Here is a 110,371-nt window from a genome sequence, read left to right on the forward strand (position 1 = left end):
CGCCCACCCCCCCCGCGCCCCCCGGGGCCCCCCACCCCCGCCGCCACCCGCCCCTGGTACCCCCCCCCCCCCCCCCCCCCCGCCCGGCGCGGCGCGGGGGGGGCCCCCCCCGGGGGGGGGCCCGGGCCCCCCCCCAACGCCGTATCGTCGCTGTCCGCCGTTTCACGGCACGCCGGTTTACGGCTCGAACTTGTAGCCCAGGCCTCGTACCGTCACCAGGTAGCGCGGCGCTCCCGGGTCCGGTTCGATCTTGGCGCGCAGGCGCTTGACGTGGACGTCGAGGGTCTTGGTGTCGCCCACGTAGTCCGCGCCCCAGACCCGGTCGATGAGCTGCATACGGGTCAGCACCCGGCCCGCGTTGCGCAGCAGCATCTCCAGCAGGTCGAACTCCTTGAGCGGGAGGTCGACCTTGCCGCCGGAGACCGTGACGACATGGCGGTCCACGTCCATCCGGACCGGACCGGCCTCCAGGGCGGCCGGGGTGACCTCCTCCGGCTCGCCGCGGCGGCGCAGGACCGCGCGGATGCGCGCGACCAGCTCCCGCGAGGAGAAGGGCTTGGTCACATAGTCGTCGGCCCCTATTTCCAGGCCGACCACCTTGTCGATCTCGCTGTCCTTGGCGGTCACCATGATCACCGGGACGTTCGACCTGCTGCGGAGCTGGCGGCAGACCTCGGTGCCCGGCAAGCCGGGCAGCATCAGGTCGAGGAGGACGAGGTCGGCGCCGTTGCGTTCGAACTCGTCGAGCCCCGCGGGCCCGGTGGTCGCGATCGCGACCTCGAAGCCTTCCTTGCGGAGCATGTAGGAAAGGGCGTCGCTGAAGGATTCCTCATCCTCGACGACGAGCACTCGGGTCACGGGAGGACCTCCGGGGCAGGTATCACGGTCGGGGAATCCAGCCGAAGGCTGCGGCTGGTGTCTGTGGCGGTGTCGTCCGTACCGCTGTCGGTGTCATAGGGGGCGTGGTCGTCTTCGTCCTGCCCGGTGATGGGTGTGCGATCCCGTCCGGCGCCCGCCTCGGGCAGCCTCAGGGTGAAGGTGGAGCCCTGGCCCTCCGAGCTCCACACCGTGACCTCCCCGCCGTGCGAGGCGGCCACATGCTTGACGATGGCGAGGCCGAGGCCCGTACCACCGGTGGCCCGGGAGCGGGCCGGGTCGACGCGGTAGAAGCGCTCGAAGACCCGCTCGCGGTCCTTCTCGGAGATACCTATGCCCTGATCGGTCACGGCTATCTCGATCAGATCCCCGCCGGTGGCGGAGACACGGTGCGCGGCGATGCCGACGCGGGTGCGGGCCGGTGAGTAGTTGACCGCGTTCTCGACGAGGTTGCCGAGGGCGGCGGCGAGCTGACCGCGGTTTCCCCATACGCGCAGGTCAGCCGTGCCGCCCGAGGCCATGGTGATCTGTTTCGTGGACGCGGGCTGCCGGGACCGGTCGATGGCCTCGGCGACCAGCTCGTCCACCCGTACGGACTCCGAGTCCTCCAGCGGGTCGTCGTTCTGCACCCGGGAGAGGTCGATCAGCTCCTGGACCAGATTGGTGAGGCGCGTCGCCTCGATCTGCATCCGGCCGGCGAACCGGGTGACCGCCTCGGGGTCGTCCGAGGCGTCCATGACGGCCTCGGAGAGCAGGGAGAGCGCGCCCGTCGGGGTCTTCAGCTCATGGCTGACGTTCGCCACGAAGTCGCGCCGTACCGCTTCGATACGGCGGGCTTCCGTGAGGTCCTCGACCAGGAGGAGGACGAGACGGGAGCCGAGCGGGGCGACCCGGGCGGAGACGGCGAGGGCGTCGCCCCGGCCCGTACCCCTCCGGGGGAGGTCCAGCTCCACCTGCCGTATCTCGCCGTCCCTGCGGGTGTCGCGGGCCATGACCAGCATCGGATCGACGGCGAGCTTGCCGCCCCTGACCAGGCCGAGCGCATACGCCGCGGAGCTGGCTTTGACGACGGAGTCGCTCTCGTCGAGCACGACGGCCGAGGAGCGCAGCACCGAGAGCACGGTGTCCACGCCCGGGGGCAGTACGGCATCCGTGTGCAGTGAGGTGCGTGTAGGTCTTGCCTGGTCGCGTTCGCTCCAGCGAAACGCCAGCATGGCGATCACGCCGGTGCACACCCCGGCGATCGCTGCCAATGCGGCGACCGCCGCGTTCACGTCCATGTGTCCAGGTTATGCGCGGCCACTGACATGCTCCCAGCCATCAGGGTGTCTCCTCGAACACTCGTCGCCCAGAGTTCACCGAGGGGAAAGTGCCGGTTCATTTGGGAGGGAGGAGCCGGACGCGTAACGGACAGAACGTGGGAGCGTAGGCCCCGGCCCCCGTGGCTCCTGGCCTCGGCCCCCGGCTCTGCGGCCGGCAGGAAACGTGACAAGAACATCGGACAAGAACGTCGAGAGAGGGACAAACCCCATGCGGGACGCGTACCACGAGGAACTGGACTCGATAGGCGAAGACCTGGTCGAGATGGCCCGGCTGGTCGGTTCCGCCATAGGGCGTGCCACCACCGCCATGCTCGACGCGGACCTGAAGCTCGCCGAGAGTGTGATCGCGGCGGACGACAAGGTCGACACACTCCAGCACGAACTGGAGGCGCGCGCCATCGCGCTGCTGGCGCGGCAGCAGCCGGTGGCGACGGATCTGCGGATCGTGGTCACGTCGCTGCGGATGAGCGCCGACCTGGAGCGCGCCGGCGACCTGGCCCAGCACGTGGCCAAGCAGGCCAGGCTGCGTTTCCCGGAGTCGCCCGTGCCGCGTGACCTGCACGCGACGCTGCTGGAGATGGGGCAGCTCGCCCAGCGCCTGATGGCGAAGGCCGCCGAGGTCATCGTGACCAAGGACGTCGAGCTGGCGCTCCAGCTCGAACAGGACGACGACGAGATGGACCTGCTGCACCGCACGCTCTTCCAGCACCTGATGGACGACCGCTGGAAGCACGGCATCGAGACGGCGGTGGACGTGACGCTGCTGGGCCGCTACTACGAGCGGTTCGCCGACCACGCGGTGTCGGTCGCCAAGCGGGTCGTCTACCTGGTGACGGGCGAGCACGCGGACGAGATCCAGTCGGCGGACATCCCGGTCGAGGGCGCGTAGTCGTGCAGAGGTGATGCAGGGGAGCGCGGAAGGGGCGTGAACCGCCGCGCTTGCGCGGATGCGCCGCACATGCGCCGTTGTTGCCCCGGCTCCGGCGGGCATGCAATGGCGAAGGCGACATCCGTGCACGCCTTGAGGAGGATCCCATGGCCGATTCCCCTACGACCGCCCCCCGGCAGGAGGCCCCGGCGGCCCCTGCCTCCGTCGTCCGTCTGCCCGTGCTCGGCGCTTGCGGCTGCGGCTCCGGCTGCGGCTGTGGCTGCCAGTCGGGCGGCTCGTGCCAGTGCGGCGGGGGCTGCGGCTGACCTGCTGACGCGCACATATGCGCATGTGTATACGTACGCGCGTACGTATACACATGCGCGTACGTAAGTGGAGGGCCCCGCCCGGGCAGAACGTGTGACCACGTTCCGCCGGACGGGGCCCTCCGGCCTTTCCCGGCTCATTTCTCCCTGGCTCACTTCGTCAGCGCGGGCTCCTTGGCCGCCGTGGGTTCCGGGCCGCCCTCGCTGAGGCCGAACCGGTCGTGGAACCCGCGGAGGAAACCGGGCGCGTACCAGGCCGAGCGGCCGAGCAGGCGCATCGCGGCGGGGACGAGTACGCCGCGTACGGCGAGGGCGTCGATGAGGATGGCCAGCCCGCTGCCCAGTCCGAACATCTGCATGAAGCTGATCTTGGCGGTGCCGAAGGCGAAGAAGCTCACCGCGAGGAGGAAGGCCGCCGCGCTGACGATACGTCCGGTGTGGCCGAGGCCGTCGGCCACCGCGGTCTCGTTGTCGGCGCCCAGATCGTGGAGCTCCTTGATCCGGCTGGTGACGAACACCTCGTAGTCCATCGAGAGACCGAAGGCGATGCAGAACATCAGCACGGTCATCGACACCTCCATCGGCTGCGCCGTGAAGCCGAACACGGAGGAGAGGTTGCCGTCCTGGAAGATCCAGGTCATGACGCCGAGGGTGGCCGCCAGGCTGATCACGTTGAGGGCCAGTGCGCGCAGCGGCTGCACGACGCTGCCGGTGAACAGGAAGAGCAGGACGAAGGTGGTGAGGGCGATCAGGGCCACGGCGATCGGGAGCCGGTCGGCGATGGAGTCCTTGGTGTCGACCAGGACGGCGTCGGTTCCGCCCACCAGGGGGTGCGTCCCGGCGGGCGGGGTGAGCGCCCGTACCTCCCCGACCAGGTTCTGGGCCGCGTCCGACTTCGGTGTCAGGGAGCTCACCACGCTGATGCGCTGCGCGTCGGTCCTGCCGAGGGCGGCGTTGCCGGGGCCGGTACCCGTGGACCGCCCCTCCGCATAGGTTCCCGTGCTGGTCTCGACGCGTACGACGTCCTTGAGCCCGGACAGTGCGACGGCGTACGACTCCAGCGGGGCCTTGTGCACGGATGTGTCGATGACGATGTGGAGGGCCGCGTCCTCGCTGCCGTCGAAGTTCTCCCGCAGGGCAGTGGAGACCTGGCGGCCGGCGGCGTTCTCGGGCAGGACGCGTTCGTCCGGGGTGCCGAAGGTGATGCCCAGCAGCGGGCTCGCCGCCACCAGCAGCACGGCGAGTACGGGGAGCGCGGTGAGCACGGGCCGCCGCATGACCGTACGGGCCAGCCGCCCCCACATCGGCGGCCGGGCACCGGAGCGCCCCGGCTTCGCCCACGGCAGCCGCCCGCCGTTGACCCGGTGGCCCAGGACGGCCAGCAGGGCCGGCATCACCAACAGGGTGGCGAGGGCGGCGATGGCGACGACCCCGACCCCGGCGAAGCCGAACGAGCGCAGGAAGTACTGCGGGAAGACCAGCAGTGCCGCGAGCGCGGCGGCCACGGTCGCGGCGGAGAACGCGACGGTGCGGCCCGCGGTGCTCACCGTGCGCCGCACGGCGTCGTCCACACTCGCCCCTGCCGCGAGCTGCTCCCGGAAACGGCTGGTCATCAGCAAGGCGTAGTCGATGCCCAGTCCGAGGCCCAGGGCGGTGGTGAGGTTGGTCGCGGTGTCGGCGACGTCGGTGACGCTGCCGAGGAGGAAGAGCAGGGCGAACGAGCCGACGACGGCGATGAGGGCGATGGCCAGCGGCAGCAGGGCAGCGACCACGCTGCCGAAGACGAACAGGAGCAGCACGAGGGTGAGCGGTACGGCGATGATCTCGGCCAGCACCAGATCGTCGACGACCTGCTTCGACAGGTCGCTGCCCACGGCGGCGCCGCCGCCGGCCGCGACCGTGAGTGCGCCCTTGCCGGTGCCGGTGTAGGTGCCGGTTCCGGTGTAGGTGTCGAGGATCTTCCGCGCGTTCTCCCGCTGCTCCGTCTCGTCGCCTGTCACATGGGCGAGCACCATGGCCTCACGGCCGTCCCGGGAGCGGAGGTCGGGGCTGTCCGTGTCCCAGAACGAGACGACGTTGGTGAGCTTCTCCTCCTCCTTGAGCTCGGCCACCAGGGCCTCGGCGCTCCGCGTGGCGGCGGGGGTGTCGACGCGGCCTTCGGGGGCGCTCACCAGCAGGACCAGGTTGGTCTCCCCGCCGAACTTCTCGTCGATGACCTTCGCGGCCCGGCTGGACTGCGAGGCGGGGTCGTCGAAGCCGCCCCCGAGCAACGTGCCGAACGCGCCGGCTCCCAGTACGCCCATGAGGGCCACGACCACGACGGTGATGACGAGGACCAGCCGGGACCGGCGGATCCCCAGTTCGGCCAAGCGTTCAAACACGAGCGTTCTCCTAGGGGTGCGACCCACGACTGGTTACCTGCTATCGGGTTCGTTAGAAGTTGTAACGCATCACCCGATGAAGTGTCAATAACTGTCGTGACAACCTCTAACCAGATGGCGAGGGAGGGCCGCCCGGGCACGCGAAAGGCCCCCTACCGACGAAGGAATCGCCGGTAGGGGGCCTCTGCGAGCGGGCGAGCGGGGTTCTGTGCGGGCCTACCCCTTCTTGCTCTACTTCTTCTTGCTCTACTTCTTCTTGCCCTGGTTCTTCACGGCCTCGATGGCGGCAGCCGCCGCGTCCGCGTCCAGGTAGGTGCCGCCCGGGGTGACCGGGTGGAAGTCGGCGTCCAGCTCGTAGACGAGCGGGATGCCGGTCGGGATGTTCAGGCCCGCGATGTCGGCGTCCGAGACGCCGTCGAGGTGCTTGACCAGGGCGCGCAGGCTGTTGCCGTGGGCGGCGATCAGGACCGTACGGCCGGTGAGCAGGTCCGGGACGATCGCGTCGTACCAGTACGGGAGCATCCGCTCCACGACGTCCTTGAGGCACTCCGTGCGCGGGCGCAGCTCACTGGGGATCGTGGCGTAGCGGGGGTCGTCGCTCTGCGAGAACTCCGTGCCGTCCTCCAGCGCGGGCGGCGGGGTGTCGTACGAACGGCGCCAGAGCATGAACTGCTCCTCGCCGAACTCGGCGAGCGTCTGCGCCTTGTCCTTGCCCTGGAGCGCACCGTAGTGGCGCTCGTTCAGGCGCCAGGAGCGGTGGACGGGGATCCAGTGGCGGTCCGCGGACTCCAGCGCGAGCTGCGCGGTGCGGATGGCGCGCTTCTGGAGGGAGGTGTGCAGCACGTCGGGCAGCAGGCCGGCGTCCTTGAGCAACTCGCCGCCGCGGACGGCTTCCTTCTCGCCCTTGTCGGTGAGGTTGACGTCCACCCAGCCGGTGAACAGGTTCTTCGCGTTCCATTCGCTCTCGCCGTGGCGGAGGAGGATCAGCTTGTACGGTGCGTCGGCCATGGGCCAAAGCCTAATGGACCCGTCGCAGGCGCTCCGGGGCACACCTCACCCCCCGGAACCGGCGGTTTCCGACGAGGGCTTCCGACGATTGACGGATGTCGCCAATCCGGTGGCGGACCGGGGTCGTTCGTCCATACATTCCCCTGGTCGTCGCAGTGCTGGTCGGTCGCGCCGCTGACGTCACCCACCGCACCTCACACCGCTGCCCCGGGGGATCCGTATGCCCGTCTCGACATCGGTCACGACAACGATCGCCGCCCGGATCACCGGGCTGCGCCGCGCGATGCGCGAGAGCGTCTCCGGGCTGCCCCGGGAGTTCTGGTGGCTGTGGACGAGCACCCTGGTCAACCGGCTCGGGGCGTTCGTCGCCACCTTCATGGCGCTCTATCTGACCCTGGACCGGGGCTACTCCGCCTCGTACGCGGGACTGGTGGCCTCGCTCCACGGGCTCGGCGGGGTGGTCTCCGCGCTCGGCGCCGGGGTGCTGACCGACCGGCTGGGGCGGCGGCCCACGCTGCTGATCGCGCAGGTGTCGACGGCGGCGTCGGTCGCGCTGCTCGGTTTCATGCGGGACCCGGTGGCGATCGCGGCGGTGGCGTTCCTGGTCGGGATGGCCTCGAACGCGTCGCGGCCCGCCGTACAGGCGATGATCGCGGACATCGTGCGGCCCGAGGACCGGGTGAAGGCGTTCTCCCTGAACTACTGGGCGATCAATCTGGGCTTCGCGGTCTCGGCGGCGGGCGCCGGGTTCATCGCGCAGTACAGCTATCTCGCGGGTTTCCTGGGCGAGGCCGCGCTGACGCTGGTCTGCGCGGTGGTGGTCTTCCTGAAGCTGCCGGAGTCCCGGCCCGCGCGTACGGGGCCGACGTCCGCGAGCACCAGCGCGGATGCGGTGGCCGAGGCGGGGCTGGGGGCGGTTCTGCGGGACGGCCGTTTCATGAGCGTCGTCGGGCTGTCCTTCGTGGTCGCGCTGATCTTCCATCAGGGGTACGTGGGGCTGCCGGTGGCGATGGGCGCCGACGGGTTCGACAGCTCCGACTACGGCGTGGCGATCGCGGTCAACGGCGCGCTGATCGTCTTCCTCCAGATCCCGGTCACCCGCTTCATCCAGCACCGCGACCCGCGCCACCTCCTGATCGGCTCGTCGATCCTGGCGGGGTACGGCTTCGGTCTGACCGCGTTCGCCGGGTCGCTCGGTGTGTACGCGCTGACGGTCGTCGTCTGGACCCTGGCCGAGATCGTCAACGCGCCGACACAGACGGGGCTGGTCGTCCGGCTCTCCCCACTGCACGGCCGGGGCCGCTACCAGGGCATGTACACGATGTCCTGGTCGGCGGCGGCGCTGGTGGCCCCGCTGATGTCGGGCTTCGTGATCGACCGGTTCGGCGCGAACTGGCTGTGGGGCGCGTGCGCGGTGCTGGGGACGGCGGCCGGGCTCGGCTACTGGCTGCTGGTACGGGGGCTGTCGGACCTGTCCAACCCGTCGGACCCGTCGGACCCGTCGGACCTGTCGGACCCGGAGGTCGGCGGGGGCCCGGAGAAGGACGCGGGCGTGGTCGCGGCCCCGCCGAAAACGCGTGGCCGGGCGGACGGGGCGCCTGCGATCATGGCGGCCAACCCGGACCTCTGACCGCGAGGAGAACGGTTCGCCGTGCCCCCTGTTCCCCCTGTTCCCGCCGATCCCGCCGATCCGACGGTGCTCCACCCGATGCCGGGACAGCCGCGTCTCGTCCTGCTCAAGCCGCTGGTGACCTCCCCGCTGATCAAGGTCGGGGAGTTCTCGTACTACGACGACCCGGACGACCCCACCGCCTTCGAGACCCGGAACGTGCTCTACCACTACGGTCCGGAAGAACTCGTCATCGGGAAGTTCTGCGCGCTGGGCGAGGGCGTGCGGTTCCTGATGAACGGCGCCAACCACCGGATGGACGGCCCCTCGACGTTCCCGTTCCCCATCATGGGCGGGTCCTGGTCCGACCACTTCGACCTGATCACCGGGCTGCCCGGCCGGGGCGACACCATGGTCGGCCATGACGTCTGGTTCGGCTACCGCACGACGGTGATGCCCGGTGTCCGGATCGGGAACGGGGCGATCATCGCCTCGGGCGCCGTGGTCGTCGACGACGTACCGGACTACGGCATCGTCGGCGGCAACCCGGCGAAGCTCATCCGGAAGCGCTTCGGCGAACCGGAAATCGCCCGCCTGCTCGCGCTCGCCTGGTGGGACTGGCCGGTCGAGCACATCACCGAGCATGTGCGCACGATCATGTCCGGAAGCGTGGACGACCTGGCGGCGGTGGCCCCCGGGTAACGACCTGATGCGCGCTCGCGGCCTCAGGCAGGGTCGGACGCCTCGCCGCGCCGGGTCAGATGCGCGAACGCGTCCAGGTTCCGCGTGGACTCGCCGCGCGACACCCGCCACGCGTGCTCCTTGCGGATCGCGCTCGCGAACCCCAGCTCCAGCAGGGTGTTGAAGGAACCGTCCGCCGCCTCCAGCACCGAGCCGAGCAGCCGGTCGATCTCGTCCTCGGTGACGGCCGCCAACGGGAGCTTGCCCGCCAGGTAGATGTCGCCGAGGGCGTCGACCGCGTAACTCACCCCGTACAGCTTGAGGTTGCGCTCCAGCAGCCAGCGGTGGACGCCCTCCTCGTTCTCGTCGGGGTGGCGGATCACGAACGCGTTGACGGAGAGCGCGTGCCGGCCGACGCGGAGCGAGCAGGTCGTGGAGAGCTTGCGGGTGCCGGGGAGGGTGACGACGTACGAGCCGGGCTCCGGGCTCTCCCACTCCAGCTCGGCACCTTTCAGCGCCTGTTCGATGACCCGCCCGGTCCGCGCGGTCCGCTGTACGACATCGACGTCAGCCATGGCCCGAGCCTACGACACGGGCCGGGACCGGACCGATGGGTCAGCCGTGGTGCCGGTGGCGGATGAGTCAGCCGTGGTGCCGGTGACAGACGGGTCAGCCGTGGTGCTGGGGACGGCCGCGCCGCCGGTGGTCCTGGACCGCCGCCGTGTAGACGTCCGCCGTCGCCGCCGCCGCGGTGTCCCAGCCGAAGGACTGGGCGTGGCGCGCCGCCGCCGCGCCCATCCGGTCGACCAGCCCCGGGTCGTCGAGGAAGCGCCCCAGGGCCGTCGCGTACGACGCCGGTTCGTGGCCCGGGACCAGGAAGCCGGTCTCCCCGTCCCGTACCGCCACCGGGAGCCCGCCCACCGCGGCGGCCACCACCGGGGTGCCCGCCGCCTGGGCCTCTATGGCGACCAGGCCGAAGGACTCGCTGTACGAGGGCATGACCAGCACCGAGGCCGCCCGGAACCAGTCCGCGAGCCGGGCCTGACCGACCGGCGGCCGGAACCGTACGACATCGGCGATGCCGAGGCGCGCCGCCAGCTTCTGGAGCCCTTCCGGCTTGGCCAGACCGCTGCCGCTCGGGCCGCCGACGACCGGCACGACCAGCTTGCCGCGGAGCGAGGGGTCCCGTTCCAGGAGGACGGCCACGGCGCGCAGCAGCACATCGGGGGCCTTCAGCGGCTGGATACGGCCGGCGAAGAGCGGGATGAACGCGTCCTGGGGAAGCCCCAGCCGGGCACGGGCGGCGGCGCGGCCGTCCTCGGGACAGAAACACTCCAGATTCACCCCGGGGTGGACGATCGCGGCCTTGTCCGGCTCCGCCTCGTAGAAGCGGACCAGGTCGTCGGCCTCCTCCGCCGTGTTGGCGATCAGGCGGTCGGCGGCGCGCACGATCTGGGTCTCGCCGATGACCCGGGCCGCGGGCTCGGGCCGGTCGCCCTCCGCCAGCGCGGCGTTCTTCACCTTCGCCATCGTGTGCATGGCGTGGACCAGCGGGACGCCCCAGCGCTCGGAGGCCAGCCAGCCGACATGGCCGGAGAGCCAGTAGTGCGAGTGGACCAGGTCGTAGTAACCGGGGCGCTGGCCCGCCCACGCCTGCATCACGCCGTGGGTGAAGGCGCAGAGCTGCGCGGGCAGCTCCTCCTTGGCCAGGCCCTCGTACGGGCCGGCGTCCACATGGCGTACGAGCACGCCGGGCGCCAGCTCCACCGCGGCCTCCAGGCCACCGGTCGTGGCGCGCGTGAAGATCTCCACCTCGATGTCGATCGCGGCGAGGCGCTTCGCCAGCTCGACGATGTAGACGTTCATCCCGCCCGCGTCGCCCGTCCCCGGCTGGTGCAGCGGCGAGGTGTGGACGCTGAGCATGGCTATCCGGCGCGGTCTGCGGTGCGCTCCGGGGAGGCGCCGTAGCCGGGGTGGCCTGGGCGGACCTGCGAAAGTGCCGGCGATACGGGACACGTACTGGCTCACGTCCACGGTCCTCTCGCAGGAAGGCATGCCGGGAAGCATGACGAAACGAGGGTGTGGGGACCCCTCCGATGGCCCTCAACAGTGGAACGCACCCCCTTCATTTCCGTTTTGCCAAATCATTACCGACAACGGCTCAACCCGCGCACCCGTGCCCGATCTGGATACGCTCACCCGTATGGCGCAGCACCTTTCCCCTTCGGCGCGTACGGCGGGTTCGAGTCGTACGACCCGTGCGGCACGGCCGGTGGGCGCGGTGACCCGTGGCACCACCCACCAGAACCGGCTGCGCCGCATGGACCGCTGGATCGCCGCCGCCCACGGCCCCGCGCTGCGCCGTTCGGCCGATCCCGTGGTGGTGGACCTGGGGTACGGGGCCGCCCCGTGGACCGCCGTCGAGCTGCTGCGGCGGCTGCGTACGGCGGATCCGCGCACCGAGGTCACCGGGATCGAGATCGAGCCGGAACGGGTCGCCGCGGCGCTCCCGTACGAGAGGGACGGGCTCCGCTTCCGGCACGGCGGCTTCGAGGTGCCGCTCCCCGACGGCCGCCGGCCGGTGCTGATCCGGGCGGCGAACGTGCTGCGGCAGTACGACGAGGCCGAGGTCGCCGCGGTCTGGGCGCGGCTGTGCGCGCGCCTCGCGCCGGGCGGACTGCTGGTGGAGGGGACGTGCGACGAGATCGGGCGGCGGCATGTGTGGGTGGCGCTCGGGCCGGAGGGGCCGCGTACGGTCACGTTCGCGACGCGGCTCGGTTCGCTCGGCCGCCCCTCCGATCTCGCGGAGCGGCTGCCGAAGGCGCTGATCCACCGCAATGTGCCGGGCGAGCCGGTCCACGCGTTCCTGCGCGACTTCGACCGGGCGTGGGCCGCGGCGGCCCCGTACGCCTCGCTGGGTGCGCGGCAGCGCTGGATCAGGTCCGTACGGGAGCTGTCGGCCGACTGGCCGCTCGCGGACGACGCGCGCCGGTGGCGGCAGGGCGAGGTGACGGTGGAGTGGGCGGCGCTCGCACCGGGTTCGCGGACGGAAGCGGGGACGGGGACGGGAGCGGGGACGGGGACGGGAGCGGGGACGGGGACGGGTCACGGCCGGTGAGCCGCGGTGAGGGCCTGGGAGCACGGAGAGCACGGAAGGGATCCGGGGAACGGAAGAGGGGCCTGGGGAACGACTGTGCGGGCCCGTTCGTCTCACCTGCGGAGAGGTGGACCTCTGTCGCTTCGACGGCGGACATGACACGATCTCGCCTGTGACAGGACGTTACTGACGGTACGTCAGGAGGGTCCGCCGTGTGGTCGGTCCGGAGGGGGAGCTTGTGAACCGACGCCGCTGTGCCTCTGCCGCGCTCACCCTGGTCTGCGCGCTCGCCGTGCTGTCCGCGCCGGGATCCGGCCTGCTGGGCCAGGCGTACGCGGCGCCCGCGCCGCCCTCGGCCCCCGGCCCCGCTCCGACCACGTCACCGCCCGCCGTCGCGCCGCCGCCGGTCGAACTGCCCCCGGGGGTCACGCCGTCGGACATCGCCGCGTCGGGTGAGGCGGCGGCCTCCTTGGACGAGGTACGCAAGGAGATAGAGGCCCTGTACCGGAAGGCCGCCTCCGCCACCGACGCGTACAACCTTGCCGACGAGCGCGCGAAGAAGCAGTCGGCGGAAGTCGTCGGGTTGACGCAGGACATCGTCAAGGGGCAGGTGCGGCTCGACGCCCTCAAGAAGCAGGCGGGCGCCACGGCGCGGGCGCAGTACCGGGGTGGCGGGCTGCCGCAGGAGGCGGAGCTGATGCTCACCGGCGATCCGCAGCTCTTCCTGGACGGCGTGGGGCGGGCCCGGGAGGGCCAGAAGGCCACGCGGGCCCTCATCGCCGAACTCACCAGGGCGCAGGAGGACTTGAAGACCTACACCGCGGACGCGGGGACGCGGTGGCAGGAGCTGGAGGCCAACCGCGCCAAGAAGGAGAAGGCGAAGAAGGAGATCACGAAGCAGATCGCCGCCGCCGAGAAGCTGGAATCGAGCCTGGCGGAGAAGGACCGCGCCCGGCTGACCCAGTTGGAGAAGGACGCCGCGCTCACGGCGCAGACGGCGTGGCTCGGCTCCGGCGCGCTCCAGGAGATCAACCGGACGGCGAGCGCGCAGGGCAGGAAGGCGCTCGCGTTCGCGACGGCGCAGACGGGCAAGCCGTACGTCTGGGGCGCGGAGGGCCCGTCCTCGTACGACTGCTCCGGGCTGACCTCGCAGGCGTGGGCGGCGGCCGGACGGCCCATCCCGCGCACCTCGCAGGAGCAGTGGCGGCTGCTGCCGCGCGTCGGCGTCCAGGAGATGCGGCCCGGCGATCTGATCATCTACCACCAGGACGCGAGCCACGTCGGGATGTACATAGGCGACGGCAAGATCGTGCACGCGCCGCGGCCGGGCCGGAACGTGACGGTCACGGGCGCGGGGTCGATGCGCATACTCGGGGTCGTCCGGCCGGACAAATAGGACCGCGGCGGTTCCCGGCCGGAAGCGGCGGCCCGGGCGGCGGCGCCGGTGACGTCACGAATGAGGCTTGTGTGACGCGTTCCATGTTTATCCGGAATGACACGCGCATACGTACGTGATGTTTGTCATGGGCGCAGGGCCCCGAATCGCGCCGGATGCGTTACGGGAAGCGGCATATGACGGTGTGGTCCGGTCCGTACGCCATTCCGCTGGGGCGGCGGCTACCGCTATGGTCCCCGTCTGGTGGGGCGTCGATCGTCGCCCCATCGTGCCCTCGGGGGGAGGGAAGGAAACCCAGACCGATGTCCGTACCCGCACCTGCACCCGTACCGCGGCAGCGCACAGGTTCCGCAACCGCCGGCACGGGCACCACGACCACCGCCGCCGTCACGGCCGGCCCGACCGCCGAGGCGGACCCGACCGCCGCCGCGGAGCTCGTCACCGAGTCCGCCACGGAACTCGCCACGGAACCCGTCAAGAGCGGCGCCCTCACGCTGCTGCTGATCGAGGACGACCCGGCGGGCACCTTCGCCACCCCGGAACTGCCGGAGGGCGCGGGTACGCACGTCCGTATCCGCAGCGCCCGCAACCTCACCGAGGCCGAGCGGCTGCTCACGGACGACATCGACTGCATCCTGGTGGACCTCGCGCTCCCCGGCGCGGCCGACGGCGACGGACTGGGCCCGCTCAAACACGTCCTGCGGCTCGCCCCGCGCCACGCCGTGCTCGCGCTGGCGGCGGAGGGCGACGGCGAGCGGGCGGCGGCGGCCGTACGGGTCGGCGCGCAGGACTACCTCTTCCGTGACGAACTGGACGGACGGCTGCTGAGCCGCGCCATCCGGTACGCCGTCGAGCGCAAGCGCGCGGACATCGCCCAGCGCCAGCTCACCGAGTCGCGGCTGCGCGCCCAGGAGAACGCCCGGCTGGAGCGCGGCCTGCTGCCCACTCCCCTGCTCCAGGGCTCCGACCTGCGCTTCTCGGCCCGCTACCGCCCCGGCCGCTCCCGCGCGCTGCTGGGCGGGGACTTCTACGACACGGTCCGCACCCCGGACGGCACGGTCCACGCGATGATCGGCGACGTCTGCGGCCACGGCCCCGACGAGGCCGCGCTCGGCGTGGAGCTGCGGATCGCGTGGCGGGCGCTGACGCTCGCGGGGCTCTGCGGCGACCAGCTCCTCTCGACGCTGCAGCAGGTCCTGGAGCACGAGCGCGAGAGCGAGGAGATCTTCGCGACGCTCTGCACCGTCGACATCTCGCCGGACGGACGGCGCGCCGGGATGTGCCTGGCCGGCCACCCTTCGCCGCTCATCACCCGCGAGGGCCGGGCTGCCCGGCTCCTCCCGTACGAGGAGGGCGGCCCCGCGCTGGGCCTGCTGCCGCGGGCCCGCTGGCCGCGCCGGCAGGTGGAGCTGGGCGGGTCATGGAATCTGATGATGTACACGGATGGCCTGATAGAGGGCCGGGCAGGACCGGGGACCAGACAGCGGCTGGGCGAGGAGGGCATGGTCGAGATGATCAACACCCAGCTCGACGCCGGGCTGCGCGGCGACGAGCTGCTGGCGGCGGCCGTCGCGCGGGTACGCGAGCTGAACGGCGGCGAGCTGACCGACGACGTGGCCGTCCTGCTGCTGGGCCGGGGCGCCTGAGCCTCGCGGCTCCCCCTCCCGGGCTCCGCCGGTCAGCGCCCGCCGTTGTACGGACCGTAAGGACCGTCGCTGCTGGAACCGCCGCGCCGGCCGCCGCCGCCACCGGAGATCTGCTGGACGGCGGGGCGTACGTCGACCATGAAGACGATCGTGGCGACGAGCCCGGCGATCTGGAGGAACAGCATCGGCACGAAGAGGTTCACGGCGACCGTGACACCGAGAAGGATCAGCCAGAACTTCTTGGTCTGCTTGTCCGCCGCCCGGTAGGCGTCCTCACGGGCCGTCGCGGAGAAGAAGAGCGCGACGACGGCGAGGACGAGCATGGCCATATTGAGCAGCCACAGAACAGAACCGAATGCCGAGAGCAACATGCTGAGCACCGCCTAACAGTGGGTGGGACGCCTTGCGATCCGTATGCCGTCCGTACGTCGAAGGTACCTGGACAACGGGCCGGACACCCCTGAGGTGCCCGGCCCGGCCTGTTGTCCCGCTCGCTGTCCCGTTCCCCGTCCCGCCCGCTCTACTCGGCGGAGGGGGGCGTGGCCTTCTTGGCGGCCGGCTTGCGCGGCGCGGGCTTCTTGGCGGCGGGCTTGGCCTTCGCCTCGGCCGCGGGCTTCGCCTCGGCGGCGGGCTCGGCCTTGGCCGCGGGCTCCGGCTCGACGGCGACGGCGATCTCGGTGATCTCGTCGGCCGCGTCGCCGCGCCACGCCCGTACGCTCTGCTCGCCGCGCTCCGCGACCTTCTCGTACGTCTCGCGCGCCTTGACCGCGTACTCCGCGGCCACACCCACGCCACGCAGCGCCAGGTCCTGGGCGGTCTCGCCCAGCTTCCGCAGATCGGTGTCGAGCGAACCGATCACCTCGGTCACCCTCGCCTGAACGGTCGCCTGGGCCTCCTTGGCCTGACCGGCGACCTTCTCCTGGACGGCCTTGGGGTCCGAGTTCCGTACGGCGTCGATCCGCCCCGGCGCCTCGGCCCGGATCTGCTCGATCAGACCGGGCACCTTCTTGGCCTGCTCCACGGCGAGATCGGCGGTACCGGCGGCGAAGTAGAGGGGCTTCGGGTCGCTGAAGGTCTTACGCAGGTCATCGGTGATGGCCATGACTGGGGTCCTCCCGGGTCAGTTCAGTGTGAGGGTGGGCTGGCAGCACTGCCGCCGTCCGCACGGGCGGCTCGCTCCGAGATCTGCTCCGAGGTCTGCGCAGGGGCCGGCTCCGAGGTGTCCGTGTCGAGGGCGTTCTCCTTGCGGAACGAGTCGTAGATCTGCAGCAGCACCTGCTTCTGCCGCTCGTTGATCGAGGGATCGGCGAGGATGACGCCCCGCGTCTCCAACTCCTCCCGCTCCCGCTCGTCCAACATCCCCGCCTGCACGTACAGCGTCTCCGCGGAGATCCGCAGCGCCTTGGCGAGCTGCTGCAGGATGTCCGCGCTCGGCTTGCGCAGCCCGCGCTCGATCTGGCTCAGATACGGATTCGACACTCCGGCGGCATCGGCGAGCTGCCGCAACGAGAGCTGCGCGTTGCGGCGCTGCTCCCGCAGGTACTCACCGAGATTGCCGACGTTGAGTGATGCCATGCCGCCATGGTGCGCCGCGCCGCTAACTTTTGCAAGCAAATGCTTGCAAAAGTGTTCCACCGCACAGATCCCGGCCGCTGTGACTGAGCACGCTAGTTGTCCGTTCTCGGTAGATGTGGCGAGTCCCAGCACTTCTGGCGAACGACTTGGCGGAGTCCCGGCGAAGCTGGCCGGCCTGTACGGTCCACCGCATGGTTGACGCGTTCGATGTGGCTCAAGCTCTGCGCGGTGGGATACCCGACAGGGCGCGAGCCTGGGCCTTCGTTCGGGACTTTGCCGCAGCGTGGGCGGAGCCGCTCGCCGACGGCGCGGGTACGCGAGCGGAGGAGCTGGAGCGAGCCGAGGAGATGCTGGGGCTCACGCTGCCGACCGCGTTGCGCGAGGCGTACTCGCTTTTCGGTACGCGTCACGACCTCACCGGCAACCAGGACCCGCTGCTGCGCCCTTCCGAGCTGTTCGTGCACGACGAGTTCGGTGGAGTGCTCGTCTTCCGCAGCGAGAACCAGGGATGCGCTTTCTGGGGAGTGCGGCTGCGGGACCTCGGTCAGGACGATCCGCCGGTGTTCGTCCAGTCACGGGACGGCTGGGTCCTCTTCCTAGAGCGAGTCTCCCTGGCGTGGGTCGAGCTCGTCCTCAGCGAGACGCTGCTCGGCCCCGAGGAACGGCTCTACAACGCCTGCGAACTTCCCGCCGAACTGATTCGAGAGCTATCGAGCCGGTTCACACGGGTGGAGTTTCCCGAGTACCCGATGTGGACGGGCACGGAAGACTCACCCGTGCGCTGGTTCTCCGCACCCGGAAGACTCTTGCGGCTCGACGGACTGAGCGACCACAGCTGGCTGCACGTCCGGGGAAGAACGCCGGCCGACCTGGAGTCGCTCTGCGCCACCATCCCCGGACACTGGGTACGTGGGTACTCAGGAAGACGCTCTTGTTACGTGGCTGCGCGACTGCGTCGCGTGGACAACCGAGTACCGGGGCGTGACCGTGCTGATGGCAGCCGCCATCGAGGACACCGAATCCGCACTCCACGCCTCATGTGTCACCCTGCGCGCGGCCGGTGCGCGGCTTCTCGCCCGCGACCAGGCCGCGGGCAGGGCGCGGAGCGACATCGATGGCGCCGATGTGTCCGCGCTGATAGCCATGCTCGCCTGGCTCGGCGATCAGTCCTCGCTCGCGCCGCGCGCCGATCGCCTCTTCGAGGTGGTCGCGAGCGCGATTCTGACAACCGCGGAGAGCTGACCATCACCGGCCGCCTTCGAGCAGGTCGTGTTACTTCTCGGCCGTGCCGGGCTCCCCTCTGATGGACTCCTGATAGATGTCCGCGTGGGTGCGCGAGTCCTTGATGAGGTTGTCGCTGAAGGCGGCGACGTCGTTGCCGATGAGTTCCAGGACCCCTTTGCCGGCCGCCACGCCCTCCTCGAAGAAATCGACGATCTCCGAGAGCAGGTGCCCGTCGGGCAGGTCGACCGGTCCGACCTTGAAGAGGTACCTCTGCATCTCCTTGTAGACGATCTGGTAGTCCGGCGGCAGCGCCTGGACCCGCGCCATGTGCGCCCACCACTGCTTCTTGCCCTGGATGATGTTCTGGATGCCCACGTCAGCCTCCTAGCCGGCCCAGTTTCTTCGCGACGTTCCTGTTCAACTGCTGGCGCCACCGGTCGCGATAGTCCCGCGCCCCTTCTCCGCCGGTCAGCGCCGCGCAGAAGCCGCCGATGTCGTCGCCGAGCACCTCACGGATGCTCTGCCCGTCCGCCGCCGTTTCTTCGAGCAGCCCCAGGACGCCGTCGAGAATCGGCATCAGGTTGCGGCCCGTGAAGTCCGCGTGGGGGAAGACATGAACCTTGATCTGGTCCCACGCCGCCCGGTGGTCGGCCGGCAATGCCTCGGCCCGGGCTTCGAACGTCTTCCACTCCCTCGTGAGGTCGCTGCCCGTGACGGTCTCCCAGAAAGTCATCGCCCACCCTCCTTGAGCTTGTCGATCCGTGAGGAGAGGTACTCCCATTTCGCCCAGAACGTCGCGAGCTCTTCGCGCCCCGCGTCGTTGAGCGCGAAGAACTTGCGCGGCGGACCCAGTCCGGACGGCCGTTTCGTCACCTGGACGAGCCCGTTCCTCTCCAGCCGCAGCAGGATCGTGTACGTCGTCCCCTCGACGACGTCGGCGAAGCCGAGTTCGTTCAGCCGACGTGTGATGGCGTACCCGTAGGTCTCCTCGCTGTCGATGATGTGCAGCACGCAGCCTTCGAGCGTGCCCTTCAGCATCTCCGTCAGATCGTCCATCGCGAGCCTCTTCACCCTCCCAGTACTATGTAGCACCAAATACCACTACACGGTATCGCAGAGTAGTGGATGTGCCTAGCGTTCAGGGGCCCCGAGTTGAGGTCCGAGTCGGCCTGTGGTGCGCGGGCACCAGGACGCGTGAGCGGCTGGTCCGGGCGCACCAGGGGAGGACGGTGGCGGGGGACGATGCCCGGTGGGGCGCCGGAGGGAAGGGTGGGAGGCGCGTGGATCCCACGCAATCCCCCTTGCCTGGCGGCGTCTGGAGTTGTCCATGTCCGAAGCTGTGGTGTCCCCGGTCCGTATCGTCCGTATCGGGAGACCGTCGATCGGTGCCCTCGGCGTCCTGGCGCTCGCCCTCGGCACCTTGCAGTCGGTGGTGGAGCCCGCGCTCCCGCTGTTGCAACGCGAGTTGGGGGTCAGTCCCGCCGAAGGGGCGTTGGTCGCCAACACCTTGCTCATCACCGGCGCGGTCGTCGCCCCCGTCGCGGGCAAACTCGGCGACCGTTACGGCGGAAAGCGGGTGCTGGTCCGGCTGATGGCCGTGGTCGCGGCCGGTGGTCTGCTGGCCTCCTTGGCGCCGAACCTGCCGGTGCTGCTGCTCGGTCAGGTGTTGCAGGGCGTCATGGTGGGTGCGCTGCCCCTCTCGTTCATCCTGGTGCGCAAACACCTCCCGGCGGGAGAGTCACAGGTGGCCATCGGGGTGGTCGTCGCGCTGTTCACGGGCGGCGGCATGGTGGGAACGCTGACTGCCGGGCCGATCGCCGAAAACCTGTCCTGGCACGGGATGTTCGCGCTGCCGACGATCGCGATCATCGCGGCGACATGGGCCGTGACGCGGCTGATGCCGCATGATCCGCCGGTCCGGTCGGACGCCAGGGTCGACAGGATCGACTGGCTCGGCGTGGTCCTGCTCAGCGGCACGCTGCTCGCGCTCATGCTCGGCCTCGTGACGGTGACGAGCGCCGGCCTGCCGCCCCTCGCGGTCGGTGCCGTCGCGGTGGTCGTGGCCGCCCTCGCGACCGGATGGGTCGCCGTCGAGCGCCGGGCGGCCTCGCCGATGGTCGATCTGCGCATGCTGGCCAGGCCCGCGATGTGGCATGCGTGCGTGCTCACCCTCGTCATCACCGTCAGTTCCGGGATGGTGCTCTTCCTGCTCCCGCAGATGTTCGCGATATCGGCGGACGGGTACGGCTTTGGAGGCAGCACCACCGACATCGGCCTGTTCCTGCTGCCCGGCGCCATCGCCGGGGCGGTGAGCGATTCGGTCGGCGGGTTCGCGGCGCGGCGTTTCGGTCCGCGTGCCGTGGTCGTCGTGGGCACCGTCGTCACGGCGGCCACGTTGATCGCCCTGGCGTCGCTGCACACCGCGGCATGGCAGCTCGTCCTCGCGAAGGTGCTGACCGCGTTCGCCGCGGGCGTCGGCACCACGGCGCTGCTCGCCGGCGCCGCCACCGCCGTCGAGACCAAGGACATCGGCATCGCCACCAGCCTGCTCGTGGTGACCCGCGTGATCGGCATCGCCCTGGGTGTCCAGATCGGCGGCGCGATCCTCGCCGCCGGGTCCGACCCGGTGACGGGCCTGCCGGCCGAATCGGCCTTCGCCACAGGCTTCGCCCTCGCCGGCCTCGTCGCCGCACTGTCCCTGCTCGTTGTCCGTATCACGAGGAAAGAAGCCCAGGCATGACATCCACCGGTCTGTCGATGAACGCCAGGACACACACGAAGCGCACCGTGCTGATCTCCGGGGCCAGCATCTCCGGACCCGCGCTGGCGTACTGGCTGCGCCGGTCCGGCTTCGCGGTCACCGTGGTGGAGAAGGCGGGCGCACTGCGCGGCGGCGGGTACCCGATCGACATCCGCGGCACCGCGACAGAGGTGGTCCGGCGGATGGGGATCCTGCCGCAATTGCGGGACGCGCACATCGACTCGCGTCGCTGCACGTTCCTCGACGCCGAGGGCGGCGAAGTGGCCTCGGTCAGCCCGCGCGCCGTTGCCGGCGGCGTCGAGGGACAGGACCTGGAGGTACGTCGTGGCGATCTGGCCACGATCCTCTACGCGCTGGTCCGCGACGACGTGGAATTCCTGTTCGACGACTCCATCGACACCCTCGACCAGTCCGGACCAGGGGTCGACGTCACCTTCCGCAGTGGGCGACAGCGTACGTTCGACGTGGTGGTCGGCGCCGACGGCATGCACTCACACACCCGGGAGACCGTGTTCGGCCCCGAAGAGCAGTTCCACCGCTACCTCGGCTACTGCTTCGCCATCTTCACCATGCCGAACACCCTCGGGCTCACCCGCGAGGTCATGCTGTGGAACACCCCGGGGAAAGCCGCGGCCCTCTACGCCGTCGGGGACAACGACAAGGTGCACGCCTTCCTCAACTTCCACCATCCGGAACCGCCGTTCGACGCCCTCCGGAACCCCGAGGCTCTCCGGAACCCCGACGCCCAGCGGGACTTGGTCGCCACGGTCTTCGCAGGCGCGGGATGGGAGGTCCCCGGCATGGTCAACGCCCTGCGCGACGCGGATGACCTGTTCTTCGACACGGCCGGTCAGATCCGTATGCCCCACTGGTCCAGCGGTCGCGTCGCGCTCGTCGGCGACGCCGCGTACGCGCCCTCGTTCCTCACCGGACAGGGCTCAAGCCTCGCACTGGCCGGTGCCTACATGCTCGCCAACGCCCTGGCCACGAACCGGGACCACACCGCGGCCTTCGCCGCCTACGAACACGGCGTTCGCGGGTTCGTCACCATGAATCAGGCACTGGTCGACAACGGTGCGGCCACGCTCTTCCCCACCACGGCGCGGGCGCTGGAGCAACGCAACACCATGCTCCGTGGCCTCGTCACCCTGCCCTCCGCACCGGCACGGCCCGCCCACTCGGCCCTTACGCTGCCCGACTTCCCCCCGGGCTGAGCGGCGGACTACGGCAGGCGGTCGGTGCCATCGTCGGGGGCGGCGCGGGCCAGGCCCGTCCGGTAGGCGATGACGACGAGTTGCGCCCGGTCGCGGGCCTCCAGCTTCGTCATGGCGCGCTGCACATGGGCGCGTACGGTGAAGGGGCTGAGGAACATCCGCTCGGCGATCTCCTGGTTGGACAGGCCGGTCGCGACCAGAGCCACCATCTCGCGTTCGCGCGGGGTGAGTACGGCGAGCTGTTCGCGGTGGTACGGCGGGGCGTCGTCCGGTGTGGCCAGGAAACGCGCGACCAGGGAGCGGGTCGCGGCGGGGGACAGAAGGGTGTCGCCGTGGGCGATCGTACGCACGGCCTCCATCAGGTCCTCGGCCCCGATGCCCTTGCCGATGAAGCCGCCGGCCCCCGCGCGCAGCGCCTGGGCGACGTACTCGTCGGTCTCGTACGTGGTGAGGATCAGGATGCGGCTGGCACGCAGTTCCGGGTCCGCGCAGATCTCCGCCGTGGCGGTGAGACCGTCCACCTCGGGCATACGGATGTCCATGACCACCACGTCCGGGCGCAGCTCCCGGGTGAGTCTCACCGCCTCCCTGCCGTCGGCGGCCTCACCGACCACGGTGATGTCGTCGGCGGTGTCGAGAAGCATCCGGAAGGCCTCGCGCAGCAGGGCCTGATCGTCGGCGAGCAGCACGCGGAGCGTCATGGCGCGTCCCCTGTCTCTCCGTCGCCCGTCACTTCCTTGGTGGCTGTCGCTCCGTAGGCCATGCGCCCCTCGGCGGCTGTCGCTCCGCCGGTGCTCCGCGTCGAGTCCTTGGCGGGCGGGAGGGGCAGTCGGGCGGAGACGAGGAAGCCGCCCTCCGGGCGGCTGCCCGCGGAGAGGTGTCCCCCGACCGCGCCGGCACGTTCCCGCATCCCGATCAGACCGTAACCGGGCGGCCGGTCCGGTCCCGTGGACGCGCTCGGTCCAGTGGACGCGGTCGGTCCCGTGGACGCGGTCGGTCCCGTGGATGCCCTCGGTCCCGTGGATGCCCTCGGTCCCGTGGATGCCCTCGGTCCCACAGGTGCGCTCGGTCCCACAGATGCGGTCGGCGTCGTACGGGCGGCCCCTCCGTCGTCGGTGACGGTGATGGTCACGTGGTCGCGGTGCCAGGCGAGGCGCACCCGGGCGCTCCCGGTTCCGGCGTGCTTGGTCACGTTGGTCAGGGCCTCCTGGACGATGCGGTAGGCGGTGAGGTCCACTCCCGGCGGCAGCGGTCTGGCCGTGCCCTCCTGGTGCACCGACACCTCCAGGCCCGCGCGGCGGAAGGATGCGAGGAGCGAGGGAAGGCGGGACAGTCCGGGCGCCGGTTCGGCGGGGGCGGCAGTGTCCCCGGACTGGCGCAACAGGCCGACCGTGGCCCGCAGTTCGTCGAGCGCGTGGCCGGTGGTCTCGACGAGCTCCTTCAGGCTCTTACGGGTCTGCTCCGGGCGGGCGTCGAAGAGGTGGGCGGCGACCGTGGCCTGCGCGTTGGCCAGGGTGATCTGATGGGCCACGAGGTCGTGCAGTTCCCGGGCGATGCGCACCCGTTCCTCGGCCACTCTCCGGAGCGCCTCGCTGTCCCGGCTCTCCTCGGCCCGCCGGGCCCGCTCCTCCACGGCCGCCAGGTAGGCCCGCCGGTTCTGCACCGAGTGCCCGAGTACGCCGGCCACCAGCGGGAACGCCGCCACCAATCCCAGCCTGCTCGCGTCCTGCCACGAAAGAGCCCCGAACAAGGGGGTGGAGGCGACCAGCAGCGCTGCGGAGGTGAGCAACACCGCGCTCACCGCGCGCCGTTCGGTGCGCACGGTGAGCGTGTAGGAGTAGACGGTGAGTACGGCGGGGGCCACGATGAGCGGGCTCAGCAGGAGACCCAGGGGCGGCACCAGCACACCGCACGCGGTCGTCGCCGCCATGGCGGCCACGGGCGCCCGGTGCCGCACCGGCAGCACGGCGCAGGACACCACGGCGACGAGGCAGGCGGCGGCGGGCGGCGGTGACAGCGTGCCGTCGGCCCGCACCGCGCCGCCGAGCAGACAGAGCACGAACGCCGTCGCCGTGATCGCGCACTCGCGCCACCATGTGCCGTGCGGTCGCGGGCCACCGCCGCCCGTGTCCGTCATGGCCGGCTCAGTGCCCCACCCTCGATATCCCCATATCCCCATTCGGCAGCACCCGGTTGAGGATACGGGGCAGCCACCGGGCCCGGAACACCGAACGGGCCCCGGCACCTGGGGAGTTGTCGGGAAAGGCCGCCATCTGCTGATCACTCCGGACACCGCCGGGCAAGGGGAACGTGCGGGATTCAGCGGAACGCGCGGGATGCACACGCCGCCCACCCTTCCCTCCGGCGCCCCGCCGGGCATCGTCCCCCGCGACCGTCTTCCCCTGGTGCGCGGGCACCAGCCGCTCACCTGTCCTGGTGCCCGGTCACGTGCTGCCCGGTCACATGCTGCCCGGGTGCGGCACACCCAGGCGGCACACCGAGTCGGCGCCTAGCCTGAACGCATGGACGACAACCACCTCGGGGACTTCCTGCGCGCACGCCGCGCCGGCCTGCGGCCGGAGGACGTCGGCATGGCGAGCTACGGCACCCGCAGGGTCGCCGGACTGCGCCGTGAGGAGGTCTCCGTCCTGGCCGGAGTGAACGCCGACTACTACACCCGCCTGGAACAAGGGCGCGAGCGCCACCCCTCGCCCCAGGTGGTCGACGCCCTCGGTCGCGCGCTGCGCCTCGACGAGGACGCCCGGGCGCACCTGTACCGGCTGGCCGGGGTCGCGCCGGTCGACCGGGCCTCCGGCCGTTCCGTCGAGCAGGTCGGCCCGGCGCTGCGCCAGTTGATGGACGGCTACCCGAACACTCCCGCGTTCGTCATGAGCCGGACCCTGGACCTTCTCGCCGTCAACGCCCTGGCCGACGCCCTCTACGCCCCGTTCACGCCGGCGGACAACCTGGCCCGCATGACCTTCCTCGACCCCGCGCGACGGCACTTCTACACCGACTGGGACCGGGCGGCCCAGGCCACCGTCGCCCATCTGCGCGAGGCGGCCGGGTTCGACCCGGACAGCCCCCGGCTGCGCGACCTCGTCCACACCCTCACCGAGCACAGCGCGGACTTCGCCCGCCTCTGGAACACCCACGCCGTACGCGGGAAGACCCACGACGCCAAGCGCTTCCTCCACCCGGACGTCGGGCCCCTCACCCTCACCTACCAGGCCTTCGACGTACGGGACGCCCCCGGCCAGCAGCTCGTCATCTACCACGCCGAACCGGGCAGCCCCAGCGCCCAGTCCCTCCACCTGCTCGGCTCCATCCACGCCACCCGGCGCCGGCCCGAACCCCGGCCCCACCGCTAGACGGCCTCTCGTCCGGCGTCCCCGATGAAGCCCTCGTCAGCGTCGGGTCGCCGATGATTCCCGCTTGTCCTTCAGCGCCTCGTCGCTCCCGGGGCGCCGGGTGAGCACGAGCGGGCCGGTCTCGGTGACGGCGACCGTGTGCTCGGAATGGGCGGTGCGCGAGCCGTCGGCCGAGCGGATCGTCCAGCCGTCCCGGTCGTAGACGATCTTGTTGGTGCCGGCCGCGAACCAGGGCTCGATCGCGATCGTCAGGCCGGGACGCAGCTTCCAGCCGCGGCCGGGGCGACCGTCGTTGGGGATGTGCAGGTCCTCGTGCATCGTGCGGCCGATACCGTGACCGCCGAACTCCAGGTTGACCGGGTAGCCGTACTCGGCGGCGACCGCGCCGATGGCGGCCGAGATGTCCCCGAGCCTGTTGCCCGGCTGGGCGACCTTGATCGCGGCTTCCAGGGCGACCTCGGTGGCCTCGATCAGCCGCAGGTCCTCCGCGGCCGGGGTGCCGACGACGACCGAGTGGGCCGAGTCCGCGGACCAGCCGTCGATACTCACCGCCATGTCCATGGTCAGCAGGTCGCCGTCGCGCAGCGTGTAGCTGTGCGGCAATCCGTGCAGCACGGCGTCGTTGACCGAGAGGCACACCACGTTGCGGAACGGGCCCTTGCCGAACGAGGGCTCGTAGTCCCAGTAGCAGGACTCCGCGCCGCGCTCCTTGATCCGGCGGCGGGCGTGATGCTCCAGGTCCATCAGGTTGACCCCCACCGCGGCGAGGTCGGCGAGCTCGGCCAGCACCTGGCCGACGAACTGCCCGGTGACATGCATACGCTCGATGTCCTGAGGGGATTTGTGCTCGATCACTGCGATCCTCGATTTCTCCGGGGCGACCGACAGGTATATTTATACCAGTGGCCGGCTGGAGTGGTTGCCGCCGAATCATCCGCGCCTCTAGCATGTGCGGATGGTTCGCTACCCGCTCGCCCCCGAACAGATCGAGGCGGGCCGACGCCTCGGGGCCGCGTTGCGCTCCGCCCGGGCCGGACGCAGCCCCGTGGAAGTGGCCTCGGCGGCGGAGATCTCGCCGGAGACCCTCCGCAAGATCGAGACCGGCCGGCTGCCGACCCCCGCGTTCGGCACCATCGTCCGGCTCAGCGAGGTGCTCGGCGTCCCCCTGTCGGAGCTCGCCTTCGTCTGGCGCACCGACCCCGCCCTGAGCAAGGTCTCCTAGACCCTCCGCGGGTGAGCTGCCGGCCGCCGCTTCGTCACCAGTTGATGGCGCTGTCCATCGACTGCTGCCAGTACGTGACCTTGAGCGAGTCGTCGATGTACATGCCCTCGGCGGGCAGTGCGGGGGTGGCACCCTTGCCGACGCTCTCACTGCCGGAGCGGCCCTGGAAGTAGACGGCGAGGGACTTCTCCGTACGGCCGTGTCCGGCGCTGCCGTCGGCGGCGGACAGGTTGACGGAGGCGTAGCCGGACTGGCCCGGCTCAAGGGTGACGACGGCCTGCGGCTGGGAGTCCTCGATGACCGGCGGCACCGACTGGGCCTCGCCGAATCGGACGGCCGGGTAGCCGTACAGGTAGCAGGTGGCGCTGCCGGTGTTGGTGACGGTGAGGAGCATGTGGTTGACCGGGCGGGTCAGCGGGGCCGCGACCGTCTTGGTCTGGGAACCCTCACAGGTGACCGTCTTCTTGGAGGAGGCGGCCTCCTTCGCGGCGGGGGCGTTCTCGTCGGGCTTCGAGGCGGTGGCCGACCTCGCGTCGCCTGAGGAGGAGCCGCCGGAGGAGCCGCCGGAGTTGCCGCCGGACGATCCGGAGCCGGGCTCCGCCGACGCGGGGTCGGTCGTGGAGGGCGGGACCGTCGAGGAGGAACGTGTCGCCTTGCCCTCGTCGGCCACGCCCGTTCCGTCGCTGCACGCGGTCAGGGAGAACGCGGCGAGTGCGACGGTCGCGGCGGCGGTCAGGAGGCGGGAGCGGGAGTTGCGGACGCTGGACATGTGGCGGTGGCCCCTTCGGTGTTCGGGTGGGTGTGGTGCTTGGATGACCGAAGCTTGTGGGGTGACCCGTCCCAGCCGCCATGAACAGCGGGGAGTTCGGGACGCTGGAACGCTGAAACGGGCTCTGACCAGGCGAAACATAGTTCCCCTGGAACGGGTGAATGGGACAGGGGGAGGATCGTGGAACGAGTGTCGGATGCGACCGGTGCCGGGGGCACGGACATGTTCGCGGCGCTGCTGCGGGAACTGAAGGACCGCTCGGGGCTGAGCTACGGAACGCTCGCCAAGCGGCTGCACATGAGCACGTCGACACTGCACCGCTACTGCAACGGCACCGCGCTGCCCCACGAGTACGCACCGGCGGAGCGCTTCGCCCGGGTGTGCCGAGCGACGCCGCAGGAGCTGGTGGAGCTGCACCGGCGCTGGATCCTGGCGGACGCGGCACGAAGGGGCAGGCCGGAGCGGGCCACGGCGCTGGATCCGGTCCCGGAGGTTCCGGTCCCGGAGACTCCGGTCCCGGAGACTCCGGCCCGGGAGACGGGGGCGGATCAGGCGGCCGGGGCTGCGGAGGCCAAGGCGGCGGACTCGGCCGGCGCGGCGGCACCGTACGGACCGGGCGGACCGGGCGGACCGGGCGAAGACGACGGTGAGCCGGTGGTCGCCGACATGCCGCGCGAGCCCGCGGCGCCACGGCGACGCCGTGGCGCGCTGATCGCCTCCGCCGTGGTGGCCGCCGTACTGGGAGCCGTGGTGCTCGCCGTCCAGGTCCCCTTCGGCGGGGGCGGCAACGATACGGAGGGCCACCGGGCGGCCGATGGCACCTCCGCGACCACCGGACCGGCGGACACCGCCGAGCCGTCGGCGACGGGCTCCGCCACGCCTTCCCCTTCCTCAAGCGGCGAGAGCCCCGGCCCGTCCGCCTCCGTCTCCGCCGTCGAATCCGGCGGGGCCACCCCCCGCGCCTCGAAGGGCGGCGGCGAGCGGGGCGCGGCCGAGCCCCCCGGTGACAGCGATGTCGTACCGCTGAACATCGCCACCCGCCCCTACGTCTACGACGACCCGTGCAGCCAGCATTTCCTCGTCGACAGCGAACCCGAGCATGTCGGCCCGCCCGCGGGCGAGCCGGACGCACCGCGCTGGGCCGCTGTCTACGGCGCGGTCTCCTCCGGGGAGCAGCGGGTCGCCCTGACCGTTCAGGGCAGCGGGCGGGACACGGTCGTCCTGAACGAGCTGCACGTACGCGTCGTCTCCAAGGGCGCCCCGCTCGCCTGGAACGACTATTCGATGGGGGTCGGCTGCGGCGGTGGCGTCGGCACCAAGTCGTTCGACATCGACCTCGACAACGGCAGCCCCACGGTCACCGTCAAGAACGGCCAGCGCGACTTCCCGTACCAGGTCAGCGAGTCCGATCCCGAGGTCTTCTACATCACCGCGCGCGCCAGGGCGCACGATGTCCGCTGGGAACTCAGCCTGAACTGGTCCAGCGGCAGCCGCCGCGGCACGGTGCGCATCGACAACGACGGCACCCCGTTCCGTACGAGCGCCGACGCCGGCCGCCCCGGGTACGACTACCCGCTGGGCGGCGGCGAGTGGATCGAACGGGAGGGCTGACCGGCCCCGCGGGCCCGCTGCGGCGTCCCCCGCCTCGTGTCCGCGGACAGACGCCCCCGTGTCCGCGGACAGACGCCCCCCGTACTCCGCGGACCGATGTCCTCGTATCCGGTGCGGCTGTTCCGGTGCGGTTATCCTTCGACACATCGACGCGCTGCCGCAGCGGCGGGGTGACCGTTCCGCCGCGCCGACCGGCCGCGGCCCGGGTGCGGTGGCCGCCCCGTACCGCTGGTTCCGCACCTCCCGCCGGAAACCGCAGGGGGCGCCCCCGCGTCACGGATGCCCCGCGTCACGGATGCCCGCCTGACAGATGCCCGCGCAACGGATACTCGCGCAACGGATGCCCGCGTAACAGATGGAGACACGATGAGCACGGTCCCGAGGACGGCCGCCCAGCCGCCCGCGCCGCACGCCGCCGACAGTCACGAGCTGATCCGCGTGCACGGCGCGCGGGAGAACAATCTCAAGGACGTCAGCGTCGAGATACCCAAGCGCCGGCTGACGGTCTTCACCGGCGTCTCCGGCTCGGGCAAGAGCTCCCTGGTGTTCGGCACGATCGCCGCCGAGTCCCAGCGGATGATCAACGAGACGTACAGCGCCTTCGTGCAGGGCTTCATGCCGACGCTGGCGCGGCCCGAGGTCGACGTACTCGAAGGGCTGACGACCGCGATCATCGTCGACCAGCAGCGGATGGGGGCCGACCCCCGCTCCACCGTCGGCACCGCCACCGACGCCAACGCGATGCTCCGTATCCTCTTCAGCCGGCTCGGGCAGCCGCACATCGGGTCGCCCGGCGCGTTCGCCTTCAACGTCCCCTCGGTCCGGGCGAGCGGGGCGATCACGGTCGAACGCGGTGGCCGCAAGGCCGAGAAGCAGACCTTCAACCGCACCGGCGGCATGTGTCCGCGCTGCGAAGGCCGGGGCACCGTCTCCGACATCGACCTCGCCCAGCTCTTCGACGACTCCAAGTCGCTCGCCGAGGGGGCGGTCACCGTCCCCGGCTACAAGACGGACGGCCACTGGACGCTGCGGATCTTCACCGAGTCGGGCTTCCTCGACCCGGACAAGCCGATCCGCGACTACACCGGGACCGAGCTGCACGACTTCCTCCACCGCGAGCCGACCAAGGTCAAGGTCAACGGCATCAACCTCACCTACGAGGGGCTGATCCCCAAGGTCCAGAAGTCGTTCCTCGCCAAGGACCGGGAGGCGATGCAGCCGCACATCCGGGCGTTCGTGGACCGGGCGGTCACCTTCACCGCCTGCCCCGCGTGCGACGGCACCCGGCTCGCCGAGGCGGCCCGGTCGTCACGGATCGGCGGGATCAACATCGCCGACGCGTGCGCGATGCAGATCAGCGACCTGGCCGCATGGGTCCGCGACCTCGACGAGCCGTCGGTGGCGCCGCTGCTCACGACGCTGCGCGACACCCTCGACTCGTTCGTGGAGATCGGCCTCGGCTACCTCTCGCTCAGCCGGCCGGCGGGCACGCTGTCGGGCGGCGAGGCGCAGCGCGTGAAGATGATCCGGCACCTCGGCTCCTCGCTCACCGACATCACGTACGTCTTCGACGAGCCCACCACCGGTCTGCACCCGCACGACATCCAGCGGATGAACGGCCTGCTGCTGCGGCTGCGGGACAAGGGGAACACGGTGCTCGTGGTGGAGCACAAGCCGGAGACCATAGCGATCGCCGACCATGTCGTCGACCTCGGCCCCGGTGCCGGTACGGCGGGCGGCACCGTCTGCTTCGAGGGCGGCGTCGAGGGGCTGCGGGCCGCCGGCACGCTCACCGGACGCCACTTCGACGACCGGGCCGTCCTCAAGGAGACGGTACGCAAGCCCACCGGCGCGCTGGAGATCCGCGGCGCCACCGCGAACAACCTGCGGGACGTCGATGTCGATGTCCCGCTCGGGGTGCTGGTCGTCGTCACCGGCGTCGCCGGCTCCGGCAAGAGCTCGCTCGTGCACGGATCCCTGGTCAAGGGCGCCGGGGCCAAGGGTTCCGGTGACGGCGGTACGGAGGACGGCGACGGTACGGGGGGTGCCGACGCGGGGGTGGTGTCGATCGGGCAGGGTGCGATCCGCGGGTCGCGGCGGAGCAACCCGGCGACGTACACCGGACTGCTCGACCCGATCCGCAAGGCGTTCGCCAAGGCCAACGGGGTGAAGCCGGCGCTGTTCAGCGCCAACTCCGAGGGCGCCTGCCCACAGTGCAACGGCGCCGGTGTCCTCTTCATGGACCTGGGGATGATGGCCGGCGTCTCCACGACCTGCGAGGAGTGCGAGGGGAAGCGGTTCCAGGCGGCGGTGCTGGACCACCACCTCGGCGGCCGGGACATCAGCGAGGTGCTCGCGATGTCGGTGGCGGAGGCCGAGGAGTTCTTCGGCGCAGGTGAGGCGCGTACGCCGGCCGCGCACGCCATCCTCGGCCGGCTCGCCGACGTCGGGCTCGGCTACCTCAGCCTCGGCCAGCCGCTGACCACGCTGTCCGGCGGCGAGCGGCAGCGGCTCAAGCTCGCCACGCACATGGCGGAGAAGGGCGGCGTCTACATCCTCGACGAGCCGACCACCGGCCTGCACCTCGCCGATGTCGAGCATCTGCTGGGCCTCCTCGACCGGCTCGTCGACTCCGGCAAGTCGGTCATCGTCGTCGAACACCACCAAGCGGTCATGGCACACGCCGACTGGATCATCGACCTCGGCCCGGGCGCGGGCCACGACGGCGGCCGGATCGTCTTCGAGGGCACCCCCACCGACCTCGTCGCCGCCCGCTCCACCCTCACCGGCGAGCACCTCGCGGCGTACGTCGGCGCCTGACCGGGAGCGCGGCGGGGGCCAGGGGGCTTCCCGTGGTCGTGGGGCCGGGGGACAATCACCCTTTGTGACGATCACAGAGACCAGCGGGCCCGTCGAGTCCCGCCGCGCCGGACCCGCCACGCTGCTGGCCAGTGTGCTGACCGGCGGGGCGATCGGCGCCGCGGTGGCGTCCGTGGTGGTCGGGATCATCCTCGGGAAGGCCACGCTGTGGGGCGCCGGTGCCGGGTTCTTCCTGCTCCTCGTCCTGGTCACCACCGTCTCGGGACGCCGGGAGCGGGCCCGGACCCCGCGGGCCGAGAAGCGTAAGGCCCTCGCGATGATCGAGAGCCGGCGGGCGACCAGCGGTGAACTGGCGGACGTTCCGATCAGTTTCGTCCTGACCGTCGCTCCGGAGGACCGCGCCGCCTACCGGGTCGCGTTCTCCCAGGCGGTCAATCTCGTCGACATCGCCGACTATCCGCCGCGCCGCGTCGTGGTCGTCGAGTACCCCGCGCACGAGCCGTGGGACGTCAGCATCGTGACCCGGCCGGATCAGGAGTGGGCACGGCGGGCCGCCGAGGCGTCGATGGACTCCGCCCCCGAGTCCACGCTCGTCAAGAACCCCAACCGGGAAGGAACACACTGCCTGCTCTCCCTCCTGGCGCTCCTCCTCGGCGCGGCGGTCATCGTCCTGCTGTTCCGCGCCGATCTGTTCCGGGAGGGCGACGGGGACGGCGTGAACGGGAACGGGGACGGCGGCAGGGCCGGGGGCGCCGAGGTCTCGGTGTCCGCCTCGGCCTCCGTGTCGTTGCGTACGACCTCCGCGCGGACCACCGAGTCAATGCTGGCGGAGGGGCAGATGCGCCGGACCGTCGAGGCGCTGGCCACGGCGGGGGTGTCGACCGCCGTCGAGTTCCGGATCGAGGAGCACAGCATGTGGGCCAACGGCACCGGCGGCGTCAGTGACAGTGGTACGGGTGCTGGTGAGCCGTCGATCGAGCTGCGCTCCCTCCCGTACGAGCGGCTCCCCGCCCTGGTCCGCGAGGCGCGCACCACCTCCGGCATCGGTGACGACGGCTCCTGGCGCATCGACATCGGCCACGAAGCGAAGACCGGCCCCCTGGTCATCCGCGTGACCGTCACGGACCCCCGCGGATCCGCTACTCTCCGCGCGGACGCCCAGGGCCGCGTCACCGAACGCGCCGCCGCGCCGCGCTGACCGCGGCGCCGTCCTGCACACGCACGGATCGAGAGGCACAGACGATCATGAGCACCGCCCCCCGTTTTCTCTATCTCGCCCGGCACGGCGAGGCCTCGGCGGACGAGACCGCGCTGACCGGGAACGGCCGGCGCCAGGCCGTACTGCTCGGCCAACGGCTGCGCGACGTACCGCTGTCGGCGGTGCACCACGGTCCGCTCCCCCGGGCCGTGGAGACGGCCACACTGCTCGCCGCCGAACTCGACGGCGTACCGCTGCGCGCGTCGGAGGCGGCCGGTGACTACATCCCGCATCTGCCGGGGAAGGCGGAGCTGCCGCCGGACTCCGCCGACGGCCTGCTCGGTTTCCTCGCGGGGGTGACGGAGGAGGAGGCCAGGCTCGGCGCCGCTCTGGCGCGTGAGGCGCAGGCGGAGTTCACCGGTCCGGTGGCCGGTGACACGCCCCGCCATGAGCTGGTCGTCACGCACAACTTCCTGGTCGGATGGCTGGTACGCGCGGCCCTCGACGCGCCCGCGTGGCGCTGGATGGGCCTGAACTTCGCCAACACCGCGCTGACGGTGATCCGTTACGCGCCCGGCCGGCCGCCGTCCGTGCTCTGCGCGAACGACCTGCGGCACCTGCCCGACGAGCTGCGCTGGACCGGCTTCCCGCCCGAACTCCACGTCTGAGAGGGCATTTGATCTAGCCGAATTGCCCTTTAAGTCCTAGTAGGTTCCTCGCCAGGTTGGTGTGGTCTCGTCCGTTATGCGCTTGGCAAGGAACCTACTAGGCATAAGCGTCCATTCGGCTACATCAAACGCCCTCCCAGAGGCCCGACCGCGCACCCGCGACGAACTCGGCCCAGGCGGCGGCGTGGACGATGAGCGCGGGGCCGGCTTTGCGCTTGGAGTCGCGGATGCCTACATGGCCGGTGGGGGCGAGGTGGGCGACCTCGACGCAGTTGGTACCGATCTCCTGGCTGTACTGAGGACACCGCCGACACCCTGGAGACCATGCGGGACAAGCACCTGGAGCAGGCCCGTACGGTGCACGCCGTGGTCAGTGCGCACTGGCAGCTGCACCCCCGCCCAAGGAGAATCTCACAGTTGTCAGTGCGGGGCGTAGCTGCAGTTCACACAGCGGTGCCCCGCACCTCGTGTCATGGGCCGTCGATCAGTTTCTGTACCTCTGGCGGAAGCTTCGAGCCGGAGTAGGAGGCGACGAATACGGCTTCTTCCGGTGTGTCTCCGACGGCGATGGCCACCTTGGCGGAGATCCCGTTCACCTTGTAGGCGGTCTCCGTGGTCCCAGCTTCCTCGGCTTCGTCCTGGCCGCCGGTGTCGTCACAAGGCGGTTTGGTGGCGGCGCCGAGCTTGTCGGCGACCGTGAAGTCCACATTCGCAACGTCTCGATACGTTCGGCCTTGGTAGGTGAACTGGAGTGCGCAGGACTCCCCTCCTTCACCGCTGCTGCTGTCGGCCGTGCATGCGGCTGCTGACACCACCATAGTTGTCGCCAGCAGCATGCCCGCAGACCGTCCGGCCCAGCTCATGGACGTCCTCCTCAGTAGATGCTGCGAAGAGCAAGGACGTCTCCCTTGCCGAGGGTCCTTGCCTTCGTCGTGCATGTGAATGCGTTCGTGTACATGGTGAGGTTCTCGTGGCCCGATTTGACGTGCCCCAATCCGAAGATGTGGCCGGCCTCGTGAGTGGCAACGGAGCGGATGTCATATTTGTTGGAGCAACTGCTGGTCGGCTTGTTCGTGAAGTCGTAGTCGTGGGTGTTGAAGCGGACGTCGGCCTCGCGCAGGTCGTTCTTGACGCCCGGCATGGGCCAGGTCCACGAGCAGGTCGAAGCGACGACTCCGGACTTGAGGTCGCCTGCGTCCCAGGTGCTCAGTCCGTCTCGAGCGGTGCACTGGCCTTTGTTGTTGATGTCCGCTTCCCAGCTGGTGGGAGCCCGGTAGTTATGCTTCGCACCGACCTGGTCGGTGTAGCCGCAGTTGTTGTAGCTCTGGGTGACGTTATCGATGGCATCGTAGAACGCCCCCAAGGCGTTTGTGCGTGAAAGCCCGCCGGGCATTCCCCCGTCGCCGATCCACCACTCGTAGGAGCCGTACTCTTTGCGGTCAGCCGTTGTGTACGCGCCGTCGCTGCATGCGCCGGGGGCGGCCATGGCATCCGCATCTGCCACCTCGGTGTCTTCGGGTGCGGTAGTGTCAGTCGCGTCCGCGTCCGCGCCGTCCGGCTCCTGCGACAGGTCAGCTGCCGTATTGGCAGGGTTCGACAGAACGTCAGGGACATCGGAGCCCGTGGTGGGCAAGTCCGCGCCGGCGTCGGTCAGTTCGTAGGAGACCTTGCCGTCAGCGGCGACTTCCAGTGTGAACCCCTGTGTCTCACCGTCCGTGGTCAGTGAATCGATACTCACCGTCGTGCCAGGTTCGGGAACCGTTAACCCGGTCCCGTCGTAGGTGACGATACGACCGACTGCCCCGCAGTCGATCACGGATGAGCCGACAGGCAGCTCATCGATGCTCAGCTCTCCTTCTTCAGGAATGTTGCAGACGGTGGGCCCCGTCGCCCCCGCCGTGGTCGCTCGCGCGCTGCCGAAGCCCCCTGATACTGAGGCCACGAGCGCGAAAGCGATGAAAGATCTACCTATGAGCCGTGAATTACGCCATGCCATTCTCCACCCCCGGATACCTCCCGCTGTGCGGGACTGATCAGAACCAGGAGATAGTAGTCACCGCTTCTCCGTAAAAGCTTTCTATTTTTCAGCTTTAGGCCGGATGTGCGTTCGCATGACTGGTTCTCGACCACACAGAGTGCTCTACCGCAGCCGTGCGTAACCGGGGTTATTGCGGGCTCACTTGGTGTCGGCGTTGGGCAGGCCGGGCCGAACGCGGCGGAGGGCATCGCCCGTGCGGTCATCGGCTTCGCCGTGCGGTTCCTCACCGATGTCCTCCGGCAGCTGGAGGCCGTCGACGTGGGCCAGGCCCTCGATGCACCCCGCACCGGCCGGTGTCACGCGGGTGAACTCCACTCGGTGGAGCGGACGCCGGGCATCGTCAGTGCGCACAACCGGCCGGGTGCGCGACATCGGAGTACGCTCAGTGGTCGGCCTCCCGGCCCGGTGCGGTCCGGGCTCCAGCGGGCGGTGCGCCCGCTGGTCGTCCTGGCGTACCGAGCGCACCGCGTCGGCGTCGTCTTGTTCGGCGTAGCGGTCCGCGCGGGCGCGGGAGTCGTCGGCCGCCTTGGTGAATGCGTCCTTGAGGTGGCGCAGTCGCTCGGCAGTGAGGTCGAGGGCTTCCACGTCGGTGCGGGACTCCCGTAGGGCCCGCAGCGCCGTCATGTCGATCGCCTCCCGGGGGACTGCGCGTGACCTCTCGGCTGGACGAGACCACATACCCCACGGGAATCGAGATCGGCGCACAACACGCCGCCGCCCTGAAGATCAACACCGATGACTTCCACGGCGAGTGGAACTACACCATCCCGCCTCAGCCCGGCGTCCCGCCGGTGCCGCGGGCAGCCGCGCTCACCCCCGCACGGCCCACACCTTCGATACGGCCCTGGTCACCCACTCCGCCCTGACCGGCATCACCCGCCAGGCCCTGGACCGCCTTGTCGCCGAGCTCCGCGACATGATCGACGCGATGCCGCCGGAACAACGGCCCCGGCACCGGAAACTGGCCGTCGAGAACATCATCTGGGCCGCCGTCCTGGACCAGCGCGGCCTGCCCGCCTCGCTTCTCGCCCACCTCTTCCATATCGGCGAGAACCAGATGCGCACCCTCATCAAGCAGGCCCGCCCCCTGCTCCAACGGCACGGCCACTACAGCGAGCCACTCCCAGTCCGGCTCATGGACCCCGCCGAACTGGCCAGATACGTCATGAACGCGACGTCAGGCACGAGTTGACACGACACGCGCTACTAACTCATCGACGGGCCCGCAGCGCCCTTGAGGGGCAGGCCATTCGAGCCGTTCGGACCATTCGGGCCGTTCGGACCGTTCAAGCCGCTTCAGGCGGGCTTGAGCGCGATGGCCTCGGCGAGCGCCGTGTCGATCGCGTGCTTGCGCTGCTCGGGGCCGTAGTTGATGCCCTCGGCGCGGACGAATTCGAGGTTCCGTACGCCGAGAAAGGCGAAGAAGCTGGTGAGGTAGGTCTCCTGGTGGTCGAACGGCGCCGTCGGGGTGTCCGCCACGTACTCGCCGCCGCGCGAGGAGGCGACGATGACGCGCTTGCCGCCCGCCAGTCCCTCGGGGCCGTCCTGGGTGTAGTGGAAGGTCTTGCCGAACACGGCCAGGGCGTCGATCCACGACTTGAGCTGGCTGGGTATGCCGAAGTTGTACATCGGGGCGCCGATCACGACGACCTCGGCGGCCAGGAACTCCTCCAACGCCTCGTCGAGCCTGCTCAGTTCGCCCAGGGTGCGGGCACCCGCGTCGAGGTCGGTGCCGGACCCGGAGTCGGGGTCGGGGTCCGTGATCCGCGCCGCCGAGGCCGCCTTGAGTTTCAGGATGGCTTCCGAGTGGTGCGGCAGCGGCTCGGCGGCGACATCGCGGTACGTGACCTCAAGGCGGGGGTGCTCGTCCTTGAAGCGGGCGACGACGGCGGCCGAGATCTGACGGCTGGCCGACTCGGCGCCCGAGATGCTGGAGTCGATGTGCAGAAGCTTCATGAAGGTTGCTGCCTCGCTGGTGCGCCCGGAACACCTGGGTCCGGTTCAACTGGACATGGACGGATACCGCTGGACGACCGCATACGGATCAGGCTCTCCGCTTCCCGGCGAGAGCAACGTACAGGCCATTCCTTTCCTTTACGACAGCGGACCGAGGTGCCCGTGGGCGCTCCTGGCGGTGGATCAGTCGAACGTGAGGGTCACCCGCGGCTCTCGGGCCCCGGCCCCCACTCCCCCGGCAGCGCGCGGCTGTGCACGATGTGCAGGCGGGAGACCGCGCGGGTGAGCGCCACGTACAGGCGGTGCGACCCACGGGCCTCGGCCGCCACCACGGCCGCCGGTTCGACCAGGACGACATGGTCGTACTCCAGCCCCTTCGCCGCCGTCGCGGGCAGCACCGTCACCCTGGCAGCCGGTGCCCCGAGCTCGTCCGCCGTGACGGTGGCGATCCCGGCCGCGGCGAGAACGGTGCGGAGCCGGTCCGCCTCGGGCCCGGCCGCGATCACGCCGATCGAGCCCTCGCGGGCGAGGGCCGCGCGTACCGCGTCGGCCACCACCGCGTCCAGCCCGCCCGGCCCCTCCCCCTCCTCCGCGCGGCTGATCGTCAACTCGCCCGCGCCGCGCAGGGATACGGCAGGCGGTACGTCGACGTCCAGCGAGGCGAGCAGCCGGTTGGCGAGTTCCACGACCGCGCCGGGCACCCGGAATCCGGTGGTCAGCGAGGTCACGGACGCGTCCGGCCGGCCGAGGTGGGCGAGGAGCGGGGGCCAGGAGCGGGCCGCCCACGGGGTGGTGCCCTGTGCGAGGTCGCCCAGCACCGTCAGCGAGCCGAAGGCGGCGCGGCGGGCGATCGCGCGGCACTCCATCGGGGAGAGGTCCTGCGCCTCGTCGATGACGACATGGCCGTACCCCTCGGGGTGTTCGATCAGCCCGGCGAGTTCGTCGAGCAGCACGAGATCCGCCGCCGACCAGGGCAGTTTCCTGGCCGCCCGGGGCCCGGAGGGGACGCGGGCACCCGCGCGGCGGATCGCCCGCCGCTCCTCGGGCGTGAGGATGCCGTCCGCCGCCGCCGGATCGGCCAGCAGCCCGGCCAGCACCTCCTCGGGGCTCACCTTGGGCCACACCGCGTCCAGGTAGGCGGTGACCGCCCGCGAACCGCCCACCCGCCGCACCCACTGCGCCGACCGCGGCCCCGCCCGCCGCTCCGCCCGGAGCTGAACGGCCCGTACGGCGCGGCTGCGCACCCGGTCCCGGCCGACACCGTACGGGGGCGCCTCGGCCCGTACCTCCGCGACGATGCGCGCCAGTTCGTCCGGTTCGAGGCGCCAGTGGTACGAGCCGTCCGCCACCGTGAGCGGCGCGGGGGCCGCGTCGGGCCCCGCGACCCGTCCGTACAGCGCGCGGTGCAGTACCCCGGCCATGCGGGCGTCGTGCTTGACGACCGCCGCCGCCTCCGTGTCCCGCGTGCGTACCGGATGGCGCGCGATCTCGTCGCCGACCGTCGACTGGCGGATGCCGATCTCGCCGAGGGCGGGCAGTACTTCGGAGATGTACGAGAGGAACGTCCGGTTGGGCCCGAGGACCAGCAGCCCGCCGCGTCGCAGGCGCTGCGGGTAGGTGTAGAGGAGGTACGCGGCACGGTGCAGGCCGACGGCGGTCTTGCCGGTGCCGGGGGCGCCCTGGACGCAGAGGGAGCGGCCGAGTGCGGACCGTACGAGTTCGTCCTGCTCGGGCTGGATGGTCGCGGCGATGTCGCGCATGGGCCCGATGCGGGGGCGCTCGATCTCGCCGGTGAGGATGGCGCTCCCGGCGACAGCCCCCGCCGCGCCCGCCGTCGCCGCGTCCGGCCCCAGGGGCTCGTCCTCCAGGCCGGTCAGGTCCTCCGGTTCCCCCTTGCTCCAGGGCGCCCACCCGAATCTGCGGCGTACGGCGACCCCCTGCGGGTCGGCGGCGCTCGCGCGGTAGAAGGCGCGCGAGACGGGCGCGCGCCAGTCGACCACGAGGGGCGGGGCGGCGGGGTGTTCGGAGATCCGGCGGCGGCCGATGTGGTAGCTCTGCCCGGCGTGGTCACCGGCCGCCGGGCCGCCGCCGAAGTCGAGGCGGCCGAAGAACAGCGGGCTGTCGGGCTCCTGCCGCAACTCCTTGGCGTAGCTGCGCAGATGGCGGCCGAGGACCTCGGCGTCGGCGCCGGAGGCGAAGGCGTTCTCGCCGGTGACGATCTGTTCGTGCGCGTCGTCCACCATGCCGGTCAGCGCGGCGCGGCAGGTCCGGTGGTAGGTCCGTTCCTCGTCGAGTGCTTCGGATGCGGTCACTCCACCAAGAATAGCGTGACCGAGGAAAAAACGTTACCGAGTCAAAAATGCCTGGTCACCAGAGGGCGAGCCCGCTGCGCAGCCGCTCGAAGGCCAGCTCCGCCGCGGCGACCGCGTCGGGGTACACCGCCCCGGCCGGCTCGCCCGCCGCGATCCGCCGCCAGTTCTCCTGCGCGAGGACGCGCTGCACGGCGATGATCTGCGCGGCGCCGAGCGCCCCCTCGACCCCGCTCCCGAGGGCCGCGGCCAGTGCCTCCTCGGAGCGCCGCTGGTACCCGTACAACCGGGCCACCAGGCTCGGCGTCCCGTACAGCAGCCGGTGGTACGCGAGCACGCCCTCGGCGTCGTTGAGGCCGGTCACCGGGTCGCGCCGGTCGAGCCCCGCCAGGAAGTGCAGCCGCAGGGCGTCCAGCGGCCGTACGCCGTCGGGCCGGCCGGAGACGACACGGGCGGCCTCGTCCTCGTGGTCGGCGAAGCGGTGCAGCACCAGGTCTTCCTTGGCCGGGAAGTACCGGAAGAGGGTGGGCTTGGAGATCTCGACCGCGGCGGCGACCTCGGCGACCGGGACACGGTCGAAGCCCTTCGCGAGGAAGAGCGTGATCGCGGCCTCCGAGATCTCCTGGTAGCGGCGCAGCCTCTTCCGCTCCCGCAGGCCGAGATCGGAGGGGAGGCCGGGGTGGAGGCCGGGGTGGAGGCCGGGGTGGGGGGCGGAGTGAGGGGCGGGGTCGAGGACCTCGTTGTCGTCGTCGCCGTTCATGACGGAGAAGCCTACGGGTGCGGCGCGCTCACCTCCGCCACTCACCCGCGCTCCTCCCCCCTCCCCCTGCCGCCTGCCGCCCGATCAGCGTCTCCACCCCGTCCAGGAGGCAGTCGAGGCCGAAGGTGAAGTCGGCGTCCGGCCCCTCCTCCCCCTCCAGGCCGCCTTCGGCCAGCAGCCGGGCGACCGACGGGTAGCGGGCCGGGTCGGCCAGTCGGCGCAGGGTGCGTCCGTAGCCCTCCATCACCTCCTGGGCCGATGCGCCGCTCGCCCCGACCGCCGCGTCCAGGTCCGCCGTCAGCATCGCCTCGTTCCGTACGAAGCCGCTGACCAGCAGGATCACCGCGATCCTGGTCCGGTCGTCCAGGCCCGTACCGTCCAGCGCCACCATCCCCCGCTCCCACCACGCCACCATGTGGGGCGTGCTGGGCGGGCCCGAGATCGGCAGGCGCAGCGACCACAGGTTGCGGTGGAACGCCTCCCGCTGCCCCCAGGCCCACCACGCCAGTGCCTCGCGCCAGCCGAGCGCCGGGTCGGGCGGCGGGGGCGGCGCGCCGATCGCCTCCTCCAGCATGAGGATGTACAGCTCGTCCTTGGCGGCGACGTACCGGTACAGGGACATGGTGGAGACGCCGAGTTCCTTGGCGACCCGCCCCATCGAGACCGCGCCCAGCCCCTCCGCCGCCGCGAGGGCGACCGCCGCGCCGACGATGCGCTCCAGGGTGAGGCCGGGGCGCGGCCCCTTGGACGGGCGGTCGCGCAGCCCCCACGCCGCCTCGATGCTGGCGGGAAGCCCGGTGCCGGCCCCCCCGGCCGTGCCGTCCGCGTTGCCCGTCATCGCCGTACCCCTCTTCGTTCGCTCCCCGCCGCTTGACGCCCATCCTAGTAATGCGTAACCCTTACACAGTAACGCGTATGTCATACGCAGAAGCAGTCGAGGGGGAGCACCCGTGCGTACAGATACGGCCATCGAGGCCACCGGCCTCGAAAAGTCCTACCCGGGCAGGGGAACGGGGAAGGAGAAGGGAAGGACGGCGCACCGCGTCCTGCGCGGCATCGACCTCCGCGTCGAGCGCGGCACCGTCTTCGCCCTCCTCGGGCCCAACGGCGCCGGCAAGACCACCGCCGTCCGGATTCTCACCACCCTCACCACCCCGGACCGGGGCGCCGCCCGCGTCGCCGGGTACGACGTCGTCGCCGACCGGCGGCGCGTACGCGGCGCCATCAGCCTGACCGGGCAGTTCGCCGCCGTGGACGAGAAGCAGACCGGCGAGGAGAACCTCCGCATGATGGCCCGCCTCGGCGGGCTCTCCCGGGCCGCCGCCCAGCGCCGCGCCGCCGAACTCCTCGACCGGTTCGGCCTCGCCGACTCCGGCCACCGCCTCGCCGCCACGTACTCCGGCGGTATGCGGCGCAGGCTCGACCTCGCCGCGGGGCTGGTCGGCGCCCCCGAGGTGGTCTTCCTGGACGAGCCGACGACCGGCCTCGACCCGCGCAGCCGCCAGGAGTTGTGGCAGGTCGTACGGGACCTCGCCGCGCGGGGCACCACCGTCTTCCTCACCACCCAGTACCTGGAGGAGGCCGACCGGCTCGCGCACCGTATCGCCGTCATGGACCAGGGCGTGATCGCCGCCGAGGGCACCGTGGACGAGCTGAAGCGCCTGGTCTCGGGCCACCGGCTCGACCTCGTCCTCGCCGGCCCCGACGCCTATCTGCGCCTCGCGGGCCGCGCCGTGCACCGCGCCCCCGACTCGCTCACCCTCGGCCTGCCCACCGACGGCACCGCCGCGCACGTACGCGCCCTGCTGGACGAGATCGACCCCGACGGTACGGAGGTGGCGCGCTTCGCCGTCCACAGCGCCACCCTCGACGACGTCTTCCTCTCCCTCACCCGCTCCACCCCCGACACCGGACCCAACGCCCAGGAGCCCGCCCATGTCTGACGCGCTCGCACCCCGCGCCCTCGCCCCCCGGGCCCTGACCCACTCCGCCGCCATGGCCGGGCGCGGCATCCGCCTCAGCCGGCGCAACACCGACGCCGTCATCACCTCGATGATGCTGCCGGTCATGATGATGCTGGTCTTCGTCTACTTCTTCGGCGGCGCCATCAACACCGGTACGGAGTACGTCACGTACGTCGTCCCCGGCGTCCTGATCCTCTGCGCCGGCTTCGGCTCGGCCGGCACCGCCGTGAGCGTCAGCGATGACATGAAGGGCGGCATCATCGACCGCTTCCGCTCCCTCGACGTGGGCGGCGCGCCGATCCTCGCCGGACATGTCACGGCGAGCGTCGCCCGTAACCTCGTCTCGACCGCGCTCGTCCTCGTCGTCGCCCTGCTGATCGGCTTCCGCCCCGAGGCGGGGCCGGCCGCCACGCTGGCCGCCGCGGGCATCCTGCTCGCCTACATCACGGCGATGTCCTGGCTCTCGGCGGCGGTGGGGCTGCTCGCCAAGTCCCCCGAGGCGGCCTCCGGGTTCACCTTCTTCGTCCTCTTCCTGCCCTATCCGAGCAGCGCCTTCGTCCCCATCGAGACGATGCCGTCATGGCTGCACGGCTTCGCCGACCACCAGCCGGTCACCCCGGTGATCGAGTCGCTGCGCGGACTGCTGCTGGGGCTGCCGGTGGGCACGGCGCCGTGGATCGCGCTGGCCTGGAGCGCCGGGATCCTGGCCGTCGCGCTGGGGCTGTCGGGCGTGCTATTCAGGGCCCGGACCTCGTGAGGGCGGTTTCCTCCGCCTCGCCGCCGCCCCCGCCCTCGCCCCCGTGCGTCGTACGGAACCAGTTCCGGTAGGCGGTCACCACCTGCCGCATCGACGGCGCCGCCGCGTCCGCCCCGTACACCTCCCGCTCCGCCGCCGCCAGTACGCGCTGGATCCGCCACGCGGCCCGGGGCAGCACCCGCCAGTTCGACTCCGCGTCGGGGCCGAGGAGCAGCGCCGTACGGATCACGTCGGTGAAGACGGACTGCACCCGCTTGTACGCGAGGAGCAGCGGCAGGTCCTCCTCCCAGCCGTACGCGCTGCCGGGCCGCGCCTCCTCCACCGCCGTCACCCACAACTCCTTGACCCGGGCCTCCTCCTGTTTCGGGTAGCCCATCAGATGGAGGTGGGTCGCCAGGTCGTAGAGGGGGTCGCCGATCATGGCGAGTTCCCAGTCGATGACCCAGAGGTCGCCGTCCCGGTCGACGATCAGGTTCTTCCGGTGCAGATCGCAGTGGAGGAGCGCGAAGGGGCGGGTGCGCAGCTCGGCGGTGCGCTTCCGCAGCCGTACCAGGGCGTCGGCGCCGACGCCGAGTTCCGCGAAGAGGGTCCGGTACGGCTCGCCGTGGTCCCGGTGGACCTGTTCCTCGGTGAACCGGATCAGCCGGTCGAGGAACGCCGCCGAGTCGCCCTCGGCCGTCCAGTCGTCCGGGGCGCAGATCCGGGTGACCTCAGGCTCCGCCAGCTCCTTCGGGTCGATCGACACCAACTGGCCGAAGAATCGGCCGAGTTGGTCGGCGTGGCGTCGGGAGAGACTCCGGCCGGCGCCCTGGAGCCCCGGCACCTGGCGGGCGTCGAGGGTCCGGCCCTCGATGAAGCCCTGGAGATAGACGCCGCCGTCGACCCTGACGATCTCCGGGATACGGTCCACCCGGCCTTGGAGCGCGGTGAGCAGCAGATCCTCGGAGGCGAAGCAGCGCCGGTCGAACCAGAGCAGCCCGGGGCGGGGCGCGCGCAGCTTGGCGCGCTCGAAACGGGCGCTCAGCTCGTGGGCGGCGGGCAGCGGGAAGGCGTACGTCTCGTGGTGGTAGCCGTTGAGGGGGCCGGTGACCCCCTGGCCGTCACGGCTCAGCTCGCCCGCTCGCCTGCGCATGTCGGATCCGGTGCCGGATGCCGTGCCGGATCGGGTGCCGGATCCGGTGCCGGACGCCGTGCCGGATCCGGTGCCGGATGCCCGGCCGACTGTCATTGCCTTGTGCACTGTGCCGTATGCCCTCGGTGCCGGTGGTGCCTCTGATGTACGCGGTGTGCGTGCGGTGTGTGGAGCCGTTGTGCGGAAGCTACCTCTCCGGCGGCCTTCATGAGGGGAAGTTGGCGCCATCTTCACCGACTCGGATCAGCGGTTCCTGTTCACCCGTACCCCGGATCGGCCGGAAACGGTCAGAGTTGGCCGACATGGCGGACTTGTCCGGCCAACTCCGTCAGGTTGTCAGGAAGTTCGTCCACGACCACCCGCGCCCCCGCTCCGTACAGCACGGCGCTCTTCGTCTCCCTGGTCGCATACCCGAGGAAACGGACACCGAGCCGCTCCGCCGCGCGGAGGTCGGCCTCCGCGTCACCGATCATCACCGCCTCGGCCGCCGTCGCGCCCGTCCATTTGAGCGCCCGTTCCAGGCAGTCCGGATGTGGCTTGAGCAGCCTCGGGTCGTGCCGGCGTCCGTAGACGTGCCCGCCGAAGTGGCGGGTGAGGCCGGTCCGTTCGAGGTAGCGCCTCACCGCCCTCGGCGAGTTGTTGGTGGTGATCGCGAGGGCGACCCCTGCGCCGTCCAGCGCCCGTATCAGCTCCGCCGCGTTCCTGGTCGGTACGGCCGACTCCGCCGCCCGTATCTCCTCCTCCGTCAGCCACGCCTCCAGCTCGGCCACCCGCGCGCCGCCCGGGGCCAACTCCCCCACCGCGCGCAGAACGGCCTGCGGGTCGGTGACCGGGACGCCGTCCGCCGTCCCCACGGTGCGGGCGATCTCCTCGGGGAGCGCCGCGAGCAGGCGGGCGGCCACGTCCGGCGCCGGGTGGTTGCGGAAGAGCGCGCAGACGGGACCGTCGAAGTCGAAGAGCACGCATCGCACGGAGACCGCGTCCAGTACGCCGAGCCGGGCCGGCCCCTCGGCGGCGCGGCAGTCGGCCGCGTACGAGTCGGTCACGTCGCTCCGTCCATCGGGGCGGAGGCCGGGCACCTCAGCGCCTCCGGGTCACATCTTGCCCCGAACCACACCCGTACGACACGGTGCCGCCGGTAACTCCCGCGCCCGTCACCCCAGCGCGAGGTCCGTCGCGATCGTCTCCCAGAGCGCGTCGAACCACGCCTGCGACTCCGTCACGAAGGCGTGGTCGCGCTGCGCCCGCAGCTCCCCCGGCCCGAACGAGAACAGCGGCGACCGGTCCCCCAGCGCGTCGTACATCTCGACGGACGTCCGGTGGATCTCCGTCTCGCGCACGGTGACCTTGTAGTACGCGAACAGCGCCTCGTCGCCGTTGAGCACGTACAGCTTCACCGGCGGCGTGAACGGCAGCGCCTTGAACCGCACATCGACGTCGATACCCGCCGAGCGCATCCCCATCAGATGGTCGCTCAGGACCGTGCCGTGCGCGTTGCGCTGCTGGAGCCAGCGCTGGTGGACGAGGTCGCTCTCCTCCGGATGCGTGTCGGTCGTGGAGACGGAGCGCGGGAACGCCAGCTCGATGTCGCGGTTCGGCAGCAGCACCCGGACCGTCACGGTGGCGGGCAGCGCGCCCCCGCCCGGCGCGGCGGCCCCCGCCGGCAGGGCGGCGCGGTCCCGGATGCGCAGGCGCTGCTCCCCGAGGGCCGCGCTCAGCGACTCGGCCGTCAGGCAGAGGGCGTCTATCCGTACGTGGTCGGCCTCGAACGCCGCCATGATGCGCGGGCGCAGCGCGACCATGGTCTCCTGCGGCCCCTCGTCACCGCCCGCCGGCGCTGCCCGCCGGGCGGCGGCCCGTCCGGCGGCGGCGCGGTCGGCGATACGGGGCGGCGCGCCCCGGGTGACCTCCGTGAGCAGGCCGTCCTCCTGGAGGCGCCGCAGGGCCTGGCGGACCACCCCGCGCTGCACGCCGAACTCGGCCACCAGGTTCTTCTGCGTGGGGAGGGCCTGGCCCGCCACGAGGTCACCCGAGGCGATACGGGCGCGCAGGGCCTCCGCCACATCCTCCGGGGTGGGCTTTCCCGCGCTGTTCGCAGCAGCGTGTTCTGAGGTCACGACAGTACGTTACAACTTCCTGCCATCTCGCGGCAGTTGTAACGGAGAACTTGTTTACGGATCGCGACTTGGCGGGACAACTTCATTAGTTGGTGTCGAGTTGGCAGCCAACTTTGCCGTAAAGGAGTGACCGCCATGCCTGTGTCCGCGCTCCTCACCTCCGCACTCGGCATCGGGCTCGACCAGCTCGTGCACTGGCGCCTCGGTACCGCCGGAACCGTCGCGCTCCTCCTGCTCACCCTCGGCGTCAAGGCCAGGAACGCCACCTGCGCGGGGATCGGCGCCGCCGTCCTGGCCCTCCTCGTCACCCGGCTCGGCCACGGCTGACAGCCCGCTCGGAAGACATGCAGACGACGTCAGAAGACATCCGGGCACCACGGCCGCCGCGGCGTACGGAACAGCGCCTCCGCCACCGCCGCGGCCCCCGGCCGCTCCTCCGCCACCGTCCCCAGCGCGGCGAGCCGCAGCGCCGACTCGTCCCCCAGGTACAGCGCGCCCAGCTCCCGTACGTCCAGGGCCAGATCGGCCGACTCCGCCGTCGGCGTACAGCTCGCGCCCTCCGGCGACACGTCCAGCCGGAAACGGCCGCCCGCCAGGCCCGCCGCGTCATGGATCTCCAGCACCAGCGTGCCCGGGACGGCGTACGTACGCGCCTCCAGGGCCCGTACGACATCGAGGATCCGCACCCACAGGAAGTCCGCCTGCGTGACGATCCTGGCCGCGCGCGGGTCCGGCAGGAAGTACGGCAGCAGGTCGTCCGGCGCGCGGTGGCCCGTCCTGACCGTCGTGACCCAGTCGATCGAGCAGACGAACCGCCACAACGCGCGCTCCGCCGCCGGGGTCAGCGCGATCAGGTCCCGTACGGAGACGGTGTTCAGCGGCTGCTTGGTGTCGCCCCAGAGCCCGTCGGACGCGTACACGGCCAGCCCCTCCACCTCGCCCGACGCCGAGCGGTACACGGCGTAGTACGGCTCCGTCCACGGGAGCCCGTTGGACGTCTGCCCGGTGGAGGCGCCCCACCAGCGCTCGTCCCGGTCGACCGCGCCCGGCTGCCGCGCCCGGAAGCGCTCGTGCAGCTCGGGGCCGAGCTTCCGTACGTCCGAGGCGTCGACCAGGTCGATCCGGCCGCCGCCGTCCGCCGCGGTGGGGCCGGCCCAGCGCGGGTCGAGCCCCGAGCGCGCCACGTCGACGGCCCACTCGGTGACCGAGGCGGCGGGCCCGAAGCCGTACCGGCCGTAGATCGGGTACTCGGCGGCGATCAGCGTGGCGACGGTGTCCCCGCGCTCCTTCGCCCGCGCCAGATCGGTGCTCATCATCCGGGAGAGCAGCCCGCGCCTGCGGTGGGTGGGCGAGACGGTGACGTTGGAGACCGCGTCGGCGCGCAGCACCGCGCCGCCGGTCACCGTCAGCTCCTGGGCGAAGGAACGGAAGGTCGCGACGCACCGCCCGTTCTCGAACGCGCCCTGGGTACGGTCGAGATCGGCCCGCGCGAGCCGCCACTCCACCGTCTCGTCCGTATCGGTCGGCGTCCGCAGGAAGCCGGTGTTCAGGGCGCGGTTCCAGTCGGCGAACCCGGCCTCGGTAACGGTACGGACCTCGATACTCATGGTCCGCACGCTAGGCGCAGCCGCGCCGCCGCCGCATCCGTATTTTCCGGCCGGGCCCTTCGAGCCCGGCTCAGAACGCCGCCCGTACCGCCCCGACCTCCGCGCCCCCGCCCAGCAGCGGCGCCCGGCCGATCCGGCCCAGCACCTCCGCCTCCACGCCCAGGAGCTGGAGCGCCCGCGCCAGCACCGGGCCCAGCGCCCGGGTCCCGCCGTCGTCGATCTTGAAGGCGAGCGCGCGGCCGTCCGCCAGCGCCACCGCCTGGACCGCCTCCGCGCCCATCTTGGAGAGCGTCCCCGGCACCTCCCGCATCAGCCAGGTGTCGGAGCGGCGCGTGCCCGCCACGTACTCGGGGTGCGCGCGCATCGCCTCCGCGACCCGCCCCTCGGCCGTCGCCGGCGCCGCGAGGACGAAGTGCCGGAAGGCGCGGGCGAGTCCGGTGAGGCTGAGGGCCATCAGCGGGGCGCCGCAGCCGTCCGTACCGACCGTGGGGACGTGTTCCCCTGCCGCCTCCTCGACCACCGCCAGCACGAGCCGCTGCAAGGGGTGGTCGGGGTCGAGATAGCTCTCCGTGGGCCAGCCGTTCAGCGCGCAGGCGGCGAGCATCGCCGTGTGCTTGCCCGAGCAGTTCATCACGATCCGCTCGCGCACCCCGCCCCCGGCGAGGTACGACTCCGCCTCCACCGGATCGAGCGGCAGGTCCGGCGGGGTCTGGAGGTCGTCGGGGCGCAGGCCGTACTCGGCGAGCATCGTCCGTACGAGATCGAGGTGGAAGCCCTCGCCCGAGTGGCTCGCGGCGGCCAGCGCCAGCCGCTCCCCGGAGAGTTCGAGACCGGCCCGCAGCACGGCCGCCGCCTGCATCGGCTTGTTGCTGGAACGCGGGAAGACGGGCGCCTCCGGGTCGCCCAGCTCCAGTTCGACCGTACCGTCCGCCGCGAGCAGCACCATCGAGCCGCGGTGCCGTCCCTCCACGAAGCCGGACCGTACGACCTCGGCGAGCACGGGCGAGTCCGCTCCCGTACCGGTACGGGAGGTGCCGACACCGACCGCGGTGGACGTGCTGCTGGGCGTGCTGGAGGTCATCCTCGGCCTTCCGGAGGGGGCAGGACGGACCCCGCCCGCGCGAACGGACTGCCCGCCCCCTACATGAGCAGGTCGTCCACTTGAGCTTCGCCTTCACGGTACCTGCGCGCGATCTCCGCGCTGCAATCGTCCGCCGTCCGCTGAAGCTGGTGACGGCGGCGCGAGAGCTGCCGCTCGTTGCGGACCAGCCGCCCCATCGCCGCGTGCAACTCCTCGTCCGTACGCGCCTCCAGGTCCGACAGCTCCACCTCCGCCAGCGTCTCCGCGGCCAGCGCCCGGTACTCCGGGCTGCGCGGTGTGGAGAGCGTGACGTGCCGGGCGGAGCTGCGGTGGCGCGACGGGGCGTCCGTGAGGATCTCGGAGAGCCGGTCGAGCAGCGGGGTCTCCGGGGCCGTACGGCGCGCCAACTCGGCCCGCAGGATGTCGATACGGCCCTGGAGGAGCCGCCGCAGATAGCTGAGGTCCCCCTCGTCGCGGTGCGAGTCCCGGCGCAGCGCGCGCAGTTCGGGCAGCCGCAGGACGCCGAAGTCGTACGGCCGGGGCGCGGGCAGCGCCCCCTCACCGCCGGCCACGGGTCCCCCACTGCCGACCCCGCTGGTCGTCCGGGTCGCCGGTACGGTACCGGGCGGCTGCCCGGCGCCGGATGTGCTCGATGTGCTCATCGCGCGTACTTCCCCTCACTCCGCTGGGGGAGACCCCGTCCCGCACACCGCTGGGAACCCCCATCCCTCGACGGGTGCCTGCCGCGCACCGCCTCCGTGCATCGTGCCACTCCTGCCGCCGGGTATGGGGGCGCTCTGCACCCGTTCGGCCCCCGATAGATTGGTCCGTATGCGAGCAGTGGTGCAGAGAGTCGACGGCGCGAGCGTCGTCGCCGTGACCGGGGACGGGACGGAAACCGTCGGCGAGATCGTCGGCGAAGGGCTGTGTGTGCTGGTGGGAGTCACCCACGAGGACACGGTGGAGCAGGCGCGGAGGCTCGCCGACAAGCTCTGGTCGATACGGATGCTGGAGGGCGAGAAGTCCTGTTCGGAGGCGAACGCCCCGCTCCTGGTGATTTCGCAGTTCACTCTCTACGGGGACGCCCGGAAGGGCCGCCGCCCCACCTGGAACGCCGCAGCGCCGGGTCCGGTGGCCGAACCGCTGGTCGACGCGGTGGTGGCGCGGCTGCGCGAGGTGGGGGCGAAGGTGGAGACGGGCCGGTTCGGAGCGGAGATGCGTGTCTCGCTCACGAACCACGGCCCGTTCACGGTGCTGCTGGACTTCTGACCCGTCCGGGGCGTGGCCGCGGGGGGGCTCCCGGCCCTACGGCTCGACCACGACCTCCTGCGCCGCCGCCGTGTCCCCCGCGAGCAGCGGCGCGTCCACCGGCACATTGCGCTTGACCAGCGCCAGCGCGATCGGCCCCAGCTCGTGGTGGCGGGCCGAGGTGGTGATGAAGCCGAGCTGACGCCCCTCGGGGCCGTCCGCCGCGAGCCGCACCGGCGTGCCGTGCCCCGGCAGGTGGACATCACTGCCGTCGAGGTGCAGGAAGACCAGCCGGCGCGGCGGCTTCCCCAGGTTCTGGACGCGCGCCACGGTCTCCTGGCCCCGGTAGCACCCCTTGTCGAGATGGACGGCGCCGCCGATCCACCCCAGCTCGTGCGGGATGGTCCGGTGGTCGGTCTCGAAGCCCAGCCGCGGCCGGTGGCCCTCGACGCGCAGCGCCTCGTACGCCAGGATCCCGGCCGCCGGGCCGTGCTGCTCCGCGTACGCGGTCAGCTCGGCGCGCGGCAGGAAGAGATCACGGCCGTGCGGGGTCTCCCGTACGACGGCCCCCTCCGGCGCCGCGGCGATGGAGCCCGCCGGGAGGTGGACGAGCGCGTAGTCGTCCGTACGGTCGGCGACCTCGACCCGGTAGAAGAACTTCATGGATTCGAGATAGCCGACCAGGGCCTCCTGGGTCCCCGGCTCGACATGCGCCCAGACCGTCTCGCCGTCGTCCACGAGATACAGCGCGTGCTCGACATGCCCGTTCGCGGACAGGATCAGCGCCTCGGTCGCCCGGCCCACGGGCAGCGCCGTGACGTGCTGGGTGATCAGCAGGTGCAGCCAGCTCAGCCGGTCGTCCCCGGTGACGGTGACGACGCCGCGGTGCGAGAGGTCGACGAAGCCGCTGCCGTCGGCGAGGGCGCGCTGCTCACGGAACAGATCGCCGTAGTGCGCGGCGACACCTTCGTCCTGGCCTTCGGCCGCGACGGCTCCGGGCAGGGCGAGGAGAGGGCTGGTGGTCGCATGTCGCTGCATAGTCATGAAGCCTACGACTTGGCCGCGCCCACGGTTATTCCCCGGGCGCGTATTCCCCGGGCGCGGCCGAGGTGGCGGTGGCGGTCGCGGTGGCCGTGCACTCCTGGCAGCGTCCGAAGATCGCGAAGTGCTTCATGTCCGTCGTGAAGCCGAAGTCGCGGCGCAGCTTCGCGGTGAACTCGGCCGCGACCTCGGTGTCCGCCTCGATCACCCGCGTACAGTCCCGGCACACCAGGTGTATGTGGTGGTGCCGGTCGGCCAGGTGGTACGTCGGAGCGCCGTGCCCGAGGTGGGCGTGCGAGACGAGGCCCAGCTCCTCCAGCAGCTCCAGGGTCCGGTAGACCGTGGAGATGTTCACCCCGGAGGCGGTCCTGCGCACCTCGCAGAGGATGTCGTCGGGCGTCGCGTGTTCGAGGGTGTCGACGGCTTCGAGGACAAGCTGACGCTGTGGGGTCAGCCGGTAGCCGCGCTGCCGCAGATCGCTCTTCCAGTCGGTGCTCACCACGCCCCCAGTGTAGGCAGGCGGACTACTTGAAGAAGGCGATGCCGTCGTCCGGGAGGTCACCGAGGTCCTTGGCCCACTCCGCGACCTGCTCGGGGCTCACGGTCTTCTTCAGGTGCGCCGACATGTACGGGCGCAGCGGCACGTCCGGCGTCGACTTCTCGCCCACCCACATCAGGTCGCTCTTGACGTACCCGTAGAGCCGCTTGCCCCCGCTGTAGGGCCCGGAGGCGGCCGTACGGGCCACCGCGTCGGTCACCAGGTCGATCTGCGGCTTCTGGTCCGCCAGCTCGCCGTACCAGACCTCGACGACGCCCTGGTCCCGCACCATGACGACCTCGACCTTGCGGTCCTTGTCGATGCGCCAGAACCCGGACTCGGACTCGATCGGCCGGATCTTCCTGCCCTCGGCGTCGAGCGCCCAGGTGTGCGACACGTACTCGATGAAGTCCCGGCCGTCGTGGCTGAAGGAGACCTCCTGGCCGAAGTTGGCCTTCTCCTCACCGGGGAAGTCGAAGACGCCGACGCCTTCCCAGTCACCGAGCAGGAAGACGAGCGGGACGAGGTCCGGGTGCAGGTCGGACGGGATCTCGATCATCAGCGCTGGCCCTGGTACAGCTTCTTCACGGCCAGACCGGTGAAGGCGAGCACGCCGACACAGACAAGGATCAGCAGGGAAGTGAAGAAAGCCTCAAGCACGGGGTGCTCCTCGGATGAACGGTATGACGCGATACGGCCGGGCCCCAGCCTAGACGGTGGGGTCCCGGCCCTCTCGTCGAGGTGCGCCGACGGACGTACGACGCCCGCCGGTCACTTGCTCGCCGGGCTCAGCCGAGGAGCTGGCCCTGGAGCACCACGGTCTGGTGGAAGGGAACGGCTGGGGTGCCGCCCTTCTTCTCGTGGACGATCAGCCCGATGGTGTCCCCCGCCGCGACATACGCGTGCCGGGCCTGCGTCGGGCCGTACGGCTCGGGCTCCGCGTAGACGTCCGTACTGACGAACATCTCGGAGCCGGGCGGCGGCTCCGGCCAGGACCGGTCCGGCTCCGCGCCGGGTGCGGCGGCCACCGTCTCGCCCACACCGCTCCCGAGCACCGCGCCGAGCTTGAAGCCGGCCGCGAGACCGGACGACGGGAACCGCAGCAGGTAGACCCGGGAGACCGTGCCGTCCGGCATGGTCCAGCCCCGGGCGGCGATGTGCCGTACGGCGAAGTCGTCCAGCAGCGTCGTGAGGTCGCCGCGCTGTCCGGCGGCGTACTCGGACAGATATCGCTCCGTGCTCACCCAGCCACCGGTCAGCTCCTTGTCGGGGGTGGCACCCGCAGGGGCCCGGAGCAGCAGCGCCCGGAGATCGGCGTGGTGGATCTCTCCGGCGTTCTCCGGGTTGAAGGGACGCGGAGTGCCGACCGGCAGGGCGGGCAGCGAGAGCTCCGGGTAGTCCCAGCGCCCGTCGCCGCGCGTCGAGAGCCCGGGGAGGTCGGTGCGCTCCATGCCGCTGAGGCCGTACGCCACACCGGTGCCGAGCCCGGCGCACACGGCCCCGGCGACGACCCAGCGGGCGACCGCGCGCAGCACGCGGCGCGGCGGACGCCGGGCGGCGGACGGGGAGGCCGGTGCCGGGACGGGCGCCGCCGGGGCGGATGCGTCCGCGGTCGGGGACACTGCCTGCTCGCTCACACGGACCTCCCCGAGGAGGCGAGGTGGTCGAGCTGGCCCTTCACCAGTTCGGCGAGCGTGGACTTGTTCACCGGCTTCATGCCCTGCACGAGCACGGCGACGGCGATCTCGCCCTCGTACGCCACGCAACTCACCGCCTCGACGCCGTCGACTTCGCTCCCCGGCTCCACGAAGCACGAGGAGTGCTCCCTGCCCTCGATCACCGGCCCCTTACGGGCTCCGGGCCGCTGGGACTTCACCGCGTACCAGCGGCGTGCGGCTTCGGCGTCCTTGAGTGCGACAAGGGACACATCGGCGACGAAATACGCTCCGCTCAACCTGTACGAGCGGAGCGCGAGCCCCTCGATCCCCATCTCGTCGATCTCCTTGTACACCTCTTGGCGCGCGGCGCCGGGGTATTCGACACCGGCGCCCTTCATCATCTTGATCGCCTGTCCGGCGGACAGCTCGGTGTCGTTGCCGTACTCCCCGATATCGGGTCCGAGCTGATAGCCCGGCGGCACCGGCAGGAGTTTCCTGGTCAGCTCGGTGTCGGCGCGGCCTCTGCCGATGGGCCCGGCCGGGTCCTTCGCCGGCTTGCCGCGGGTCTCCGCCCACACCGTGGTGGGAGCGCTCCGGTCCGCCCCGTCGACGGTGGTCCTGACGAATGCGAACCCCCCGACCACGGCGCCACCGACGAGGAGAGCGGGCAGCACGGTCCCGAAGAACCGTCGCGCGCGGGGCCGGGGGACCACAGACGTGCGGTCGTCGTTCACAAGCGCTCCAACTGGCGCTCGATCAGCATCCGGATGTCCTTCTTGGCGATCGGCACCGTGTCCCACAATGTGATCTTGATGAGGACATCACCCCGGTAGGCGGAGGCGTACGCCCGGAACGGAGGCGCACCGTCCGCGCCACTGGTCTCGTAGACGTAGTAGCGGGCCTTGGCCGTGCCCTTGACGGGATCGCCATCGCCGGAGCTCGTGAGCATGGCCGCGGGCAGCGTGGCCAGCTCGGCGGGTCCCTGCGCGTTGGCGCTCGGGTGGTACTGGACGAGGATGACGCTCCCCTGGCGCTCGCCGCTCTCCTGCCAGGCGGTACCGGCGACCCGGCGCATCTCCGCCCCGAGCGCCGAGGAGTACCCGTAGACGCCGTCGTCGAAGTAGTAGGCGTAGGACCTGAGCGGCACCCAGCCGTTGTCGAGCCAGTCCGGTGCGGTCTCCCGCGCCCCGGCCGGCCTGTCGATCAGCAGCTCACGCAGATCGCCGTCCGTCCTGACCTGGTTGTCCTCCTCGGCGGAGAGCGGCTTCGCCTGCTCCCCCGCGGGCAGCGTCTTCGCCGGGTACGCGAGCCCCGGCTGGGCGAGCGTCGGCAGGGGCGTCGGCGGGCGGTCGGCCTGGATCGCGTACCCCGTGGCCGTGCCGCCGACGATGCCGAGCACCGCGGCCACGGCGATCAGCAGCGCCGTACGGCCGCGTCTTCGCGCCGGTAATACCGGCGGAGGCGGCGGCTGCGTCTGCGCGGCGCCCGTCCGCTCCGGAGTGGGCTGAGCTTCCAAAAGAGTCCCCCCACGAGACATGAAGCGCGGGTTCCGTTACCCGCGCACAGATCTGACCCGCCAGGGCACAGGGGGGTTGTAGGGCGGCGGATTACGATTCGGCCCATGCAATCCGCCGAGAACGCCAAGAAGCTCGTGATCAAAGTGACCGCCGGGGCCGACGCCCCCGAGCGCTGCTCCCAGGCCTTCACGGTGGCCGCGGTCGCCGTGGCCAGCGGGGTGGAGGTCTCGCTGTGGCTGACGGGCGAGTCCGCGTGGTTCGCGCTGCCGGGGCGGGCGGCCGAGTTCGAACTGCCGCACGCCGCGCCGCTGCCCGAGCTGATCGACTCGGTCCTGGCGGCGGGGTCGATCACGCTGTGCACGCAGTGCGCGGCCCGGCGGGACATCACGGAGAAGGACGTGCTGGACGGGGTACGGATCGCGGGCGCGCAGGTCTTCGTCAGCGAGATCATGGCGGACGGCGTCCAGGCGCTCGTCTACTGACGGACGACCCCGTGTTCCGGCCCGGAGCCCGGCCCGCGCCGACCGCCGGCCCGCGCCGACCGCCGGCCCGCGCCGGGCTCCGGGCCGTCACCGGTCGCCGGCGGTGGTCCAGTCGACGAGCTGGAGGATCACTCCGTTCGGGTCGGTGACCTGGAAGAGGCGCTCGCCCCAGGGCTCTTCGCGCAGCGGCATGGTGACGGGGACGCCCTCCTGCCGCAGTCGCTCGTACTCGGCCTCCAGGTCGGCCACGGTGAACGCGATGATCACGCCCGTGGCATGCCGGTCCCTCATCCCCTCGGGCAGGACCTCGATGCCGCGCCGCAGAAAGACCACGTTGGCGGTGTCCTCACGGGCCAGGGAGGCGAAGCCTTCGGCGGCCATGACCTCCTGGAAGCCGAAGTGCCTGGTCAGGAAGGCGGTGGAGGCGGGTACGTCATCGACGGTCAGGGAGACGGCGGTGGAAGTGATCTTCATGGTTCCTCCTGGATCCAATAGCCAAGCAGTCTGGGGTCAATCTCTGTACGTCGTACAGTATACGGCGTACAGAGATTACTGGGAAAGGTCCGCGCCCGCACGGGAGAGGATGGAGGGCATGGCCAAGGAACGAGGCGGCGCCGACGACCCGGCCCGCACCCTGGAACTGCTGTGGCGCGAGCCCGGACACGGCGGCCCCCGGCGCGGGCCCAAGCAGGGGCTGACGGTCGACGGTGTCGTCGAGGCCGCCGTCGAACTCGCCGACTCCGGCGGGCTGGACGCCCTGACCATGCGGAGCGTCGCCCAGCGGCTGGGCGTCACGCCGATGACGCTCTACACGTACGTCCCGGGCAAGGCGGAGCTGCTCGATCTCATGCTGGACGCCGCCTATCTGCGGATGCCGCGCACCGAGCACCCGGCCGCGCCGTGGCGTACGAGGGTGGAAGGCGTCGCGCGCGAGAACCGCGACCTGTACGGGCGCCACCACTGGGTGGCGACCCTGCCCACCACCCGCCCGCCGCTCGGCCCCGGACTCATGGCCAAGTACGAACACGAACTGGCCGCGTTCGACGGCCTCGGGCTCGACGACGTCGAGATGGACGCGGCCCTCACCTTCCTGCTGGGCTTCGTCCACTCCGTCGCCCGCGCCGACCTCGACACGCAGGCCGCCGCCCGCGACAGCGCCCTGTCCGACGCGCAGTGGTGGGCCGCCAACGCACCCCTTCTGGCCAGGGTGTTCGATCCCGCCCGGTTCCCTCTCGCGGCCCGGGTCGGAAGCGCCGCGGGCGCGGCCCACCAGGGCGTGTACAGCCCTGAACACGCCTTCGACTTCGGGTTGCAACGCGTCCTGGACGGCCTCGCCCACCTCGTCGCGAGCCGTTCCCGCTCCCGGGCGTAGGCCCTACGGGCGGTTCCTGCGTTCCAGCTCGTCCAGCCACCGGTCGTTCTCGTCGTTCTCGTGGCCCACGGGCGGCTCGTCCCACCAGCGGTCGTCCTTGTCGCGCGTGTTGCCCACGATGGCGGCGACCGGCGGGATCAGCAGGGCGACCACACAGAGCGCGATGGCCGCGGGGACCGACCAGATACGCACGAAGGCCCCGGCGGAGACGAAGAGGATCAGGCATCCGCCCATGAGCAGGAAATACCGGCGACGGCGTCGCGCGTACATGTCTTCAGCGTACGACTCGGACAGACCGACCGGAACCGGCATCAAGGAGTGGAAAAACGCGAAGGGCCGCACCCCGGTGGATCAGGGTGCGGCCCTTCGGTGCGTGCGCGAGCCTCAGACCGCGATCGCGACCTCGGAGAGGCCACCGGTCTGCGCGACGACCGTACGGTCGGCCGAGCCGCCGGGAACGAGGGCGCGCACCGTCCACGTGCCCTCGGCCGCGTAGAAGCGGAACTGTCCGGTCGCCGAGGTCGGGACCTCCGCGGTGAACTCGCCGGTCGAGTCCAGCAGGCGTACGTAACCGGTGACGGGCTCGCCGTCGCGGGTCACGGAACCCTGGATGGTGGTCTCACCGGGCTTGATCGTCGAAGCGTCGGGGCCGCCGGCCTGTGCTCCACACATGTTGTTCAGTCCTCCGGGTCGGGGCGTGATTACTTGTTGGCGCCGAGCTCGATCGGCACGCCGACGAGCGAGCCGTACTCGGTCCACGAACCGTCGTAGTTCTTGACGTTGTCCACACCGAGCAGCTCGTGCAGGACGAACCAGGTGAGCGCGGAACGCTCACCGATGCGGCAGTAGGCGATGGTGTCCTTCGCCAGGTCGACCTGCTCCTGCGCGTACAGCTCCTTCAGCTCGTCGTCCGACTTGAAGGTGCCGTCGTCGTTGGCGTTCTTCGACCACGGGATGTTGCGCGCGGACGGGATGTGGCCCGGACGCTGCGACTGCTCCTGCGGCAGGTGCGCCGGGGCGAGCAGCTTGCCGCTGAACTCGTCGGGCGACCGGACGTCGACCAGGTTCTGCGTGCCGATCGCGGCGACCGCGTCGTCACGGAAGGCGCGGATCGAGGTGTCCTGGGCCTTCGCCCGGTACGTGGTGGCGGCGCGGGTCGGGACGGCCTCGACCAGGTCGCGGGAGTCCAGCTCCCACTTCTTGCGGCCACCGTCGAGGAGCTTGACGGAGTCGTGGCCGTAGAGCTTGAAGTACCAGTAGGCGTAGGACGCGAACCAGTTGTTGTTGCCGCCGTAGAGGACGACGGTGTCGTCGTTGGCGATGCCCTTGGCCGACAGGAGCTTCTCGAAGCCCTCCTGGTCGACGAAGTCACGGCGGACCGGGTCCTGGAGGTCGCTCTTCCAGTCGATCCTGACGGCGTTCTTGATGTGGTTCTTGTCGTAGGCCGAGGTGTCCTCGTCGACCTCGACGATGACAACCTTCGGGTCGTCGATGTGGGCCTCGACCCAGTCTGCGTCGACCAGAACGTCGCTGCGGCTCATGCTTTTCTCCTCCGGGCAGTGTGCGGCGGGCAGTGTGCTGCGAGGTGATGCGAGGGGGCCGGCTCGACCGCGCTGCCGCGCGGATGGCCCTGAGAGCGCTCGAAGGGCCCGGAAAGCCGGGATCGGGAATACGGAACGTGAACGTCCCGTCCCGCTCAGACAGTGCGACAGAGCATGGCGGCGACGCGGCACAGGTCTACTGCCCGCCGCTTCGTGAGGTCCGCCTGTCCCCGCTGAGGGAGACCGCCGATAAAGCACTGCATGGGTCCGATCGTAGGGACGACCGGGCGGTCATGTCACCGGTGTGTCACATGTCAAGACACGATCATCCACGATGTGGGACCGGAGGAGGGTTCGCGGCGCCCGGCCGGGCGTGGCGGCGCGCCGCGGGTCCGCCCCGGCCGGATGCGGTCTGGGGAGCGGACGGGGCCGTCTCAGCATCCGGCCCGGCGGCGTCGGGCGATCCCCCGGTGGCCTCCCACCGGGCGATCCCCGGGTGGCTCAGCCGGCCAGGGAGATGTCCGTACCCGTACCGGAGAAGCTCAGGCCCGTCTCCGTCGCCGTGACCTTGTCGAGCTTGATGGTCGACGGCAGTCCGTCGATCTTCAGGTCGTAGTCGACGACTTCCCGCATCCGCTCGTCCGCGCCCGGCACGTACAGCTCGGGCAGGGTCACCGCCTTCAGCCTGACCGTGTCGCCGTTGACCAGCGAGACCGCGCTGTACGCGGTGAGGGTCTTGCCGTCCAGCAGCGACTTGAACGGGCCGGGGACGGTGATGCCCGCGCCGTCCAGCACCTCGCCCATCGGGCCCGAGAGCTTGACCTCCCCCTTGGCGGCGCGCTCGGCGCCCGCGTACCCGACCGTGGCGCCCTTCGGGGCCGAGCCCGTCAGGTCCGCGTACGAGATCTGCGCCGAGCCGGTCGCGGTCGCCGCGGTCGCGGTCGAGAAGCTGCTGTCGAACGTCACGTCCTTCAGCTCCGCCTTGACCTCGGTCACCCGCACCGCCTGGCCGTCGGCGCTGGCACTGACCCCGTCGAGGCTGACCTGGACCTCGTCCAGGGAGGTGTTCAGCACCTGGGTCAGGAAGGGGAACCCGTTGATGGAGACCTTCGGGTCGGTGTCGAGCCCCTGGCTCGATCTGATCTTGCTCGCCACCTGGTTCTCGGCGAAGTGGACGGCGACCCGGTCGGCGGCGACGAACAGCCCGCCGAAGACCACGACGAGTATCAGCAGTGTCCGCAGTACACGCATTGTTCGGTGTCCCCCACCCTGGTCATGACCGGTCCTGTGGTCCGGTTCGTTCCCCGGCCGTCCCCCCGGCCGCCGGACTGATCGACGTACGACGGGGACGTACGGTTCCCGGCGTACGGATTCCCGCCCCTGTCCGTCGTACGCCTGGCGGTACCGGTGCGTGGCAGGCGGTGGCAGGCGTACGAGCGGGCGCCGTGCGTCAGGCCAGCGCGCGGCCCAGCAGGTAGACGGCGGGCGCGGCGGCCGTGAGGGGCAGCGCCACCCCGGCCGTCATGTGCACGAACGTGGACGGGTAGTCGTAGCTCGCCGCGCGCAGCCCGACCAGCGCGCAGACGCCCGCCCCGAGCCCCAGCAGCGCGCCCGCGGCGCCCAGGTCCGTCATCCCGCCCGCCACGATCCCGCCGCCCGCGCCGGCCAGCAGGGCCACCACGACCGAGACGGCCCCCGGCAGCGGCAGCGCGCGGGCCACGGTCGCCGCGGCGACCGCCACACCGCCGACGACCACCGCGTCCGGCACGGCAGCGAGATGCCCGGCGGCGAGGATGGCGAGCGCGGCGGAGACGACGGTGGCCATCAGGCCCGTCATCCGCTCGTCGGCGCCCGCGCGGCTGCGCAGTTGCAGGACGAGGACGAGCAGCACCCACACCCCCAGGGTGCCGATGATCGCGGCGGGACCGTTCGACCGGCCCACGGCGAGCACGGCGATGTCCGCGACGATCCCGCCGAGGAAGGCGAGCGCGATGCCCTGCCGGGCCGGCCACATCCCGTTCAGCCGGAACCAGCCGGCGGCCGTGACGGCCTGGAGCAGCACGAGCGGTACGAGCAGCGCGTACGGGCCGAGGGCCGCGCCCCCGGCGAGCAGCAGCCCGAGCAGCGCCGTGAGCGCGGCCGGCCGCACGCCCGGCGGAATGATCGGGGACCGGCCCTCGGCGCGGGCGCGCTGGGCGTCGGTGACCCGGGCGTTGCCGAGGGTGGTGGGCGCGCTGTAGCCGCCCGCGTCGGCGGGTCCGGCGGTCCCGGCGGGTCCGGCGGTCTGCGGGGGCTGGGGGGCGTACGGGGGCGCCTGCGCGGGCGCGGGGGCCGGGGCGGGGGCCGCCTGCGCCGGGGGCGTGTAGGCGCTCTGGGGCGGCAGGTACGCGGTGTCGGCGGCGGCCTGCGGTGCGGCCTGCCGCGGATGGGGCTGGGCCTGGGGCTGCCCGTACGACGGCGGCCCGAACACCCCCTGGGGCTGAGCCTGCGCCGGGGGCTGGGCCTGCGGCTGCGCGTGGGCCTGGACATGGGGCTGGTACTGGGTGTCCCAGGTCTGCCCCTCCCACGTCTGGGCGGCGCCCGCGCCCGCCGCTCCCGGCGCGGCCTGCTCGGGCTCGGCCCACGCCTGTGCCGGGGGCCCAGGAGGCGCGGGAGGCTGCGGAACGTACGGCGCCTGCTGCCCGTACCCGTCCTGCTGCTGTCCGTACTCGCCCTGCTCTCCGTAGGGGTTCTGCTGCCCGTACGGGTACTGCTGATCGTTGCTCATGATGTGCGGTTCACCCTCCTGCGAACGGCGGGAGCACCTCGACCGTGCCGCCCTCGGCAAGGCGTACGGTCTCATGCCCGCGGGTGCCCACGGGGTCACCGTCGACAAGGAACGAACACCTCTGGAGTACCCGGGTCAGTTCGCCGGGGTGTCTGACCCGGGCGCCGTCGAGCGCCTCGGCCAGGCTGTCCGCCGCGTACGGCTCCTCCGCGACCCCTGCGGCGGCTTTGGCCGCGGCCCAGTAGCGGATCGTGCCGACTGCCATGAAGGCAGCTCCTTCCCTCGGATGCCGGATGGCCGGGTCGACCGGATGACCGGGACGACCCGGACGGCCGGACGGCCGGATGACCAGATCGACCAGATCGACCAGATCATCGGATCGTCGGATTCCATGATGTACGGCGCGGGCACGCACCCGTGCGCCCCCTGTGCGATCCGCCCGATCGGGTCCTGGCCGTCTAAGTTCCAAGTCCTGCCTGAAACCCCCCGTACACAGGCAGTACACCGCCTCTTCGTGCACGCTCCGGGCCCTCCCCACGCGGTTCCGGCGCCGCTCCGAGGCGGCCTCGCGGCCCCGCGTCCGAGGTCCCGTGGACCCGACTCATTGCATGATCTGCGAGATTGCCCCTCTGACACGGAACGAATGTGGGTTATTCTGCTTCGAAGAGGATCCGGGCAATGTAGCCCCCGGGTCCTTTTATGTTTTCCGGTCGTTGTTACAGCCAGATGTCACAGACGGAAGACACGGACATCCGGGTCGCGCCCCCGGGGACGAGGGGCAGCGCGGGCCGTACGGCAGTACAAAAGCAGTAAGCAGTACGCAGTAGGCAGTGCCGCATACGTCCTCGCAGGGACCGAGGAGGAACCGACGTAATGGGCAAGCGAACCGTGAACGACAACAGTCCGGGCAACTGTCCGGAACAGAGTCCGGCCGAAGCAGGTGAGCGGCGATGAGTTCTCTGCTGCTCCTGACCAACGCCCTCCAGCCCTCGACGGAGGTGCTGCCGGCGCTCGGGCTGTTGCTCCACAACGTACGGGTGGCCCCCGCCGAAGGACCTGCCCTCGTCGACACCCCCGGTGCCGATGTGATCCTGATCGACGGCCGCCGCGACCTCCCGCAGGTGCGGTCGCTCTGCCAGCTCCTGCGCTCCACCGGGCCCGGCTGCCCGCTGATCCTCGTCGTGACGGAGGGCGGTCTCGCCGCCGTCACCGCCGACTGGGGCATCGACGACGTCCTGCTCGACACCGCGGGACCGGCCGAGGTCGAGGCGCGGCTGCGGCTCGCGATGGGCCGGCAGCAGATCCAGACCGACGACTCCCCGATGGAGATCCGCAACGGCGACCTGTCGGTCGACGAGGCGACGTACAGCGCGAAGCTCAAGGGCCGGGTCCTGGACCTGACCTTCAAGGAGTTCGAGCTGCTCAAGTACCTCGCACAGCACCCCGGCCGGGTCTTCACCCGCGCGCAGCTCCTCCAGGAGGTCTGGGGGTACGACTACTTCGGCGGTACGCGGACGGTCGACGTGCACGTACGGCGGCTGCGCGCCAAGCTCGGCCCGGAGCACGAGTCGCTCATCGGAACCGTACGGAACGTGGGCTACCGCTTCGTCACCCCGGAGAAGGCCGAGCGCGGCTCCGAGGACGCCAGGGCGAAGGCCGCGGGCGCGAACGGATCCGCCGGATCCGCCGGATCCCGTACGGAGGACGGCGCGGAGCCCCGTCACGAGAAGGCGCAGGCGCCCGGCGACGACGCCGCGACGGCCGCCGGACCGGACGCCGCGCAGGATGCGGTCGAAGAAGCATCCGTACGGCCTGCCCAGCGGTAGGTCACCACGCGTAGACTGCCGCGCGTGGCCAAGGTGACGCGGGACGATGTGGCACGACTGGCGGGGACTTCCACCGCCGTCGTCAGCTATGTCATCAACAACGGACCCCGGCCGGTCGCCCCGGCCACGCGCGAGCGGGTGGTCAACGCCATCAAGGAGCTGGGCTACCGGCCCGACCGGGTCGCCCAGGCGATGGCCTCGCGGCGGACCGACCTCATAGGGATGGTCGTGCCCGACGCCAGGCAGCCCTTCTTCGCGGAGATGGCGCACGCGGTGGAGCAGGCGGCGGCCGAGCGCGGGAAAATGGTGCTGGTCGGCAACTCGGACTACCGCGACGAACGCGAGGTCCACTACCTGCGGGCCTTCCTCGGCATGCGGGTCTCCGGGCTGATCCTGGTCAGCCAGGGCCCGAGCGAGCGCGCCGCCGCGGAGATAGAGGCGTGGGACGCCCGGGTCGTCCTGCTGCACGAGCGCCCGGAGGGCATCGATGACGTCGCGGTCGTCACGGACGACATCGGCGGCGCGCAGCTCGCCACCCGGCACCTCCTGGAGCACGGCCATCCGTACGTCGCCTGCCTCGGCGGCGTCGAGTCGACCCCGGCGGTCGGCGACCCGGTGGCCGACCACGTGGAGGGCTGGCGCCGGGCCATGCTGGAGGCGGGGCACTCGGTGGAGGGGCGGCTCTTCCAGGCCCCGTACAACCGGTACGACGCCTACCTGGTCGCCCTGGAACTGCTGGCGGGCCCGGACAGGCCCCCCGCGATCTTCTGCTCCACCGACGACCAGGCGATCGGCGTCCTGCGCGCGGCCCGCGAGCTGCGCCTCGACGTTCCGGGCGAGCTGGCGGTGGCCGGCTTCGACGACGTCAAGGAGGCGGGTCTGACGGACCCGCCCCTGACGACGGTCTCCTCCGACCGGCCCGCGATGGCGCGCGCGGCGGTGGACCTGGTCCTGGACGACGGCCTGCGCGTGGCGGGCTCGCGCCGCGAGCGCGTGAAGCAGTTCCCGTCGGCCCTGATCGTCCGACGCTCCTGCGGCTGCGCGTAGATCGGGCGGTGGCCCCGATGACGGCGGGGCCACCGCCCTTTACCCTGGCGGGCTCTTCTCTGCCGGGCGGCTCGGATCAGCCGGCGGCTCGGATCAGCCGGCGCAGAGGGTCAGGTTGACCGTATCGCCCTTGGCGACGGTCGCCGGGCTGTGCGGGTCGACGCCGATGACCGAGCCCGGCTTGCAGTTCGGCGCCTTCGCCTTGCCGACCGTGCCGAGCTTCAACCGGGCCTTCTGGAGCACGGCCTTGGCGTCGTCCGGGTGCGCGCCCGCCAGTTCGATCCTGATCTCGCCGTACAGCAGAGTGGCGGCGTCCGGGTCGGTCGTGGTGGTCACCGCGGCGGGCGCGGGGGCGTCGGAGCCGCCGCCGGCCACGGTGGCCAGCGCGGTGCCGCCGCCCGCCACGGCGATGGCGGCGGCAACGGCGGCGATGAGGCCGACGCGCTTGCGGCCGACGCGGCGCTGGATGCCGGCGGCGTCGAACTGCGGTGCGGGAGAGGTGTTCGCGAAGTCGTTCAAGGCGGTTACCAGTTCCTGTTCGAAGTGGGTGTCACCGCTGCGGCCGTCCGAGGACCGCGCTGTGTGGCCGGTCATCGGGTTCCTTTCCGGGGCAGCGGTGACGAAGGTTCGGAGAGCGCGGGTATCTGGGCCCGGAGCTTTTCGAGGCCACGGGCGAGCTGGGACCGTACGGCGCTCGGGGAGATCCGCAGGTCCTCGGCGATCTCGGCATCCGAAAGGTCGTGGAAGTAACGCAGTACCACGACGGTCCGCATGCCCATCGGCAGCCGTTGCAGAGCGCGGACCAACTGGTCCCGGCTGTCGACCCGCCCGTACTCGTCCCCCGGCGCCGCCCGGTCGTCACCGGGGGACGGCTGGGGTACGACACGACGGAACCGCCGCCACCTGTCGTTGGCCAGATTCACCATGATCCGCCGCACATAGGCGTCCGGAGCATCCTTGACGGCGATGATGCGCCAACGGCGGCAGGCTCGTTCCAGGGTCTCCTGCACCAGATCCTCGGCCGCTTCACGGCTTCCGGTCAGCACCAGGGCCCCCCGGAACAACGCCCCCGAGCGGGCGGCGACGAAAGCGTGAAACCCCGCCCCCGGATCCGTCCCGGCCCAGGCCGAGTCGGCCCGGTCGGACCGCCCGGTCCGACCGGACCGCCCGGTGAGGCCGACCCGCCCGGTGAGGCCGGGCCGGCTCGTCTCGGAGAACAGCGAACTCCACTTGGTTGCCAGATCCACGCCGCTCCTTCCTTCCTGTCCCCCTCTCGACGGCGGAAGGGCCCCATCTGCTGCACCACCCCAAGGAGACCTGGGTCACAGGGGTGGGATGGGAGGGAGGGGCGGGAGGGGAGGGAAGGAAGGTTCAGGTCCGGATGGCAAGCGGGCGCCTGGCGGGTGTCACCCCGGCGTGAACTCGTAGCGCAGCTCGTACAGATGGCCCGCCTTGGCCATCACCGTGACCTCGACAGCGCGCTCGTCGGCGTCGTACACCACGCGCAGCGTCCGCAGCACCGGCAGATCGCCGGGCAGGTGGAGCGCTTCGTACTGCTCCTGCGTCGGTATGCGCGCGGAGACATGGTCGACGCTGAGCCGGGGCGGGTGGCCCAGCGCGGTCAGCAGGGTGGGCGTTCCGCCCTTGATCCGGCGGTGTTCGGCCAGGGCGGTGCCCCGGGCGATGTGCGGCGGGTAGTAGGCGTGGACCAGCTCCACCGGTTCGCCGTCGAGAGAGAGCACCTGGTGGCGCACGAGCGCCGTTCCGTCGGCGGGCAGGCGCAGGGCCGCCGCGACATCCGCCGGGGGTGTGGTCTCCGTGACGGCGAGGAGGGTGCTCCGGGCCTCTCCGCCGCGTTTCGCGGTCTCGGCGAGCCAGGGGTACGGCTCGCCGGCGGCGGCCGGGGCCATGGACGAGGCGGGGCGCACGGTCAACTGCCGGTGTTCCCGTACGGTCACCGCGGCACCGGCGCGGCCGACGACCAGACGCTCGTCCTTGAGGAGTTGCAGCGCCTTCTGCACGGTGGCGTTCGAGGCGCCGAACCGCTCCTTGAGCCGCACGGTGGACGGCAGACTGGCGCCCGGGGCGAGATCCCCGGTCATGATCTCGTCGCGCAGATCGGCGGCGATCCGCTCGTGGAGGGAGCGGCGATCGTACGCGTCCCCCTCGGTGCGAGGCGTGGTCATCGTTCGATCCCCATCTCGTAGCGCAGCCGCTGCCGGTGAGCGGGCATGGTCATCACATCGGCCTGGACAGGACGGTCCCCGCCGTCGAAGGTCACGCGGACCAGCCGGAGCACCGGCTCACCCGGCTCGGTGCGCAGGGCTTCGCGCTCCTGGGCGTCGGGCATCCGGGCCGACACGTCCTCCCGGACGCGTACGCCGACGTACCCCAGCTCCGCGAGCAGGGTGACGGCCCCGCCGGGGATCTTCGCCGTCCCGGCGAGACGCGTGCCGCGCGCGATCGACGCGGGGTAGTACGTGTCCGTCAGCTCGCAGGGCACGTCCTCCAGGAACATCACGCGCCGGCGCACCACGACCGCCTCCCCCGGGTCGACCTCCAGCAGCTCCGCCACCTCCTCCGACGCCGCCACCTCCCCGGCCCCGACGATCCGCTGACCGCCCCGCCGCCCTCGCGCCGCCAACTCCGCTCCCCACGCGTCGGGTTGACCTTGGGCCTGCGGTGTCAGATACGGCATCGAGGTACTGACCCACGCGCCGACGCTCATGACGTCCTCCTGTGCTGATGCCCGGAACCTGACCTTGCTGCTTTACACGGTAAGCGAGTCGGTTCCGCTGTTCGTGGCTCGCGCCACAGAGCAACCTTGCCGCTTTTCGCGAATAGCGATACGCTCCTCGGGATCGTACAGCTCAGGGCCAGACGCGGGCGCGTCCCGTTCCGTCCGTCCTGAGCACGGCCAGCACGGTGGAGGTCGGCTGATGGGATGTGTCGAAGGCGGCGTGGTGGTGCTGCGGTGGCGGCGCCATCCGAGCTCGGTGGGGGCAGCGCGCGCGGAACTGCGGAAGGCGCTGGCCGGTTGGGGGTTGTCGGCACTGGAGGACTCCGCGGTTCTGGTGCTGACGGAGTTGGTCACGAACGCGGTGCGCCATGCCCGTGTGCCGTCGGGGCGGGAGATCGAGACGCGTTTCGTGCCGGTGCGCCTCCCGGCCCCTGGTGGCCTACGGATCGAGGTGCATGACGCGTCCGGCCTGCGGCCGTTCCGGCGGGCGGAGCCGCTGGACGCGTGCGGCGGGCGCGGCCTCGTCATCGTGGACGCGCTGGCCGATGAGTGGGGCGTCACCGACCGGGTTGGCGTCGGCAAACTGGTGTGGGCGTCGTGGGGGTCTCCTGGCGTCGGCGGGGCCCCAGGTTCCGGCGGCTCCTACGGCCCCGGCAGCGCGAAGGACGGCGACAGCAGCCGTGACGCCTGAGCAGACGCCGCGTGCCGTGCGGGGGCGCAACCCCCGGCCCCGGCCGCCTTTATATGGGGCATACGCGGTTTTGTTGCCCTTCTCAGCGCCTCCTCAGCCTGTTCTCATGTACGGCGCCCAGAGTCGTTGCCATGACCGACAACTACCGCGGCAGCGGCGACGCAGACAGCACGCAGCAGCACCCCACCCAGGGGTTCCAGGGCCCGGCCTACCCGCCGCCGCCCTCGTACGGTCCGGTATTTTCCGCCGCTCCCGCGGGCGGCCACGGCGCGCACGGCTCCACGGCGACCGCCCGGCGGGCCAAGGGGCCCGTCGCGTTGCTGGCCGCCGTCGCGCTGGCCGCGGCCGTGGTCGGGGGCGGGTCGGCCGCGTTGGTCGGCGCGTACACGGGGAACAGCGGAGGCGTCGGCAACGGCGACACCGCCATCCGCGGAACGACCGTCTCGCAGAGCAGCGCGGGCACCGTCGCGGGGGTCGCGCAGTCCGTGTCGCCGACGATCGTCGAGATCAACGCGACCTCGACGGGCGGTGAGGCCACCGGCTCCGGCGTGATCATCACGTCCGACGGCGAGATCGTCACCAACAACCACGTCGTCTCCGGGGCCTCGTCCGTGAAGGTCCAGCTCAGTACCGGCAAGACGTACACCGCCAAGATCGTCGGCACCGACGCCGACAAGGACCTCGCGCTGATCAAGCTGGAGGGCGCGAGCGGTCTGAAGACGGCCTCGCTCGGCGACTCCGGGCAGGTGAAGGTCGGCGACGAGGTCGTCGCGATCGGCTCCCCCGAGGGCCTGACCGGCACCGTCACCAGCGGGATCGTCTCGGCCCTGAACCGCGATGTCACCGTCGCCAAGGACCAGGATCAAGGGCAGGAACAGGGGCAGGGACAGCAGGGACAGCAGGGGCAGCAGGGCGGCGGCGGCAACTGGCCCTTCGAGTTCGGCGGCCAGCAGTTCAACGGCGACACCGGCACCTCGAAGACCACGTACAAGGCGCTCCAGACCGACGCCTCGCTCAACCCGGGCAACTCCGGCGGCGCCCTCATCAACATGAACGGCGAGATCATCGGCATCAACTCCGCGATGTACGCGCCGAGTTCGGCTTCCGCATCCAGTGACTCCAGCGCCGGCAGCGTCGGTCTGGGCTTCGCCATCCCGATCAACACCGTCAAGGCGGACCTCTCGGCGCTGCGCTCCGGCGGTACGCAGTCATGAGCGGCACAGACACGGGCAGCGGCACCGGCGAAGGCACCCCCCTCACCCGTCCGGCGGGACCGAGCGATCTGGCGCTTCCGCTCGCCCTCGTCCATGATCTTGCCCAGGCCGCAGCGCCCACGCGCCGCGCCGACGAGGTCCGTACCGGCGCCGCTTCGAAGAGGCGTGGAGCGGGCCGCCGCCGTACGGCCGCCGTGCGAGGCTGAAGGCCGAACTGTCCGATACCGACCACTGACGAGGTAGCCGCCACATGAGTCCCGCCGAAGGCGATCGCGATCCGCAGCGCATCCTGATCGTCGACGACGAGCCCGCCGTACGGGAGGCCCTGCAGCGGAGTCTCGCCTTCGACGGATACGGGACCGAGGTCGCCGTCGACGGCATCGACGCCCTGGCCAGGGCCGCCGCCTACGCGCCGGACCTGATCGTCCTGGACATCCAGATGCCGCGCATGGACGGCCTGACCGCCGCCCGCCGGCTGCGCGCGGGCGGCTCGAAGGTGCCGATCCTGATGCTGACCGCCCGCGACACGGTCGGCGACCGTGTCACCGGCCTGGACGCGGGCGCGGACGACTACCTGGTCAAGCCGTTCGAGCTGGACGAGCTGTTCGCCCGGATCCGCGCGCTGCTGCGGCGCAGCTCCTACGGGGCCGCATCCGGCGAGGTGCCCGACGACGACGTGCTGTCCTTCGCCGATCTGCGGATGGACCTGACCACGCGCGAGGTCGTGCGCGGCAACCGCCGCGTCGAGCTGACCCGTACCGAGTTCACGCTGCTGGAGATGTTCCTCGCGCACCCGCGCCAGGTGCTGACCCGGGAGCAGATCCTCAAGGCGGTGTGGGGCTTCGACTTCGAGCCCAGCTCCAACTCGCTCGACGTGTACGTGATGTATCTGCGCCGGAAGACCGAGAGCGGCGGCGAGCCCCGGCTGGTGCACACGGTGCGCGGGGTGGGGTACGCGCTGCGCTCCGACGCGGGCGGCGGCCCGGCCGGGGGGATCGCTCCCGTCGGCGGCTTCGGTACGAGCTTCGACAGTGGCTACGGAAGCGGCTACGGAAGCGGCTACGGAAGCGGAAGCGGCAACCGGTACGGGTACCGCGACGGCGGCCCGGCGTGACCGGTCCCGTCCAGCGGTTCCGTACGCTCCCGCTGCGCTCCCGCCTCGCCCTGCTGGTCGCCTCGGCCGTGGCGATCGCCGTCACCGCCGTCGCCGTCGCCTGCTGGCTGCTGACCCGCACCCAGCTCCCGAGCGAGCTGGACTCGTCCCTGGAGAACTCCACCGCGCCACGCAGCTCGGTACAGGGCGCGCTCGCCGTCTGCAACACGGGCACCAGCCCGGATACCGGCACCACCCCCGGCTTCGTCTACATCCAGGTGGTCCTGCCGGGCGGGCAGCGCTGCGTGGCCCCGGGCTCCGAGCCCGTGAAGGTCCAGCAGGAGGACCTCGACGTCGCGAACGGCACCGGCCACAGCTCGCTGCACGACAGCGTGACCGAGGACGGCGCCAAGGTCCGCGTCTTCACCCGGCGCGTCGACTACGACGCGGGACCGCCGATCACCGTCTCCCTCTCGCGCCCCCTCGCCGAGATCGACGCCTCCCTCAACGAGCTGGCCCTGCTGCTCGCGCTCGTCGCCGGCGTCGGGGTGATCGGCGCGGGCCTGGCGGGCCTCTGGGTCGCCAGGTCGGGGCTGCGGCCGGTCGACGGGCTGACCCGGGCCGTCGAGCACGTCGCGCGTACGGAGGACCTCACCGTCCGTATCCCCGTCGAGGGCGAGGACGAGATCGCCCGGCTGTCGCGCTCCTTCAACTCCATGACCGCCGCCCTCGCCTCCTCCCGGGACCGGCAGTCGCAGCTCATCGCGGACGCCGGGCACGAACTGCGGACGCCGCTCACCTCGCTCCGTACCAACGTCGAGCTGCTCGCGCGCAGCGAGGAGACGGGCCGCGCCATCCCGCCGGCCGACCGCAGCGCCCTCATGGCGTCCGTCAAGGCGCAGATGACCGAGCTGGCCTCGCTCATCGGGGACCTCCAGGAGCTGTCGCGGCCGGACGGCACCGACCCCGGGCCCCTCCAGGTCGTCGCGCTCCACGAGATCATGGGGAGCGCGCTGGAGCGGGCGCGGCTGCGCGGCCCCGACCTGACGATCACCACGGACCTGCGCCCCTGGTACGTACGGGCGGAGCCGGCCAGCCTGGAGCGTGCGCTGGTCAACGTGCTGGACAACGCGGTGAAGTTCAGCCCGTCCGGCGGCTCGATCGAGGTCACGCTCAACGGCGGCCGGGGCGGAAACGGCGAGCTGACCGTACGCGACCACGGCCCCGGCATCCCGGCCGAGGAGCTGCCGCACGTCTTCGAACGCTTCTGGCGCTCCCCGTCGGCACGCGCGCTGCCCGGCTCGGGGCTCGGTCTGTCGATCGTGGCCCGTACGGTCCAGCAGGCGGGCGGCGAGATCGCGCTGCGCCAGGCGGCGGGCGGCGGAACGGTCGCGGCGATCCGTATCCCGGGCGCGCCGACACCGCCGCCGGACGGCCTGGACGGCGGGAACGGCTTGGACGGCGCGCACCGGGTGTGACCCCGTTACGTCGCTCCGCCCAGCCGTACCGCCGAGCCCACCAGCCGCGCCCTGATCCCCTCCGGCTCCACGGTGATGTGCTGCAACCGCAGGTCGCCCGGGGTCTTCGGCAGCTTGAAGGAGAGCGAGAGCCGGTCGGACAGCTCCGGCGGGCGGAGGTTGAGCAGCGCGTCGACCAGCGCCGGATCGATCCCGGCCCGCTTCAGCAGCCCGGGGTTGTCGGCGACGACGTCGACCAGGTTGAGCCGCAGGAGTTCCTGGACGAAGCGGGGCCGCCCGGTGAACCGGCTCAGCGCCTCCTCGCTGCGCAGCGCCTGGTCCACGTCCGTCTGCGGCACCCCGAGCGCCTTCACGACGGCGGGCACCTCCAGCAGTTCGCGGGCCCGGTTCTTCTCCTTCGCGATCAGCCCGGCGGCCTCGGGCGCCAGCCGCAGCCCGGAATGGGCGCGGTCCTTGCCCGGCCGGTACGTGGCCACCCCGGGGATGTCGAGCCGCATCCCGTCGACGGTGGTGGACACCGCCTTGCCGCCCTCGTTCCTGATGTGCGCGTCGGCCCGTACCCGCAGGTCGTAGCCGGCCACCGGCAGCGATCCCGCCATCCGTACGGAGCCCGCGCCGTTGTCGGTGAACTTGACCTGGGAGGCGCCCAGTTCGCGGTTGAGGTCGTCGAAGCTGAGCAGGACGTCCCCGTCCATCCGGCTGACGACCGCGCCCTTGACGGCGGTGGGCAGATCACCGACGACCCGGATGTCCTTGGCGCTGGCCCGTACCTCGGCCAGCGAGACCCGGTCGGCGGCGACATGGGGGACGGTGACGTCGACACGGTCGAGCCGCTTGCCGAGGACCTGGGTGAGGAACGGGAAGCCGTGGATGTCGACGGCCGGAGGGGTCGCCAGACCGAGCGACTTCTGCAGCTTCTCCTCGGCCTTGTCCTGCGCGTAGAGCAGGGCGGCGCGGTCGGCGAGCAGCAGGAACGCCGTGCAGGCGACGAGCGTGACGCTCAGTTTCAGCGCGGAGGAGAGGGAGCCGAAGCGGCGGCCCCAGCTCCCTCTCCCCCTCTTCCGGTGGTCGGGCGGTGACCAGTCCTCGTCGTCACGGTCGGACGTCAGACCGAGAGTCTGCGGATCGCGCGGATCGTGGACGAACTCGTCCTCGGGCGTGGCGAGTTGGGCCAGTTCGTCGTAAGGGTTGGGGTACGGGGCGGGGTAGGGACCGGACGCGGTGCGAGGCGTGGGGGCGGGCTCGGCGCCGGGCTCGGGGGCGGACAGGTGCTCGGGTATGCGGGTGGGGGGTCGCATCGGCTCATCCCAACACGCCCCGCCGATTCAGCACACCTGTTGCGGCACCGGTATCGGCCCTTTTAACCAGGATTATCCGGCTATTCATGTGGGGGATCTCGCGATTCCGCGACGGAACGAAGAGGCGGCCGGACGCCTCGCCCGCGCCCCGCCGCCCCTTCGCCCCGCCCCCTCGCCCCGCCGCCGCCCTCAGCCGTTGCGCCGCCCCGCCGCCCTCAGCCGTTGTGCCGTATCAGCGACTCCACCAGTCCCGTCCGGGTGGCGGGGAAGTCCAGCGGTACGATCCCGAGCCCGCGCCAGCCGCTCGCCTCCGCCCCGTCCAGGAAGGTGTGCACCTGCGGGTTGAGCCGGTCGGAGTTCCACCGGGGCGGCAACAGGGCCGCCGTACTGACGTAGTTGACGAACAGCTTGCCCGGCTGCGTCGCGGCCTTGCGGAACTGGGCTTCGATCTTGGGGTACTTGGCGCCCGGATCGGCCTGGTAGTCGTCCTGGATGTCGAAGAGCCCGCCGTCCCCGTACCGCAGTCCGGGCAGTCCCCCGTTGTCCCCGAGCAGCACGACGCGCCCGCGCGCCTGGCCGAGCGTCGGCAGTCCGCCGTCGAGCCGGAAGAGGGAGCGCCAGCCCTTGCCGTCGAGATACGTGTCGAAGATCCGCCGGAACTCCGCGTCGCTCTCGCCGGAGTACTCCTGCTTGACCCGCATGAGGACGGTCTCGGAGGGGTTGGCCCGGAGGAAGTCGCGGCAGGCGTTGAGGACGTCGTCGAAGTTCAGGTTCTGGTAGTACGCGGCGTGGTGAATGGTGAACGCGCCCTCGAACAGCCGGCAGCGGATGTCCAGGAAGCGGACGCCGCTGGTCAACTGGTCGGCTATGGAGGTGTTCTGGCAGGCCACGTAGAGCCCGCCGGAGCGGGCGCCGGAGTTGTGCGTACCGGGAATGGTCAGGCGCTGCACGGGGGTGGAGTCGGCGAAGCCGCCCATCCAGTCGTGGGTGGCGAGGAGGCGCGGGGGCGTGCCCGCCGTGGCCGACGCGGCCGATGTGCCCGGCGCGGCGGCGAAGGCGGTCCCGCCGGCGGCGCCCGCGCCCACCAGGGCGGTGGCCGATACGGCGAGGGCGCCGGCGAGAAAGCCGCGGCGGGTACCGGGAGATGCGCTCATGTGGGGGTGCCTCCGTCGTCCGTGAAGAGCAGGGGAAACAGCCCTCGGATTATGACGGGTACACGTCACCAGGGGAACACGTCACCAGGGGAACATGCCATCGGGGGAACATGTCACCAGGCATCGCCAGGGGACACCTCACCGGTCACCGCCTCCGCGCCTACTGGTCCTCTTCCTCGTGGTGGTGCCCACCGCCCGAGCAGTTGTGCCCCGCGGCGGCCCGCTGCACGGGCGCCGGACCCTGCATGACCTCGTCCGCGGAGTCCTCCGCCTCACGCTCGTCGCGGTCGTTCTTGCTGCTCATCTTCAGCCCGTCCCCGGTCGGCGTGCCCTCGACCTCGCCTTCGCGCTGCTGGAGGACGTGCTTGAGCTCATGGGCCAGCGTCTTGTTGTCGAAGCCGCCCTTCCCACGCACGATGTGCTCCCCGGAGGTGTACGCGCGCGCCCCGATATCCGCCGCCGAACGCTGCGCCACCACGTCGTCGTGCAGACGTACGGTCGAGAAGTCGGCGCCCTTGTGCCGCGCCTCCATCTCCTGGCGGAGCGGCTTGGGGATCGGCTGTCCCGTCTTCCCCAGCACGTTGTGGACGAGCGAACCACCCTGCATCTCGTCCTCGTACGTGGCCGGGCGCACCCGGCGCTGCACGGCCGAACCCGCCGCGGCTCCCGCTCCCGCCGCCGCCTCGTGACCGCACGACGGACCGTGCTCGTGCTTCTCGGCCGCCAGCAACTGCACGACCGCGGCATTGCCCATGGAACGCTGCAACGCCATCATCGACCCCGGACTCCGGCTCTCCGCTCCCGCGCCGGCCGCCGTGTGGGGCGCCATGAGGGGAGAGTCGGCCGACCGGACGGGCGGGGCCGGCTGCCGTCCCGCGGCACCGCCCGGCCGGGCACCCTTGTTCAACTTCTCTTCGTGGCCGTGCAAGGGACCGTCTCCTTCACAGAACGCCGGGCAAGAGCTGACCTGCCATCAAACCTCGGAACAGGCTACGGACTGAAGGCCCCTGAGGACATCGTCGGAGGCACGCCCGGTGCCCTCCCGCCTCCGTCCGCCTCCGTCCGCCTCCGTCCGCCTCCGTCCGCCTCAGCCGTTGTCGCCCTTGTCGATGCTCGGCGCGCCCATCGCGCCGCCCGCGACCCTGGTCGCGATGGTGGCGAAGTCCTTCAGAACGCCCCAATGGGTCTTGTCCTGCGGGAAGAACGGCTTGATCGGGGAGTTCTCCGGGAGGCCCGCGCTCACCAGGGCCTTGTACTTGTTGTAGACCGTCGCGATGTCCTTGCGGACCTGCATCGCACCCGACTTCTCCGGCGTGCCCTTGAGGCGGTCGTCGTTGGTCGCCGCGATGCTCGCGACATCCATCAGGAAGCAGTCGAGAAGGTCGGTGACATCCTGCGACGTGGCGTTCGGCTCCTTGTTCTCCACGTCCTGCGCGAGCAGATTCGCCATTTCGAGGGCGACGGACTTGTAGACCTCGTAACGGGGACTGCCCGGAATCGCCCCGAGGACGTGGTCGGACTGCTTGGCGTCCTCGGAGTTCATCGTCTTGGGGCCGCCACGGCTCTCCTCAAGACCGGGCACGGGGAAGGGCAGCCCCTTGAAGCCTTCCTCCTCCTCCCCGAGATGAGGCTTCTTGTCCGCCATGGGGTGAATGGCGAATTCATGGGCGAGCATGCCCGCGATATAGCCGAGGTCGTAGCTCTCGAAGTAATAGGCGGCGAGGGTGACGGTGACGCCGTCCTCACCGCGGTCCACCACGTCCGCCGGGGTCTCCGTCGTCCGCTGCTCGATGACGATGTCGCACGTGCGGTTGCCGAGGAACTGCTGGATCGCCTCGTGCGACGACAGGAGCTGGAGCACGCGCGTGGCCTTCTCGCGGTACTTCTCGTTCTTCTGGTTCAGGTTGGTGAACGCGATCTTCCCGCTGGACAGCCGCGCCAACTGGACCGGTACCGCGGCGCGCTGCACCGTCCCCGTACCGCCCCTGCCCGCGCTGGACGGCGGCCCGCTCGACGGCTCGTGCCGGTGCGGACCGGCCTCCATCCTCTGTACGACGGCCATGTTGCCCGCGGAGCCCTGCCACGCCAGCATCGACGCCCGGCTCGGGTCGCCCGCTCTCCCGGCGTACGCGGTGTCCGGCGCCGCTGAGGCCGGTACGGGCGCGACCGGCGTCGCGTGCCTCACCCCTACCCGCGCGGCCCCCAGGGCCGACTTCTCTTCGAGGGCAGGCAACAGAACGTCTCCTTCAGACTGCACCAGCACAGATAACCCAGTAGTGAACAGTGCCGGAACTCGCCGGTGGAGGGCCCCGGGGGCGTCCATGGGGGCAGAGTCGTTGCCCGCGACCGGACGCCGAGCATCGCGACCGTCACCACGGCCGGCAGCCCGATGTACGCCCAGGCATGGGTACGGTCGGGGATCCGCGGCGGGCGCCGCCGCAGTACCGCGATCACCGGCAGGGCTCCGAGGAGCAGCGCCGAGGCGGCGCGGAGGTCGACGAGACCCGCCAGGTGTACGTGCGCGTCCGCGGCGGCGGGGACCACGGCGCCGCCCAGGGAGACCACGGTGGCCGGGACCTTCACCCGGCGCTTCCGCGCCGGGGCCGGTGACAGCCCCGCCGTCCGGCGGACCCGCGCCCGGCTGCTCGCCGCCGTCCCGTTTCACGGCGTCGGCCTCCCGCCCGCAGGGGAAGTACGGGTGGGAGGCCGACGCCGGTCGGACGGTGCCGCAGGTCAGGGCCTGCCGGCCGTCAGAGACCGTTGGTGTGGAGGAGCCGGTTGGGCGAGCCCGCCCCGCTCGACGTCACCAGGTCCTTGTCGGACTCCTGGACAAGCCAGTTGGAGATGGCCGCGAGGGAGGCCGTCGGGTACTTCTCCTTGAGCAGCGCGGAGACCCCGGCGACATGCGGGCTCGCCATCGACGTGCCGTTGAGCGACTTGTATCCGCCGCCGAGCTTGGCGGAGATGATGTCGACCCCGGGCGCGTACAGCTCCAGGCACGTCCCCCAGTTGCTGAAGGTGGCCTGCCGGTCCTCCTTGTCGGTGGCCCCGACCGTGACGGCCTTGGAGGCGCTGGCGGGCGAGACGTCACAGGCGTTCTGGTTCTCGTTGCCGGCCGCCACGACCGGCACGACACCACTGTCGGCGACGGAGTTGACCGCCGCGTTGACGGCCGCCGACCTGGATCCGCCGATGGACGCGTTCATGACCGCCGGCTGCTTGGCGTGCTTGGCCACCCAGTCGAAGCCGGCGATGACCCCGGCCCAGGTGCCACTGCCCTCGCAGCCGAGCACCCGGACGGAGACGAGCGAGGCCGCACGCGCCACGCCGTAGTTCGATCCGCCGACGGTGCCCGCCACGTGGGTGCCGTGGGAGTTGCAGTCCTGCCCGTTCCGACCGTCACCGACCGAGTCGAACCCGACGCTCGCCCGGCCGCCGAACTCGCTGTGCGCGGTCTCGATCCCCGAGTCGACGATGTACGCGGTGACGCCCCTGCCGGTGCCCTTCACGTCGTACTGCCCGTCGAGCGGCAGGTTCCGCTGGTCGATGCGGTCCAGCCCCCAGCTCAGCGCGGGCACCCGCGCCTGACGGCCGACCAGGGCACCTGCCCCGGCCCCGGCCCCGGCCCTCGTCGTCGGCGAGTTGGCCGTGGCCACCGCGTTCTCCTCGACGGCGGAGACCGCCGGGAAGCGGCGCACCAGATCCAGCTCGGAGGAGCCCAGCGTGGCGGCGAACCCGGAGAAGACGGTCTCGTACGTATGCAGGGGGTTGACCCGGAGCTGCCGCAGAACGGTGGACGCCGAGTACGTGGGCTTGAGGGAGACGATGTACTGCCCCGGAACCGCCTGAGCGGAACGTTCCACCGGAACCAGCCCCAGATCGGGGTCGGCCGCCGCGGCCGAGGTGCCGGTACCGGCGAGCAGGGGAACGAGCAGCAGAAGGGCGGCCGATGCCCAGCGTGCGCGCAGACGCATAGGTGTACTCCTTGAAGGTGGCCGATCGCCGGACATGTCCCGGCCGGGGCACATCCGCGATGTCCGAACACCTTCCTTTCGTCCACGCCACCGGGGCGGCTTGAGCACTCGCACGCACTGATGGCCGGATGGAGTAACGCGACGCCGGGGAACGGGGCCGGTCCTGCGCTACGGAAGGTCAGCGCACCGCGTCGGCGGGCCCCTTCCCGAGGACGTGCTCCCGCCCCCACAGCCCGAGCGGACGGAGCGCCAGCTCCAGGGCGGCACCGGACGCGGTCAGCGCGTACTCGACCCGCGGCGGCACCTCGTCGTACACCTCGCGGGAGACGATGCCGTGCGCCTCCAGCTCCCGCAGTTGGGCGGTCAGGACCTTCTCCGTGACCCCCGGGAGCATCCGGCGGAGCGCCCCGAAGCGGCAGGGGCCCTGGTCGAGCGCCCACAGGATCAGGACCTTCCACTTCCCGCCGATCACATCCATGGCCGCGTCGATCCCGCAGTGGTACGCATCGGGCGCGCCCGGCCTGCCCACGGTCGCCATCGCGCTCGCCCTCCCCTTCGCCGGACCACATGGCTCACACGGCTCACATGGACCGCACGGCTCACATGGACCGCACGGACCGCATGGATCACCCGGATCACCTGGACACATACCTCGGGGAAAGCGCCCACTTCGAAGTGGGTACTTGTCGGTCTCCGAGTTATTGACCAGCTTAAGTGCCATGACGGACACCACTTCTGACGCCGCTTCCCCTACTGACTCCCCCTCTGTTTCCTCCTCTGCCTCCCTCCCTGTTTCCCCCTCCCTCACCCTCCTCGGACTGGGCGCGATGGGCACGGCGTTCGCCCGCGCCTGGCTGGCCGCCGGATACCCCCTGACCGTCTGGAACCGCACGCCGAGCCGCGCCGAGGCGCTGGTCGCCGAAGGCGCGAGACCTGCCGCGAGCGCCGCCGAGGCGGTAGCCGCGAGCACGCTGGTCGTGACCTGCCTGCTGGACGACGCCTCGGTCGGCGAGACCTTGGAAGGCGCCGACCTGACCGGCAAGGACCTGGTGGACCTCACCACGGGAACCCCCTCCGAGGCCCGGACCCGCGCCGTGTGGGCGGAGGCGCGGGGCGCGCGTTTCCTCAGCGGCGGAATCATGGCCGTACCGCCGATGATCGGAACACCCGAGGCAGGCGGTTACGTCCTCTACAGCGGCTCCCAGGACCTCTTCGAGGCGCACCGCACGACCCTGGCGGCCCCTGCGGGCACCCGTTTCGTCGGCGGGAACCCCGGACATGCCGCGCTCCAGGACGTGGCGCTGCTGAGCGGGATGTACGGCATGCTCGCGGGCGTCGCCCACGCGTTCGCGCTGATAGGCGGGGAGAAGGACATCGCACCGGCGGAGTTCGCACCGCTGCTGGCGGAGTGGGTGGCGGCGATGTCCGGGACGATCCCGCAGATCGGCGAGCAGTTGGCGAGCGGCGACTACGAGTCGGGCGTCACGTCGAGCCTGGAGATGCAGGTCGCGGGCATCAAGACCTTCCTGGGCACGGCAGCGGACCAGAACGTCAGCCCTGAACTGCTGACCCCTTTCTTCGACATGATGCGGCGCCAGGCGGAGACCGGGGGCGGCGGGGAAGGCTTCGCGGGACTGGTCGGCCTGCTGACCTGAACGCGCCCCGGGGCGACGACGCCCACCCCCGCTCTTGGCCGGCGTGACGAGCGGCGAGCGGGGCCGGGCGCCCTCGGTGCTCTCCCAACTGGCGCAGTCGCAGGGAGAGTTACGCCGACCGGCGGACGGGCCGACCGGCGACACAGAGCGACCATAGCGTCACCCAGAGGCGTGTATCAAGTGTTTGACGTCTAAAGTGTGAGTCGGGGTGCTGCCGCACGTGCTACGACAACAGAACGGGCGGCCCCCACCTGCGCCGGTGGGAACCGCCCGCGTCAACCACTCGGCACCTCAGGCCAAGTCGTCGAACTCCCCTTCCTTGGCGCCACCGAGGAAGGCACGGAGCTTGGCACGGCTCGTACGGATGACGACGTTCGGGTTGTCGCTCTCACGCATCAGGATCTCGCCTTCGTGCTCGGCCAGCTCCAGACAATCGGAGCCCTCGGCGTTCGAAGACTTGGAGGACTTACGCCACTGAACTTCCATGATTTTCACGCCTTCATACTCATACCTGTTTTGCGATCTTGCGGATGAAGTCCCGCGAGCCCTCAGGGTCGAGCGACTTCTCCTCCGTCCGATCCAGCGCAACTCTCCAGTTCTCAAGACTCGTTTCGGAATCCAGAAAACCGGAACCGGTCGCGGTGTCCGTCTGCACGGTGTCGAGCTGCGGAACAGGACCGTAGACGTAGTGTGCCGAACTACTGGCAAACGGGAAACCGCCCGCCGCGAACGGGATCGCCCGGACCGTGACGTTGTCACGGTCCGACTGCTTCAGCAGGTGTTCGAGCTGGCTACGGGCGACGGCAGCGCCGCCGTACGTCATCCGTAGCGCCGCTTCGTGAATCAGGAAGGTGCAGGCGGGCGGATCCGCCCGGTCCAGCACATCCCGACGCCGTAGCCGATGGGAAAGTTGGCGGCGCTGCCGCGCAGGCCGGGGCGGCGGGACGCTCTCCGCGAAGACCGCACGCGCATAGTCCTCGGTTTGCAACAGGCCCGGCATATACATGATCTGCACCGACCGGAAACCTGCGGCATGGTGCTCCAGTTCGGCCAGGTCGATTGCGTCTGTGGAGAGGTCGCCCCGATAGTCCTCCCACCACCCGTTTATGCGCTCCGAAGCCATTCCTGCGAGCGCTTCGATGTATGCCGCGTCGGGACACTCATAGTGTCCGGACCACGTGCGTACCCGCTCACCACTCACACCGAACCGCCCTGATTCGGTGTTACTGATGGTGGTGCGGTCCGTGCCGAGCAAGTCTGCGGCTGCGGCAGGCGTGAGGCCGGCATGCTCACGCATCTTGCGCAGTTCGGTGCCCAGCCTGCGCTGCCGTGCCGTGGGTGTCTTCCTGGGTGGCATCGCCTTCTCCTTCGTCAGATCCCGGTGTGCTCGTGCGCCATCAACAACTCATGGTCGCAGAGCGTATCCATTCAGGTACCAAAACTGATACTTAGCCGCTAACGTACTCACTGCACCGCGTCGCACGTCAGCAAGACCGAAGTGCAGCCGCTCCAGCGCGCCCTGAACCCTGCGCAGGTGCGGCCGATGCCACGCATGGCGAGCAGCGCAACCAGCTCAGACCGCGTTGGGAGACGACGACATGACCACCGTTACCGCCTTTCCCGCACCTTCCGCACTTCCGGCACCACCACCGCCCCCACAGGGCGGCGAGAGCTATCGGCTCGCCGTGCCGAACACGGCGAACGCCCCGAGAATCGCAAGGGATTTCGTCGGATCACTTCTGCGCGTCGGCAGGCATTCCGCCCTCGTGGACGACGCCCGTCTGTGCATCACCGAGATCGTCACCAACGCCCATCGGCACACCCGTACACGGCAGATCCGCATCGACGTGACCATCAACCGGAAGCAGGTCACCGTCTCCGTCACGGACGACAGACCGTGGGCCCTGCCGATGCCCCAGAACCGTGGCCAGGCGCAGGAGTTCGAGGACGGTCAGGGGCTGCACCTCGTGGACACCCTCGCCCGCGCGTGGGGCACGACGATCTACGGAGCCTGCTCGCCCCGGGCGAAAGCGGTCTGGTTCATGCTCGCCAGAAGCGAGGTCGCGGGGGCGTGACGCAGCCCGCGACCGGCGCTCCGCTGTGGGACGTCGTGGCGGCCGGGGTCGCGCTGGCGCTGGTGGCAGGAGGGCTGATCTTCACTCCCGTACCGGGCCGCCGGGCGGAAGGTTCTCTACGGCCGCCGCGAGGGCAGCGGCTGAAGCTCGGGCCAACGGGCGAGCACGCTCTCCCGCATGGCCGCAGCGAGCATTCCGAGATCCCTCAGCTCACCGCTCCCCTCGGTCATCCGGCTGACGATCCGGAGACGGTGTGCCAGCCTCTGGCGGGCAGTCGCGGTGCCCCACTTCCAGTCGCGGTCCGGGATGTCGCCCAGGTGGTCGACGGTCCCGCGCTGGGCGCGCTGGACCAAGGCGTCGCCCCGTAGCAGCCAGCCGGCACACGCGTCCGTGAGATCACCCCGGACCTCCGTGCCGGTCCCGTCGCGCCATGCCGTGCGGTAGGCGGTCTCTGCCGCGACCAGGATGTCCGGGCCGGGATCGGTGACACACCAGCAGGTCGGGAAGCCGATGCGCAGGTACGCGAGTTCCACCAGCCCGTTGCCCAACGCGGCCTGTTCGAAGTCGATGAACCGCACACCGGTACTGGTGTGCATGTCGTTGCCGGGACAGGGATCACCGTGCAGCAGGGCATGGCCCTCCGCCCGGGCCAGGCGGCTCACCAGGGCCTCCGCCTCGGTTCGAGCACCGGCCGGCACCGCCACACCGAGCGTCCGGGCGAGCCGGAGGAAAGAGCCGACATCGTCCTGGGTCGGGCCCGACCAGGCCGGAAGACTGCCCACGGCGTCGGCGCCGGTGGCGGCGTGGAGCCGGGCCAGCGCCGCCGCGTAATCCACCATCCAGTCCTCGCGGGGCGCCTGATGCTCCACGTACTCCAGGACCAGCACCCGTTCGGCCGGATCAGTGCCCAGGAGCACCGGCACCACGGGCGGGTCGACCCTGGACGCGAGCCGCAGCCCGGTCACCTCGCGCGCATACCTCTCAGACGCTTCCGGGCCTTCGACAAGCTGCTTGACCACGACAGGCGTGCCCGACAGCTCGGCCCGCCACACTCGTGAGCGCGGGCTGCTGTCCAACCTGCGGGCTCGCCGGGGCGAACCCAGCTCGGCCCTGAGCTTCTCCCCTAAGGGCATGGGTGACCGCACGGCTGCATCTTTCCATGGGGCGAGGCCAATCCGGCCGCCTGTGCGGGTTCGGGCCGGCCTGTCGGGGTGGGCCGGTGGTGAGTTGGGCGCCGTAGCCCGCCCCCTCCCTGGTTCGATGATCGCGGCTCCGGGGTGTGCGTCAAGGGCGCTCCTGCGTCGCGTCGGCTGCGCCGATGGCCTCCGGCCACCCTTGACTCACACCCCTGCGCCGCTGGAAAAGGCGTGGGGAGGGGGCGGGGGGAGGGGTCCCCTGGGGAGCATTGCTTGTCGCTGGGGTCGGTTCCAGGCTTGCGGGTGGGTTCGCCCTGCGGGGCGCGCGGTAGTGGAGTGGGGCGGTGACGCGCATCGTCAAGCGTCCGCCGACCGGTCGTGCGCTGGGCTTCATGCCCCGCTGGTCACTCGCCGTGGGTGGGGCCGGTGGTGAATGCGGCGTGGAGTGGGGCGACTTGACGCAGCCGGATGCCTTGATGGAGCCAGGGTGGTGGGGGGGCCGGGGTGGTGGTGGGGGGCCGGGCGGGATGCGGTGCCGGGGCAAGGTGCGGTCTTGGTGGCCGATAGGGCGCTTCCCCACCCAAAAAGCATGCGTTATGCCCCAGTTTGCCTGGTCAGTTGGGGGTTGGCTGTCCGTTGTTCCGTGACTGCGCGCAGCCAGCGCACCTATGCGGGACTCCCGGCACACACTCCCCCGTTGCACACCACTCCCGCCCCACACGTCACATCCGACCCGACTCCACCCGGCCTCCCCACCCACGACGGGTAACCAGCGGGGCATGAAGCCCAGCGCACGACCGGTCGGCGGACGCTTGACGATGCGCGTCACCGCCCCACTCCACTACCGCGCGCCCCGCAGGGCGAACCCACCCGCAAGCCTGGAACCGACCCCAGCGACAAGCAATGCTCCCCAGGGGACCCCTCCCCCCGCCCCCTCCCCACGCCTTTTCCAGCGGCGCAGGGGTGTGAGTCAAGGGTGGCCGGAGGCCATCGGCGCAGCCGACGCGACGCAGGAGCGCTCTTGACGCACACCCCGGAGCCGCGATCATCGAACCAGGGAGGGGGCGGGCTACGGCGCCCAACTCACCACCGGCCCACCCCGACAGACCCGCCCGAACCCGCGCCCAACACCACCGCCACCACCGCCACCACCGCCACCACCACCACCACCACCACAGCAACCAGCATCGCCGTCACTCGGCCGAGGTCATGAACTCCAGCATCCGGGCGTTGATCCGGTCCGCGTGGTCGATCTGGGGGCCGTGGCCCGTGTCGGCGATGATCTCGGCGCGGGCTCCCGGGATCAGGTGTGGGACGCGTTCCACCTGGCGCTTCGGGTGGACCAGGAGGCTTCGCTTGCCGAGTACCAGGTAGAGCGGGGTGCGGATGGTGCGCAGGTCGTCCTCGGTCAGGGGGAGCGGGGCGGGGCGGCGGACGCGGTACGCGCGGACGCTCGCCCTGATCATGGCGCGCAGCTCCGGCACGACGAGGACCTGCTGGTCCAGCCAGGCCGCCAGGCGGGGGCGGAGCCGCTTCGGGGCGGAGGTCGCGATGAGGCTGGCGAAGATCCAGACGAAGAAGCGGAGGCCCACTTTCTCCAGCCCGCCGGGGTCGAGGAGCGTGACCGAGGCGAGGCGGCCGGGTCTGCGGTGCGCCTGGTTGAGGGTGAGCCATCCACCGTACGAGCTGCCGACGAGGTGCACGCGGTCGAGGCCGAGGCCCGCGAGCGCCTCGTCCAGCCACTGTGCGGCCCGTTCGGGCTGGTGGATCGGCTCGCGCTGCACGCTGCGTCCGGGGTCGCCCGGGGTGTCGATGGCGTAGACCGGGCGCTCGGCGCTGAACGCCGGGGTGTTCGGGTACCACATGGCGGAGCAACTGCCCGCCCCGTGCACCAGGACGATCGGGGTGCGGGACTCGGCGGCGGGGTCCGTGGGCCCGTACCGGTAGACATGGGTGGTGCCGAAGGTGGTCTCCACGTCGGACTCGGCGACGGCCGGTGCTCCCAGCGCGTACAGCGCGTCGCAGGCCGCGAAGTAGCGGTCCCGCAGGGCGTCGCTCACATAGCGGCCGACGTCGGGCCGGGTGCGGGTCGTCGTCTCGGGCATGGCGGGCCACCTCCAGAGGCATCCATTCTTTATGGTACGACCGTATCATGATGATGGTACGGCTGTACCATGAAAGCGTCCCGCCGGCAGGCGACGTAACCGACGAGTGGAGAACGCGGCCGATGCCCAAGCGGGTGGATCACGAGGAACGGCGTACCGAGATCGCCGACGCGCTCGTCCGGGTGGCGGGGCGACAGGGCCTGCACGCCGTGGGGATGCGTGACGTCGCGGCGGAGGCGGGGGTGTCGCTGCGGCTGGTGCAGTACTACTTCCAGACCAAGGAGAAGCTGCTGCTCTACGGGCTGGAGCACCTGGCCCGGCGCTTCACCGCGCGGGTCACCGCCCGACTCGCGGCCGTGGGGGACGATCCGGGGCCGCGCGCGATGATCGAGGCCGTACTGCTGGTGTCCCTGCCGACCGACGAGGAGAGCCGTACCTTCCACCTCGTCTACACCTCGTACGCCGTGCTGGCCGTGACCGACAAGGCGCTCGCCGCCCAGCCCTTCACCGCCAACCCCGCCGCCGCCGAGGACGCCGTGGCCGGTCTGCTCCAGCAGGCGCGGGAGGCGGGTCTCACGCTCCCCGGTACGGAGCCGCGCACGGAGGCGATCACCCTGCTCGCCCTGACCGCCGGGCTCGGTACGAGCATCCTGGTCGGCCACCGGACCCCGGAGTCCGCCACCGCCGTACTCGACCACCACCTGGACCGGATCTTCCGGGGCGCGTGACCGCTGCCGTACCGCCGGGCCACGGTGCCCGGGCGCGCCGAAGGGCGGCGGGCCAGGGGCCCACCGCCCTTCGAGCAGTACCGAGCAGTACCGAGCAGTACCGAGCGGAACCGACCGCTGCCGCTACTTGATGATCGTGATGCGGTCCGCCGCCGGGGGCGCCAGCGGCGCCTGCGCCGTGGAGTTCGCCGCCAGGTACGCGTTGAACATGTCCAGGTCCGACGCGCCGACCAGCTTGTTCGTGCCCTGGCCCAGGACCGCGAAGCCGTCGCCGCCGCCCGCGAGGAACTCGTTCATCGCGACGCGGTACGTCTTCGCCGGGTCGATCGCCGCGCCGTTCAGCTTCACCGAGTCCGTGACGACGCGGGCCGCGCCCGACTTCGTCATGTCCAGGGTGTACGTGAGGCCCTTCGAGACCTGAAGGATCTTCGGCGACGCCTCGTTCGAGCCGCTGACCTGCTGCTGGAGCGCGGTGATGAGCTGCGTGCCGGTCAGGTCGACGGCGTTCATCATGTTGGTGAACGGCTGCACGGTGAACGCCTCGCCGTACGTGACGACCCCGTCGCCCTCACTGCCCGACGCCTTGTGCACCAGGTCGGAGCGGATCCCGCCGGGGTTCATGAAGGCGATCTGCGCGCCGCCCTTGTCCGCCGGGGCCATGCCCGCGAGCTGCGCGTCCGCGATCACGTCGCCGAGCGGGGTCTCGGGCGTCGTGGCGCCGCGCCCGTTGATGTCCGCCGAGATGTAGCCCTGCGGGGCATTGGCGATCGGCGCGGCCAGCTTGTTCCAGCGCGTGATCAGGTCGGTCATGTCCGTGGCCTTGGCCTGGTCGCGGCTGACGATGTGGTTGGCCGACTTCACGCCCGCCCGCACGATGTCCTTCGTACGGAGGTCGTAGGTGAGCGTCGTGTCCGTGTAGAGCTTGCCGAACGACGAGGCGGACGTGACCAGGCGCGGGTTGCCGGACGGGTCCGGGATCGTGCACGCGTACGCCTGGTGCGTGTGGCCCGTCACCAGGGCGTCGACCTTCGGCGAGATGCCCTTGGCGATGTCGACGATCGGCCCGGAGATGCCGTCACCGGCGCCGGGGCTGTCGCAGTCGTAGTTGTACGCGGTGGAGGCCGGCGCGCCGCCCTCGTGGATCAGCGTGACGATCGACTTGACGCCCTGCCGGTCCAGTTCCTTGGCGTACTTGTTGACCGTCTCGATCTCGTCGTGGAACTTGAGGCCCTTGACGCCCTCGGCGGTCACGATGTTCGGCGTGCCCTCCAGGGTCACCCCGATGAAGCCGATCTTGACGCCGTTCTTCTTCCACACCGTGTACGGCTTGAGGACCGGCTTGCCGGTCTTCTCGGACGTCACGTTGGCGGCAAGGTACGGGAAGTCGGCGCCCTTGAACTTCTTGCCCTTCTCGTAACAGCCGCCTGTCGGGTGACAGCCGCCGTTCTGGAGACGGGCCAGCTCCGTGGCGCCCTCGTCGAACTCGTGGTTGCCGACGGTCGTCACATCGAGGTCGATCTTGTTGAGCGCCTCGATGGTCGGCTCGTCGTGGAAGAGACCGGACAGCAGCGGGCTCGCGCCGACCATGTCGCCGCCCGCGGCGGTGATGGAGTACGGGTTGCCCTTGCGCGCGGTGCGCAGCGAGGTCGCCAGGTACTCGACACCACCGGCGGGGATCGCCTTGGTCGTACCGTCGGCCTGCTTCTCGGTGACGGTTCCGGCCGAACCGGCCGGCGCCTCCAGGTTGCCGTGCAGGTCGTTGAAGGAGAGGAGTTGCACATCGACCGTCTTGGGCTTCGGCTTCGGCTCGGAGTGGCCGAATCCGTGCCCGCCGCCGTGTGCGGGGGTCTGCGCGGTGGCCGGCATCGCGGCGACGAGGGCGCCTGCGGTGGCCAGACCGGCGGCAGCGGCGAGCACCCGCCGTGCCGCGCGGTTCTTCTGCGGTGTCGCTGACATCGATCCCCTTATGAACTCAAAAGTCTGGAGCCTGCGAGCGGCAGCCTAGAGTCAACGCGCGTAGCTCGGACAGGGTCGGCGGGTTACGAGTGGGTTGCCTTTACGCGTACGGCTCCGCGCGTACGTCACCGGTCGGTGCCGGTCGGTGACGTACGCACCACTCCGGCCCGTACCCCTCCCGGGCCGCGCCGCCGCCGTACCCTCGACGCATGACAGACGCAGTAGCCCGCGAGTCCGGCCGGCAGATCCAGACCCTCGACGCGCTCACCCCCGAGCAGGCCGAGGACGTCCTCGGCCTGCTCGCGGAAGCAGCCGCCACGGACGGGGTGCAGGCCGTCTCCGAGCAGGGGCGGCTCCAGTTGCGCGGCGGACACCGCGAGGGCGTACGGCACTTCCTGGTCACCGCGGACCGGGAGGGCGGCGACGCGGGAGGCGGCGAGGGGGACGGCGGGACGCGGGAGCTGGTCGGCTACGGGCAGTTGGAGGACACCGACCCCATCGAGGCGCCCACCGTCGAGCTGGTCGTGCACCCCGGGCGGCGCGGTCGGGGCCACGGCCGGGCGCTGGGCCACGCGCTGCTGGGCGCCTCCGGGAAGCGGCTGCGGGCCTGGGCGCACGGCGGGAAGTCGGCGGCCCGCCATCTCGCGCAGGTGCTCGGGCTGACGCTCTTCCGCGAACTGCGCCAGCTCCGCCGCCCGTTGGCCCCGCTGGGGATCGCGGAGCCGGTGCTGCCGCCCGGGGTCGCCGTCCGTACCTTCGTCCCCGGGCAGGACGACGCGGCCTGGCTCGCGGTCAACGCCGCCGCCTTCGCCCACCACCCGGAGCAGGGCGCGCTGACCCAGCGGGACCTGGACGACCGGATCGCCGAGCCGTGGTTCGACCCGAAGGGGTTCTTCCTCGCCGAGCGGGACGGGGAGCTGGTCGGGTTCCACTGGACGAAGGTGCACGCCGAGGAGCAGCTCGGTGAGGTGTACGTCGTCGGCATCAGGCCGGACGCGCAGGGCGGCGGCCTCGGCAAGGCGCTCACCGCGATCGGGCTGCGCCATCTCGCGGCGCAGGCGCTGCCGACGGCGATGCTGTACGTGGACGCGGACAACACGGCGGCGGTGACGGTGTACGAGCGGCTGGGCTTCGTCACGCACGAGGTGGACCTGATGTACCGCACGGAGACCTGAGCACGGAGACCCGAGCACGCGGGACCCGAGCATGCGGACCCGAGCACGCGGCGGGCCTCCCCGGGCCACCCGAACGGCGTACCGTACCCCCCGGCCCCGGGGGGGGGTACGCCTCCCCCGGCCCCGGGGGGACCCGCCCCGCTTCCCTGTATGTCATGTCGCCGTTACCGGCCATTCAGAAGCCCTTGCGACCCTCGGTGAATGCAGCCCGAGCCCGCTGTACCCCCCACCCCGAACGGCACCCCGACCGGCCCCCGGACCGGCACCTCGCCCGGCCCCCGGACCGGCGCCTCGAACGGCAGGACCGCTCCGAACGGCAGGATCCGTCTGACCCCCGCCCTCTCCGACGCGCCTGTCGTACCCTCCGCGCGGAAGAATAGGGACATGAGCCACCAGCCCGCCGAGGTTCCGGTCCAGCAGTCCCAGCCCCCTCAGCAGCCGTCCGTCGGCTTCATAGCCGCGCACCGGCCCCATACGGTCGCCGCGACCGGGTCGGCGGGCGATCTCGAACCCGATCTCGACTCCGACCTCGACGCGTACGAGGAGGACCGCGACCACGGCGGCGCCGAGCTGCCCCAGGGCCGGTTCCTGGACCGGGAGCGGAGCTGGCTCGCGTTCAACGAGCGGGTGCTGGAGCTGGCCGAGGACCCGACGACGCCGCTCCTCGAACGGGCGAACTTCCTCGCCATCTTCGCGTCCAACCTGGACGAGTTCTTCATGGTCAGGGTCGCGGGCCTGAAACGGCGCATCGCGACCGGCGTCGCCACCCGCTCCGCCTCCGGCCTCCAGCCGCGCGAGGTGCTGGACCTGATCTGGACCCGCTCGCGCGAGCTCATGGCCCGGCACGCCGCCTGCTACCAGCAGGACATCGCCCCCGCGCTGGCCGACGAGGGCATCCACATCATCCGCTGGCCCGAGCTGACCGAGAAGGAGCAGGCGCGCCTCTTCACCCTGTTCCGCCAGCAGATCTTCCCGGTCCTCACCCCGCTCGCGGTGGACCCGGCCCACCCCTTCCCGTACATCTCGGGGCTCTCCCTCAACCTCGCGGTCGTCGTACGCAACCCCGTCAGCGGCCACCGCCACTTCGCACGGGTGAAGGTGCCGCCGCTGCTGGCCCGCTTCCTGGAGGCGTCGCCGCAGCGCTACGTACCTCTCGAAGACGTGATCGCCGCGCACCTGGAGGAGCTGTTCCCCGGCATGGAGGTGCTCGCGCACCACATGTTCCGGGTCACGCGCAACGAGGACCTGGAGGTCGAGGAGGACGACGCCGAGAACCTCCTCAAGGCGCTGGAGAAGGAGCTGATGCGGCGCCGCTTCGGGCCGCCGGTGCGCCTGGAGGTCGAGGAGTCCATCGACCCGTACGTCCTCGACCTGCTGGTCCGCGAGCTGAAGGTGTCCGACGCCGAGGTCTATCCGCTGCCGGGGCCGCTGGATCTCACCGCGCTCTTCCGTATCTCGTCGCTGGACCGGCCCGAGCTGAAGTTCCCCAAGTTCATCGCGGGCACGCACCGCGATCTCGCCGAGGTGGAGTCCGCCTCCGCGCCCGACATATTCGCCGCGCTGCGCGAACGCGACGTCCTGCTGCACCACCCGTACGACTCGTTCTCCACCTCCGTCCAGGCGTTCCTGGAGCAGGCGGCGGCCGACCCTGACGTGCTGGCCATCAAGCAGACGCTGTACCGGACGTCCGGGGACTCCCCGATCGTGGACGCGCTGATAGACGCGGCGGAGTCCGGCAAGCAGGTCCTCGTCCTCGTCGAGATCAAGGCGCGCTTCGACGAGCAGGCCAACATCAAGTGGGCGCGCAAGCTGGAGGAGTCCGGCTGCCATGTGGTGTACGGGCTGGTCGGGCTGAAGACGCACTGCAAGCTCTCGCTGGTGGTACGGCAGGAGGGCGAGACCCTGCGCCGTTACAGCCATGTCGGCACGGGCAACTACCACCCGAAGACGGCCCGCCTCTACGAGGACCTGGGGCTGCTCACCGCGGACCCGCAGGTCGGCGCGGACCTCTCCGACCTCTTCAACCGGCTGTCCGGCTATTCGCGCCGGGAGACCTACCGGCGCCTCCTCGTCGCCCCGAAGTCCCTGCGGGACGGGCTCGTCTCCCGGATCAACAAGGAAGTGGCGCACCACCGCGCCGGGCGCCCCGCCTATGTCCGTATCAAGGTCAACTCGATGGTGGACGAAGCGACCATCGACGCCTGTTACCGGGCGGCGCAGGCGGGTGTGCCGGTGGACATCTGGGTGCGCGGGATCTGTGCCGTACGGCCCGGGGTGGCGGGCCTGTCGGAGAACATCCGGGTGCGGTCGGTCCTGGGGCGCTTCCTGGAGCACTCCCGGATCTTCGCGTTCGGCAACGGCGGCGAGCCGGAGGTCTGGCTCGGCAGCGCCGACATGATGCACCGCAATCTCGACCGCCGCATCGAGGCGCTGGTCCGGATCACCGACCCGGCCCACCGCGCGGCGATCACCCGGCTCCTGGAGACCGGGATGTCCGACAGCACGTCCTCCTGGCACCTGGGCGCGGACGGCAACTGGACCCGGCACTCCACGGACGCGGAGGGCCAGCCGCTGCGGCACGTACAGGAAATGCTCATAGACGCCCGGAGGCGCCGGCGTGCAGCACCATGAAGTGGACACCGACCGGGTCACGGCATCCGGAACGGTGCCGTCCGCACCACCGGACCCGGCCGCTCCGGCCGGCCCCTCCGACACCGCGGTGACGGGGGGAGCGACCGGGCGGCTGACGGCCGGCGAGATCCTGGCCGGATATCTGCACGCCCGCGCGGGCGACTTCCTGCGCGGGCTGCGGCTGTACGGCGAGAGCGGCGCGGACACGGCCGCCGCCGACGAGGCGGCGCGTACGCTGCGCGGCGCGGCGCGCCGGATCGGCGGCACGCTGCACACGTACCGGCCGCTGCTCGACCCGGTCTGGGCCGACCAGCTCCGTACGGAACTGGGCTGGCTCTGCGGCACCCTCGCCCAGGAGCACGCCTGTACGAGCCGGCTGCACCGGCTGCTGGGGGCGCTGGGCCGGCTCTCGGGGGCGGGGGCGGGGGCAGGAGCCGGGGCGCGGGCCGGATCCGAGGCTCCGGGGCCCCGGACCGGCACCCTGCCCGTGGGCACGCTGACGGTCGGGGCGTCCCGGGCGGGCGCGCTGCTGGAGCGCCAGCTCACCCTGGCCAGGACACGCGCCCACTCGTCGGCGCTCCAGGCGCTCGGCTCGTCCCGCTTCCACGCGGTGGCGGACGCGGTGGCCGTACTGGCCTCCGAGGTGCCGCTCGCGCCGATCGCCGGCGCACCCGCGGTCGAGGTGCTGGCGGGCCCGGGCGAGACGACGGAGGCCCAGCTCCTGGACGCCGTGGCCGCACTGCCGCTGGCGCGCGCGGCCCATCCGTACAACGCGGAGGCCCTGGTGCACGGCCTGGCCACCACGTCCGACGGGGAGACACAGGACGCGCCCTGGCACCAGGTACGGCGGCTGCTGCGGCTGCACCGCTACACCCAGGAGGTGTGGTGCGCGGGCGGCGCCCCCGACCCGGCCCTGCTCGCGGCGGGCGAGTCCCTGGAGCGGCACCGCGACGCCGCGGAGGCCGCCACGGCGGCGGCGAACGCGGCCCGTACGCCCCGGATCGCCCCGACGACGGCGTACGCGCTGGGCGTACTCCACGCCGACCAGCGCCACGAGGTCGAGGCGGCGCGCTTCGCGTTCCAGCAGCTCTGGCAGAAGGCGGCGGTGACGCGATGACGGAGGCGACGAACGGGACGACGACCGGGGCGTCGAACGAGGCGAGGGTGCGGGGAACGGTCCTGGCGGCGGGATGCGTGCTGTGGCGCCGCGCGCCGTCCGGGGACGACGGCATCGCGATCTGTCTCGTCCACCGGCCCAAGTACGACGACTGGTCGCACCCCAAGGGCAAGCTCAAGCGCGGCGAGAGCGCCCTGGCGGGCGCGGTCCGCGAGGTCCTGGAGGAGACGGGCCACCACTGCGCGCCGGGCGCCCGCCTGGACACCGTCCACTACCTGGCCCAGGGCCGCCCCAAGGAAGTCACGTACTGGGCGGCCGAGGCGACGGCCGGCGTCTTCGTCCCCAACAGCGAGGTGGACCAGGTCCTCTGGCTGACACCGGAAGCCGCCCGCACCCGCCTGACCCAGCCCCGCGACCGCGTCCTGGTGGACGCGCTGCTCGACGCCCTGCACGCGACCTGAACCCCGGGCGGCTTCCCGGGCGGCCCTCCAGGCGTGCCAGACTGGGCGCCGCCGACGGCCGCGAAGGAGACGACGAGATGAGTGACGCGCGTGCGCTCGGACACCGGGACGACGTAACCGCCTTCCGCGGCAAGGCCGATGAGGGCCGCGAGGACCACGTGATGTGTTCGCTGACCTGGGCGGTCGACGCGCGCGGGGAGTCGTACCACGTCAGCGCGGACGGCCCCTGGGGCACCGCCGAGGGCCACGGACACGACCTCGTGGCGGCCCTGGACACCGTACGGCGGACCCTGGAACGCGAGGGCTGGCTGCTGGCGATCAACGCGGCCCGCCCCGACGTCGCCCAGAGCGGCATGCTCCGCGGCTCCGGGAGCGACCGCGCGTACGTACTGCGCCCGGGAACGCCGGCCAGGCCCGAGGACATGGTGAGCCTCTTCGACGACGCCCCGCCCTCGGCGGTCTCCACGGCGGACGCGCAGAAAGAGGCGTACGAGCGCTGGCTCGGCTCATTCGGCGTGCCGGGCCTGAACTGACCCCGCCCGCGACGGACTTCGCCTTCCTCCCTGCACCGCACCGCTGTTGGGCCCCTGAATAGGCCCGTGGGCCCTAGCTCGGCGACCAGGTCTGTACCTAAACTGCCCAACGCTCTCGGGGGAGGCGGCGGTTGAACACCGCCTAAATGTCGGCGGTCGCACGCCGGAACCGGCTTCGTTGGGACGTCTACCTATGTCCGAGTCAGAGAGCTTGACCGTGCGGGGCGTGGCGCTCGCCCGCGGTGACCGGCGTGAGCTGCCGAAACCGCTCGTCGGCGTGCGGATCCTGCTGCACCTGATGTTCGCCGTCACCGTGCTGGGCGGTGTCAGCGCCTTCATCTCGCTGGCCGACCTCGATGTCCTCTCCCCCGCACTGGTTCTCCTGGCGCTGTACGCCATCGCCCCCGGCATCGCGGCCCTGGTGCTCGCGCAGCGCCTGTGGACGGGCGGGAGGACCGTGTGGATCGGGCTGGTCGCCGTACAGGCGTGGCTGCTGCTCGGCAGCCTGATCAACCTCTACGACGGTTCCGAGCACGGCTTCAGCCAAATGCTGCTGCCCAGCGCGCTGCTGGCGCTGATATGCGTCAAGGACAGCCGCGCCTGGTTCGCACTCCCGCAGGACATCAGGCCGTCGAGGCCGCGCTGGAACCGGGAACGACTGGGCCGCCTCAAGGTCCCGTCGCTGCCGCACCTCATCAGGTGGCGCCGGGACCGCGGCCAGACGGCCGTCGAGTACCTGGGGCTCCTGACGGTGGTCGTGGCGCTCATCGGGTCGATCGCCCTCGGCGGCGTCGGAGCGCGGATCTCGGACGGCCTGCACTCCGCGATCTGCAGCCTGACGGGCGACTCGTGCACGACGGTCGTGGCCGGGGGCGGCGGAGGTGGCGGGGGCACAGGCGGAGGCGGTAACGGCGGCGTCGGCAGCATCGGGGGAGGCTCGGGAGCTTCGGGTGGCTCGGGCGGGTCCGGCGGCTCGGGCGGCTCCGGCGGTGCCGGCGGGTCCGGCGGTGCCGACGGAGGATCGGGCAGCGCGGGCGGTACAGGTGGTACGGGCGGTACGGGCGGGGAGTCCGACGGCGGAGGCAATTCCTCGGGCGGCAGCTCCTCGGGCGGCAATTCCTCGGGGGGTGGCTCCTCCAGTGGCGGCAACGACGATGACGACGACAACCCGTTCACCGTCGGGGGCGGCTCCACCAGCGGAAACAGTTCCGGCGGCGGCAGTTCCGGCGGAAACAGCGGCAACTCCGGCGGCAGCAACGGTTCAGGCGGCAGCGACAGCGGCGGCGCGAGCGGCGGCACCAACAGCTCCGGCGGCGGCAGCTCCAGCGGCGGCGGAAGCAGCAGCGGAGGCAGCTCATCAGGTGGCAGCTCCTCGGGCGGCAGCTCATCAGGTGGCAGCTCCTCGGGCGGCAGCTCCTCCGGCGGCACCAACGATGACGATGACGACGACGGCCCGTTCGCCGTCGCCGGCGGATCCACCGGAGGCAACAACTCCGGCGGAAACAACAGCTCGGGCGGCGGCACGAGCTCCGGCGGGAGCAGCGGAGGAAACAGCAGCAACTCAGGCGGCAGCGACAGCTCGGGCGGCAGCGACAGCGGCGGAAGCAGCTCGGGCGGCAGCGACAGCGGCGGAAGCAGCTCGGGCGGCAGCGACAGCGGCGGAAGCAGCTCGGGCGGAGGAAGCTCCAGCGGCGGCGGAAGCAGCAGCGGTGGAAGCTCCGGGGGCGGCAGCTCCAGCGGGGGCAGTTCGGGCGGGGGCAGTTCCAGCGGCGGCGGAAGCTCCGGCGGGGGCAGTTCGGGCGGCGGCAGCTCCAGCAGCGGTGGAAGCTCCAGCGGCGGCAGCTCCAGCGGCGGCGGAAGCAGCAGCGGAGGAAGCTCCGGCGGGGGCAGCTCCAGCGGCGGCGGAAGCTCCGGCGGCGGCAGCTCCAGCGGCGGCGGAAGCAGCAGCGGAGGAAGCTCCGACGGGGGCAGTTCCAGCGGCGGCGGCAGCTCCAGCGGCGGCGGAAGCAGCGGCGGCGGCAGCAGCTCCGGCAGCGGAATCGGGGGCCCCAGCATCGGGGGCGGAAGCTCCGGCGGAGGCAGCAGCAGCGGGGGCGGCAGCTCCAGCGGGGGCAGCAGCGGCGGTAGCAGCTCCGGCGGCGCGAGCGGCGGAGGCAGCAGCAGTGGCGGGCAGACCACCGGCGGAAAAGACGACAAGAACGACAAGAACGATAAAGAAGACGACAAAGACACGGACGAGGACGAAGACCAGGACGAAGACCAGGACAAGGACAAGGACAAAGACAAGAAAGACAACGACGACTGCAGTGAGGGCCGGCCTATCGGATCGCAGATGCTGGGCCGGCGCCCCATCGCCACAACGGCGTCCTACTCAGGCACCGGCACAAGCACCCGCACCATCGCTCTCGTACAGCACACGACCGTCACCGACAGCCGCCCGCTCGCGCTGGAGCCCGCGTCCGACGGGGACGGAGGGATCGGCAGCCTGATCGACGACATGGCCGGGCTCTCCCTCTCGGGCTTCGACACCTATCAGGAGGCCGACGCCGACGCGCGCGACAGGCTCGACGGCGACGGCGACACGGAGATGGGGGACGGCGACAAGGGCACTCCGTCCAACCCCGACAACCCCGACAAGGGGAAGGCCCCGGAGGGCGACAACTGCTCCACCCCCAGCGGCAGCAACGGCACCACCGCCGACCAGCCCGACCCGCGCGACGTCGCCGCCAACCCCGACATCAACTGGGCCGGCATTCCGGACAACGTCGCCTACCGCAACTCGAACGAGCCGCTCTACCGCTCCGACAACCGCCCCCCGTCGGTGATCTTCAACGAGGGCTTCCGGCCGATCAAACCCAGCAACGCGGATCTGCACAACTACGTGCTGACCAACGAGCCGGCGATGTACGTCTCCACCACGACCTCGGACAGCCTCAACCTCGAATGGAAGGGCGCGTACGTCTACGACGTCCAGGCGCCCGGCGGGATCGACATCAACGCCACCTACGCGAATTACGGAAGCCCCTCTCCTTACCCGTACCAGCAGGAGATCGCCTTCCCCGGCGGGGTCGACCCGAAGTTCATCAAGGGCGTGTGGCAGTCCAACCCGGACGGCTCACGCGGCGCCTATCTCCCGAACCCCAACTACAACCCGGGCGGGGGCGGCGGAGGCGGCTCGGGATCGGGCTCGGGCTCGGGCTCGGGCTCGTCCACCGGCAGTACGGGCAGCACCAGCGGCGCATCAGGCGGCGAAGGAGGCGGAGGCGGGGGCACGGACCCCGACGGCGACGTCACCATGGAGGACATGGACGACAGGGCCTCCGACCTCTTCACCATCACGTAGCCCGCGCCCCCACCGCCGCCCCTACGGCCGCCGCACCTCGAACTGGAAGCAGCCGTACTCCACGGCCCGTACGTGCACCAGTGCCACCTCCGGCTCCGCGAAGGCGTCGGCGAGTGCCTGGTCGAAACCGGCCGTGGAGTCCTCGGGAACCTCGAAGAGGCGTCCGCCGGCGATACGTCCCCCGGCGTCGTAACGGCGGAGGGTACGGAGCGCCCCCGGCCGTGCGAAGGGATACCCCGGGGCGCCCTGCGGCCCCGCGCACTCCTCCGCGTGGATGAACACCGGCCCCGTTTCGTCGTACGCCCCCGGCTCGGCCCCGTGCGCCGCCGCCCAGCGCCGCAGGGGCGCGTACGAGACGAGCGCGATCCGGTCGCCGGCGACGACGTTCCGCAGGCAGCAGCGCAGCGGACTGCCCACGCAGGCGAGGGGCGCACCGTCCTCACGCGCGGTGAACGGCCGCAGGCCCTGCCCGGCGTCGTCCGTGTCGCGGAGCTCCTGGAGGGCGCCGGGAGCGATGGGCAGGGGGGTGTACGCGGTCACGGAGGTGCACGTGGTCACGGGGGTGTACGCGGTCACGGAGGTGTGTGTGGTCATACGCCAAGTCTTCGGGCCCCTGTCCCCGGCGTGCTGGCGGTATTCGGACGACGAGCCGCCACCGGAGGCGCCCCTTCCGGGCCCCGTGCGGGTCGGCCACGGGGCAGCCACGGGTCGGCCACAGCTCGGCCGGAAATCGAACCCCAGGGTGTCCGGCGAGGTTCACCTTCCGTTCACCCCCTTCCGTCGGCGGCTTCACCTGATCTGCCTAATTTCGGCCTTACACGGTGACGGTTAAAGCGCCGCACCGGCCACCTCGACGCACGCCGCCGTACAACAGGTCAGACCGGCGGCTCCTGGAAGGAACACCCCAAAAGTGAAGCTTCAGCGCAAGAACGGGCTGCGCGCCACCGCGCTCGGTGCCCTCGCCGTCTCCGGCGCCCTGGTTCTCACGGCGTGCGGTTCGGACAACAACAACGAGGGCAGCACCGCCGGCAGCGGCACGAAGTCCAGCGCCGCCTCCAGCGCGGTCTGCAAGGATGCCAAGGGCCAGTTGCTCGCGTCCGGCTCCAGCGCGCAGAAGAACGCCATGGACCTGTGGGTGAAGAACTACATGTCCACCTGCGCCGGTGTGGAGGTCAACTACAAGTCCTCCTCCTCCGGCGAGGGCATCGTCGCGTTCAACCAGGGCACGGTCGGCTTCGCCGGCTCCGACTCGGCGCTCAAGCCCGAAGAGGTCGCCGACTCGAAGAAGACGTGTACGGGTGGCGGCCAGGGCATCAACCTGCCGATGGTCGGCGGACCGATCGCGATCGGTTACCACCTGGAGGGTGTGGACAACCTCGTCCTCGACGCGCCCACGCTCGCCAAGATCTTCGACAGCAAGATAAAGACCTGGAACGACCCGGCGATCAAGGCGCTCAACCCGGACGCCAAGCTGCCGAACAAGCCGATCCAGGCGTTCCACCGCTCCGAGGACTCCGGCACCACGCAGAACCTCGGCAAGTACCTGGGCGCCACGGCCTCCTCGGACTGGAAGTACGAGGCCGAGAAGAAGTGGCCGGCCCCCGGTGGCCAGGCCGCTTCCGGCTCCGCCGGTGTCGCCACGCAGGTGAAGCAGGTGGACGGCTCGATCGGTTACTTCGAGCTCTCGTACGCCACCTCGCAGAAGCTCTCCACGGTCAAGATCGACACGGGCGCCAGCGCCCCCGTCGAGGCGACCTCGGAGAACGCCTCCAAGGCCATCGCCGCCGCCAAGGTCAAGGGCACCGGCAAGGACCTGGCGCTCGACCTCGACTACGCCACCAAGGCCGACGGCGCCTACCCGATCGTTCTGGTGACGTACGAGATCGCCTGCGACAAGGGCAACAAGCCGGCCACGCTCGCCACGATGAAGTCCTTCCTGACCTACACCTCCAGCGAGGACGGCCAGAAGCTTCTCTCCGAGGCGGGTTACGCCCCGATCCCGGCCGAGATCAACGCCAAGGTCCGCGAGACCGTCGCCTCGCTCTCCTAGCCCGACCGGCCTGACCGGCCCGACCGGCCCTCCCGCACGGGAGGGCCACACGCTCCACGGTGACGGCAGCCGGCCCGGCGCACCCCTCCGGGCCGGTGGCCGTCCCCCATCCCATCCGGTGCACCGCCGCCAGGGGAGCCAGCACTCCCCCACACAGACCGGAAAGACATGGCTTCCACCACACCGATAGACATTCCGCCGGCCCCGCCGGCCGACCCCCCGTCCCGGCCCTCCACGGGCCGCGCGGGCGACAAGATCTTCTCGGGCCTCTCCAGGGGCTCGGGCATTCTGCTGCTCGTCCTCATGGCGTCGATCGCGGGGTTCCTCACCTACCGCGCCGCCATCGCCATCTCGCAGGACCAGGGCAACTTCCTCACGACCTTCGACTGGAACCCCTCCGCGAGCCCGCCGGTCTTCGGCATCGCGGTCCTGCTCTTCGGCACGATCATCAGCTCGATCATCGCGATGTTCATCGCGGTTCCGATCGCCGTCGGCATCGCCCTGTTCATCTCGCACTACGCGCCGCGCCGACTGGCCGCGCCCCTCGCGTACGTGGTGGACCTGCTGGCCGCCGTGCCGAGCATCATCTACGGCATCTGGGGTGCCGTCGTGCTCGTGCCGTATCTCGGCGGTCTCAACAGTTGGCTCGACGAGTACTTCGCGTGGACGTACATCTTCGACCAGACGCAGCCCGGCGTGGCCAGGAACATGCTGACCGTCGGCATCCTGCTGGCGATCATGATCCTGCCGATCGTGACGAGCGTCAGCCGGGAGGTCTTCCTCCAGGTCCCGCGGATGAACGAGGAGGCCGCGCTCGCGCTCGGCGCCACCCGCTGGGAGGTCATCCGGCTCTCCGTGCTCCCCTTCGGGCGCTCGGGTGTCATCTCCGCCTCGATGCTGGGCCTCGGCCGCGCGCTCGGCGAGACGATGGCCGTCGCCACGGTCCTCTCCCCGAACTACCTGATCTCGCTCCACCTGCTCGACCCGGGCGGCGGCACGTTCGCCCAGAACATCGCGGCGAAGTTCGACGAGGCCGACGAGCTGGGGCGCGACGCCCTGATCGCCTCCGGTCTGGTCCTCTTCGTCCTCACCCTGCTGGTGAACGGTGCGGCCCGGCTGATCATCGCGCGCCGCAAGGAGTACTCGGGGGCCAACGCATGAGCCACGCAGCCATACAGGACACGCCGACCCCCGTACCGCCGTCCGGCGGCCGGCGCGGCAGCCTCAGCCAGCGGAGCCTGCCGCGCTGGGCCCCGGCCGGCTTCGCCGCGCTCGGCGTTCTCGTCGGCGTCGGCATCGGCGCGGGCGCGGGCCTGAGCAGCAAGGTCCAGTGGGGCCTGATCGCCGTCGTCGCCTTCCTCGCCGTCTCGTACACCGTCACGACAGCCGTCGAGAACCAGCGCCAGGCCAAGGACCGGCTCGCCACCAGCGTCGTCTGGGTGTGCTTCGTCCTCGCGGTCATCCCGCTGTTCTCGCTGCTGTGGACCACGATCGCGCGCGGCGTGAAGGTCCTCGACGTCAACTTCCTGACGCACTCCATGGCCGGGGTCCTGGGCTCCGAGGCGAACGGCGGCGTCTACCACGCGCTGATCGGCACGCTGGAGCAGGTCGGCATCGCCACGGTGATCGCCACCCCGCTCGGTCTGCTGACCGCCGTCTACCTGGTGGAGTACGGCAAGGGCGGGCTCGCCAAGGCGGTGACGTTCTTCGTGGACGTCATGACCGGCATCCCGTCGATCGTCGCCGGTCTGTTCATCCTCTCGCTGATGCTGATGACCGGTACCGAGCCGTCCGGCCTGATGGGCTCGCTCGCGCTGACGATCCTGATGCTCCCCGTCGTGGTCCGCTCCACCGAGGAGATGCTCAAGCTCGTACCGAACGAGCTGCGCGAGGCCGCGCTCGCCCTGGGCGTACCGAAGTGGCGCATGATCCTCAAGGTGGTCCTGCCGACCGCGATCGGCGGCATCACCACCGGTGTGATGCTCGCGATCGCGCGTATCGCGGGGGAGACCGCGCCGATCATCCTTCTCGTCTTCGGCAGCCAGCTCATCAACAACAACCCCTTCGAGGGTGCCCAGTCGTCGCTCCCCTTCTACATTTACGAGCAGTACAAGCTCGGTGAAGTGGCGTCGGTCGACCGTGCGTGGGCGGCAGCGCTGGTGCTGATCGCGTTCGTGATGATCCTGAACCTGGTGGCGCGCGGCATAGCCCGCTGGAAGGCCCCGAAGACCGGCCGCTGAGGCCCGAATCCCGGCTCCGCCGCGCGGAGCCACGAAAGAAGCAGTGGTTGTAATGGCCAAGCGCATCGACGTCAGCGGACTGACCGCCTTCTACGGCTCCCACCGGGCCATCGACGACATCTCGATGACCGTCGAGCCCCGCTCCGTGACGGCCTTCATCGGCCCGTCCGGCTGCGGCAAGTCCACCTTCCTGCGCACCCTGAACCGGATGCACGAGGTCACCCCCGGTGGCCGCGTCGAGGGCAAGGTGCTCCTGGACGACGAGAACCTGTACGGGGCGAACGTCGACCCGGTCGCGGTACGCCGTACCGTCGGCATGGTCTTCCAGCGCCCGAACCCGTTCCCGACCATGTCGATCTTCGACAATGTCGCGGCGGGGCTGCGGCTGAACGGCTCGGCCCGCAAGAACGAGCTGGCGGACGTCGTCGAGAAGTCCCTCAAGGGCGCGAACCTCTGGAACGAGGTCAAGGACCGCCTGAACAAGCCCGGCTCCGGGCTCTCCGGCGGCCAGCAGCAGCGGCTGTGCATCGCCCGCGCGATCGCGGTCGAGCCGGAGGTGCTGCTGATGGACGAGCCGTGCTCGGCGCTGGACCCGATCTCCACGCTCGCGATCGAGGACCTGATCGGGGAGCTGAAGGAGCGCTTCACGATCGTCATCGTGACGCACAACATGCAGCAGGCGGCGCGGGTCTCGGACCGTACGGCCTTCTTCAACCTGGCGGCCGTCGGCCAGCCCGGCAAGCTCATCGAGATAGACGAGACCGAGCGGATCTTCGCCAACCCGTCCGTGCAGGCGACGGAGGACTACATCTCCGGCCGCTTCGGATAGGTCCCCGTCCGACGGCTCGGACGGTCGGCCGCCCTCGGACGGTCCGGACCTGGCGACACAGACGTCCTGCGGTGCTGCATGGCGGTGCCACCGCAAGACGAAGGGCCCGCCCCCTCTCCCAGGGGGCGGGCCCCATCGCGTTACGGAACGCGGGCCGGGCGCGGAGGACCGGCGTCAGCCGAAGGCGAGGCTGACCATCCAGAAGCTGACGGCCGCCACCAGCGCCGCCGCGGGCATCGTGATGAACCAGCCCAGGATGATGTTCTTGGCGACACCCCAGCGGACCGCGTTCACCCGCTTCGTCGCCCCCACGCCCATGATCGCCGAGGTGATGACATGCGTCGTCGAGATCGGCGCGTGGAACAGGAACGCCGAGCCGAACATGATCGACGCCCCGGTCGTCTCCGCCGCGAAGCCCTGCGGCGGGTCCAGCTCGATGATCTTCCGGCCGAGCGTCCGCATGATGCGCCAGCCGCCCGCGTACGTACCGAGGGAGAGCATCAGCGCGCAGACGATCTTCACCCAGACCGGGATCTCGTCGCCGGAGCCCTCGACATCGGCGATGACCAGGGCCATCACCACGATGCCCATCGTCTTCTGCGCGTCCTGGAGACCGTGTCCCAGCGCCATGCCCGCCGCCGAGACGGTCTGGGCTATCCGGAAGCCGCGCTTGGCCTTGTGCGGGTTGGACCTGCGGAACATCCACATGATCGCGACCATCACCAGATAGCCCACGACCAGTCCGATGACCGGCGAGATGAACATCGGGATGACGACCTTCTCCAGGACCCCGGACCAGATCACCTCCGTACCGCCGGCGAGCGCCGCGCCCACCATGCCGCCGAACAGCGCGTGCGAGGAGGAGGACGGCAGCCCGAAGTACCAGGTGACCAGGTTCCAGACGATCGCCCCGACCAGCGCGGCGAAGAGGATGCCCATGCCCCGCGAACCGTGGGGGGTGGCGATCAGCCCTTCGCTGACGGTCTTGGCGACGCCCTGCCCCAGGAACGCGCCCGCGAGGTTCATGACGGCGGCCATCGCGAGGGCGGCGCGCGGCGTCAGGGCCCGGGTGGAGACCGAGGTCGCGATCGCGTTCGCGGAGTCGTGGAAGCCGTTGGTGTACGTGAAGCCGAGCGCGACGCCGATGGTCACGATCAGCGCAAAGGTGTCCACGTGGTTCAGGACTCCTTGACGGCGATGGTCTCCACCGTGTTCGCGACGTGCTCGAACGCGTCGGCGGCCTCTTCGAGCACATCGACGATCTGCTTGAGCTTGAGTACTTCCATCGCGTCGTACTTGCCGTTGAAGAGGTGGGCCAGCAGCTTGCGGTGGATCTGGTCGGCCTGGTTCTCCAGCCGGTTGACCTCGATCCAGTACTCGGTGAGGTTGTTCATCGTCCGCAGGTGCGGCATGGCCTCGGCGGTCAGCTCGGCGGCGCGCGCGAGGACCTCGATCTGCTGCTCGACACCCTTGGGAAGCTCTTCGACGTTGTAGAGGACGACCAGGTCGACGGCCTCCTCCATGTAATCCATGATGTCGTCGAGCTGGGACGCCAGGTTGTAGATGTCCTCGCGGTCGAACGGCGTGATGAAGGAGGAGTTGAGCTGATGGAAGATCGCGTGAGTGGCGTCGTCGCCCGCGTGCTCCGCTGCCCTCATCCGCTCCGCGATCTCGGCCCGGGCGGAGGAATCCGCACCGAGGAGTTCCATCAGGAGCTTGGAGCCCGTGACGATGTTGTCCGCGGACGCGGCAAACATGTCGTAGAAGCTCGTCTCCCTGGGGGTCAGACGAAATCGCACGTGGGGTCCTCGGGTTACATGGATTCGGTCAGGGGTGATGCTAGGCGCATCATCCGGCCACAGCTAACCGGCACCCCAGTGTCACTCATGGGGCGAGGAGATGAGCACAGGGCCCTGCCCCAAGGCTCACAGACGGGTACCATATACCCACGTGGGGTATATCCACCTTTTCGGGCAACGCGCGCGGAGCGCACGGAACACCAGCAGGAGGACGCGATGACGACCACAGAGGCGGCCGGCGCGGCGACGGGCGACGCGCCCTCCGTGACGAACGCGACGTCCGCGGCGAGCACGGCGAACGCGTCGGCGGCGCCGTCCACGACCGCGGTGACCGAAACCGATCACGACCGCGGGGTGCACGGCTACCACCACCAGAAGGCCGAGCACCTCAAACGGCTGCGCCGGATCGAGGGCCAGATCCGCGGGCTCCAGCGCCTGGTCGACGAGGACGTCTACTGCATCGACATACTCACCCAGGTCTCCGCGTCGACGAAGGCGCTCCAGTCCTTCGCGCTCCAGCTCCTGGAGGAGCATCTGCGGCACTGCGTGGCCGACGCCGCGGTCAAGGGCGGCGACGAGATCGACGCGAAGGTGGAGGAGGCGACGAAAGCGATCGCCCGCCTCCTCCGCACCTGACCCCACGCCCGATCCCGGCCCGGACCCCGGTCCCGACCCCGACCCCGATCCCGGCCCTGACCCCGATCCCGGCCCCGACCTGCCGTACGGCCGCCGCCGGTGCCGTCAGTCGGAGCAGGGCTCCCGCCGGCGAGGGCCCCGGGAGGGCTGCGGGTGGCGCGGGGGCGCGGGGCGCTCGGCCCGTACGTTCAGCACCTCGTCGATACGGTCCGGGCTGAGCCGCTCCCCGTCCGTCGCGGACGCCGCGATCATCAGCTCGCCGCACCACTCGATCTCGGCCAGGGCCACATGGTCGTGAACGGGCGGCGTACGCACCAGAGCCACGTGCCCTCACCTCTTCCTGCCGGTCCGTCCGGTCCCGCCGGTCTCGGCTTCCTAGCGTAGGGAGGGTGGTACACACCGCGCATGGCACGTCCGGACCATTTCCGTGTTGGTCCTCCTCGGTTACGGCTTGATCTGATCTTGCCGCTCCCGGACCGCTCAGGTCTTGATCTCTCCGCTGAAGATGTCGTCCTCCGGGGGCAGCGTCACCGTGACCCGCTCCCCGAACGCGTACAGCAGCGTCGTCGAGGCGACCTCGACCGGCTGCCCCTGGTTGAGATAGCTGAACCGGTGCCTGACCTTGCGCAGCCGCCCCGCCTCGTCCAGATACGCGTCGAACGGCACCGCGTCCGCGCCGAACCCTTTCGCCGCCGCGGCCAGCGCCCCGCGCGCGTCCGCCGACGCCGTCTTCGCGGCCCGGCCCAGATCGGTGACCCCCCGGTAGTGCCAGACCCGTACACCGGCCAGATCCTGCTCCCCGACGAAGGTCACGTCCCGGGCGGCGCGCAGCAGTTCGGCGGAGGTGAGCGGATCCGTCACCCCGCCGGTGACCAGATTCCCGTCCTCCAGGGCCGTCGAGTCGACCCTGACCCACTTGTCGGCGGGTACCCCGGCGCCGCGGTTCTTCATGTAGAGCACGCCCGGCGAGAGCAGTTCGGTGATCGGCCGGTGCTCGCTCGCGCCCGCGGGGTCCCTGGGCAGGACGACCTGGAGCCGCCCCATCCGCCGGCCGAAGTCGTAGCCGCCCTCGCCCCTGATGGTCACCCGGGTCCCGCCGGCCGCCATCTCCATCGACGTACGGGCCTTGGAGCTGCCCGCCGCACGCAGCACGTCGGCCGCCTTCCGCACCGCCCCCGGATCGCTGCCCGGCCGGTCGTCGGCCACCGCGCCGCCGCTCGCGGAACAGCCACCGGCGGCGGCCACGACCCCCGCCACGGCCAGGGCGGCGAACGCCGCTCCTCTGTGTCCGTGCTGCCGCACCACCATCGCCTGCCAACCCCCAACGCGTGACCGCCGTTTGTCCGAAGCCCACCCGTTCCGCATAACGACGCCCGCCGTTCCCCGTCACGCCGCACCCGGTCACGGCGCGCGGACTCACCGGTACGGTGGAGAGGTGAGCGAGCAGCACGTCTCCGAACCCCCCACCGCCCTCTCCCCCCTATCCGCCGCGTCCCCCACCGCGGCGCACACGACCTCGACCCTCGAACGCGGGTCGTTCTGTCTGGCCCGCTGCACCTGCGGCTGGTCGGGCCCGGCCCGAAGAGCCCGCGACCGCGCCCGTACGGACGCCTCCGACCACGCCACCGAACACGCTCCCGGCGTCCACGCCGCGGACGCCGGCAACACCCTCGACGCCACGACCGCCCTCCGCTGAGACTCCCGCCACCCGGTGGAACCCGCCGCGCCCCGTGACCCGTCCTGTACTCCAACGGCATCGCCGAGGGGACGCGGTCATCGGGAGGGGCGTACATGGAACGGCGCACACTGCTCACCGCCGCGGTCGGCCTGGCGGCCACCGCGACGGCCTGCTCGGGCGACACGGGCAGAGACACGGGAAGCGGTACGGAGAGCGGTACGGGCGACTCCGGCAAGGCCCCGGGCCGAGGACCCGAGCCGTCCCCGTCCCGGTCCACCTCCGTGGCCGCCACCGCGGCAGGACCGAGCTGGGCCGCGCTCGCACGGGGGCTCGACGGCGATCTCGTACGGCCCGGCGACGCCGCGTACGCCACGGCCCGTCAGCTCTACAACACCCGCTACGACGACCTGAAACCCGCCGCCGTCGCCTACGCCACCGGCGAGGACGACATCAGGGAGTGCCTCGCCTTCGCGCGCACGCACCGTACGCCCGTCTCGATCCGCGGCGGCGGGCACTCGTACGCGGGCTGGTCCAGCGGCAACGGCCGGCTCGTCATCGACGTGTCGCTGCTCGACTCGCTCACGTACGCGGCCACGGAGACCACGATCGGCGCGGGCGCCCGGCTCTCCGACGTCTACCGCGCGCTCGCGGACCGCGGCCGGACGATCCCCGCCGGGTCCTGCCCCACGGTCGGCGTCGCCGGGCTCACCCTGGGCGGCGGCCACGGCGTCACCTCCCGCGCCTACGGCCTCACCTGCGACAGTCTCCTCTCCGCGACCGTCGTCACGGCCGACGGCAAGCGCCTGACCGCCGACGCACAGCGGAACACGGACCTCTTCTGGGCGCTGCGCGGCGCCGGGAACGGCAACTTCGGCGTCGTCACCGAGCTGCGCTTCCGTACCCACCCGGCGTCCGACGTCGTCGTCGCGAACGCGAGCTGGCCCTGGTCGAAGGCGGACACGCTGCTCGCCGCCTGGCAGAAGTGGGGGCCCGAGCAGCCGGACGAGATCTGGTCCGCCCTCCATCTCACGGCGGGCCCCGGCGGGCAGGCGCCCACCATCTCGCTCTCCGTCCTCTCCCTCGGCACCGAGCAGGACCTCAAGAACGCGGTCGACCGGCTCGCCGACGGCCCCGGCGGACCCGGCTCCGCGCGCTCCGTCTCCGTACGCCGCCGCGGCTACGAGGAGGCGATGCTCGTGTACGCGGGCTGCTCCGGCTACACCGAGGAACAGTGCAGGCTGCCCGGCACGACACCGGGCCGCGACCCCGGGGGCGCGCTCGGGCGCGAGACGTACGCCGGGGCCTCCGACTTCTTCGACCGCTCCCTCTCCGCCGCCGGGCGGCGCGCCCTGACCGCCGCGGTCGAGGGGTTCACCCGGCTCCCGGCCTCGCGGGGCGGCGCCGGTTCGATCGCGCTCACCGCGCTCGGCGGGGCGGTCAACCGCGTCGACCCGGCGGCGACGGCCTTCGTCCACCGGCGCTCGCGGATGCTGGCGCAGTACATCGGCGCGTGGCGCCCCGGTCACCCGGGAACGGAGCAACGGGCCTGGCTGAAAAACACCCATGGGGCGATGCGCAGGTACGCGTCGGGCGCGGCCTACCAGAACTACGCCGACCCGGCGCTGACCGACTGGCGCGCGGCGTACTACGGAACGGCGGCGGACCGGCTGGCCCGGCTGAAGGGGCGGTACGACCCGGACCGGCTCTTCGACTTCCCGCAGGCGCTGTAGGAGTTGTAGGCGCTGGAGGACGTACGTGTCTAGGCCGTACGGCCCACCGAGGTGGCCGCGCGGGGCGCCCGGCGATGACCTGGTAGCAGACCCGCACCGCCAGGCCACCGACCGCAAGGGCGTACTCATGCACCGACCCGGAAACCGCCCCGGAACCGGACTCCGGATAGCCGTACCCGTCACCGCCGCCACCCTGCTCCTCCTCGCGCCGGGCGCCGGCGCCGCCTCGGCCGTCGACCGGCCGACCGATCCGGGTGAGCTGACGCTCATCGACACCGCGGCGGGCCCGGCGCTGGCCGACCGGGCGGGCAACCCGCTCTATCTGCGGACGGCGGACCGGTCGGCGGGCCTCCGGTGCACGGGCGAGTGCGCCAGGACCTGGCCCGCCGCGACGGGCTTTCCGGCCAAGGGGCGGGGCGTGACGGCCATGACCTCGCGGACCGTGCTGCGCGCGGCGAACAGCGGCCGGCCGCAGGTCGTCTACAACGGGCACCCGCTGTATTACTACAAGAACGACCGGCCGAACCGCCCCCAGGGACAGCAGGTGCCGGGCTTCAGCCTGGTGGCCCCGGACGGCACGGCGCTGACGACGGGCGCGGGGGCGGGAGCGGGCGCGTCCAGGTCGCCGAGGCCGGCGGCGTCACCGAGGCCCTCCGCGTCCGGGACGATCTCGGCCACGTCGAGGGCCAGACCCCCGACGGCCTCCGCCACCGCCACGCGGAAAGCCCCGTCCCTCCCGAAGGCCCAGTCCCTCCCGAGGACTTCGGCCCTCCCGAAGGCCGCCGTCACGCCCAGGGCCCCGGTCACCACCCGGAGGTCCTCGGCCACGAGCAGCCCGTCCGTCGGGGCGCTCCGGGTCACCCCGTCCGGCGCGGCGCGGGGCGGCGCCGACCACCCGGTCGCCGCCGCCGACGCGACGGGCCCCGCCGACCGCGACCGCGTGGCCCGGCTCGCCCTCGCCATCGGCACCACCGCCGCGGCCTCCGCGGGCACGATCCTGGTGGTACGCCGCCTCCAGCGCCGCGCGACGGGCGGCGAGCCCTGACCGGACGCGCGGGGCGGACGGACGGCGCGCCCGCCCCGGACGGTGCGCCCGCCACCGCCCCGGACCGGGCGCCGGCCTCCGCCTCCGCCTCGGTCCGGGCGATACGGGTGCTGCTCGCCGTCGCGGTCCTGGGCGGCGCCACCGCCGTGACGCTGCACCTGACGGCCGGGCCGCCCGCCGCACCCGCCGCGACCGCCCCCGCCCGCGAGCCCCGCCTCGTCCGCGTCACGGACGCGCCCTCCGCCCCCGTACGACTGCGGATCCCGGCGCTCGGTGTCGACGCCGCGATCCAGCCGCTGGCGCTCGACCCGGCCGGCACGCTGGACGCGCCGAGTTTCCGGCACGCGATGAAGGTCGGCTGGTACGCGGCGGGCCCGCGCCCCGGCGAGCCCGGCCCCGCCGTGCTGGTCGGCCACCGGGACGCCCCGGCCAACCCGGGCACCGTCCCGGTCCGCAACGGCCGGGACAACATCAAGAACGCGGTCTTCGCCAGGCTGGGCCGGCTGCGGGTGGGCGAGGTGATCGAGACGGAGTCGGGCGACGGCACGCGGCGGCCGTTCCGGGTGACGGCGGTCGACACGTACCCGACGAAGCGCTTCCCCACCGGGCTGGTCTACGGTCCGGTGCCCGACCCGCAGCTACGGCTGATCACCTGCGGCGGGGTCATCGACGCGGACGGCCACTGGGACGCGAACGTGGTCGTCAGCGCGGCGGCGGCGCCGTAGCCGCGTCACCCCGTCGCCCAGGTCGGCTCAGGCGGCCAGGTTGTTGTCGTCCGGGCGCGGCTCGGGGATGCCCAGGGACCGCGTACCGCCGACCGCGTCGGCGCCCGCCGTGCGGTCCGCCTCCCGGGCCCGCCGCGACCGGACGAGCGGGCCGAGCCGCTCCGAGCGGGAGACCGCCGAGACCAGCGGCGTCAGCAGGGCGAGCGCGAGGGGTGTGAGGAGCAGGGCGACGGCCGTGCCGAGGGCGAAGCCCCCGATCACGTCGGTCGGGTAGTGGACGCCCATGTAGACGCGGCAGAAGCCTTCGAGGAGGGCAAGACCGATGGCGGCCAGACCGAACTTCCGGTGGGCGATGAAGATCCCGACGCCCACGGCCATCGCCATCGTGGCGTGGTCGCTGACGAACGAGAAGTCCGTCTTGCCCGTGACGAGGACTTCGAGGTCCTTGTGGTCGACGAACGGCCGCGGCCGTTCCACGAACCCGCGGATCGGGATGTTGACCAGCAGCGCGATCCCGGCGGCGAGCGGCGCCCAGACCAGCCCGGCGACGGCCGTGACCGAGTCCTCGGCCGAGCCGCTCCGGCGCACGCTCCACCAGCACCAGAGCGCGACGAGGACCAGGGCGAGCAGGATCCCGTACTCGCCGGTGAACGCCATGACGCGGTCGGACCAGGACGGGGC

At 71.3% G+C, this 110,371-nt stretch carries 110 protein-coding genes and 4 pseudogenes (1 of these 114 cut by a window edge); 48 read left to right on the forward strand and 66 right to left on the reverse strand.

Features of this window, described 5'->3' with window-relative positions; translation table 11 throughout:
• Window positions 1-177: 177 nt before the first annotated feature.
• A complete protein-coding gene (locus tag ACIBJC_RS35585; RefSeq protein ID WP_399299893.1) occupies window positions 178-858 on the reverse strand; it encodes a response regulator in 681 nt (226 codons plus the stop codon).
• Window positions 855-2,156 (reverse strand): sensor histidine kinase, encoded by a 1,302-nt coding sequence (locus ACIBJC_RS35590; RefSeq protein WP_399299896.1) that lies wholly within the window; start codon window positions 2,154-2,156, stop codon window positions 855-857. The genes ACIBJC_RS35585 and ACIBJC_RS35590 overlap by 4 nt, the downstream gene beginning before the upstream one ends.
• 250 nt (window positions 2,157-2,406) lie before the next feature.
• On the opposite strand from ACIBJC_RS35590, the gene phoU reads away from it, so the two are divergent.
• On the forward strand, window positions 2,407-3,087 hold the full coding sequence (gene phoU, locus ACIBJC_RS35595; RefSeq protein WP_399299899.1) for a phosphate signaling complex protein PhoU: 681 nt from the start codon (window positions 2,407-2,409) through the stop codon (window positions 3,085-3,087).
• A 457-nt stretch (window positions 3,088-3,544) separates the two neighbouring features.
• Here the strand turns inward: phoU and ACIBJC_RS35600 are convergent, their stop codons facing one another.
• Together ACIBJC_RS35600 and ACIBJC_RS35605 are read right to left on the reverse strand one after the other, a co-directional pair.
• The gene (locus tag ACIBJC_RS35600; RefSeq protein ID WP_399299902.1) at window positions 3,545-5,773 is read right to left on the reverse strand and encodes an MMPL family transporter; all 2,229 of its coding nucleotides are present in this window, start codon (window positions 5,771-5,773) and stop codon (window positions 3,545-3,547) included.
• Window positions 5,774-6,019: 246 nt separating this feature from the next.
• Window positions 6,020-6,781 (reverse strand): phosphoglyceromutase, encoded by a 762-nt coding sequence (locus tag ACIBJC_RS35605; RefSeq protein WP_399299905.1) that lies wholly within the window; start codon window positions 6,779-6,781, stop codon window positions 6,020-6,022.
• Window positions 6,782-7,001: 220 nt separating this feature from the next.
• Here ACIBJC_RS35605 and ACIBJC_RS35610 point away from each other — a divergent pair, with 220 nt between their 5' ends.
• Both ACIBJC_RS35610 and ACIBJC_RS35615 read left to right on the forward strand, forming a co-directional pair.
• Window positions 7,002-8,411: an MDR family MFS transporter gene (locus tag ACIBJC_RS35610; RefSeq protein WP_399299908.1), complete on the forward strand. Its 1,410-nt coding sequence runs from the start codon at window positions 7,002-7,004 to the stop codon at window positions 8,409-8,411.
• 78 nt (window positions 8,412-8,489) lie between these two features.
• A complete protein-coding gene (locus ACIBJC_RS35615; RefSeq protein ID WP_399300197.1) occupies window positions 8,490-9,092 on the forward strand; it encodes a CatB-related O-acetyltransferase in 603 nt (200 codons plus the stop codon).
• A 23-nt stretch (window positions 9,093-9,115) separates the two neighbouring features.
• On the opposite strand, the gene ACIBJC_RS35620 is transcribed toward ACIBJC_RS35615, so the two are convergent.
• Both ACIBJC_RS35620 and mshA read right to left on the reverse strand, forming a co-directional pair.
• Window positions 9,116-9,646, reverse strand: coding sequence for a YbjN domain-containing protein (locus ACIBJC_RS35620; RefSeq protein ID WP_399299911.1), 531 nt, complete (start codon window positions 9,644-9,646; stop codon window positions 9,116-9,118).
• Window positions 9,647-9,740: 94 nt separating this feature from the next.
• A complete protein-coding gene (gene mshA, locus ACIBJC_RS35625; protein WP_399300200.1) occupies window positions 9,741-11,099 on the reverse strand; it encodes a D-inositol-3-phosphate glycosyltransferase in 1,359 nt (452 codons plus the stop codon).
• Between the two features lie 292 nt (window positions 11,100-11,391).
• On the opposite strand from mshA, the gene ACIBJC_RS35630 reads away from it, so the two are divergent.
• From ACIBJC_RS35630 to ACIBJC_RS35640, 3 genes are all read left to right on the forward strand, one after another.
• Window positions 11,392-12,189: a class I SAM-dependent methyltransferase gene (locus tag ACIBJC_RS35630; RefSeq protein WP_399300203.1), complete on the forward strand. Its 798-nt coding sequence runs from the start codon at window positions 11,392-11,394 to the stop codon at window positions 12,187-12,189.
• A 217-nt stretch (window positions 12,190-12,406) separates the two neighbouring features.
• Window positions 12,407-13,564: a C40 family peptidase gene (locus ACIBJC_RS35635; protein ID WP_399299914.1), complete on the forward strand. Its 1,158-nt coding sequence runs from the start codon at window positions 12,407-12,409 to the stop codon at window positions 13,562-13,564.
• A gap of 176 nt (window positions 13,565-13,740) precedes the next feature.
• The gene (locus ACIBJC_RS35640) at window positions 13,741-15,210 is read left to right on the forward strand and encodes a PP2C family protein-serine/threonine phosphatase (protein ID WP_399299917.1); all 1,470 of its coding nucleotides are present in this window, start codon (window positions 13,741-13,743) and stop codon (window positions 15,208-15,210) included.
• A gap of 32 nt (window positions 15,211-15,242) precedes the next feature.
• On the opposite strand, the gene ACIBJC_RS35645 is transcribed toward ACIBJC_RS35640, so the two are convergent.
• The 3 genes from ACIBJC_RS35645 to ACIBJC_RS35655 all read right to left on the reverse strand — a co-directional run bounded on the left by ACIBJC_RS35645 (window position 15,243) and on the right by ACIBJC_RS35655 (window position 16,785).
• Window positions 15,243-15,581 (reverse strand): DUF2516 family protein, encoded by a 339-nt coding sequence (locus ACIBJC_RS35645; protein ID WP_399299920.1) that lies wholly within the window; start codon window positions 15,579-15,581, stop codon window positions 15,243-15,245.
• Between the two features lie 149 nt (window positions 15,582-15,730).
• Window positions 15,731-16,312, reverse strand: a complete 582-nt coding sequence (locus ACIBJC_RS35650) for a hypothetical protein (RefSeq protein ID WP_399299922.1) — start codon at window positions 16,310-16,312, stop codon at window positions 15,731-15,733.
• A 23-nt stretch (window positions 16,313-16,335) separates the two neighbouring features.
• Window positions 16,336-16,785 (reverse strand): helix-turn-helix domain-containing protein, encoded by a 450-nt coding sequence (locus tag ACIBJC_RS35655; RefSeq protein WP_399299925.1) that lies wholly within the window; start codon window positions 16,783-16,785, stop codon window positions 16,336-16,338.
• A 921-nt stretch (window positions 16,786-17,706) separates the two neighbouring features.
• Here ACIBJC_RS35655 and ACIBJC_RS35660 point away from each other — a divergent pair.
• A pseudogene (locus tag ACIBJC_RS35660) lies at window positions 17,707-18,027 on the forward strand (TetR family transcriptional regulator); the annotation flags it as partial.
• Window positions 18,028-18,057: 30 nt separating this feature from the next.
• Here the strand turns inward: ACIBJC_RS35660 and ACIBJC_RS35665 are convergent.
• From ACIBJC_RS35665 to ACIBJC_RS35675, 3 genes are read right to left on the reverse strand one after another with little or no spacing between them, the layout of a single operon-like run.
• Window positions 18,058-18,384, reverse strand: coding sequence for a DUF1048 domain-containing protein (locus tag ACIBJC_RS35665; RefSeq protein WP_399299928.1), 327 nt, complete (start codon window positions 18,382-18,384; stop codon window positions 18,058-18,060).
• Between the two features lies 1 nt (window position 18,385).
• Complete coding sequence (locus tag ACIBJC_RS35670; RefSeq protein ID WP_399299931.1) at window positions 18,386-18,742, reverse strand: DUF1048 domain-containing protein; 357 nt, start codon at window positions 18,740-18,742, stop codon at window positions 18,386-18,388.
• A complete protein-coding gene (locus ACIBJC_RS35675; RefSeq protein WP_329824775.1) occupies window positions 18,739-19,065 on the reverse strand; it encodes a PadR family transcriptional regulator in 327 nt (108 codons plus the stop codon). The genes ACIBJC_RS35670 and ACIBJC_RS35675 overlap by 4 nt, the downstream gene beginning before the upstream one ends.
• A 271-nt stretch (window positions 19,066-19,336) precedes the next feature.
• On the opposite strand from ACIBJC_RS35675, the gene ACIBJC_RS35680 reads away from it, so the two are divergent.
• Window positions 19,337-20,749: an MFS transporter gene (locus ACIBJC_RS35680; RefSeq protein ID WP_399299934.1), complete on the forward strand. Its 1,413-nt coding sequence runs from the start codon at window positions 19,337-19,339 to the stop codon at window positions 20,747-20,749.
• Complete coding sequence (locus ACIBJC_RS35685; RefSeq protein WP_399299937.1) at window positions 20,746-21,984, forward strand: FAD-dependent monooxygenase; 1,239 nt, start codon at window positions 20,746-20,748, stop codon at window positions 21,982-21,984. The genes ACIBJC_RS35680 and ACIBJC_RS35685 overlap by 4 nt, the downstream gene beginning before the upstream one ends.
• An 8-nt stretch (window positions 21,985-21,992) precedes the next feature.
• On the opposite strand, the gene ACIBJC_RS35690 is transcribed toward ACIBJC_RS35685, so the two are convergent.
• Window positions 21,993-22,685, reverse strand: a complete 693-nt coding sequence (locus ACIBJC_RS35690; RefSeq protein ID WP_399299940.1) for a response regulator — start codon at window positions 22,683-22,685, stop codon at window positions 21,993-21,995.
• Entirely contained in the window at window positions 22,682-24,121 is a 1,440-nt protein-coding gene (locus tag ACIBJC_RS35695) for a histidine kinase (protein ID WP_399299942.1), read from the reverse strand. Before ACIBJC_RS35695 ends, ACIBJC_RS35690 begins: the two co-directional genes overlap by 4 nt.
• A 385-nt stretch (window positions 24,122-24,506) precedes the next feature.
• Between ACIBJC_RS35695 and ACIBJC_RS35700 the strand changes: the two genes are divergently transcribed.
• Window positions 24,507-25,355, forward strand: a complete 849-nt coding sequence (locus ACIBJC_RS35700; RefSeq protein ID WP_399299946.1) for a helix-turn-helix transcriptional regulator — start codon at window positions 24,507-24,509, stop codon at window positions 25,353-25,355.
• Window positions 25,356-25,391: 36 nt separating this feature from the next.
• Here ACIBJC_RS35700 and map read toward each other — a convergent pair whose 3' ends face one another.
• Window positions 25,392-26,210, reverse strand: a complete 819-nt coding sequence (gene map / locus ACIBJC_RS35705; protein ID WP_399299949.1) for a type I methionyl aminopeptidase — start codon at window positions 26,208-26,210, stop codon at window positions 25,392-25,394.
• Window positions 26,211-26,310: 100 nt separating this feature from the next.
• On the opposite strand from map, the gene ACIBJC_RS35710 reads away from it, so the two are divergent.
• Window positions 26,311-26,577 (forward strand): helix-turn-helix domain-containing protein, encoded by a 267-nt coding sequence (locus ACIBJC_RS35710; RefSeq protein ID WP_399299952.1) that lies wholly within the window; start codon window positions 26,311-26,313, stop codon window positions 26,575-26,577.
• Between the two features lie 34 nt (window positions 26,578-26,611).
• Here ACIBJC_RS35710 and ACIBJC_RS35715 read toward each other — a convergent pair whose 3' ends face one another.
• Window positions 26,612-27,346, reverse strand: coding sequence for a DUF4232 domain-containing protein (locus ACIBJC_RS35715; RefSeq protein ID WP_399299955.1), 735 nt, complete (start codon window positions 27,344-27,346; stop codon window positions 26,612-26,614).
• Between the two features lie 189 nt (window positions 27,347-27,535).
• Between ACIBJC_RS35715 and ACIBJC_RS35720 the strand changes: the two genes are divergently transcribed.
• From ACIBJC_RS35720 to ACIBJC_RS35735, 4 genes are all read left to right on the forward strand, one after another.
• On the forward strand, window positions 27,536-28,957 hold the full coding sequence (locus tag ACIBJC_RS35720) for a helix-turn-helix domain-containing protein (RefSeq protein ID WP_399299958.1): 1,422 nt from the start codon (window positions 27,536-27,538) through the stop codon (window positions 28,955-28,957).
• 366 nt (window positions 28,958-29,323) lie between these two features.
• A complete protein-coding gene (locus ACIBJC_RS35725) occupies window positions 29,324-31,777 on the forward strand; it encodes an ATP-binding cassette domain-containing protein (RefSeq protein WP_399299961.1) in 2,454 nt (817 codons plus the stop codon).
• Between the two features lie 64 nt (window positions 31,778-31,841).
• Entirely contained in the window at window positions 31,842-32,975 is a 1,134-nt protein-coding gene (locus ACIBJC_RS35730; protein ID WP_399299964.1) for a hypothetical protein, read from the forward strand.
• A 44-nt stretch (window positions 32,976-33,019) separates the two neighbouring features.
• Complete coding sequence (locus ACIBJC_RS35735; protein ID WP_399300206.1) at window positions 33,020-33,643, forward strand: histidine phosphatase family protein; 624 nt, start codon at window positions 33,020-33,022, stop codon at window positions 33,641-33,643.
• A gap of 124 nt (window positions 33,644-33,767) precedes the next feature.
• Here ACIBJC_RS35735 and ACIBJC_RS35740 read toward each other — a convergent pair.
• The 4 genes and pseudogenes from ACIBJC_RS35740 to ACIBJC_RS35755 form a co-directional block, all read right to left on the reverse strand.
• Window positions 33,768-33,929: pseudogene (locus tag ACIBJC_RS35740) on the reverse strand (DUF397 domain-containing protein); the annotation flags it as partial.
• A gap of 184 nt (window positions 33,930-34,113) precedes the next feature.
• Complete coding sequence (locus ACIBJC_RS35745; RefSeq protein ID WP_399299967.1) at window positions 34,114-34,479, reverse strand: DUF6281 family protein; 366 nt, start codon at window positions 34,477-34,479, stop codon at window positions 34,114-34,116.
• Window positions 34,480-34,517: 38 nt separating this feature from the next.
• Window positions 34,518-35,585, reverse strand: a complete 1,068-nt coding sequence (locus ACIBJC_RS35750) for a matrixin family metalloprotease (protein WP_399299970.1) — start codon at window positions 35,583-35,585, stop codon at window positions 34,518-34,520.
• Window positions 35,586-35,819: 234 nt separating this feature from the next.
• Window positions 35,820-36,305 (reverse strand): hypothetical protein, encoded by a 486-nt coding sequence (locus tag ACIBJC_RS35755; RefSeq protein WP_399299973.1) that lies wholly within the window; start codon window positions 36,303-36,305, stop codon window positions 35,820-35,822.
• Between the two features lie 26 nt (window positions 36,306-36,331).
• On the opposite strand from ACIBJC_RS35755, the pseudogene ACIBJC_RS35760 reads away from it, so the two are divergent.
• Together ACIBJC_RS35760 and ACIBJC_RS35765 are read left to right on the forward strand one after the other, a co-directional pair.
• Window positions 36,332-36,394, forward strand: a pseudogene (locus tag ACIBJC_RS35760) (hypothetical protein); the annotation flags it as partial.
• A gap of 38 nt (window positions 36,395-36,432) precedes the next feature.
• Window positions 36,433-36,873, forward strand: coding sequence for a hypothetical protein (locus ACIBJC_RS35765; protein ID WP_399300222.1), 441 nt, complete (start codon window positions 36,433-36,435; stop codon window positions 36,871-36,873).
• A 104-nt stretch (window positions 36,874-36,977) separates the two neighbouring features.
• Here ACIBJC_RS35765 and ACIBJC_RS35770 read toward each other — a convergent pair whose 3' ends face one another.
• From ACIBJC_RS35770 to ACIBJC_RS35785, 4 genes are all read right to left on the reverse strand, one after another.
• A complete protein-coding gene (locus ACIBJC_RS35770; RefSeq protein ID WP_399299976.1) occupies window positions 36,978-37,637 on the reverse strand; it encodes an FMN-dependent NADH-azoreductase in 660 nt (219 codons plus the stop codon).
• A 200-nt stretch (window positions 37,638-37,837) separates the two neighbouring features.
• A complete protein-coding gene (locus tag ACIBJC_RS35775; protein WP_399300209.1) occupies window positions 37,838-39,880 on the reverse strand; it encodes a HelD family protein in 2,043 nt (680 codons plus the stop codon).
• 124 nt (window positions 39,881-40,004) lie between these two features.
• Window positions 40,005-40,751, reverse strand: a complete 747-nt coding sequence (locus tag ACIBJC_RS35780) for a TetR/AcrR family transcriptional regulator (protein ID WP_399299979.1) — start codon at window positions 40,749-40,751, stop codon at window positions 40,005-40,007.
• Window positions 40,735-41,544: a TetR/AcrR family transcriptional regulator gene (locus tag ACIBJC_RS35785; protein ID WP_399299982.1), complete on the reverse strand. Its 810-nt coding sequence runs from the start codon at window positions 41,542-41,544 to the stop codon at window positions 40,735-40,737. Before ACIBJC_RS35785 ends, ACIBJC_RS35780 begins: the two co-directional genes overlap by 17 nt.
• A 112-nt stretch (window positions 41,545-41,656) precedes the next feature.
• On the opposite strand from ACIBJC_RS35785, the gene ACIBJC_RS35790 reads away from it, so the two are divergent.
• Both ACIBJC_RS35790 and ACIBJC_RS35795 read left to right on the forward strand, forming a co-directional pair.
• Window positions 41,657-42,649 (forward strand): ATP-binding cassette domain-containing protein, encoded by a 993-nt coding sequence (locus tag ACIBJC_RS35790; protein ID WP_399299985.1) that lies wholly within the window; start codon window positions 41,657-41,659, stop codon window positions 42,647-42,649.
• A complete protein-coding gene (locus ACIBJC_RS35795; RefSeq protein WP_399299988.1) occupies window positions 42,642-43,427 on the forward strand; it encodes an ABC transporter permease in 786 nt (261 codons plus the stop codon). The genes ACIBJC_RS35790 and ACIBJC_RS35795 overlap by 8 nt, the downstream gene beginning before the upstream one ends.
• Here ACIBJC_RS35795 and ACIBJC_RS35800 read toward each other — a convergent pair.
• The 3 genes from ACIBJC_RS35800 to ACIBJC_RS35810 form a co-directional block, all read right to left on the reverse strand.
• Window positions 43,408-44,559 (reverse strand): phosphotransferase, encoded by a 1,152-nt coding sequence (locus tag ACIBJC_RS35800; RefSeq protein ID WP_399299991.1) that lies wholly within the window; start codon window positions 44,557-44,559, stop codon window positions 43,408-43,410. The genes ACIBJC_RS35795 and ACIBJC_RS35800 overlap by 20 nt on opposite strands.
• Window positions 44,560-44,846: 287 nt before the next feature.
• Window positions 44,847-45,605, reverse strand: a complete 759-nt coding sequence (locus ACIBJC_RS35805; RefSeq protein ID WP_399299994.1) for an HAD family hydrolase — start codon at window positions 45,603-45,605, stop codon at window positions 44,847-44,849.
• A 108-nt stretch (window positions 45,606-45,713) separates the two neighbouring features.
• Complete coding sequence (locus ACIBJC_RS35810) at window positions 45,714-46,676, reverse strand: GntR family transcriptional regulator (RefSeq protein ID WP_399299997.1); 963 nt, start codon at window positions 46,674-46,676, stop codon at window positions 45,714-45,716.
• A 135-nt stretch (window positions 46,677-46,811) separates the two neighbouring features.
• Here ACIBJC_RS35810 and ACIBJC_RS35815 point away from each other — a divergent pair, with 135 nt between their 5' ends.
• Window positions 46,812-47,003 carry a hypothetical protein gene (locus tag ACIBJC_RS35815; RefSeq protein ID WP_399299999.1) on the forward strand — a complete coding sequence of 64 codons (192 nt, stop codon included), beginning with the start codon at window positions 46,812-46,814 and terminating at the stop codon, window positions 47,001-47,003.
• Between the two features lie 29 nt (window positions 47,004-47,032).
• On the opposite strand, the gene ACIBJC_RS35820 is transcribed toward ACIBJC_RS35815, so the two are convergent.
• The 3 genes from ACIBJC_RS35820 to ACIBJC_RS35830 all read right to left on the reverse strand — a co-directional run bounded on the left by ACIBJC_RS35820 (window position 47,033) and on the right by ACIBJC_RS35830 (window position 50,026).
• Window positions 47,033-48,283: a GNAT family N-acetyltransferase gene (locus tag ACIBJC_RS35820; RefSeq protein ID WP_399300002.1), complete on the reverse strand. Its 1,251-nt coding sequence runs from the start codon at window positions 48,281-48,283 to the stop codon at window positions 47,033-47,035.
• A 70-nt stretch (window positions 48,284-48,353) separates the two neighbouring features.
• Window positions 48,354-49,364 carry an asparaginase gene (locus tag ACIBJC_RS35825; RefSeq protein WP_399300004.1) on the reverse strand — a complete coding sequence of 337 codons (1,011 nt, stop codon included), beginning with the start codon at window positions 49,362-49,364 and terminating at the stop codon, window positions 48,354-48,356.
• 59 nt (window positions 49,365-49,423) lie between these two features.
• Entirely contained in the window at window positions 49,424-50,026 is a 603-nt protein-coding gene (locus tag ACIBJC_RS35830; protein ID WP_399300007.1) for an ABC transporter substrate-binding protein, read from the reverse strand.
• Window positions 50,027-50,195: 169 nt separating this feature from the next.
• Here ACIBJC_RS35830 and dtd point away from each other — a divergent pair, with 169 nt between their 5' ends.
• Window positions 50,196-50,633, forward strand: a complete 438-nt coding sequence (dtd, locus tag ACIBJC_RS35835) for a D-aminoacyl-tRNA deacylase (RefSeq protein WP_399300009.1) — start codon at window positions 50,196-50,198, stop codon at window positions 50,631-50,633.
• A gap of 36 nt (window positions 50,634-50,669) precedes the next feature.
• On the opposite strand, the gene ACIBJC_RS35840 is transcribed toward dtd, so the two are convergent.
• From ACIBJC_RS35840 to ACIBJC_RS35865, 6 genes are all read right to left on the reverse strand, one after another.
• Entirely contained in the window at window positions 50,670-51,650 is a 981-nt protein-coding gene (locus ACIBJC_RS35840; RefSeq protein WP_399300012.1) for a YgfZ/GcvT domain-containing protein, read from the reverse strand.
• Window positions 51,651-51,684: 34 nt separating this feature from the next.
• The gene (locus ACIBJC_RS35845) at window positions 51,685-52,155 is read right to left on the reverse strand and encodes a Fur family transcriptional regulator (protein WP_399300015.1); all 471 of its coding nucleotides are present in this window, start codon (window positions 52,153-52,155) and stop codon (window positions 51,685-51,687) included.
• Between the two features lie 22 nt (window positions 52,156-52,177).
• Entirely contained in the window at window positions 52,178-52,750 is a 573-nt protein-coding gene (locus ACIBJC_RS35850) for an FABP family protein (protein WP_329824743.1), read from the reverse strand.
• A gap of 229 nt (window positions 52,751-52,979) precedes the next feature.
• Window positions 52,980-53,828 carry a hypothetical protein gene (locus tag ACIBJC_RS35855; protein WP_399300018.1) on the reverse strand — a complete coding sequence of 283 codons (849 nt, stop codon included), beginning with the start codon at window positions 53,826-53,828 and terminating at the stop codon, window positions 52,980-52,982.
• Entirely contained in the window at window positions 53,825-54,583 is a 759-nt protein-coding gene (locus tag ACIBJC_RS35860) for a hypothetical protein (RefSeq protein ID WP_399300021.1), read from the reverse strand. Before ACIBJC_RS35860 ends, ACIBJC_RS35855 begins: the two co-directional genes overlap by 4 nt.
• A complete protein-coding gene (locus ACIBJC_RS35865; RefSeq protein WP_399300024.1) occupies window positions 54,580-55,365 on the reverse strand; it encodes a hypothetical protein in 786 nt (261 codons plus the stop codon). The genes ACIBJC_RS35860 and ACIBJC_RS35865 overlap by 4 nt, the downstream gene beginning before the upstream one ends.
• 105 nt (window positions 55,366-55,470) lie before the next feature.
• Here ACIBJC_RS35865 and ACIBJC_RS35870 point away from each other — a divergent pair, with 105 nt between their 5' ends.
• The gene (locus ACIBJC_RS35870; RefSeq protein ID WP_399300027.1) at window positions 55,471-55,848 is read left to right on the forward strand and encodes a DsrE family protein; all 378 of its coding nucleotides are present in this window, start codon (window positions 55,471-55,473) and stop codon (window positions 55,846-55,848) included.
• An 87-nt stretch (window positions 55,849-55,935) separates the two neighbouring features.
• Here ACIBJC_RS35870 and ACIBJC_RS35875 read toward each other — a convergent pair whose 3' ends face one another.
• Entirely contained in the window at window positions 55,936-56,322 is a 387-nt protein-coding gene (locus ACIBJC_RS35875) for a VOC family protein (protein ID WP_399300030.1), read from the reverse strand.
• Window positions 56,323-56,440: 118 nt separating this feature from the next.
• Between ACIBJC_RS35875 and ACIBJC_RS35880 the strand changes: the two genes are divergently transcribed.
• Entirely contained in the window at window positions 56,441-57,220 is a 780-nt protein-coding gene (locus ACIBJC_RS35880) for a TetR/AcrR family transcriptional regulator (protein WP_399300032.1), read from the forward strand.
• Between the two features lie 3 nt (window positions 57,221-57,223).
• Here ACIBJC_RS35880 and ACIBJC_RS35885 read toward each other — a convergent pair whose 3' ends face one another.
• From ACIBJC_RS35885 to ACIBJC_RS35915, 7 genes are all read right to left on the reverse strand, one after another.
• Complete coding sequence (locus ACIBJC_RS35885) at window positions 57,224-57,532, reverse strand: DUF3099 domain-containing protein (protein ID WP_399300034.1); 309 nt, start codon at window positions 57,530-57,532, stop codon at window positions 57,224-57,226.
• 72 nt (window positions 57,533-57,604) lie between these two features.
• The gene (locus ACIBJC_RS35890; protein ID WP_030590573.1) at window positions 57,605-57,892 is read right to left on the reverse strand and encodes a DUF1416 domain-containing protein; all 288 of its coding nucleotides are present in this window, start codon (window positions 57,890-57,892) and stop codon (window positions 57,605-57,607) included.
• Between the two features lie 29 nt (window positions 57,893-57,921).
• A complete protein-coding gene (locus ACIBJC_RS35895; RefSeq protein WP_399300037.1) occupies window positions 57,922-58,761 on the reverse strand; it encodes a sulfurtransferase in 840 nt (279 codons plus the stop codon).
• A gap of 155 nt (window positions 58,762-58,916) precedes the next feature.
• Window positions 58,917-59,024, reverse strand: coding sequence for a putative leader peptide (locus ACIBJC_RS35900; RefSeq protein WP_384999017.1), 108 nt, complete (start codon window positions 59,022-59,024; stop codon window positions 58,917-58,919).
• A 238-nt stretch (window positions 59,025-59,262) separates the two neighbouring features.
• Window positions 59,263-60,012 (reverse strand): DUF2993 domain-containing protein, encoded by a 750-nt coding sequence (locus ACIBJC_RS35905; RefSeq protein ID WP_399300040.1) that lies wholly within the window; start codon window positions 60,010-60,012, stop codon window positions 59,263-59,265.
• 199 nt (window positions 60,013-60,211) lie between these two features.
• Window positions 60,212-61,528, reverse strand: a complete 1,317-nt coding sequence (locus ACIBJC_RS35910; protein ID WP_399300042.1) for a hypothetical protein — start codon at window positions 61,526-61,528, stop codon at window positions 60,212-60,214.
• Window positions 61,529-61,538: 10 nt separating this feature from the next.
• Window positions 61,539-61,793 carry a MoaD/ThiS family protein gene (locus ACIBJC_RS35915; RefSeq protein WP_329824731.1) on the reverse strand — a complete coding sequence of 85 codons (255 nt, stop codon included), beginning with the start codon at window positions 61,791-61,793 and terminating at the stop codon, window positions 61,539-61,541.
• A gap of 685 nt (window positions 61,794-62,478) precedes the next feature.
• Between ACIBJC_RS35915 and ACIBJC_RS35920 the strand changes: the two genes are divergently transcribed.
• Window positions 62,479-63,354 carry a response regulator transcription factor gene (locus ACIBJC_RS35920; protein WP_399300045.1) on the forward strand — a complete coding sequence of 292 codons (876 nt, stop codon included), beginning with the start codon at window positions 62,479-62,481 and terminating at the stop codon, window positions 63,352-63,354.
• A gap of 24 nt (window positions 63,355-63,378) precedes the next feature.
• Window positions 63,379-64,401: a LacI family DNA-binding transcriptional regulator gene (locus tag ACIBJC_RS35925; RefSeq protein WP_329824729.1), complete on the forward strand. Its 1,023-nt coding sequence runs from the start codon at window positions 63,379-63,381 to the stop codon at window positions 64,399-64,401.
• Window positions 64,402-64,494: 93 nt separating this feature from the next.
• Here the strand turns inward: ACIBJC_RS35925 and ACIBJC_RS35930 are convergent, their stop codons facing one another.
• The 4 genes from ACIBJC_RS35930 to ACIBJC_RS35945 all read right to left on the reverse strand — a co-directional run bounded on the left by ACIBJC_RS35930 (window position 64,495) and on the right by ACIBJC_RS35945 (window position 67,129).
• On the reverse strand, window positions 64,495-64,995 hold the full coding sequence (locus tag ACIBJC_RS35930) for a PASTA domain-containing protein (RefSeq protein WP_399300048.1): 501 nt from the start codon (window positions 64,993-64,995) through the stop codon (window positions 64,495-64,497).
• Complete coding sequence (locus ACIBJC_RS35935) at window positions 64,992-65,648, reverse strand: SigE family RNA polymerase sigma factor (protein WP_399300051.1); 657 nt, start codon at window positions 65,646-65,648, stop codon at window positions 64,992-64,994. Before ACIBJC_RS35935 ends, ACIBJC_RS35930 begins: the two co-directional genes overlap by 4 nt.
• Window positions 65,649-65,807: 159 nt before the next feature.
• A complete protein-coding gene (locus ACIBJC_RS35940) occupies window positions 65,808-66,587 on the reverse strand; it encodes a GntR family transcriptional regulator (protein WP_399300054.1) in 780 nt (259 codons plus the stop codon).
• On the reverse strand, window positions 66,584-67,129 hold the full coding sequence (locus ACIBJC_RS35945) for a GntR family transcriptional regulator (protein ID WP_399300057.1): 546 nt from the start codon (window positions 67,127-67,129) through the stop codon (window positions 66,584-66,586). Before ACIBJC_RS35945 ends, ACIBJC_RS35940 begins: the two co-directional genes overlap by 4 nt.
• Window positions 67,130-67,340: 211 nt before the next feature.
• Between ACIBJC_RS35945 and ACIBJC_RS35950 the strand changes: the two genes are divergently transcribed.
• The 5 genes and pseudogenes from ACIBJC_RS35950 (at window position 67,341) to ACIBJC_RS35970 (ending at window position 71,617) form a co-directional block, all read left to right on the forward strand.
• The gene (locus ACIBJC_RS35950; RefSeq protein WP_399300060.1) at window positions 67,341-67,832 is read left to right on the forward strand and encodes an ATP-binding protein; all 492 of its coding nucleotides are present in this window, start codon (window positions 67,341-67,343) and stop codon (window positions 67,830-67,832) included.
• 131 nt (window positions 67,833-67,963) lie between these two features.
• A complete protein-coding gene (locus ACIBJC_RS35955) occupies window positions 67,964-69,046 on the forward strand; it encodes a S1C family serine protease (RefSeq protein WP_399300063.1) in 1,083 nt (360 codons plus the stop codon).
• On the forward strand, window positions 69,043-69,252 hold the full coding sequence (locus ACIBJC_RS35960) for a hypothetical protein (protein ID WP_399300066.1): 210 nt from the start codon (window positions 69,043-69,045) through the stop codon (window positions 69,250-69,252). Before ACIBJC_RS35955 ends, ACIBJC_RS35960 begins: the two co-directional genes overlap by 4 nt.
• A gap of 44 nt (window positions 69,253-69,296) precedes the next feature.
• Window positions 69,297-70,025, forward strand: a pseudogene (locus ACIBJC_RS35965) (response regulator transcription factor); the annotation flags it as partial.
• Window positions 70,026-70,156: 131 nt separating this feature from the next.
• The gene (locus ACIBJC_RS35970) at window positions 70,157-71,617 is read left to right on the forward strand and encodes a sensor histidine kinase (RefSeq protein ID WP_399300069.1); all 1,461 of its coding nucleotides are present in this window, start codon (window positions 70,157-70,159) and stop codon (window positions 71,615-71,617) included.
• Window positions 71,618-71,622: 5 nt separating this feature from the next.
• Here the strand turns inward: ACIBJC_RS35970 and ACIBJC_RS35975 are convergent, their stop codons facing one another.
• The 7 genes from ACIBJC_RS35975 to ACIBJC_RS36005 form a co-directional block, all read right to left on the reverse strand.
• Window positions 71,623-72,915 carry a DUF2993 domain-containing protein gene (locus ACIBJC_RS35975; protein WP_399300071.1) on the reverse strand — a complete coding sequence of 431 codons (1,293 nt, stop codon included), beginning with the start codon at window positions 72,913-72,915 and terminating at the stop codon, window positions 71,623-71,625.
• Window positions 72,916-73,130: 215 nt separating this feature from the next.
• Complete coding sequence (locus ACIBJC_RS35980) at window positions 73,131-74,069, reverse strand: phosphatidylinositol-specific phospholipase C (protein ID WP_399300074.1); 939 nt, start codon at window positions 74,067-74,069, stop codon at window positions 73,131-73,133.
• 160 nt (window positions 74,070-74,229) lie between these two features.
• The gene (locus ACIBJC_RS35985) at window positions 74,230-74,898 is read right to left on the reverse strand and encodes a DUF4157 domain-containing protein (protein ID WP_399300077.1); all 669 of its coding nucleotides are present in this window, start codon (window positions 74,896-74,898) and stop codon (window positions 74,230-74,232) included.
• 258 nt (window positions 74,899-75,156) lie between these two features.
• A complete protein-coding gene (locus ACIBJC_RS35990) occupies window positions 75,157-76,302 on the reverse strand; it encodes a hypothetical protein (protein ID WP_399300080.1) in 1,146 nt (381 codons plus the stop codon).
• A complete protein-coding gene (locus ACIBJC_RS35995) occupies window positions 76,257-76,652 on the reverse strand; it encodes a hypothetical protein (RefSeq protein ID WP_399300082.1) in 396 nt (131 codons plus the stop codon). Before ACIBJC_RS35995 ends, ACIBJC_RS35990 begins: the two co-directional genes overlap by 46 nt.
• A 167-nt stretch (window positions 76,653-76,819) precedes the next feature.
• Window positions 76,820-78,043, reverse strand: coding sequence for a S8 family peptidase (locus ACIBJC_RS36000; RefSeq protein WP_399300085.1), 1,224 nt, complete (start codon window positions 78,041-78,043; stop codon window positions 76,820-76,822).
• A 178-nt stretch (window positions 78,044-78,221) separates the two neighbouring features.
• Complete coding sequence (locus tag ACIBJC_RS36005; protein WP_399300088.1) at window positions 78,222-78,581, reverse strand: winged helix-turn-helix transcriptional regulator; 360 nt, start codon at window positions 78,579-78,581, stop codon at window positions 78,222-78,224.
• A gap of 181 nt (window positions 78,582-78,762) precedes the next feature.
• On the opposite strand from ACIBJC_RS36005, the gene ACIBJC_RS36010 reads away from it, so the two are divergent.
• Complete coding sequence (locus ACIBJC_RS36010) at window positions 78,763-79,698, forward strand: NAD(P)-dependent oxidoreductase (RefSeq protein WP_399300090.1); 936 nt, start codon at window positions 78,763-78,765, stop codon at window positions 79,696-79,698.
• Window positions 79,699-79,989: 291 nt separating this feature from the next.
• On the opposite strand, the gene ACIBJC_RS36015 is transcribed toward ACIBJC_RS36010, so the two are convergent.
• Together ACIBJC_RS36015 and ACIBJC_RS36020 are read right to left on the reverse strand one after the other, a co-directional pair.
• A complete protein-coding gene (locus ACIBJC_RS36015; RefSeq protein WP_329824713.1) occupies window positions 79,990-80,184 on the reverse strand; it encodes a DUF397 domain-containing protein in 195 nt (64 codons plus the stop codon).
• 19 nt (window positions 80,185-80,203) lie between these two features.
• Entirely contained in the window at window positions 80,204-81,055 is an 852-nt protein-coding gene (locus ACIBJC_RS36020; protein ID WP_399300094.1) for a helix-turn-helix domain-containing protein, read from the reverse strand.
• A 241-nt stretch (window positions 81,056-81,296) separates the two neighbouring features.
• Between ACIBJC_RS36020 and ACIBJC_RS36025 the strand changes: the two genes are divergently transcribed.
• A complete protein-coding gene (locus ACIBJC_RS36025) occupies window positions 81,297-81,773 on the forward strand; it encodes an ATP-binding protein (RefSeq protein ID WP_399300097.1) in 477 nt (158 codons plus the stop codon).
• A gap of 116 nt (window positions 81,774-81,889) precedes the next feature.
• Here ACIBJC_RS36025 and ACIBJC_RS36030 read toward each other — a convergent pair whose 3' ends face one another.
• Entirely contained in the window at window positions 81,890-82,918 is a 1,029-nt protein-coding gene (locus tag ACIBJC_RS36030; RefSeq protein WP_399300100.1) for a phosphotransferase family protein, read from the reverse strand.
• A 1,184-nt stretch (window positions 82,919-84,102) separates the two neighbouring features.
• A complete protein-coding gene (locus ACIBJC_RS36035) occupies window positions 84,103-85,014 on the reverse strand; it encodes an alpha/beta fold hydrolase (protein ID WP_399300103.1) in 912 nt (303 codons plus the stop codon).
• Window positions 85,015-85,136: 122 nt separating this feature from the next.
• On the opposite strand from ACIBJC_RS36035, the gene ACIBJC_RS36040 reads away from it, so the two are divergent.
• Entirely contained in the window at window positions 85,137-85,742 is a 606-nt protein-coding gene (locus ACIBJC_RS36040; RefSeq protein WP_399300106.1) for a TetR/AcrR family transcriptional regulator, read from the forward strand.
• Window positions 85,743-85,865: 123 nt separating this feature from the next.
• On the opposite strand, the gene ACIBJC_RS36045 is transcribed toward ACIBJC_RS36040, so the two are convergent.
• The gene (locus ACIBJC_RS36045) at window positions 85,866-87,698 is read right to left on the reverse strand and encodes a bifunctional metallophosphatase/5'-nucleotidase (RefSeq protein ID WP_399300109.1); all 1,833 of its coding nucleotides are present in this window, start codon (window positions 87,696-87,698) and stop codon (window positions 85,866-85,868) included.
• A 209-nt stretch (window positions 87,699-87,907) separates the two neighbouring features.
• Between ACIBJC_RS36045 and mshD the strand changes: the two genes are divergently transcribed.
• The 6 genes from mshD to ACIBJC_RS36075 all read left to right on the forward strand — a co-directional run bounded on the left by mshD (window position 87,908) and on the right by ACIBJC_RS36075 (window position 96,958).
• Complete coding sequence (gene mshD, locus ACIBJC_RS36050; RefSeq protein ID WP_399300112.1) at window positions 87,908-88,873, forward strand: mycothiol synthase; 966 nt, start codon at window positions 87,908-87,910, stop codon at window positions 88,871-88,873.
• Between the two features lie 384 nt (window positions 88,874-89,257).
• Window positions 89,258-91,504 carry an RNA degradosome polyphosphate kinase gene (locus ACIBJC_RS36055; RefSeq protein WP_399300115.1) on the forward strand — a complete coding sequence of 749 codons (2,247 nt, stop codon included), beginning with the start codon at window positions 89,258-89,260 and terminating at the stop codon, window positions 91,502-91,504.
• A gap of 88 nt (window positions 91,505-91,592) precedes the next feature.
• Window positions 91,593-92,621 carry a CHAD domain-containing protein gene (locus ACIBJC_RS36060; RefSeq protein WP_399300212.1) on the forward strand — a complete coding sequence of 343 codons (1,029 nt, stop codon included), beginning with the start codon at window positions 91,593-91,595 and terminating at the stop codon, window positions 92,619-92,621.
• Complete coding sequence (locus ACIBJC_RS36065) at window positions 92,618-93,082, forward strand: NUDIX hydrolase (protein WP_399300118.1); 465 nt, start codon at window positions 92,618-92,620, stop codon at window positions 93,080-93,082. The genes ACIBJC_RS36060 and ACIBJC_RS36065 overlap by 4 nt, the downstream gene beginning before the upstream one ends.
• A 77-nt stretch (window positions 93,083-93,159) precedes the next feature.
• Window positions 93,160-93,615 carry a hypothetical protein gene (locus ACIBJC_RS36070; protein ID WP_399300121.1) on the forward strand — a complete coding sequence of 152 codons (456 nt, stop codon included), beginning with the start codon at window positions 93,160-93,162 and terminating at the stop codon, window positions 93,613-93,615.
• Between the two features lie 226 nt (window positions 93,616-93,841).
• The gene (locus ACIBJC_RS36075; protein WP_399300124.1) at window positions 93,842-96,958 is read left to right on the forward strand and encodes a Flp family type IVb pilin; all 3,117 of its coding nucleotides are present in this window, start codon (window positions 93,842-93,844) and stop codon (window positions 96,956-96,958) included.
• Between the two features lie 21 nt (window positions 96,959-96,979).
• Here ACIBJC_RS36075 and ACIBJC_RS36080 read toward each other — a convergent pair whose 3' ends face one another.
• Window positions 96,980-97,498: a DUF1203 domain-containing protein gene (locus tag ACIBJC_RS36080; protein ID WP_399300215.1), complete on the reverse strand. Its 519-nt coding sequence runs from the start codon at window positions 97,496-97,498 to the stop codon at window positions 96,980-96,982.
• A gap of 370 nt (window positions 97,499-97,868) precedes the next feature.
• Between ACIBJC_RS36080 and pstS the strand changes: the two genes are divergently transcribed.
• The 4 genes from pstS (at window position 97,869) to pstB (ending at window position 102,077) form a co-directional block, all read left to right on the forward strand.
• A complete protein-coding gene (pstS, locus tag ACIBJC_RS36085; protein ID WP_399300127.1) occupies window positions 97,869-99,008 on the forward strand; it encodes a phosphate ABC transporter substrate-binding protein PstS in 1,140 nt (379 codons plus the stop codon).
• Between the two features lie 168 nt (window positions 99,009-99,176).
• Window positions 99,177-100,169, forward strand: a complete 993-nt coding sequence (gene pstC / locus ACIBJC_RS36090; RefSeq protein WP_399300130.1) for a phosphate ABC transporter permease subunit PstC — start codon at window positions 99,177-99,179, stop codon at window positions 100,167-100,169.
• Window positions 100,166-101,248, forward strand: coding sequence for a phosphate ABC transporter permease PstA (pstA, locus tag ACIBJC_RS36095; RefSeq protein WP_399300132.1), 1,083 nt, complete (start codon window positions 100,166-100,168; stop codon window positions 101,246-101,248). Before pstC ends, pstA begins: the two co-directional genes overlap by 4 nt.
• 52 nt (window positions 101,249-101,300) lie before the next feature.
• Window positions 101,301-102,077 (forward strand): phosphate ABC transporter ATP-binding protein PstB, encoded by a 777-nt coding sequence (pstB, locus tag ACIBJC_RS36100; protein WP_399300135.1) that lies wholly within the window; start codon window positions 101,301-101,303, stop codon window positions 102,075-102,077.
• A 174-nt stretch (window positions 102,078-102,251) separates the two neighbouring features.
• Here the strand turns inward: pstB and ACIBJC_RS36105 are convergent, their stop codons facing one another.
• Both ACIBJC_RS36105 and ACIBJC_RS36110 read right to left on the reverse strand, forming a co-directional pair.
• A complete protein-coding gene (locus tag ACIBJC_RS36105; protein ID WP_399300138.1) occupies window positions 102,252-103,250 on the reverse strand; it encodes an anion permease in 999 nt (332 codons plus the stop codon).
• A 5-nt stretch (window positions 103,251-103,255) separates the two neighbouring features.
• Window positions 103,256-103,876, reverse strand: coding sequence for a DUF47 family protein (locus tag ACIBJC_RS36110; protein ID WP_329824694.1), 621 nt, complete (start codon window positions 103,874-103,876; stop codon window positions 103,256-103,258).
• Window positions 103,877-104,092: 216 nt separating this feature from the next.
• Between ACIBJC_RS36110 and ACIBJC_RS36115 the strand changes: the two genes are divergently transcribed.
• Window positions 104,093-104,512, forward strand: a complete 420-nt coding sequence (locus ACIBJC_RS36115; RefSeq protein ID WP_399300142.1) for a metal-sensitive transcriptional regulator — start codon at window positions 104,093-104,095, stop codon at window positions 104,510-104,512.
• 105 nt (window positions 104,513-104,617) lie between these two features.
• On the opposite strand, the gene ACIBJC_RS36120 is transcribed toward ACIBJC_RS36115, so the two are convergent.
• Together ACIBJC_RS36120 and ACIBJC_RS36125 are read right to left on the reverse strand one after the other, a co-directional pair.
• The gene (locus ACIBJC_RS36120; RefSeq protein WP_399300145.1) at window positions 104,618-104,836 is read right to left on the reverse strand and encodes a hypothetical protein; all 219 of its coding nucleotides are present in this window, start codon (window positions 104,834-104,836) and stop codon (window positions 104,618-104,620) included.
• A gap of 156 nt (window positions 104,837-104,992) precedes the next feature.
• Window positions 104,993-105,820: a hypothetical protein gene (locus tag ACIBJC_RS36125; protein WP_399300148.1), complete on the reverse strand. Its 828-nt coding sequence runs from the start codon at window positions 105,818-105,820 to the stop codon at window positions 104,993-104,995.
• 127 nt (window positions 105,821-105,947) lie between these two features.
• Between ACIBJC_RS36125 and ACIBJC_RS36130 the strand changes: the two genes are divergently transcribed.
• The 4 genes from ACIBJC_RS36130 to ACIBJC_RS36145 all read left to right on the forward strand — a co-directional run bounded on the left by ACIBJC_RS36130 (window position 105,948) and on the right by ACIBJC_RS36145 (window position 109,690).
• Window positions 105,948-106,208 carry a hypothetical protein gene (locus ACIBJC_RS36130; RefSeq protein ID WP_399300151.1) on the forward strand — a complete coding sequence of 87 codons (261 nt, stop codon included), beginning with the start codon at window positions 105,948-105,950 and terminating at the stop codon, window positions 106,206-106,208.
• A gap of 95 nt (window positions 106,209-106,303) precedes the next feature.
• On the forward strand, window positions 106,304-107,920 hold the full coding sequence (locus ACIBJC_RS36135; RefSeq protein ID WP_399300154.1) for an FAD-binding oxidoreductase: 1,617 nt from the start codon (window positions 106,304-106,306) through the stop codon (window positions 107,918-107,920).
• 127 nt (window positions 107,921-108,047) lie between these two features.
• Window positions 108,048-108,965, forward strand: coding sequence for a hypothetical protein (locus tag ACIBJC_RS36140; RefSeq protein WP_399300157.1), 918 nt, complete (start codon window positions 108,048-108,050; stop codon window positions 108,963-108,965).
• A gap of 107 nt (window positions 108,966-109,072) precedes the next feature.
• On the forward strand, window positions 109,073-109,690 hold the full coding sequence (locus ACIBJC_RS36145) for a sortase domain-bontaining protein (RefSeq protein WP_399300160.1): 618 nt from the start codon (window positions 109,073-109,075) through the stop codon (window positions 109,688-109,690).
• Window positions 109,691-109,717: 27 nt separating this feature from the next.
• Here ACIBJC_RS36145 and ACIBJC_RS36150 read toward each other — a convergent pair whose 3' ends face one another.
• Window positions 109,718-110,371, reverse strand: partial view of a phosphatase PAP2 family protein gene (locus ACIBJC_RS36150; RefSeq protein WP_399300163.1) — the 3' portion only. The gene runs 75 nt beyond the window's last position; only the last 654 of its 729 coding nucleotides appear in the window; its start codon lies beyond the right edge, outside the window; it ends in the stop codon at window positions 109,718-109,720.

It is taken from the genome of Streptomyces sp. NPDC050509, from assembly GCF_044457965.1.
Lineage (GTDB): Bacteria > Actinomycetota > Actinomycetes > Streptomycetales > Streptomycetaceae > Streptomyces.

What these genes read in the sequence shown, in the direction of transcription:
- ACIBJC_RS35590 (WP_399299896.1), bottom strand. Translation starts at nt 2,156, where the DNA reads ATGGACGTGAACGCGGCGGTCGCCGCATTGGCAGCGATCGCCGGGGTG.
- phoU (WP_399299899.1), top strand. Translation starts at nt 2,407, where the DNA reads ATGCGGGACGCGTACCACGAGGAACTGGACTCGATAGGCGAAGACCTG.
- ACIBJC_RS35605 (WP_399299905.1), bottom strand. Translation starts at nt 6,781, where the DNA reads ATGGCCGACGCACCGTACAAGCTGATCCTCCTCCGCCACGGCGAGAGC.
- ACIBJC_RS35610 (WP_399299908.1), top strand. Translation starts at nt 7,002, where the DNA reads ATGCCCGTCTCGACATCGGTCACGACAACGATCGCCGCCCGGATCACC.
- ACIBJC_RS35615 (WP_399300197.1), top strand. Translation starts at nt 8,490, where the DNA reads ATGCCGGGACAGCCGCGTCTCGTCCTGCTCAAGCCGCTGGTGACCTCC.
- ACIBJC_RS35620 (WP_399299911.1), bottom strand. Translation starts at nt 9,646, where the DNA reads ATGGCTGACGTCGATGTCGTACAGCGGACCGCGCGGACCGGGCGGGTC.
- ACIBJC_RS35630 (WP_399300203.1), top strand. Translation starts at nt 11,392, where the DNA reads ATGGACCGCTGGATCGCCGCCGCCCACGGCCCCGCGCTGCGCCGTTCG.
- ACIBJC_RS35640 (WP_399299917.1), top strand. Translation starts at nt 13,741, where the DNA reads ATGACGGTGTGGTCCGGTCCGTACGCCATTCCGCTGGGGCGGCGGCTA.
- ACIBJC_RS35645 (WP_399299920.1), bottom strand. Translation starts at nt 15,581, where the DNA reads ATGTTGCTCTCGGCATTCGGTTCTGTTCTGTGGCTGCTCAATATGGCC.
- ACIBJC_RS35650 (WP_399299922.1), bottom strand. Translation starts at nt 16,312, where the DNA reads ATGGCCATCACCGATGACCTGCGTAAGACCTTCAGCGACCCGAAGCCC.
- ACIBJC_RS35655 (WP_399299925.1), bottom strand. Translation starts at nt 16,785, where the DNA reads ATGGCATCACTCAACGTCGGCAATCTCGGTGAGTACCTGCGGGAGCAG.
- ACIBJC_RS35670 (WP_399299931.1), bottom strand. Translation starts at nt 18,742, where the DNA reads ATGACTTTCTGGGAGACCGTCACGGGCAGCGACCTCACGAGGGAGTGG.
- ACIBJC_RS35675 (WP_329824775.1), bottom strand. Translation starts at nt 19,065, where the DNA reads ATGGACGATCTGACGGAGATGCTGAAGGGCACGCTCGAAGGCTGCGTG.
- ACIBJC_RS35680 (WP_399299934.1), top strand. Translation starts at nt 19,337, where the DNA reads ATGTCCGAAGCTGTGGTGTCCCCGGTCCGTATCGTCCGTATCGGGAGA.
- ACIBJC_RS35685 (WP_399299937.1), top strand. Translation starts at nt 20,746, where the DNA reads ATGACATCCACCGGTCTGTCGATGAACGCCAGGACACACACGAAGCGC.
- ACIBJC_RS35690 (WP_399299940.1), bottom strand. Translation starts at nt 22,685, where the DNA reads ATGACGCTCCGCGTGCTGCTCGCCGACGATCAGGCCCTGCTGCGCGAG.
- ACIBJC_RS35695 (WP_399299942.1), bottom strand. Translation starts at nt 24,121, where the DNA reads ATGACGGACACGGGCGGCGGTGGCCCGCGACCGCACGGCACATGGTGG.
- ACIBJC_RS35700 (WP_399299946.1), top strand. Translation starts at nt 24,507, where the DNA reads ATGGACGACAACCACCTCGGGGACTTCCTGCGCGCACGCCGCGCCGGC.
- ACIBJC_RS35710 (WP_399299952.1), top strand. Translation starts at nt 26,311, where the DNA reads ATGGTTCGCTACCCGCTCGCCCCCGAACAGATCGAGGCGGGCCGACGC.
- ACIBJC_RS35715 (WP_399299955.1), bottom strand. Translation starts at nt 27,346, where the DNA reads ATGTCCAGCGTCCGCAACTCCCGCTCCCGCCTCCTGACCGCCGCCGCG.
- ACIBJC_RS35725 (WP_399299961.1), top strand. Translation starts at nt 29,324, where the DNA reads ATGAGCACGGTCCCGAGGACGGCCGCCCAGCCGCCCGCGCCGCACGCC.
- ACIBJC_RS35745 (WP_399299967.1), bottom strand. Translation starts at nt 34,479, where the DNA reads ATGCTGCTGGCGACAACTATGGTGGTGTCAGCAGCCGCATGCACGGCC.
- ACIBJC_RS35755 (WP_399299973.1), bottom strand. Translation starts at nt 36,305, where the DNA reads ATGACGGCGCTGCGGGCCCTACGGGAGTCCCGCACCGACGTGGAAGCC.
- ACIBJC_RS35770 (WP_399299976.1), bottom strand. Translation starts at nt 37,637, where the DNA reads ATGAAGCTTCTGCACATCGACTCCAGCATCTCGGGCGCCGAGTCGGCC.
- ACIBJC_RS35775 (WP_399300209.1), bottom strand. Translation starts at nt 39,880, where the DNA reads ATGGTGGACGACGCGCACGAACAGATCGTCACCGGCGAGAACGCCTTC.
- ACIBJC_RS35785 (WP_399299982.1), bottom strand. Translation starts at nt 41,544, where the DNA reads ATGACGGGCAACGCGGACGGCACGGCCGGGGGGGCCGGCACCGGGCTT.
- ACIBJC_RS35795 (WP_399299988.1), top strand. Translation starts at nt 42,642, where the DNA reads ATGTCTGACGCGCTCGCACCCCGCGCCCTCGCCCCCCGGGCCCTGACC.
- ACIBJC_RS35800 (WP_399299991.1), bottom strand. Translation starts at nt 44,559, where the DNA reads ATGCGCAGGCGAGCGGGCGAGCTGAGCCGTGACGGCCAGGGGGTCACC.
- ACIBJC_RS35815 (WP_399299999.1), top strand. Translation starts at nt 46,812, where the DNA reads ATGCCTGTGTCCGCGCTCCTCACCTCCGCACTCGGCATCGGGCTCGAC.
- ACIBJC_RS35820 (WP_399300002.1), bottom strand. Translation starts at nt 48,283, where the DNA reads ATGAGTATCGAGGTCCGTACCGTTACCGAGGCCGGGTTCGCCGACTGG.
- ACIBJC_RS35825 (WP_399300004.1), bottom strand. Translation starts at nt 49,364, where the DNA reads ATGACCTCCAGCACGCCCAGCAGCACGTCCACCGCGGTCGGTGTCGGC.
- ACIBJC_RS35830 (WP_399300007.1), bottom strand. Translation starts at nt 50,026, where the DNA reads ATGAGCACATCGAGCACATCCGGCGCCGGGCAGCCGCCCGGTACCGTA.
- dtd (WP_399300009.1), top strand. Translation starts at nt 50,196, where the DNA reads ATGCGAGCAGTGGTGCAGAGAGTCGACGGCGCGAGCGTCGTCGCCGTG.
- ACIBJC_RS35840 (WP_399300012.1), bottom strand. Translation starts at nt 51,650, where the DNA reads ATGCAGCGACATGCGACCACCAGCCCTCTCCTCGCCCTGCCCGGAGCC.
- ACIBJC_RS35850 (WP_329824743.1), bottom strand. Translation starts at nt 52,750, where the DNA reads ATGATCGAGATCCCGTCCGACCTGCACCCGGACCTCGTCCCGCTCGTC.
- ACIBJC_RS35870 (WP_399300027.1), top strand. Translation starts at nt 55,471, where the DNA reads ATGCAATCCGCCGAGAACGCCAAGAAGCTCGTGATCAAAGTGACCGCC.
- ACIBJC_RS35875 (WP_399300030.1), bottom strand. Translation starts at nt 56,322, where the DNA reads ATGAAGATCACTTCCACCGCCGTCTCCCTGACCGTCGATGACGTACCC.
- ACIBJC_RS35880 (WP_399300032.1), top strand. Translation starts at nt 56,441, where the DNA reads ATGGCCAAGGAACGAGGCGGCGCCGACGACCCGGCCCGCACCCTGGAA.
- ACIBJC_RS35885 (WP_399300034.1), bottom strand. Translation starts at nt 57,532, where the DNA reads ATGCCGGTTCCGGTCGGTCTGTCCGAGTCGTACGCTGAAGACATGTAC.
- ACIBJC_RS35890 (WP_030590573.1), bottom strand. Translation starts at nt 57,892, where the DNA reads ATGTGTGGAGCACAGGCCGGCGGCCCCGACGCTTCGACGATCAAGCCC.
- ACIBJC_RS35895 (WP_399300037.1), bottom strand. Translation starts at nt 58,761, where the DNA reads ATGAGCCGCAGCGACGTTCTGGTCGACGCAGACTGGGTCGAGGCCCAC.
- ACIBJC_RS35900 (WP_384999017.1), bottom strand. Translation starts at nt 59,024, where the DNA reads ATGCAGTGCTTTATCGGCGGTCTCCCTCAGCGGGGACAGGCGGACCTC.
- ACIBJC_RS35905 (WP_399300040.1), bottom strand. Translation starts at nt 60,012, where the DNA reads ATGCGTGTACTGCGGACACTGCTGATACTCGTCGTGGTCTTCGGCGGG.
- ACIBJC_RS35910 (WP_399300042.1), bottom strand. Translation starts at nt 61,528, where the DNA reads ATGAGCAACGATCAGCAGTACCCGTACGGGCAGCAGAACCCCTACGGA.
- ACIBJC_RS35915 (WP_329824731.1), bottom strand. Translation starts at nt 61,793, where the DNA reads ATGGCAGTCGGCACGATCCGCTACTGGGCCGCGGCCAAAGCCGCCGCA.
- ACIBJC_RS35920 (WP_399300045.1), top strand. Translation starts at nt 62,479, where the DNA reads ATGAGTTCTCTGCTGCTCCTGACCAACGCCCTCCAGCCCTCGACGGAG.
- ACIBJC_RS35930 (WP_399300048.1), bottom strand. Translation starts at nt 64,995, where the DNA reads ATGACCGGCCACACAGCGCGGTCCTCGGACGGCCGCAGCGGTGACACC.
- ACIBJC_RS35940 (WP_399300054.1), bottom strand. Translation starts at nt 66,587, where the DNA reads ATGACCACGCCTCGCACCGAGGGGGACGCGTACGATCGCCGCTCCCTC.
- ACIBJC_RS35945 (WP_399300057.1), bottom strand. Translation starts at nt 67,129, where the DNA reads ATGAGCGTCGGCGCGTGGGTCAGTACCTCGATGCCGTATCTGACACCG.
- ACIBJC_RS35950 (WP_399300060.1), top strand. Translation starts at nt 67,341, where the DNA reads ATGGGATGTGTCGAAGGCGGCGTGGTGGTGCTGCGGTGGCGGCGCCAT.
- ACIBJC_RS35955 (WP_399300063.1), top strand. Translation starts at nt 67,964, where the DNA reads ATGACCGACAACTACCGCGGCAGCGGCGACGCAGACAGCACGCAGCAG.
- ACIBJC_RS35960 (WP_399300066.1), top strand. Translation starts at nt 69,043, where the DNA reads ATGAGCGGCACAGACACGGGCAGCGGCACCGGCGAAGGCACCCCCCTC.
- ACIBJC_RS35975 (WP_399300071.1), bottom strand. Translation starts at nt 72,915, where the DNA reads ATGCGACCCCCCACCCGCATACCCGAGCACCTGTCCGCCCCCGAGCCC.
- ACIBJC_RS35980 (WP_399300074.1), bottom strand. Translation starts at nt 74,069, where the DNA reads ATGAGCGCATCTCCCGGTACCCGCCGCGGCTTTCTCGCCGGCGCCCTC.
- ACIBJC_RS35985 (WP_399300077.1), bottom strand. Translation starts at nt 74,898, where the DNA reads ATGGCGCCCCACACGGCGGCCGGCGCGGGAGCGGAGAGCCGGAGTCCG.
- ACIBJC_RS36000 (WP_399300085.1), bottom strand. Translation starts at nt 78,043, where the DNA reads ATGCGTCTGCGCGCACGCTGGGCATCGGCCGCCCTTCTGCTGCTCGTT.
- ACIBJC_RS36005 (WP_399300088.1), bottom strand. Translation starts at nt 78,581, where the DNA reads ATGGCGACCGTGGGCAGGCCGGGCGCGCCCGATGCGTACCACTGCGGG.
- ACIBJC_RS36010 (WP_399300090.1), top strand. Translation starts at nt 78,763, where the DNA reads ATGACGGACACCACTTCTGACGCCGCTTCCCCTACTGACTCCCCCTCT.
- ACIBJC_RS36015 (WP_329824713.1), bottom strand. Translation starts at nt 80,184, where the DNA reads ATGGAAGTTCAGTGGCGTAAGTCCTCCAAGTCTTCGAACGCCGAGGGC.
- ACIBJC_RS36020 (WP_399300094.1), bottom strand. Translation starts at nt 81,055, where the DNA reads ATGCCACCCAGGAAGACACCCACGGCACGGCAGCGCAGGCTGGGCACC.
- ACIBJC_RS36025 (WP_399300097.1), top strand. Translation starts at nt 81,297, where the DNA reads ATGACCACCGTTACCGCCTTTCCCGCACCTTCCGCACTTCCGGCACCA.
- ACIBJC_RS36035 (WP_399300103.1), bottom strand. Translation starts at nt 85,014, where the DNA reads ATGCCCGAGACGACGACCCGCACCCGGCCCGACGTCGGCCGCTATGTG.
- ACIBJC_RS36040 (WP_399300106.1), top strand. Translation starts at nt 85,137, where the DNA reads ATGCCCAAGCGGGTGGATCACGAGGAACGGCGTACCGAGATCGCCGAC.
- ACIBJC_RS36045 (WP_399300109.1), bottom strand. Translation starts at nt 87,698, where the DNA reads ATGTCAGCGACACCGCAGAAGAACCGCGCGGCACGGCGGGTGCTCGCC.
- mshD (WP_399300112.1), top strand. Translation starts at nt 87,908, where the DNA reads ATGACAGACGCAGTAGCCCGCGAGTCCGGCCGGCAGATCCAGACCCTC.
- ACIBJC_RS36055 (WP_399300115.1), top strand. Translation starts at nt 89,258, where the DNA reads ATGAGCCACCAGCCCGCCGAGGTTCCGGTCCAGCAGTCCCAGCCCCCT.
- ACIBJC_RS36065 (WP_399300118.1), top strand. Translation starts at nt 92,618, where the DNA reads ATGACGGAGGCGACGAACGGGACGACGACCGGGGCGTCGAACGAGGCG.
- ACIBJC_RS36070 (WP_399300121.1), top strand. Translation starts at nt 93,160, where the DNA reads ATGAGTGACGCGCGTGCGCTCGGACACCGGGACGACGTAACCGCCTTC.
- pstC (WP_399300130.1), top strand. Translation starts at nt 99,177, where the DNA reads ATGGCTTCCACCACACCGATAGACATTCCGCCGGCCCCGCCGGCCGAC.
- pstA (WP_399300132.1), top strand. Translation starts at nt 100,166, where the DNA reads ATGAGCCACGCAGCCATACAGGACACGCCGACCCCCGTACCGCCGTCC.
- pstB (WP_399300135.1), top strand. Translation starts at nt 101,301, where the DNA reads ATGGCCAAGCGCATCGACGTCAGCGGACTGACCGCCTTCTACGGCTCC.
- ACIBJC_RS36115 (WP_399300142.1), top strand. Translation starts at nt 104,093, where the DNA reads ATGACGACCACAGAGGCGGCCGGCGCGGCGACGGGCGACGCGCCCTCC.
- ACIBJC_RS36125 (WP_399300148.1), bottom strand. Translation starts at nt 105,820, where the DNA reads ATGGTGGTGCGGCAGCACGGACACAGAGGAGCGGCGTTCGCCGCCCTG.
- ACIBJC_RS36135 (WP_399300154.1), top strand. Translation starts at nt 106,304, where the DNA reads ATGGAACGGCGCACACTGCTCACCGCCGCGGTCGGCCTGGCGGCCACC.
- ACIBJC_RS36140 (WP_399300157.1), top strand. Translation starts at nt 108,048, where the DNA reads ATGCACCGACCCGGAAACCGCCCCGGAACCGGACTCCGGATAGCCGTA.